Genomic DNA, 89150 nt, shown 5'->3' on the forward strand with positions numbered 1-89150 from the left:
GCACCGTGGCGTCGGACCGCATCGTGTGGGACGACCTGGGCAAGTCGAACACGGTGACCTTCACGACCGGCGGCACCCGCACGATCACGGTCTCCGAGGGCGGCGTCTCGACCTCGTTCACGGCGGTGGCCACCGACGCACCGTTCGCGTTCCAGGACGGTTCCTCGACGGCGAAGCCGATCGCGATCCGACCGAGCGCCGGTGAGGAGTTCGTCCGTACGTTCCCCGTGACCGGCGCACCGGACCCCGCCGGCGTCCGCTACGAGCTGCGCGGCGCAGCGGGTGAACCGTTCGACGACACGTCCGCGCGCAACGGGCTCGACGTGACGATCGACCCCGAGACCGGCGTTCTGACCGGCACCGGCACCGCCGCGAGCTCCTTCCGGTTCCAGGTCGTCGCCACCAGCGGCGGACGGGAAGCCGTCGCCCACGTCGAGCTCACCGTCTCCCCGGCCGCCTTCGACCGGTTCGCCGTCGCCGTGCTGTCGACCGACCGTGACCCCGACGGTGAGGCGTGGGGCGTCGACAGCGACACCATCACCCACTTCAGCCCGAACGGTGACGAGGAGCGCGTCGATGCGATCCCGGCACGGCAGGGCGACCGGAAGCTCATCCTCGCCGTGCCGGTCGACCAGTACGGGAACGCCGTCGCGGACCACGACGCCCTGACCATCACGAGCGACGTCGCCAGCGACGAGATCACCGACGACCCGGACACCGCGGGCACGTGGGTGACCTTCGAGCACGCGTCCCCGCACGTGGTGACGGTCGCCTACGACGGGCACTCCCAGGCCATCCCGTTCGAGGTCCAGGCCTCCGCCACGGCCGCGAGCGTGACGAAGCCGGCCGCCGGCTCCGGCACCCTCGCGTACACCGGGGCCGACGAGTCCGGACCGCTCGCCTGGGCGCTCGGGCTGCTCGCCGCCGGAGGCGGTCTGCTGCTCCACCGCCTGCGCCGCCGTCGCGCCTGAGACGCGACCGTCGACGGACGGGAGACGCGGGACCGACCGGTGCCGCGCCTCCCGTCGGTTCGTTCCTCGTTTCTGTGGAAAAACCCAGGTGAGAGCCGGTGGTTCCGTGATGGAACTGCAATCTGCCGGCCACCTGGAGGACGCCCTGCGAGGTCTACCGTCAGCACTGCGAGCACGCGCATCCGCGGCTCGCCATCTCGACTCCCTGGGGGAATCCATGCACCAGTCCAGCAAGCCGCCCGTCCGACGAGCAGCCACGATCGCGGTCTCGATCGCGGCGACCGCAGCCGCCTCCGTGCTCGGCATCGGGACGGCGGCGACGGCGGCTCCGTCGGTCGCCGTCACGGCACCGGCGACGGCGAGCCCGACGCCCGCGGCGCCCAACACCGCGGCGCCGAGCCCGACGCCGGCCGCGACACCGAAGCCCGCCACGTCGGCGACGTCGACCACCTCGTCGAAGGCCGCCGCAGCAGCGACGCCCGCAGCCACGACGCCCGCAGCGGCAGCCCCGGCTGCGACCCCGAGCGACGGCAGCGACCTCGCCTTCACCGAACCGGGCACCCAGGCGGCCCCGCTCGCCCTCACCGCGACCGTCGGCACGCCCTTCAGCCACACGTTCCACACCACGGGCGGCGACGGCACCGTGGCCTACGCCATCCAGGACGCCCCGTCGCAGGAGTACACCGTCAACGTCGAGACCGGCGTCCTGAGCGGCACCCCGACCGCCGCCGGCACGTTCGACTTCGAGGTCGTCGCCCTCAGCGGCTCCACCCAGGTCACCGAGTACGTCCGCCTGACGGTCGCGCCGTCACCGGTCGTGTTCACCGAGCCCTCCACGAAGAGCAGGCCACTCGCACTCACCGCGACGGCGGGGACGACCTTCACCCACACCTTCCGGACCACCGGCGGCTCGGGCTCGCTGGCGTACGCGATCCAGGACGCCACGTCGAAGGACCTCAGCGTGAACGTGGAGACCGGCGTCCTGACGAGCACCGTGACGACCGCCGGCACCTACGACTTCGAGGTCGTCGCCCTGCGCGGCACGGCGACCGCGACCGAGTACGTGCGCCTCACGGTGCGGCCCGCCGCAGCGGTCGGGGTCCTGGCGATCGTCGGCAGCGCCGCCCCGGGCTCGACGGTGTACTCCGTCGCCCCGGGCGGCGTGATCTCGGCGTTCGACGGCGGCGGCCACCCTCTCGGGAAGGTGTCCACGGTCCCCGTCAAGCAGAACGGCACGCTCCTGGTGCAGGGGCTCGCCGTCGACCGTTTCGGCAACGCGACCGCTCTCGGCACCGACGGCACGGTCGCCCGCTCCACCGTGACGAGCTCGATCGCGTCCGACCGGATCGCGCAGGTCCCCTCCGAGGCCACGTCGCGCGTGACGTTCCCGCACGCGTCCGACCACCGGCTGACGGTCTCGCAGGGCGGCGTCTCGACGTCGTTCGTGGTCGCCGTCCAGCCGGTCGCCACCGCTGCGGTCGCGACGACGACGGGCACCACGGGACGCACCCTGGCGTACACCGGCGCCGACGAGACCGGCCCGCTCGGCTGGGCGGCGGGGCTGCTCGCAGGCGGCGTCGCGCTGCTGGTCCACCAGCTGCGTCGCCGTCGCGCCTGACCGGCGTCACCACCGGCGGACGGGAGGCACGGTGCGGGCTCGCACCGTGCCTCCCGTCCGTGTCGTGTCACGGTCGACCACCGACCGCTCGCGCGGGCGGACCGGGACCCCCCCCCCCAACCCCCGTCACATTTCGCCTGCGGTTCACGTGCTCGTGCGCGTGTACCCGTACGATCCGATCACGGCCGAGAACTCTCGGCGGATTCTTACGATCCGGCACCCGACCGGACCTGAACACCTGGGGGAACACGTGCGCCGCAGCACATCCGCCGCCCGACGCGCCTGCGCCGTCGGCACCACCATCGCACTCATCGGTCTGACCACCGGTCTCGGCATCATGACGGCGACGCCCGCGTCGGCCGCCACCGACCCGGCGGCCGGCAGCGTCGCCTCCGCTCCTGCCGACGCCGGCACCGCTGCTCCTGCCGACGGCAGCTCCGGCACCGGCACCGGCACCGCGCCGCAGGACCAGACGTCCGGCGACTCCTCGACCGGCAGCGTCGCGGACACCCCGCCCGCCGGCTCGAACTCGGGCTCGGGCTCGGGCTCGGGCCAGACGGGGTCCGACGCCGGGGCACCGGCAGGCGGCACCGGCGACGGCACCACGGTCGGCGACGGCAGCACGGCTGCCGCCGGCGAGCCCGGCACCGGGCAGACCGGTCCGGCCACGCCGCCCACGACCCTCGCGCCGACGGTGCCCGCCGACCAGCCCACGAAGAGCCCGCGCGCCGCCGCCGTCCAGACGGTCACGATCGAGGGCGACCTCACGGTCGGTTCCCTCCTCACGCTCGACGTCGAGGGCTTCACCAAGGGCGCCGGAGTCGTCTACAGCTGGGTCGACGAGGCCGGCGACGAGATCTCCGACGCCGCGACCTACACGATCGAGCCGGCCCTCGCGGGCCAGCGCATCCGCGTGACGGTCTCCGCCCCGACGGTCGACGAGACCGCCAGCACCGTCACCGAGTCGGCCGTCGCACCGGTGTTCGTCGACGAGCAGGGTCAGCCGCTCTCGGACGACGACAGCGACGCGACCATCGAGGTGACCGCGGGCGTGGCCTTCTCCCACACGTACCGCGCCCTGAGCACGCCGGCACCGACTCTGACCGTCCAGTGGTTCGACGACGACGGAGAGCCGCAGGACACGCTGCCCAAGGGCATCGCGTTCGACCCGGAGACCGGCGTGCTGTCGGGCACCGTGACCGAGGCGAACACGTACTACAGCTTCGTGGTCACCGCGACCGCGAAGACCGCCTCGGGCGTCGTCTCGAGCGAGCAGTACGGCGACCTCGACATCCAGGCCGGCGCACCGTTCGGCGTCGAGGTCACGTCGATCGACAAGGGAACGCTCCTCGACGGCACCGCGGAGAACGCGTGGATCATCGAACCGAACGGCCAGGTCTACACGCAGTCCCTGCTCGACGACTCCGACCCCGTCAAGGGCGGTCAGGTCACCGTCAAGCAGGGCGGCACGCTCCTGGTCGCCGGGAACAAGGTCGACCGCTGGGGCAACCAGATCTTCCCGGACTTCGACGACGAGACCGGTGAGCCGGTCTTCTTCACGCCGACCGTCACCTCGGACGTGGCGTCCGACGTCATCGCGCCCGACTCCGACCTCGGCTCCGTGGGCGTCGTCAGCGTCACCTTCCCGCACGCGTCGACGCACACGCTGACCGTCTCCGGCGCCTCGCTGCAGAGCACCAGCTTCGCCGTCGACGTCCAGCCGACCGCCGTGACCACCGTGTCGCCGACCACACCGGCCGTCACCGTGCACCACACCGCAACCGGCACCGGCCGCCTCGCCTACACCGGCACCGACGCGACGGGCGCCCTCCTCTGGGCCCTCGGCCTCGTCCTCGCCGGCATCGGCCTCATCGGCGCCCGCACCGTGCGCCGCCGTCGCGCCCAGCGCTGACCCCCGACGTCTCCCGTCCGCCACGTACCCGCGTGACGGACGGGAGGCCCGCACCGGCCCCGTCCCGCCGCGCACCAGTCCACTGGTGACGGCGCGGCGGGGCCGTTCGCGTCATCGGGTCGATCCCGTCGGTAGCGTGGGCGCATGCCCACCCTGCTGCACATCGACTCCTCCGCCGACCTCGTCCACTCACGCTCCCGCGCCCTCACGGCGGCGTTCGCCGACGCCTGGCGCGCGCGAGGCCCGGAGTACACGGTGGTGCGGCGCGACCTGCACACCGCGCAGCTCCCCCACCTCGAGACGTCGGCGCTGCACTGGGCAGCAGCAGACCGCACCGACGACGAGGTCGTCGCACCCGAGGCCGACGCGCTCCGCCAGGAGGTCCTCGACGAACTCCTCGCCGCCGACGTCGTCGTGGTCGGGGCCCCGCTGTACAACTACACCGTGCCGTCCACGCTGAAGGCCTGGATCGACCGGATCCACATCCCCGGGGTCCTCGCCGGCGACGTCCAGCCCCTCGCCGGACGCCCGGTCGTCACCGTCGTCAGCCGCGGGGCCACTTACGACGCCGGCACCCCCACCGAGCACTGGGACCACGGCTCGCCCGTGCTGCACCTCATCCTCGGCACCGCACTCGGCATGAAGCTCTACCCGATCACCGTCAGCGCCACGCTCGCCGACCGGATCCCGGACCTCGCCCCGCTCGCCGAGCACGCCGCCGCCGAGGTCGCCGACGCGACGACCACCCTGGAGCGCCTCGCCGCCACCCTCGGCTGAGGTCAGGACGCGTCGTGTGGAGGAGGGGTCAGGCGGGACGGATCTCGGCGGACCGGCCGAGCAGCGCTGCGTGGTACGCCGTCTGGGTCAGGGCGCTCGCGAGCAGGAACCCCGTCATCGACTCGATCCCGCCGCTGAACGGCACGCGAGCAGCGACCTCGAACAGGGTCGGCTCGTGCAGGGCGTCGAGCGCCCGGGCGACGTGCCGAGACCGTTCCTCCCGGTGCAGGGCGAGCGTCTTCGCCCGGCCGACGACGTCCCGGAAGCGGTACTCGTGCCCCGGGCAGACCTCGAGGTCGGCGTACACGTCCAGCCGGCCGAGCGAGGACAGGTAGTCGCCGAGCGGGTTCGTGGCGGTGCGTCCACCCAGCCCGATCCCGGAGTTGATCCGCGGCAGCACGTGGTCGCCGGTGAAGAGGAGCCCGTCGGCCTCGTCCACGAAGCAGAGGTGCCCCGCGGTGTGCCCGGGCGTCCAGAGCGCCCGGATCGTCCGACCCGCGATCGGCAGGGCGTCACCGTCGTCGAGGAACAGGTCGGCGTACGGCTCCGACGTGCGACCGAGCCCGATCCGGCGACCGCTCCCCCAGGCATCCACCACGCCGGCGCGCAGTTCCTCGGGCAGCCCCCACGTCGCGATGTCGGCGTCGTTCGCCACGGCATCCGCCCACTCGCGTCGGAGCGCCTCGACCTCGAGCCGGTGCATCGCGACCCGGGCACCGGTCTGCGCACGGATCGCTGCGGCGGCGCCGAGGTGGTCCGCGTGCAGGTGCGTGACAGCGACGAGCGACACGTCCTCGAGCCGCCGACCGACGGAAACCAGCGCGTCACGGAGCTCGTCGAGCGACCCGTCGGCGCTCCACCCGGGGTCGATCACGGCGAGCGCGCCGTCGGTCCCCTCGACCACGTACACGAGGGTCGCGTCCGGCACACCGAAGCGGAAGGGCACCGCGAGGGTCCAGATGCCGGGGCGGACCTCCTCGACGGGCGGCAGGACGCCGTCGCGGAGCGCGGCGGCCTGCACGGGGCTGATCGGTTCCGGAACCGGCGCTGCCGGCGGGGGCACGGTCGTCACCCGACCACCCTAGTGACGCGAGCCGGTGGGTCGAGGTGATCCGTTCCTCCAGGCCCCCTGGACCGTCACCGGACGCTCGGCGCGCCGACCGACCCGCGCCAGACGATGCGCTGCAGGTCGTCCGGCCGCGCCGGCGGCGTCTGCGTCCGCATCGTGGCGATCAGCAGTCGCATCGTGTAGGCACCGAAGGCCTCCCGGTCCTGGATCACGGTGGTGAGCGGCGGGACGAGCCAGGCACTCTGCGGCAGGTCGTCCCATCCCGTCACGCTCATCGTGCCGGGGACGGACCACCCCCGTTCCGCAGCTGCTCGGATCGCGCCGGTGGCGATGTGGTCGTTCGCGGCGATGAGTGCGAACGGTGCGACGTCCGCGGGGAGCGTCCTGACGATCTCGTACCCGGCCTCCGCACGCCATTCGCCCTCGTGCACGCCGAGTGACTGCACGCCCAGGCGTGCGACCGTCGACGTGTAGGCCTCCCGGCGGGCGACCGCCGACGGGAAGTCGTACGACCCGCCGATGTGCAGGAAGTGACGATGCCCGAGCTCGTAGAGACGCTCCATCATGTCGACGAGCGGTTGCGCGTCGGTGAGCTGACCGGTGGCGTGGAGTCGATCGTCGAACTCCGAGAGCGAGAGCACCACCGTGGTCGACGACCGCGTCTCCTCCGTGAGCTCCGGTGCGACCGGCACGAACGAGAGGAGCCCTTCGAACTCGCCGGACAGGATCACCTCGCGCAGACGGAGGTGCCGTTCCGCCTGTTCGGCGGAGACCGTGACGAGCTCGACGACGAACCCGCCGTCACGAGCCACGACGGTGGCACCTTCGAGGAGGGCCGCGGAGTACAGCAGTGACTGGGTGGTGAGGACGACTGCGATCCGGCCGGTCTGCCGGGTCCGCATCGATCGCGCCGCGAGGTTCGGGCGGTAGTGCAGTTCGGCGGCCGCCTCGAGGACACGGGCCCGGGTGGCGGAGGAGATCCCGCCCTTGCCCGTGAAGACGAACGACACGGTGGACTGGGACACGCCCGCCCGCGTGGCGACGTCCCGGCTGGTTGGTCGTCTGGTCATCGGTCTCCTCGGGTGCAGCTCATCCTCGCGTGCCGCAACGGTTGACGAGCGGAGCCTCGGCGTCAATACTGCCTTACTACGTACTACTCATACGTAGTAACTGGACTTCGACGACGTCGTCCGCCGTGCCGAGCACGGTCGCCGGCCGACGTCGACACCGACGAGGACGGGTGGCTCATGCTCAGGATCGGCATCATCGGGACCGGCGCGATCGCGGACGCGCACATCCGGGGATGGCGGGCGTTCCCCGACGACGCGCGGATCGTCGCCGTCGCGGACGTCGTGCCCGGACGCGCCGCAGCCAAGGCAGCGGACGCCGGTCTGGGGGACGTCTCGATCTACGAGGACACCGACGCGATGCTGCGGGAGGAGCGCCTCGACATCGTCAGCGTCGTCACGCCTCCGAGCGCCCACGCGGGCGTCACCATCGCCGCACTGGACGCCGGCGTCCACGTCCTGGTGGAGAAGCCGATGGCGCCGTCCCTCGAACAGTGCGATGCGATGCTCGCCGCGCAGCGACGGTCCGGGAAGGTGCTCTCGGTCGTGGCCCAGAACCGGTTCCGGGACGACACGGCGACGCTGAAGGCGGTGCTCGACTCCGGCCTGATCGGCTCGGTCTCGCACGTGCGCGTCGACTCCGCCTGGTGGCGTGGCGTGCCGTACTACGACCTCGCCTGGCGCGGCACCTGGGAACAGGAAGGCGGCGGCTGCACCCTCAACCACGCCATCCACCACGTCGACCTCCTGCTCTGGCTGATGGGCCGGCCGTCCGAAGTGACGGCGATGCTCACCAACGCACAGCACGACAACAGTGCGGTCGAGGACCTCTCCGTCGCGGTCCTGCGGTACGAGCGTGCGCTCGCGCAGCTGACCAGCTCCGTCGTCCACCACGGCGAGGAGCAGACGATCGTCGTCCAGGGTGCGGAGGCGAGCGTGTCCCAGCCCTGGAGTGTGCACGCCGACGTGACGCAGCCGAACGGCATGCCCGCCGAGGGTGGCGACCCAGCTCGCACGGCCCGGATCGAGTCGTTCGCGGCCACTCGTGCACCACTGGCGCACACCGGCCACGACGGACAGATCGACGACGTCATCCGCGCGGTCCTCGACGGCCGCCCTCCCCTCATCGACGGGGAACAGGGGCGCGCCGCCGTCGAACTGGTCACGGCGATCTACGAAGCGGGCATCGAGCGCGCCCACGTCCGGCTCCCACTCACCGCTGAGGACCCGTACTACCGGAGCGCCGCGCTCATCGAGCGAGCACCGCGATTCCGCGCGGAGTCGGCACTCGACCCGAGCCTGGCCTGATCCACCACCACACCGACGACAGAGAGCAGCATGCCGATGACCACCTCGCCCTACACGTTCGATCCACTGCCGGAGCGTGCCGTCCCACCCGGCGCCTTCCCGTTCGCCGCGATCGGACTCGACCACGGACACATCGAGGGGATGGTCGAGGGGCTCACTGCTGCCGGGGGGACCTTGACCTGGGTGTTCGACACCGACCCGAACCGGGCGGCCGCCCTCGCCGAGAAGTACCCGACCGCACGCATCGCGACATCGGAGCAGCAGGTACTGGGCGACGAAGCCGTTCGCCTGGTGGCGACCGCGGCGATCCCGTCCGAACGCGCCGGCGTCGGCCTCCGCGCGATCGACGCCGGGAAGCACGCGTTCGTGGACAAAGCGCCGCTGACGACGTTCGCGCAACTCGCCGCCGTCCGCGAAGCCACCGCACGGACCGGCCTGAAGTACGCCGTCTACTACGGCGAGCGGCTGCACAGCGAGGCCGCGGTCCTCGCCGGACAGCTCATCGCCCGTGACGCGATCGGGACGGTGCTGAACGTCGCGTCGTTCGGTCCGCACAAGATCGGGACCGGCCGACCAGACTGGTTCTGGGACCCCGCCCAGTACGGCGGCATCCTCTGCGACATCGGGAGCCACAACTTCGACCAGATGCTCGTCTACACGGGCGCGGCCGACGGTGATGTGCTCAGCGCGACGGTCGCGAACCGCGCACATCCGGAGACGCCGGCGTTCGAGGACCACGGCGACGCCCACGTGCGCTTCGACAACGGCGCCACCGGCTACGTCCGGGTCGACTGGTTCACGCCGGACTCCCTCGGTGTGTTCGGGGACGGGCGCACGTTCATCCTCGGTACCGACGGGTACATCGAACTCCGGAAGTACGTCGACATCGGCACCGACAACGGCGGAGGGCAGCTCCTGCTCGTCAACGAGCACGGGCAACAGCGTTTCGACGCCCGCGGGATGACCGGGTTCCCGTACTTCGGCCAGCTCATCCGCGACTGCCTCGAGGGCACGGAGACCGCCATGACCCAGGCGCACGCGTTGAAGGCCGCGGAACTCAGCCTCATCGCCCAGTCGACGGCCGCCGCGTCGTCCCCTGTCCCGGTTTCGGTCCGGTAACCCGGCACCGCCAGCACCGCAGCAGCGCACAGAGTCTCAAAGGAGAGATCGATGAACACTGCACCAGCAGACACCCGGCGCCCACCAGCTGGACGCCTCGCCCCCGGGGCTGCTCCGCCGCCCGAACCCGGGCTCCGTCGACGGAGCACCTGGCAGCGGATCCGCCGTGACAAGGTGCTGCTGTTCATGGGGCTGCCCGGGGTGGCGCTGCTCCTCGCGTTCCAGTACCTGCCGCTGCTCGGCAACCTCATCGCGTTCCAGGAGTACCTGCCGTTCGTGCCACTCGGGCGGAGCCCGTGGGTCGGCTTCGACAACTTCGCCATCGTGTTCAACGGTGACCCGGAGTTCCTCGGCGCCCTGCGGAACACGCTCGTCATCACGCTCGTGCAGGTCGTGTTCGTCTTCCCCGCGCCGATCATCCTCGCGCTGATGCTCAACTCGCTGCTGTCCGAGCGCATCAAGCGGGTCGTGCAGTCGGTGCTCTACCTGCCGCACTTCCTGTCCTGGGTCATCGTCGTCGCCGTGTTCCAGCAGATCCTCGGCGGCTCCGGGCTCGTCAACAACGCGATCCGTGCCGCGGGCGGGAACGCGATCGACTTCCTCGGCAACCCACACGGGTTCATCGCCCTGCTCACCAGCCAGGTGATCTGGAAGGACACCGGTTGGGCGACGATCCTGTTCCTCGCGGTCCTCAGCTCGATCGATGCCAGCCTGTACGAGGCGGCGAAGATGGACGGCGCCTCCCGCTGGCGGCAACTCTGGCACGTCACCCTGCCCGGCATGCGCGGCATCATCATCCTGCTGCTCATCCTGCGGCTCGGCGACTCCCTGACCGTCGGCTTCGAGCAGATCCTCCTGCAGCAGCAGGCCGTCGGCCGCGCCGCCAGCGAGGTCCTCGACACCTACGTCTACAACAACGGTGTGCTCGGCGGGCAGTGGGGCGTCGCCGCCGCGGTCGGGCTCGTCAAGGGCGTCGTCGGCGTCCTGCTCGTCCTCGGTGCCAACAAGCTCGCGCACGTCTTCGGTGAAGCGGGCGTCTACCAGAAGGAGGCACGATGACCGCCACGCACACGATGACCGTCCCCGGCTCGAAGAAGCGGAAGCGCGGCGGCCTCGACGCTCCGCCGCTGCCGGGACGACTGCTCACCGGGTTCGTCCTGCTCGTGATCTGCCTCGTGGTGATCCTGCCGTTCGTCGGCATCGTGTCCACGAGTCTCGCGCCCGTCGCCCAGGTGAACGACGCCGGCGGGTTCGTGATGTGGCCGAAGGGCCTGGACTTCGGAGCGTACGAGAGCATCTTCGCCGGTGGCGTCGTCACCCGCGCGATGCTCGTCAGCATCGGGATCACGGTCGTCGGGACGCTCATCAGCCTGTTCGTGAGCGCGATGCTCGCCTACGCACTGAGCCGTCCGGGCTCCTACGGGTCCGGGTTCGTGCTGAGCCTCGTCCTCGTCAGCCTGCTGTTCGCTCCCGGTCTGATCCCGAACTACCTCGTGGTCAAGCAGTTCGGACTGCTCGACTCGTACTGGGCGCTCATCCTGCCGACCGCCCTCAGCGCGTTCAACGTCATCGTGATGCGGTCGTTCTTCATGGCGATCCCGAAAGAGCTCATCGAGTCGGCTCGCATCGACGGCGCCGGCGACTTCGCGGTGTTCTGGCGGATCGTGCTCCCGCTGTCGAAGGCGGTCCTCGCCGTGATCGGGCTCTTCTACGCCGTGGGCTACTGGAACGCGTTCTTCAACGCGCTGCTCTACATCAACGACACCGCGAAGTGGCCGCTGCAGCTCGTGCTCCGCACCTACGTGATCAACAACACGCAGCTCGGCGGCGCCGACCTCGGCACGTCCTCGGACGCGCTCCCGCCGCAGGCGTCGATCCAGATGGCGATCCTCGTCGTCTCGATCGTGCCGATCCTCATCGTCTACCCGTTCCTGCAGCGACACTTCGCCAAGGGTGTCCTGACCGGCGCCGTGAAGGGCTGAACCCATGAACCGCACCACGACAGGCCAGGGTCTGGCAACGCCCTTCAGCCGCCGCGCGCTCATCGCAGGCGGACTCGGTGCCGCTGCCACGGGCCTCCTGGCCAGCTGCTCCACCGTGACGCGCTCCACCGATGTGCAGGCCATCAACAAGGCCGTCCGGCTCCCGGACTACGTCCCGTGGACCGGCGGACCGGAACCGGTCCTGCCGAAGACCAGCGCCCTGATGCCGAGCGCCTTCCGGAAGATCCCGGACCGACTCGTGCCCACCCGGGGCAAGCCAGGCGACGGCTCCGCTGTGCACGGCAGTGTCCCGACGAGTTCCCCGATCCCGCCCGCCAAGGCGAACAACCCCTACTGGCAGGGGCTCGACGAGCGGATGGGCGTGGAGCTCGGGCTGACGATCACACCGAGTGCCGACTTCGACAGCAAGTTCGCGACGCAGGTCGCCGGGAACGCCCTCGGCGACGTGTTCACCATCTCGGGGGCGTTCTCGTACCTGCCGCAGTTCCTCGAGGCGAAGGCCGCGGACCTCACGCCGTACCTGTCCGGGAGCGCGGTGCGGGACTACCCGTACCTCGCGAACATCCCGACGGCGTCCTGGAAGGGAACGGTCTACTCCGGCGCGATCTACGCGCTCCCCGTCCCCCGGGGTCCGCTCGCGTCGAGCGTGCTCTACCAGCGGAACGACCTGTTCGAGCGCCTCGGGGTCGATCCGTCCTTCTCGAGCGTGGACGAGTTCCTGCAGCTCTGCCGACAGGTCACCGACGCCGACGCGAACCGGTGGGCGCTGGCGGGCGCGCCCCCGAACGTCATCGCGTCGATGCTCGGGCTGCCCAACCAGTGGCAGGAGTCCGCGGGCCGTTTCACGAGCATGTACGAGGTCGACGGCTACCAGGACATGCTCGAGCTGCAGCGCAAGCTGATCGCGGAGGACCTGGTGCACCCGGACAGCATCTCGGCCTTCAACGGCAAGGTCTGGTTCGTGCAGGGGTCCGCCGTGATGCTGCAGGACACCTACAGCGCCGTCCCGGGTCTGCTGCAACAAGCGACTCCCGGCACCGGTTTCGACGTGCGCATCGCGCCGTTCGTCGGACCGGCGGGGAAGACCGCGAAGCCGTGGCTGGGCAACCCGATCAACACCATCACGGCGATCGCCGCGGGGTCCGAGGAGCGGGTCCGGATGCTCCTCCGCATCATGGACTGGTGCGCCTCCCCGTTCGGCACCGAGGCGTGGATGTACCGCAAGTTCGGCATCGAGGGCCGTGACTTCGAGTACCGCGACGGTGCGCCGGTGCTCACGAAGACCGGGAACAGCGAGACCGCGCTCGGCGAGTTCCCGGTGCAGTACTTCACCGAAGGGCCGCTCCCGCTGTACTACGTCGGGAACCCGGGGATGACCGACAAGGTCTACGAGTCCCTCGCGTCGTGGCTCGACGACGGTGTGGCCGATCCGACGTACGGGCTGTACTCCTCCACCAAGTCGGTGAAGGGGGCCGCCCTGACGGCGTGGACGACGGACGCGGTCAACAACGTACTGCTCGGTCGCACACGGGTCTCGGACTGGCCGTCCGTGGTCAAGCAATGGCGCCAGCGCGGTGGCGACGCGCAGCGACACGAGTACGAGGAGGCCCTCGCGGCGCGGTCGTCGTGACGAACGAGGGGCGGACCGGCCACGCGAGTAGACAGGCTGCATGGAGATCGCACCGATGCTCGCCAAGGCCGTCGCCACCGTCCCCGAACCCGACAGCGTCACGGGCGGCCTGCGGTACGAGCCGAAGTGGGACGGCTTCCGCGGCATCGTGACGATCGACGGCGACGACGTCGAGATCGGCAGCCGCGGCGCCAAGCCGCTCACCCGGTACTTCCCGGAGCTGGTCGAGGCCTTCCGCGCGCAGTTCGGCGGGCGGGACCACCCGGTGGTGCTCGACGGCGAGGTGATCCTCCGGGCTGGCGACCCCGGCGCCGAGCGGCTCGACTGGGAGGCGTTGTCGCAACGGATCCACCCGGCGGCCTCGCGGATCGCGACGCTCAGCGTCGAGACACCGGCGCAGTTCGTCGCCTTCGACCTGCTCGCCGTCGACGGGGACGACCTCACGGACCGGCCGTTCGACGAGCGGCGGGAGCGCCTCGAGACCCTCGCGGGCGACCTCACCGATCCCCTGTTCGTCACGCGCACGACGCTCGACGTCGACCTCGCTCGCGAATGGCTCACCACGTTCGAGGGCGCCGGACTCGACGGCGTGGTCGCGAAGCCGCGCGCGAAGCCGTACGAGCCGAACAAGCGCTCGATGCTCAAGGTGAAGCACCACCGCACCGCGGACGTCGTCGCGATCGGGTACCGGATCCACAAGAGCGGCACCGGTGTCGGATCGCTGCTGGTGGGTCTGTACGGCGACGACGGGGAGCTGCGGCAGGTGGGCGGCGTGTCCGCCTTCTCCGACAAGCGACGGGTCCAGTTGATCGAGGAGCTCGACCCGGTGGTGCTCCGGGATGCGGACGGGAGGCCCGTCACCGGTGCGGGGGAACGCTCGCGGTTCTCGTCGGGTCGCGACACGTCGTTCGTCCGGCTGGCGCCGGAGCGCGTGCTCGAGGTCCGGTACGACCAGATGGAGGGCGACCGTTTCCGGCACACCGTGCAGTTCGAGCGGTGGCGGCCGGACCGCGAGGCACGGTCGTGCGGCTTCGAGCAGCTCGAGGTCCCGACGGCCTACGACCTTCGAGACGTCCTCAGCTGATCGCTTGTGCTGTCCGTTCAGCGCTCATATGATCAAAGTAGTTAGTCGAACTAGTTATCCCGTGGGAGGCTGGTGACACGCAAGGGGGAACGGCGAGGTCGCCGTCCAGGACAGATCGGAGTGGGACATGGTCATCGACGGCATCAGCGACGCTCACCGCGGGACCTGGTCGCGGCTCACGCGGCTGCACACGGCGAGCGTGACGCTCCCGACGCAGACCACCCGCGTCGTCCAGCCGAAGCTCGTCGGCGAGGAAACGCAGGCGGCTTAGGCCTTCTTCGCGCGGGACGGTTGCACGCGCGGCGGCTCACCCGGCATCTTCGGGAAGTCCGGCGGGAACGGCAACTCGCCTTCGCCGTTCGCGAGGTCCCGCTCCCACCACTCGAGCAGCGGCGCGATCGTGCCCGGGTCCTCCCCCATCGACTCCCACGGGTCGCCCGTCGCCGCGAGTCGACCGGGAACGGTCCGGATCGTGAACGCGGTCGGGTCTGCGCCGTCGAGTTCCTCCCAGGCGATCGGCGTCGACACGGCGGCGTGCGGCAGGGCGCGGGGGCTGTAGGCGCCCGCCATCGTCCGGTCGCGGTTCGCCTGGTTGAAGTCGACGAACACGCGCTGCCCGCGCTCCTCCTTCCACCACGCCGTGGTCACCCGGTCCGGCATCCGTCGCTCGAGTTCCCGTGCGGCGGCGATCACGGCGTGCCGGACGTCGAGGAACTCGTGCTCGGGCCGGACCGGCGCGAACACGTGCAGGCCGCGGTTGCCGCTCGTCTTGATCCACGCCGTCAGGCCGACTTCGGCCAGCACCTTCCGGAGCTCGTGCGCGATCGGGACGGTGTCGTGGAAGTCGGTGCCGGGCTGCGGGTCGAGGTCGATCCGGAGCTGGTCCGGGTGGTCGCTGTCCTCCGCACGGGACGCCCACGGGTGGAACACCACGGTGTTCATCTGCGCCGCCCACACCGCCACCGCCGGCTCGTCGATGACCAGCTGCGGGTGGCTGCGGGCGCTCGGGTAGGTCACCGTCACGGCGCGGACGTACTCGGGCGCACCCTTCGGTGGGTTCTTCGAGAAGAACTGCTCGCCGTCCACACCGCCGGGGAACCGCTGCAGTGAGATCGGGCGGTCCCCGTTCGCGCGGACGAAGGCGTCACCCACGGTGACGAGGTACTCGGCGAGGTCGAGCTTCGTGATCCCGGGCTCCGGCCAGAGCACACGGGAGGGGCTGCTGATCCGGACCTCGCGGTCGCCGTCGGTCCCGGGCACCGTCAGCACCGTCGCTTCGCTCGCCATGCAGCGGAACCTACACGCACGGTCGGGTCCCGGCCGCAGACGGTCGAACCCCGGCCGCGGACGGTCCCCCGGCCGCTGAACACCGGTGTTCGTCGGTCACACACGCACATGCGGGGGTTCGGCGGACGAGCACCGGTGTTTTGCGAGAGGGAGACGGGCACGATGGGAGCGTGACGGCGTACCTCGGAGTGGACCTGGCGTGGGGACTCGGCTCGGAGCGGAAGCCCGCGAACGAGACCGGCCTCGTGGCGATGGACACCGACGGCACGATCACCGATGCGGGGTGGGCCCGCGGAGTCGACGCCGTCACGGCCTGGATCACCGAGCACCTCGGCCCGCGCTCCCTCATCGCGGTCGACGCCTCCCTCGTCGTGACGAACCCGACCGGCATCCGCGAAGCCGAACGCCAGGTCGGGCAGCGCTACGGCAGGTGGAAGGTCGCGGCGAACCCGACGAACCTGGCCTCCGCGGCGAGCGCCGGCGCCCGCCTGCTCGACCGGCTGACGGACCTGGGCGTCGGGTACGTCTCGGACACCGCGGCGATGCACGCCCGGTCCGGACCGACGGCGTTCGAGTGCTACCCGTACACGACGCTCGTCGGGGTCGAGGAGTTCGGGTACGACGTCGAACGGCCCCGGTACAAGCGCCTCGACCTGCAGCTGCCGGCAGCGGAGGCCCGGGCACGTCGCGCCGAGGCCTTCGACGAGCTCGTGCGACGGCTGCGCGGGACGCCGCTCGACCCGCCGCTGCGCCTCGACTCGCACCCGCTGACCGCTGGGCTCGCCGAGCCCTCCGGGATCCACGGGCCGACGCACAAGCACCGGGAGGATCTGCTCGACGGCGCGCTCTGCGCCTGGACGGCGGCGTTCTGGGACCGGCACGGCGACGACCGCGTGCAGATCCTGGGAGGTGATCCGGGCCTCCCGGCAGACCCGCTGGACGAGGCGGGCCGGAAGCCCGTCGTGGTGGCGCCCGCGCGCCCGTCGCAGCGGAGGCCGCGCGGCTAGTCTTGACCGGTGAGCACCACCACCGAACCCCTGCGCATCGGGCTGGTGTCGCTGCACACCTCCCCCGGCGACGAACCCGGCTCCGGCGAGGTCGGCGGCATGAACGTCGTCGTCCGCCACCAGGCCGAGGCCCTCGCCGACCGCGGCCACCACGTCGACATCATCACGCGCCGCTCGTCGCCGACGCAGCCGGACTCGGTGTCGCTCGTCCCCGGCGTGTGCCTGCGGTTCCTGTCCGCCGGGCCGGCCGAACCGGTGCCGAAGGGCGAGCACGACGCGTTCATCGAGCCGTTCCGGCGCGAGCTGGAGCACCTCGGTCCGTTCGACGTGCTGCACTCGCACCACTGGTTCTCCGGCGCCGCGGCGTTGCCCGTCGCACGCGAGCGCGGCATCCCCCACGTGCAGTCCTTCCACTCGATCGCCGCCGACTCGGACACGCCACTGTCCGAGGGCGAGCGCCCCGAGTCCGCGGGTCGGATGGCCGGCGAGCGCATGCTCGCGCGGGACTCCGACGCCGTCGTCGTGGTGTCCGAGGCCGAGGCCTCCACCGTGCGCACGCGCCTGGGCGGCGACGACGCCCGCATCTGGATCGTCCTGCCCGGGGTCGACGGTTCCGTCTTCCGTCCCGCCACCGCCGGTGCGCGCCGCGCGGACGTCCCCTACGTGGTCGCCGCGGCTCGCGTCCAGCCGCTGAAGGGCCTGGACCTCGCGATCGAGGCGATCGCCGGCATCAGCCTGGAGGCGCGCCCCACCCTCGTCATCGCCGGGGACGCCTCGAGCGAGGCCGGCGACTACGTGGAGGAACTGCGTCGGCTCGCGGCCGCGCACGGCATCGCCGACCGCGTGACGTTCGTCGGTCCGCAGTCGCGGGCCGACCTGGCGATCCTGTTCCGCGGCGCGGCAGCCGTGCTGGTGCCGTCGCACTCGGAGACGTACGGGCTCGTGGCGCTGGAGGGTTCCGCGTCCGGGGTGCCCGTCGTCGCAGCGGCGACCGGAGGCCTCCGGGAAGCCGTCGTCGACGGGGAGACCGGGGTCGTGCTCGAGTCCCGGTCACCGACGGTGTGGGCGGCGGAGATCGAGCGGATCCTGACCGACTCGGCGTACGCCGCGGGACTCGCCGCCGCCGGGCGGGAGCACGCCGAGCGGCTCAGCTGGGAGCGGTCGGCCGCGGGACTCGAGGACGTGTACCGCCGAGTGCTCGGTCGCTCGTGAGCGGTCCGCGGCGGTTCGACGGGTTCTGGGCAGCACTCGACACGGTGCCCGTCGCAGACGACGCCGAAGCGCTGTACTCCCCCGCGTCGGCGGAGGGGACGCTCCGGCGCGAGAACCTCGGTCGCTACCTGGACGCGGTCGGGTCAGGTGCGGACACGCTGCTCGTCGCCGAGGCCCCGGGCTGGCGCGGCATGACCAACACCGGCGTCCCGTTCACCAGCATGCGGGAGCTCGGGCCGGAGTACCTCGTGCCGCCGGAGCCGACCGCCCCGTGGGAGGCATCGTCCCGTGTGGTGCAGGCAGCGCTGGCGGAGTGGCGCGGCCCGCTCCCCCTGGCATGGGCGATCTTCCCGCACCACCCGTTCGCGGCCCCGGACCGGCTGACGAACCGGACGCCGCGGCCGTCGGAGGTGCGGGACGGCGCCCCGGTCGCGCTCGCGCTCCTCGAGGCGCTGGGCAGCGGCGGCGCCGTGCGTGTGGTCGCCGTCGGGCGGAAGGCGCAGGGTGCGCTGGCGCTGGCGGGCATCGACGCGATCGCGGTGCGGCACCCCGCGCAGGGCGGCGCGCGGCAGTTCACGGAGCAGCTGCTGGCGCTGAACCGCGGCTGACGGGCAGCTCACCAGGGCGGGTTCGTCCCGGCGAAGCGTCGACCCGGCGTCAGGCGGACTGCACCTCGACGCCCTTCGCCGCGAGACGCTCGGTGACGTGGGCGGGCAGCGGTGCGGCGGCGTACACGGTCGTGAGGGCTGGCAGATCGAGCAGGTCGTCCCAGTTCTGCGGGTCGAAGCGGTCGTCGGAGCCGTCCCACCCGGGGTGCACGTCCTGCAGGACCTCGAGGTCGGAGTCCACCGTCAGCTCCGTCACGAGCGACAGGTGCGACGGGAGGAGTTCGAGGTCCTCGTAGTACTCGCGTGCCCGATCGTCCTGCCCCTCGACGTCGAGGTCCTCGTCGCTCTCGTCCTCGGCGGCGCCGTTGTACGGCTCGAGGACGTCGAGGTCGTAGCAGAGCACGTCGAGCACGAGGAGCTTCGCGTTGAAGTCCGCGAACTCGATGGGCTCTTCGGTCGTGTTCGACTCGTCGTACATGGCTCGGAGCGTAGCGGTCCGACCCCGGGCGCGTCTGGGTGCTCGGGTGTCGGTGTCGCAGCCGGTTCCGCAGCCGGTGTCGCAGCCGGCTTCGTCAGGGCACGGCCGTGTTGCGATCAGCGGGGAGAACCCTGTGAAGGCGGACAGAATGCTGTCCCCCGGGCAGAGTCGACGCATGGCCACCACCAACACCGAGCGCGCACAGCAGGAGCAGCCCGAGCTCCGGCGCGTCATCGGCCCCAAGCTGCTGCTGCTGTTCATCGTCGGGGACATCCTCGGCACGGGCGTCTACGCCCTCACGGGTCAGGTCGCGGCGGAGGTGGGCGGAGCAGCGTGGCTTCCCTTCCTCATCGCCTTCGCGGTCGCCCTGCTGACGGCGTTCTCGTACCTCGAGCTCGTGACGAAGTACCCGCAGACCGCCGGAGCCGCGCTCTACGTGCACAAGGCGTTCGGCATCCACTTCATCACCTTCATCGTCACCTTCATCGTCATGTGCTCGGGCATCACCTCGGCGTCCACGGCGTCCCGGGCGTTCGCGGCAAACCTCGGCGCGGGCTTCGGTCTGGAGCTGCCGAACGGCGTGGTCATGCTCATCGCGATGGGCTTCATGCTCGCCGTGATGGCGATCAACTTCCGCGGTGTCAGCGAGAGCGTCAAGACGAACGTGGTGCTCACCCTCGTCGAGTTGAGCGGGCTCGTGATGGTGATCCTCATCGGCTTCTGGGCGATCGCGGGTGGCAACGCGGACTTCTCGCGGGTCGTGATGTTCGAGACCCCGGAGGACAAGTCGCTCCTGCTCTCCATCTCGACCGCGACCTCGCTGGCGTTCTTCGCCATGGTCGGGTTCGAGGACTCGGTGAACATGGCCGAGGAGACGAAGGACCCCTCCCGCATCTTCCCGAAGGTCATGCTCACCGGCCTCGGCATCACCGCGGTGATCTACGTGCTCGTGTCGATCTGCGCCGTCGCCGTCGTGCCGATCGGTGAGCTGGCGGGCAACGAGACGCCGCTCGTCACCGTGGTGCAGACCGCGGCACCGGACTTCCCGATCGCCGACCTGCTGCCCTTCATCTCGATGTTCGCCGTCGCCAACACCGCGCTGATCAACATGATGATGGCGTCGCGCCTGCTGTACGGCATGAGCAAGCAGGGCGTCCTGCCCGGGTTCCTGGCGCGGGTGTCCCCGGCTCGCCGCACCCCGTCCACCGCGATCGTCTTCACGACCTTCATCTCCCTGCTGCTCATCGGCTGGGTCTCGCTGGACCCGGACTCCCCGATCGTCGTCGTCCTCGGCGGCACGACCTCACTCCTGCTGCTGTCGGTGTTCGCCGTCGTGAACCTGTCGGTGCTCGTCCTGCGCCGCGACAAGGTCGACCACAAGCACTTCCGTGCCGGTGTGATCGTGCCCGTCATCGGCGTCGTCACCTGCCTCTGGCTCGTCCTGCCCTTCTCGTCCGGACGTGACCCGCAGCAGTACCAGATCGCCGGTGCCCTGCTCGCCCTCGGCATCCTGCTCTGGATCGTGACGTGGTTCACCCACGGTCGGAAGCAGACCGAGAAGGCGCCGACCGGACTCGTCACCGAACCGACGAAGGTCCAGCGTCCGAACGTGCACGAGCACGAGCACCGGGACGTCTGACCCGGCTGCTCACCCGCGTGGCGACACCCCCGATCGGGCGGGTGCGGTTCCCAGGCGGCGCACGTAGCCTCTTCGTGCTCCGCCTGACCCGCCCCGCCCGAGAGGACCCGCCATGCGCCGCGTCGGCATCACGCTCGCGTCGGTGTTCGGCGCGGGCGTCGTCGCGATCGGCATCGGCGTCATCGTGGTCATCGTCATCGCGGTGAACTCCCTGTCGGGGGCCGCGAAGTCCGCCACGGCCGAGGTCGTGCCCACGTGCCCGGACGTCGCGACGAAGACGATCGGTGGCATCGCCGTCCCGGCGGGCCCGGTCGCCGGGTTCTGCCAGGACCGTCTCGTCAACGCCGCCTACGTCATCGAGGCCGCCCAGGCGCTCGGCATCGGACCGCACACCCAGGCGGTCGGGGTGATGACGGCGATCGGCGAGTCCAGCCTGGTGAACCTCGACCACGGTGACGCCGCCGGCCCCGACAGCCGCGGGCTCTTCCAGCAGCGGGACAACGGCGCGTGGGGCACGTACGAGCAGCGCATGGACCCGTACACGGCGGCGTCGATGTTCTACGCGAAGCTCGTGAAGGTGCCCGGCTGGAAGACGATGACCCCGACGCAGATGGCGCACGCGGTGCAGATCAACTCGGACCCCGACCACTACGCGAAGTTCTGGCCGGAGGCGAAGGCCGTCGTCGAGGGCCTCACCGGCGAGACCGTCCCGGACACCGCACCGCAGGGCTGAGCGAACCGCTCCGCACGCCACCCCGGGGCACCGCGCGCTCACGACGCCAGGGCGAACGGCCCGTCCTGGACCTCGCCCGGCTCGTCGAGCGACACGATGGCGATCCCGCCGGTGTGCGCGGCGACCTGCGCCCGGATCCGGATGCCCTGCTCGCGGAAGGCGCACTCGCAGGCGTCCACCCACTCCCAGTCGACCGGGAACAGCCGGGACTCCCCCGGGCGCTCCCACACGAGCACGACCTCGGCCGCGGCGAGCTGCTGCACGACGTCCGCCGCGAGCGCCGCGAAGTCCTCGACGTGCTCGTCGGGTTGCCACGGCAGGTCGGAGATCGGCATCACGAAGGAGATCGGGACGGCGCGTTCGTCGAGGAACAGCACCCAGCACTGCCGGGTGATCGGACGTTCGAGGAGCGCGGTGACGAGGTCCACGACGTCGTCGTCCGTGCGGACAGCGGTGTGGATGAGGCGGTCGAGCATGTCGTTGTCTGGCATGCCTCCAGCCTCGCGGGGCACGGGTCCTGGGAACGGGCCGGACCGGGATCTGTGGAACCCCGAGCGCACGAAGGCCCCTGTGGAGGAACGACCTCAGATGCCGTGCGTGATCGCGCTGTCCACCAGCAGGATCGCCCCGAAGAACACCGCCACCACGGCCGCGATGCCCACCAGCGCGAACGGCCAGGTCAGCTTCCGCCGGACGAGCCGCAGCACGCAGACGACCAGCGTCGCGACGAGCACCACCGCCACGAGCACCGGGCCGACGTACACCACCGCGCCGCCGAGCGTCTCGTCGCAGCTGTTGCCGGGCGCCCCGCACGAGCTGAACGCGAGCGACAGGAACACGATCCCGCCCCCGGCGACCACCGACTCGGCGGCCAACAGGACCAACAGCGCCGTGGTCGCGACCACGTCGGCGACGCGACGGCCGCCTGCCAGGGGATGCCGCGCCTCCCGGCCGAACGCCGCCGGACCGGACCCCAGCGGATCCGCACCTGCCGCCCGACCGGACCCGAGCGGATCCCCGCTCGACGCGGGACCGGACCCCAGCGGGTCCGCACCGGCCGGCGAACCGACGCCGGTCCTGGCTCGCGCACCCACCGGACTCACCGCCCTCGTGTCGACCAGAGCGACGCAGCGACCAGCAGCGGCTGCCCGAACAGGCGCCCGATGCGCTTCACGTCCGAGTCGAGACCGAACGCATCACGCCGGTTCAACCACTGCGAGATGTTCCCCGGGAACACCGCGACGAAGAAGAACGCCACCACGTTGCCGACGAACCGACGGCTCCGCTGCGGCGCGAGCACCAGGGCGCTGCCGAGCGCGATCTCGGCGACCCCGGAGGCGAGCACCGTCGTGTCCTCGTCGAGCGGGACGAACTCCGGCACCTGCGCGCGGAAGTCCTTCCGGGCGAAGGTGAGGTGGCTCGTGCCGGCGAAGACCAGGGCGAGACCGAGCAGGACGCGGAGGAAGGAACGCATGCACCCATCGTGCCCGCCCGACACGGGTGCGGTCCGGACCCGCCCAGAACGGACACCTCCCGTTCCCCTCGGTAGGTTCAGACGCATGGGAGCAGCCACGCGGGACCACGAGCCAGCCGCCGCTCCCGCGACCTTCGCCGTGCTGCTCGGCCCGATCGCGTTCTACATGGGGATCATCGTGCCGGCGGCCTCGATGGGACGACACGTCCTGCTCGGCGCGGCGTTCGGCGTGCTCTGCATCGTCAGCGGGTGGCGGGCCCTGGCGATCGCGCGGTACCGGCAGCGCGCGGTGCGGGTGTGGTCGTGGATCGGGATCGTGATCGGGGCACTCGGGCTCGTGATGCTCGTCTGGCAGCTGCTCGTCATCGTGACGGGCGGGGCGTTCCCGCCGCCGTTCTGGTCGCCGTACGCGTGGCGGTGACGGGGGCGGTTCGGCCGGAGGCAACGGTTGACCGCTCGGTGCGAGGTCGTAGCGTCGCACGAGGACGCCGACGTCGAACTGAGTGACGAAGGCGGCACCGTGCGACCGCGACCGTCCCGGCCGTGCCCTCACCAGCCGAGCGTGCCCGCCCCGCCCTTGAACGGCCCGACCACCTTCGACGTGATCCATCCCCCGTAGAAGTCGCCCTCCTGCGCCTCCACGACCTCGCCGCCGACCTCGCACGAGTCCATCGCAGACGGGTAGATCGCCACCCGGTTCCGCAGCGTCTCGTACCCCGGCTCGGGCGTCGGGTAGTTCCACGCCGCGCGGCTCGCGACCACCCCGTCCCCGCCCACGACGTCGAAGTACCGTGCGCGTCCCTTGAACTCGCACATGCTCGACCCGTCGGCCGGCCGGAGCTCGAGGTCCGCCATCGGCAGGTAGTACACCGGCGGGTGGGAGGTCTCGAGGACCCGCACCGCGTCCGTCGTGTCCGCGATCACGGTCCCACCGAGCCGTACGACCACCCGCTCGTGCACCGGTTCGACAGCTGGCGGCCGCGGGTAGTCCCACACGGACTCCTGTCCGGGGCCGGGTTCGGTTCGGGTCACTCGTCGCATGGGTCACGTCTACCCCGTCAGGCTGCGGTTCTGCTCGCCGTCCCGAGACCCCGTGACCCGAGACTCGGCCTGGGCGACAGTTCTCGGGCGCTGGGTCGCGAGATCGGTCGCTCACCCCGAGACTCGGGCCCGCCCGGCGCGCCCCCGACCCCCGCGAGCCCCGCGAGCCCCGAGAGCGAGCACAGCACCCGCTCAGGGTGCAGAGTGAACGCGTGACGACGACGACACGCACCCTGTTCCGACGGAAGCCGATCGAGACGATCGACGACGAGACCGGCGGCGAGGACGGCCTGAAACGGCACCTCGGCCTCTGGCAGCTGACCGCGATCGGCATCGGCGGCATCATCGGCGCGGGCATCTTCACCCTCGCCGGCACCGTCGCCCACGGGGTCGCCGGGCCCGCGGTCCTGATCAGCTTCCTGGTCGCCGGTGTCGCCAGCGCCGCCGCCGCCCTGTCGTACGCCGAGTTCGCCGGCCTCATCCCCAAGGCGGGCAGCGCGTACACGTACGGCTACGCGGTCCTCGGCGAGATCGTCGGCTGGTTCATCGGCTGGGACCTGCTCCTCGAGTACACCGCGATCGTGGCGGTGGTCGCGATCGGCATCTCCGGCTACGTCGGGTTCCTCGTCGGCCAGTTCGGCATCGACCTGCCCGCCTGGATGCTCGGCGCCCCGGGCACCGGTGACGGGCACGTCATCGACGTCTTCGCGATCCTGCTCTGCCTGCTCACCGCGTTCGTCCTCACCCGCGGCATCCGGAGCGCCGCGCGCTTCGAGTTCGTCGCCGTCGGCATCAAGGTGGCACTCGTGGTGCTCATCGTGGTGCTCGGCGTGTTCCACATCAACAGCGCCAACTACTCGCCGTACTTCCCGTTCGGCTTCGGCGGTGTGATGACCGGTGCCGCGACGGTGTTCTTCGCCGTGTTCGGCTACGACGCCATGTCCACCGCGGCCGAGGAGTCCACCGACGCCCGGAAGCACATGCCGAAGGCGATCCTGCTGTCACTCGGCATCTCGATGGTCCTGTACGTCCTCGCGACGCTGGTGCTCACCGGGATGCAGAAGTACACCGACATCGACCCCGCGTCGGGCTTCTCGTCGGCCTTTGCCTCGGTCGGCCTCGGCGGCGTCGCGAACGTCATCGCGATCGGCGCCATCGTCGGCATCGTCACCGTCCTCGTGACGTTCATGCTCGGTGCGAGCCGCGTCTGGTTCTCGATGAGCCGGGACGGCCTGATGCCGAAGTGGTTCGCGAAGACCGACCCGAAGCGCCACGTCCCGACCCGGGTCACGTGGATCCTCGGCATCGCGTCGGCGATCCTCGCGGGCGTGCTGCCCATCGGCGTCGTCGCCGAACTGACGAACATCGGCATCCTGCTCGCGTTCGTCGTGGTCTGCTCCGCGGTGATCGTGCTCCGCTACCGCCAGCCCGACCTGGACCGCCAGTTCCGGCTGCCGTTCATGCCCGTGATCCCGATCATCGGTGTCATCGCCTCGCTCTGGCTCGTCACCTTCCTGCAGTGGGAGACCTGGGTCCGCTTCGCGGTGTGGTTCGCGATCGGCCTCGGCGTGTACTTCGGCTACTCCCGGAAGCACAGCAAGCTCGCGACCGGTGAGGCGACCGGCAAGCCGATCGGCCGCTGACCCGGCGAGCACACCGGACGGCCCCGGGAGCAACGCAGCGGGCGCGGACCCCCTACGCCTCTCGGCGGTGCTTGCCCTTCGCGGCCGTCGGGTCCGCCATCGGGTGGTTCCGGAACCACCGCAGCAGTTCCCGCGACCGGCTCGAGTCCGCGCTCGAGTCGCCCGCGGACAGGAACTCGCTGAACCCCTCGGGCACGTCGGCGCCGTCGGAGTCGCGGTCGTACGCCATCGACCACTCCGGGAAGCGCCGCGTGTGGATCGACTCCTCGACGAGCAGGCGGACCTCCTCGTGGCGGTCGTCCGCGACGATCCGGGCGTAGGTCGCGAGCACGGCGTCGTACGGTCCTTCGAGCAGCTGCATGAAGCGTCCGGCGCGGTGGACGAGCAGTCCGGTGAGCCCGTCGGCGGTGTTCCGCGCGCGGGCGTGTTCGAGGACCGCCTCGAGGGCGTCGTCGTCGAAGGGCTCCGACGCGGAGCTCATGTAGACCAGTGACTGCAGCATGCCGTTCCTTCCGTGCTGACCGACATCGATCCTGCCTGCTGGCGGAAGCCTCCGACGCCCCCAGAACGGGCCGGTGCGCGTGGCGGCTCACCGGCGGAGGGCATCGCTACTCGCGGATCTCGCGCATGTTCTGCGCCTGCCAGCCCTCGGGGATCGACGCGCGGAACGCCTGCAGCGCTTCTTCGTAGTTCCGACCCGTCGCCTCGTGCGGCCGCGTCTCGGTGGCCCGGGCGACGGCGCGGACCGTCGTCTCGCCGGTGGCCTTGCTCGTGAGCGCGTTGACCTGCTGCAGCTCGAACCCGGTGAGGTCGAGCGCCGCGATCGCCGCTTGGCGGGCTTCCTCGATGTTGTCCCCGCTGCCCTCGGACTCCTGGGTGGCGGTCGAGCGCAGTTCTCCTCGCAGTGTCGTCACCCTCCCAGTATGGCTGCGTGGCGGGTGGAGTCCGCCGCTGTCGGCCGGTGCTGGCACGATGGACCCGTGCCCGCCGCCCCGATGATCGACGCCGTCGACGTCATCCGTTTCGTGGGGCCGCAGGCCTTCGGCCGTGCGCGCGACATCGTGCGCGCCGGCCTGGTCGAGTACGCCACGTGGGACGACGACGCGGGCATCGTCACCGCGACCGTCTCCGGCTCCGCCGACGACCCGTACGACGTCCGCATCGAGACCACAGCGGCTCGCGGCGAGTTCGTCCGCCCGGTCCGCAGCACGTGCAGCTGTCCCCTCGGCGGCGACTGCAAGCACGTCGCCGCCGCGCTCCTCACCATCAACGCCCGCGCCCTGGCCGCCGCGGCCGGCCCACGTCCGGAAGCGCCGGCTCCGCCCGTTTCGGACTGGAGGCACGACCTCGCCCGACTCGCCGGCGACGACGAGCAGGTGGCCGGGCCGCAGGGCACGCCGATGGGTCTGCAGTTCGAGTTGCGTGACGCGGTCTCCGCCCGGCTCGCGTCCCGCGCGCGTGCGGCGGGCCGTGCGCTGCCGACGGCCTCGCGGTCGGTGCGGCTCGGCGTCCGCCCGGTGACGAAGAGCGGCGCGGGCAACTGGGTCCGCGGGCAGCTGACGTGGGGCACGCTCCCGTACTCGATGAACCGGCTCGGGCTGTCCCCCGAGCAGCACGGCTGGTTCGTGCAGTTCGCGGCGCTGCACCGGGCCGGCCAGCTCGCGGGGCTCCCGGGCGAGGCCGACTGGATCCACCTCGACGACTTCGGCAGTCCCCTGCTCTGGCCGTTGCTCACCCAGGCCCCCTCGCTCGGGATCGCGTTCGTCACCGGCAAGCGCGAGGGCGGTGCCGTCCTCGGGGCCGAGGCACGGGTGCTCCTCGATGCCGCTCGGCACGAGGACGGGCTCGTCCTCGGCGCGAGCGCGGTGCTCGACGGCCGACCGGTCGCCGAGGGAGCCGCACGGATGATCGGCGACCACGGCGTCTACGGGTTCCGCGAGAGCCCCGAGTTCCACGTCGTGTTCGCCCCCACTCCCGGTCCGGTGCCCGAGGACCAGCGCCGCATGCTCGTCGACGGCGAACGGATCACGGTGCCCGCGGCCGAGGTCGACGAGTTCCTGGCGGACTGGTCGCCGAGGCTCCGCGGGGCGCTCGGTCTGGTCAGCTCGGACGGCTCGATCGAGCTGCCGGAGCGCACCCCGCCGGAGCTCGTGCTCACCGCGACGTTCGAGCCGGCGCGGGCTCCGCGGACGGACGACCGCGTGCACCTGCAGTGGCGCTGGCACGTCGACGGCCGGAAGGACCCGGTCGCACTGCACGGACCGCTCCCCGACCTGTCGGGACTGCGCGCCGCCGACGACCCGGCCGCGCCGGAACCGGCCGCCGACGACCCGGCCACGCCGGAACGCGCCACGGACGACCCGGCCACCCTGGAACCGGCGGCCGACGACGCGAGCAGCCACGTTCCTCCAGGCCCCGGGGGTGGACTCGCGTGGTTCGAGGACGGCACCGTCGACGGCGCCGACGTCGCGGTCTTCGCGAACGAGCTGCTGCCGCAGCTGCCCGGTCACGGTGTCCGCACGGTCGTCCAGGGCGAGCGCGTCGACTACGAACGGTTGACCGGACGACCGCACATCACCGTGACGACGATGCCGTCCGAGAAGCACGACTGGTTCGACCTCGGCATCTTCGTCACGGTGAACGGCAAGCAGGTGCCGTTCACGCCGCTGCTCCGCGCGTTGGCGAAGCGGGACCGGCGGATGAAGCTCATCGACAACTCGTACCTGTCCCTCGGCGATCCGGCCTTCGACCGGTTGAAGGGGCTCATCGAGGAGGCCCGCGAGCTCGACGAGTGGGAACCCGACCAGCCGATGACGGTCACGCCGTTGCAGGCCGGGCTGTGGTCCGAGTTCGACCAGCTCGCCGACGAGACCGAGCACGACGAGCGGTGGCAGGCGATCGCGTCCGGGTTGCTCGGGGCGACTCCGCCGGGTGACGTCCCCGTGCCGGCGACCGTGCACGCGGAGCTCCGGCCGTACCAGCACGCCGGGTACGCGTGGCTGTCGTTCCTGCGCACGCACGGGATCGGCGGTGTGCTCGCCGACGACATGGGCCTCGGCAAGACCCTGCAGGTGCTCGCGATGATCGCGGCAGCGAAGGAGTCGTCGCCGGAGGGTGCGCCGTTCCTCGTCGTCGCGCCGACCTCGGTCGTGGGCAACTGGGCGTCCGAAGCCGCACGGTTCACGCCGTCGCTCCGGGTGACGACGCTGACCTCGACGTCCCTGAAGGACCCCGGGCTCGTGGCCCGGGCAGCCGCCTCGTCCGACGTGCTCGTGACCTCGTACGCGCTGCTCCGGCTCGATGCCCGGGCGTACACCGACCTGGGGTGGTCGGCGCTCGTGCTCGACGAGGCGCAGTTCGTGAAGAACCCGCAGTCGCAGACCCACCGCGCCGCCGTGGACCTGCGCGCGCCGGTGAAGTTCGCGATCACGGGGACGCCGCTCGAGAACGGGTTGACGGACCTCTGGGCGCTGTTCCACATCGTCGCGCCAGGGCTGCTGTCGTCCTGGTCGCGGTTCGGCGACGACTACGTGAAGCCGCTCGCCTCGCCCGACCTCCGGGGTCCGGCGCGCCAGGAGCTCACCGCGCGGCTCCGGCGTCGGATCCGTCCGCTGATGCTGCGGCGGACGAAGGAGAGTGTCGCCGCCGACCTGCCGCCGAAGCAGGAGCAGGTCGTCCGGGTGACGCTCGACCCGGCGCACCGTGCCCTCTACGAACGAACGCTCAACCGGGAGCGCCTGAAGGTCCTCGACCTCATCGACGACCTCGCCCGGAACCGGATGATCGTGTTCCGGTCGCTGACACTGCTGCGGATGCTCGCGCTGTCGCCGGCACTGGTGGCGACGGACGCTGCGCCCGATTCGGACTCGGGGTCGGGTTCGGGCTCGGGCTCGGGCTCGGCGGGTACCGCGCCGGTGCCGTCCGCGAAGCTCGAGCTGCTGCTCGACGAACTCGAACAGCTCGCCGCCGAGGGCCGCCGCGCCCTGGTGTTCAGCCAGTTCACGTCGTTCCTCCGGATGGTCGCCACCGCCCTCGACGACCGGGGCATCGGGTACGAGTACCTCGACGGCTCCACGCGTCGCCGCCCGCAGGTCATCGAGCGCTTCCGGAACGGCACCGCTCCGGCGTTCCTCATCTCGTTGAAGGCCGGCGGGTTCGGCCTCACCCTGACCGAGGCGGACACCGTGTTCGTGCTCGACCCGTGGTGGAACCCCGCGGCCGAGAACCAGGCCGTCGACCGGACGCACCGCATCGGGCAGACCCGGTCCGTGAACGTGCAGCGGTTCATCGCGGAGGACACCATCGAGGAGAAGGTCCTCGCGCTCGCGGCGAAGAAGGCCGAGCTGTTCGCCACGATGATCGACGACGACGCCCTGTTCGCCGACGACCTGACGTCCGAGGACATCCGCTCGCTCCTTACGTAGGGGCGTGCTGCTGGCCTCGTGCGGCGCGGCTGGCCCCGTGCGGTGCGCCCCGACAACCAAAGTCACGCCGAACCACGGGATTGCGCGGTTCGGCGTGACTTCGGTTGTGCGGCGGTCAGCGCGCGAGCGCCCAGCACGCGGCGGACAGCGCGCGGCGGTCAGCGCGCGGCGGGTCAGTGCCCGAGCGCGTCGATCCGAGTGACCTCGTCCGGGGTCAGCTCGAGGCGCGCGCCGGCGGCGTTCGACCGGATGCGCTCCGGGTTCGACGACTTCGGGATGACCACGAACTCGTGCGCCACGTGCCACGCGACGATGACCTGGGCAGCGTCGGCGTCGTGAGCCGAAGCGATCTCGACCAGGGTCGGGTCCTCGAGGTTGCTCGCCTTGAACGGGCTGTAGCCCTCGAGGACGACCCCGCGCTCGGACAGCCCCGAGGCGATCGCCGCGTCGAACTCGACCGGGCTCCACTTGATCTGGTTCACGGCCGGGGTGGCGCCGGTCGCGGAGACGAGCTCGTCGATCTGGGCAAGCGAGTAGTTGCTGACGCCGACGGCACGGGTCAGCCCGTCCGCCTGCGCCTGCACGACCTGCTCCCAGACGTCGGGGCGGGCCTCGCCGTTCGGCGGCCAGTGCACGAGCCAGAGGTCGAGGTGGTCGAGCCCGAGCTGGTCGAGGCTCTCCTCGATGGTCTCCCGAACGCGGTCGGCGTTGTCCGGCGGGAGCTTCGTCGTGACGAAGACGTCGTCGCGGGCGAGCCCGGAGTCGGCGATCGCCTTCCCCACCCCTCGCTGGTTGCGGTAGCCGGTGGCGGTGTCGATGTGGCGGTAGCCGGCTTCGAGTGCCGAGCCCACCGCTGCGGGTGCGTCGGAGTCCGGGATCTGCCAGGTGCCGAAGCCCAGGAGCGGCATCGATCCACCGGTGACGGACACGGACGGATTGGCGTAATCGGTCATGCTCCGTGTCTACGCCCTCGGCCGTGCCGGGCTCAGAGCGAGGCAGGCCCTCCCCCGCCTCCCCGACCCACCGCCGTGGTCGTCGGCGATGTCCGTGGTGTCCGCCAGGATCGGGAGTCCGACCAGCACGCACCACCAGGAGCACCACCAGAGCATGACGTCCAGCCGACGCCGCACCCGCACCACCCTCACGTCCGTCATCGTCGCCCTCGCCCTCGCGGTCGGCGGCTACGCCCTCCACACCACCGGGGTCATCGGGAGCGACGCCGACGCTGCACCGGCGGCTCCCGGCACCACGTCAGCCCTGACGGACGAGCCCACCATCACGACGGAACCCACCGCACCGGAGTCGAGTGGCGCCTCCAGTCCGACCGCGACCGGTGCCGACACCGCGACCGGCACCGGCACCGGCACCGGCACCGGCACCGACGGAGGTGCCGCGCAGGCGGCTCGTGCGCAGCTCGCTGCGCTGCCGGTGAAGGGCAAGGCGCCGGCCACCGGGTACGACCGCACCGGGGACTTCGGCACCGCCTGGCTCGACGTCGACCGGAACGGGTGCGACACCCGCAACGACGTGCTCGCACGCGACCTCTCCACCATCACCCGGCAGGGCCCGTGCACGGTCCTGACGGGCACGCTCGTGTCGCCGTACACGGGGGCGACGATCGACTTCGTCCGTGGGAACACGACCTCGACGCTCGTGCAGATCGACCACGTCGTCGCGCTCGAGAACGCCTGGAGGACCGGGGCGCAGCAGCTGTCCCTGGCCGACCGCGAGGCGCTGGCGAACGACCCCGAGAACCTCTTCGCCGTGGACGGGCACTCGAACGCGCAGAAGCGCTCCGGGGACGCCGCGACCTGGCTGCCCGCGAACACGGCGTTCCGCTGTACCTACATCGAGCACCAGGTGGCGGTGAAGTCGAGGTACCGGCTGTGGGTCGCACCGGCCGAGCGCGACGCGATGCTCCGGATCCTGAACGGCTGCTGACCCGTCGCCCTGGACAACAGGTGTAGCGTAAGTGTGGTCGATGCGAATGCATCGGTCGGACTCGCCGCCCCATTCGCGGGACCCCGAGCCCTTCACCGTCGAAGACCTCAGGAGGCCTCCCCCATGCCCGGAACCAGCACAGTCAGCGCTCGCTTCACCGACCGCGTCGTCCTCATCACCGGCGGCGGCTCCGGCCTCGGCCGCGCGACCGCCGTCCGCCTCGCGACCGAGGGTGCCGCGCTGTCCCTCGTCGACGTGTCCGCCGACGGCCTCGAGGCATCGAAGGCCGCCGTCCTCGACGCTGCCCCCGACGCGCAGGTGCTCACCACCGTCGCCGACGTGTCCGACGAGGCCCAGGTCGAGGCGTACGTCGCTGCGACCGTCGACCGATTCGGCCGGATCGACGGCTTCTTCAACAACGCCGGCATCGAGGGCAAGCAGAACCCCACCGAGTCGTTCACCGCGGCCGAGTTCGACAAGGTCGTCGCGATCAACCTGCGCGGCGTGTTCCTCGGGCTCGAGAAGGTCCTCGGGATCATGCGCGAGCAGGGCTCCGGAATGGTCGTCAACACTGCGAGCGTCGGCGGCATCCGCGGCATCGGCAACCAGTCCGGCTACGCAGCGGCGAAGCACGGTGTCGTCGGACTCACCCGCAACTCGGCCGTCGAGTACGGCCGGTACGGCATCCGCATCAACGCCATCGCGCCGGGTGCGATCTGGACGCCGATGGTCGAGAACTCGATGAAGCAGCTCGACCCCGAGAACCCCCGCAAGGCCGCCGAGGAGTTCATCCAGGTGAACCCCACGAAGCGCTACGGCGAGGCCCCCGAGATCGCTGCCGTCGTCGCGTTCCTGCTGTCCGACGACGCGTCGTACGTCAACGCGACCGTCGTGCCGATCGACGGCGGGCAGTCGGCCGCGTACTGAGTCCGCCACCCGGCGTGCGTGCGACCTCGACGCGCGCTGGGCATCGCCCTGGAGGCGCGGCGCACCTCCGCCACGCGTGGCAGTCTGCGGACATGGCTGAGTTGCTGACCATCCCGCAGGCTTTCGCGTTGCTCCAGATCGCACCCGACGGTCGTCGCAGCACCGACGGCCAGCGCCTCGACCTCGGGCTCGCCGGGGCCGCGCTGGCGGACCTCGCGCTCCGCGGAGCGATCACGCTCGAGGGCGGCCGTGTCGGGATCGCGACCGGCACGCCCACAGGCGACGCCGCCCTCGACGGCGTGCTCGAGCAGGTGCGCTCGGTGTTCTCGGTCTCCGGCACGCCGCGGAAGGCGAAGTGGTGGGTGCAGCGACTCGGGAAGCGCCCGCTCCGCGACGCGGTGCTGGCCGGGCTCGTGCAACGCGACATCATCACCGAGGAACAGCGCACCACCCTCGTGCTGTTCACCACGACCCGCCACCCGGAACGCGACGGCGGTCCCGAGTCGCTCGTCCGAGCCGGCATCGCCGACGTGCTCGCGCAGCGTATCCAACCCAGTCCGTACCTGGCGGCGCTGGTCGGCCTGCTGGATGCGACGAACACGCTGCGGGACCAGTTCGGCCGGGTCGACAAGTCCGTCGTCCGGTCGATCAGCGAGGGCGAGTGGGCGTCCCCTGCGGTCCGTGCCGTCCTGACCGACATCCAGTCCGCGGCGGTGATGGCCGGGGCCATGGTGGCGACGACCGCTGCAGCGACATCGACGAGCTGATCGGTCCGGCCGGCCACGGATCGGCGATCGCACGCCGCCTGCCGGGGCAGGTTCGTTCCGTTTCCTGGCGGATCCGGACCGCCAACTCCGGGGAATCCGGTCGAGATCGGACAACTCGCAAAATGCACGTTCGGCGATCCCTGCGGGGCCGCCCGGTGGACGCCGCGGACAACGCACCCATCTGAGTGGTCGGACGGGCCACGGTCGGTCGATCAGGTTGGGCCAGTCGCCCTTCGCCGCCGACCGGTTCAGAGCACGTGGTGCCCGATGAGCCGGCCGAGGTAGGTGATGTCGAAGCGGCCCTTGAATTCGAACCGGACCTTGCCGAGACCGCTGAACCACAGCTCGAGCTCGGCATCGAGGTCGAACGTCCCGGCGGTCTCGACGGAGAACGCCTGCACTTTGCTGTACGGCAGAGAGCTGAAGTCACGCTTCTTGCCGGTGATGCCCTGCACGTTCACCGCGATGATGCGCTTGTCGGTGAAGACGACGAAGTCGCGGATGGTCTTCGCCGCGACGAGGACCGCCTCGCCTTCGAGCAGGAGCCCTGAGATCTGCGGCACGATTTCGGCCGGGTCGCACTGGGCGAGCTTGAACAGGGAACCGTTGTTGAAGTCGATCACGGCGCGATCGTAGCGACGGGGAGGAGCAGGGCAGCGGATTCGCGTGCACCCAGTTCTGGGGTTCGCTCATGTCCGCGGGTCGGGGCAAGCTGGTGCGGTCGTACGGAGACGAACGGGAGACGACGATGCCCCTCGGTGGACCAGGACCACGCGATTGGTCCCCACCGGGTGCCACGACACCTCGACGCCCCACCAGCGGCCCGCGCCGACCCGCGCTGTACGACCCGACACCGTGGAGAGCAGCGACGACGGCCGCCCCGCGAGGAACTCGCCCGTGGGCATTCGCGACGCTTTCGATGCTGCTGGGCATCGGGAGCCTCGTCCTCGCGCTCGTCGAGCCCCAACGCTCCGGTCTCCCGTCGGGCTTCATCGTGTCGACCATCGGCATCACCGCCATCGTCGTCGGCGTCCACGCGGTCCGAGTGGCTCGATGGGGTTCTGCGACCACACGAGCGTTCGGTCGTGGCGGGGCGATCCTCGGCACGGTCGGGACTGCGCTGATGCTCTACGCGCTCCTGGCCTTCGGGCTGACCACGATCGGGATCGCACTTCCCGCGCTGTCCCTTCCCGCTGTCGGCCATCAGCAGGCCGCCCCCGCTGTCGCGATGCCGACGTCCGACGCCGCCGACGGGCAACCGACCGCCGCTACCACCTCACCGGGCTCCGCGGTCGGTGCTCCCGCAGCGCCTGCAGGTGGGGTCGAGAGCGGCGCCACGACGCGCGCGACCGAGCAGTCGTCGCTCACGCAGAGCGCTGGCACGTTGGCGTTCGTCATGGAGCAGCGATTCGGGGCGGGACCGTACCCGAGCACGCTCGCGGTCGGCGGGAGCGCGCCCGAACGGATCATGCTGGCCGACGGCTCGGGATTGGCCGCCGTGCCGGACGGCGCCCGGGTTCTCTACTCCGCAGCGACCGACGGCAGCGCGTGGTCGGTGACGATCATCGGTGCGCAGTTCGGGAGCGTCGTGACCTACAGTTCCGCGATCGGTACCGTCACCGCTGGGTGACCGCAGCGCCAGCCAAGGGTGTCAGCGGCGGGGCTCCACGAGCTCGATGAACCGCGAGAGCAACGACAGCCCGGCGATGGACGGGGGCAGCCCCGTGGTGAGCGCCGGCGAGTGCACGAGGTACGCCGCCCACTTCGCCCGAGACAACGCCACGTTCAGCCGGTTCGGCATCAGCAGGAAGTCGAGCCCGCGCGGGATGTCCGCCGCGCTCGACGCCGCCAACGACACGATGGACACGACGGCTTCGCGGCCCTGGAACAGGTCGACCGTGCCGACCTGGGTCCCCCGGAAGCCTGCGCGGTCGAGTTCCTGCCGGATCACCGCCCCTTGCGCGTTGTAGGGCGCGACGACGATGACGTCCTCGTCGGTCAGCGTCCGCGTGACGTCCCCGTCGACCCACCGCCGCCCGACGACGTCCTGCACGAGCTGCACCACGCGTGCAGCCTCTTCGACGGACGACGTCGTGTTGCCCGCGTGCACCACCGGCACCGCGTGGACCCCGGCGTCGATGCCGTCGAGGTGCCGCCCGGACACCATCGACGCGAGCTGCCCGTCGTAGGACAGCGCCGACACCGATGCGGTCAGGGCCGGCTCCATGCGGCGTGTGCGCGCGAGGAAGTACCCGAACTCCGCCGGCAGCACGTGCTCCCCGTCCGTCAGCCACCCGAGCGCGGACTCGTCGACCGGCTCCGGGTGCGACCCCTGCGACACCTGCGGCAGCTGCTGCGGATCGCCGAGGAGGAGCAGGCGCGTGGCGGCGACCGACGACGCAATGGTCGGGGCGAGCGAGAACTGCCCGGCCTCGTCGACGACGAGCAGGTCGAGGGAATGACGTGCGATCGTCGTCTCGTTCGCGAACGTCCACGCCGTGCCGCCGACGACACCGCCGGTTCCGGACGCCTCACAAGACGATAGGAACGCAGCGACCGCGGCGTTGTTCTTCACCGGGGTCCACGCGGCAGCCTCGACGTCCTCGGGATCGGCTCCGGTGCGGGGCACCTTCACGACCCGGTCAGCGGGCACACCGGCCTTGACCACCGAGGACAGGAAGTTCTCCGAGGTGGCGTGCGACTGTCCGACCACCCCGACGCGCCACCCGTACTCGCGGACGAGCCGCGCGACCACGTTCGAGCCGACGTACGTCTTGCCGGTGCCGGGAGGCCCCTGGATCGCCAGGTACGACCGATCGAGCCCGAGCAGCGTCGCCACCACCGCGGACACCGTGTCGTCGCCCTGCACGGGCACGATCGCACCGCGCGGCGGAACCCTCCGGAGCAGGTCGAGCGCCGGGTCGGGCAGCATCGCGGGCAGCTCGTCGAGGACCCACTGCCCCCACTCGGCGATCGCTTCGGGCTGCGGCTTCGCCCGCGGCGGTGCAGCGGGAGCGAGGGCGACCGGGAAGTCGTGGTGCGGCTCTCCGCCGACGGGGAGGCTCTCCTTGAGCAGCACCTCGGTGGCGTCGCCGTTGTCGAAGACGTCCAGTACGACCGCGCGACCTGACGCGCCCTTCGACCCGGGGGCCGGAGCGTCGACCGACCGCGGAAGCGGGTCGTCGTAGACGAGGTGGGGCGTGCCTCCAGGCCGGAGCCGCGAACCCGGCGCGAGCGTCCCCGACAACCGGAGTTCCCGTGACTGCGACCGGGCACGCGGCAGCGTGTCCCAGTCCCGCTCGACCGACGCGCGCTCGACCACCAGGACGTCACGCGTGTCGGCCCAGTCGTCGACGGGGTTCCGCAGGCGGTCGAAGTGGTCCTGCCAGAAGGTCTTCGCCTCGCGGCGGTGGTAGTCGATGGCGGCTGCGGCGAGCGCCAGCGCCGTCTGGTCCGGCGTCCGGTCGAGGGCGTCGACGTCCGCTGTCGCGGCGGCGAGCGCAACGTACACGGGGTTCGGTTCGCGCTCGACCGGGATCGGCGGGACGAGCTCGGGCTGCTCGGGCGTGGCAGCCGCCGCTGGTGCGCCGGTCCGCAGCGACAGCAGCCAGTCGCGCAGGCGCAGCGTCGAGCGGCAGTCGTACGCGTTGTAGTCCGCGACCTCGTCGAGCATGTGCTGGCCCGCCGCCGCGTCGCCCGAGCGGAGTTCCGTGATCGCGTCGACGTAGGCGGTGATGCTGTCGGCGGCGTTCGTGACGTCGCTCAGCCGCAGGTCCTCGCCCATGTACAGCGGCTCGAGCTTCTTGATCGAGTAGCTGTGGCTGCCGACCACGAGCGCCTTCCGCACGACCGGGTACAGGTCGACCAGGACGCCGGCGCGCAGCAGGTCGTCGACCGCCTCTTCGCCGACGCCGTGCCGTGCGGCCAGGGACAGCAGGTGCGTCCGTTCGTACGCCGCGTAGTGGTAGACGTGCATTCCCGGGTACTGTGCGCGGCGCTCCTCGATGAACGCGAGGAAGTCGATCAGCGCCTGTCGTTCGTCGCGGATCGTGTGCGCCCAGAACGCCGTGAACGCGGCCTGGTCGTCGACGATGCCGAACAGGTAGTCGAGCCCCCAGTGCACGCCGTCCTCGGTGTGCAGCGGATCCCCCTCGAAGTCGAAGAAGACGTCGCCCGGGTCCGGTGCCGGGATCGCGTCGAGCGCCCGCGGGTCGAGGACCTCGTAGAGCGGCTTGGTGGGCTGCGTGCTCGCCCCGGTCGCGCGGCTCGCGTCGCGCAGGTGGTCGGTGTCGACCTGGAGGCGCGCCTGCCGCACCAGCCGATCCTGCGTCCCACGGGACAAACCGGCCACCGCCGCAGTGCGGTCCGCCAGGTCGTCGATCGTCCGCACCCCCTGCCGGATCAGCTTCGCCCGCTGGTCGAGGCGCATCCCGGCGACGAGCACCAGGTCACGGTGCTGCTCCACCTGGGTCGTGCACACGGAGCAGCGGCCGCAGCTCGAGTAGCGCGGGTCGCCCCACGCCAGCTCGCCGTTCGCCTGGATCCGCTCCCCGATCACCCGCTCGAGCTCAGCGCGCTGCGTGCGGTACACCGGCGCGATGTCCGCCAGGTCGTGCGTGGTCGTCGTCCGGTCACCGAGCACCAGGTGGACCTGCTGCCCCGTCGGGATGCCGTGCGCCTGCATCCGGTCGGCGTAGGCGGCGAGCTGCAGGAGCGCGCTGATCTTGGCGTGCCGGGCGAGCTTGGTGTCGTAGACCTCGTACTCGCCCTGGTCGTTGCGGATGATGAAGTCCGCGAAGCCGATGAAGCCACTGCTGTCGGCGGACGCGGGCGCGTGGAAGGTCGGCTGGTACAGGACCTCGGCGCCGTCCCGCATGGCCGTCAGCGCTGCTTCGGCTGCGCTCGCGTAGTCCGGGGGCGCCGGCCGATCGAACTCGACGACGTCCCGCGTCTGTTTGAGGATGTCGAGGTAGTCGAGCTCGTGCTGGTCCCCGAGCCTGGCGGTGCGCTCGAGCATGTCGTCGTGCACGTCCGGCAGGGGTTCGCCGCGACCGAGCTTCGTGTCGAGCCGGCGGAGGAAGGCCCACTCGCACGCGGCCCACGTCGAGAGGTCGCTCGGGCTGAGCAGCACGTGCCCGTCGGTGCCGATCTGCATGGACTCCCCCTCGTTCGCTGGTGCGCTCGAAGCCTAGGGGCGGCCGCCGACAGGTTCGAGTCATGGCACTGCTGCCGAGTTCCAGATCCCGCGCACCGCCCGCGCGAACCACGCCATCGCCGGCCCCGCGACGAGGACGACCAGCAGGACGTCTGTCACGGCCCGCGCCAGTGGGACGACCTGCACCGGCACGGGTCCCCAGCTCGCCACCAGCCAACACGTGGCCGCAATGCTGAGGGCTACCCCGAGTCGTCGACCAGCAGGTCCGCTTGCCTGGCGGACGACGACCACGGCGAGGGTCAGGGTCAGGACGGGCGCCGCGAGCTGCGCCGCCGTCACTGCCCAGTACAGCACTGCCGGGTGCAGGCCCACCGCAGCCCGACCGAGCAGCTGCAGGACGAGGGCACCGAACACCCACCCGATCGTCCACGACGCTCTCCAGGTCATGATCGCCCCGACCAGCAACAGCGCGCCACTCGTGATCGCGATGACGATCGGGGTCGGTCCGACCAGCGGACTGGCCACGAATCCGCGCGCGAAGTCGTCAACGGCCGAACTCACCACACCGAGCGCGCCGAGGCCCCCGACTCCCCTTGCCGCGTCGAGGCGAGTCATTCGTCGCCCCGGTCGCCGAGACCCTCGTGCTGACGCATCGCGGTTCGACAGGAGGCCTTCCACGTCTGCCCGTGCGGTGAGAGCATCGCGTGCCAGCGGTCCTGGTCCTCCACGGCTCGGAGCCGATCGAGTTCCGGTCTCCCGATCGAATCCCGGACATCGGTCTCCACACCGCGGAAGGCCTGCGCGTAGTACTCGCCATCCGCCGGCGGCACTCGCTCGTCCCGGATCATCCGCACCGCTTCGTCCAAGGTGTACTGGGCACAGTTCGTCAGGAATTCCTGTTCGTCGGTCGACGATGCCACGCTGCCCGTCGCCGGTTCGATCTCAGGCGCGCCGCGGGGCGGTCGTGCCTGAGCGATGCGTTCCGCCGGTCCGATGACGAACCAGTTCGCTCCACGTCGGACGGCGCTGCCGTCGGACAGGGAATCAGCCCAGGGCGCGAGCACCTGACCCACAGAGTCAGCGGACCCGTAAACCCGGACGGACACAGTGTTCGCAGCATCGACACAGTCGTAACCACGCATCTCATCCCAGAAAGTCAGGTCATCTCGGTACTCGTCGCGATCGCCGCATCGGAGGCGCTCGACGAGCGCATCGGCCACCTGCTGCAGGGAGCCGGAATCGAGGCGAGGAGTGGTGCGAACGCTGAACGAAGGCGACGCCGGTCCTGCCGGAGACTCGTGCGCGCTGCAGCCGGGTGCGATCAGGGCCGCGGCGCAGGCGCCCGCTCCGAGGAGCAGACGCATGCACTTGGCGGGCCCGTTCAGCCCCACTGCACGCCGGCGGCACCGGATGCCGTCATGCCGCGGATCTGCTTGGAAGCAGCCACGTTGCCCCAGTTGATGACCACGCCGCGTCGGCCCGTTCCGCACCCCGCCGCAGTCCACGTGGTCTGCGCTCGGGAGTTGAATCCCTTACCCCAGACGCAAACGCCGACCTTCCCCCTGTCGCGATACCAGCTGTAGGTGATCTTCGTGTTCTTGCTTGACCCGATGATGCTGCAGCCCGGCACGGACGTGAGCATCGTCGGGATCGCGGCGAACGCCCGGTCGTGGCACTGATTCGCACGCCCGATCGGTTCGCCTCGGTCGTCAACCCGCACAGCGTTCGCTGGATCGAACGACGGATCCACGACGATTGCACCCGACGGCCCCGATGGGCCGGATTCCACCGCGGCCACGGCCGGGACGGCCACCAACACCGGTGAGACGACAGCGGCGACGCCGAGGGTGACGATCACTTGCTTGATGGTGCGCTTCACTGCACACTCCCCTTTCGAAGGCGGCCCCCATGACCGCGCTCGACAGGTATATCAAGTTGATAGCTGAAATTTCAACTTTCGATCGGCACGAACCGCGGCCCGTCGTACCCGTCCCGGGTCACGTGCGCCGTGAAGTCCGCGAGCGACCGGACCCAGTGCCCGCGTTCGCCGTACAGCGCCTGGTAGACGACGACCGGCTCCTCGGTCTCGACGTCCCGCGCGACGAGGAGCACCTCGTAGTCGTTCCCCTTGAAGTGTCGGTACCGGCCGGGCGTCACGTCGAAGCTCACCCGCCCGATGCTACGGCCGTCTCATACACTCAGCGCATGACCGATCAGGCGCGAACGGACCGCGGCCTCGACCGCCTCGTGAACTTCTCGGACGCGACCGTCGCGATCGCGATCACCCTGCTCATCCTGCCGCTCGTCGACATCGCCAGCGAGCTGACGTCCGGCGAGAGCGCCGGTGACCTGCTGCAGGCGCACTGGCCGTCGATCGTCGAGTTCGGCATCACGTTCTGGTTGATCTCCCGCTTCTGGATCCTCCACCACCAGGTGTTCGAGCACGTGCGTTCCTACAACGCTCGCGTCATGCAGCTGAACTTCGTCTGGCTGCTCAGCATCGTGTTCCTGCCGTTCGCCGCGAACCTGCTCAACAGCGGGCAGAACGACGACCGCATTGCCCATGCGGTCTACCTCGGCACGATGGTGGTCACGAGCCTCGCGCTCACCGGCATCGAGCTCGTGCTCCGACGGAACCCCGAGCTGCTCGCCACACCGCTCGGCGACTCGGCTCGTGGACTCATCGCGGCCTCGCTCTTGGCGGCGGCGCTGATCCTGTCCGTGGTGTTCCCCCGCATCGGGCTGCTCTGGGCGCTGTTGCTCCTCCTGCAGGGTCCGGTCGCGCGGGTCCTGCACCGCGTCTGATCCGGTGGAGCGAGGGCGGCCCCTGCGCCTGCTCCCAGCCGTCGGGCCGTCGTCACGTTCGGTCACGTTGGCCTTCTGCGATCCAGAACGTCGTACCGTCACGCCATGACCGTGTTCGTGGCCGTCGCCGTCCTCGTGGGAGTCTTCGCACTCGCCACGGTCCTCGGCGTGGTCTTGCGTGCACGGACGGGACGCGCACGAAGCGGCCGGACGGACACGCACCCCACCGCAGACCTCGCCCCCGAGACCGCCTTCGGCACCCGCGCCACCCTCGTCCAGTTCTCCACCCCCACCTGCGCCCGCTGCCCGGCCACCCGCCGCCAGCTCGACGCCGTGGCCGGCCAGCACGACGGCGTCACCCGCCTCGAGATCGACCTCGCCGAACGCCCCGAACTCGTCCGCCGCTTCGACGTCATGCAGACCCCCACGGTCCTGCTCCTCGACGCCGACCGCACCGTGCGCACCCGCTTCGGCGGGCCACCCCGCCCGCCCGAACTCGCCGCAGCACTCGACACGGTCCTGACCGGCCGACAGGAGTCCCGATGACCAGCACGAACGACACCGCCCGCGGCATCGACCCGCGTTCCCCGCGCTTCGGCGCCGCCATCACGACCGTGCTCCTCGCGGTCACGATCGTCCTCACGTTGATCCCCGCCACGTGGACCGCCGGCATCGTCCTGCTCGCCGTCATCGTCGTGCTCTTCGGGATCGGTGGCATCGGCGGCATCCGTCGGCACCCGTACGGCGCGGTCTTCCGCCGCTTCGTGCGCCCGAGGCTGGCGCCGCCCGCCGAGCTCGAGGCCCCCGAGCCGCCCACGTTCGCGCAGCAGGTCGGCCTGTTCGTCACCGCGGTCGCGCTGCTCCTCGCGCTGTTGGGCGTCCCGTACGCGGCTCCCGTCGGTGCGGCCGTCGCGCTGATCGCCGCGTTCCTCAACGCCGTCTTCGACGTCTGCATCGGCTGCCTGCTCTACGTGTGGCTGGTGCGCGCGGGCGTCTTCCGGAAGCGCACCACGGCCTGATCCTGGCGGTTGCATCCCGCGCACAACCAAAGTCGTCCGGCACCGCGGGATCGCGTGGTTCGAGGCGAGTTCGGTTGTGCGCTGTCAGAGCAACGGGCCTGGAGGCGCGGCTCGCCTCCGCCCCGCCGCTCACGTCGCCGGAGGCTCCCCCCACTGGCAGCCTCCGACGCCGGAGCCGGGGTCAGCGTGCGAGTGCCTGCTCGCTGAGCGCGACGAGGTCGTCGGCGCGCATGTTCGGCCACCCGTGCAGCAGTTCCCGCCACTCGCCCGGCAGCGCCGACGCGCCGTAGAGCGCCCCGGCGAGCCCACCGGCGATGGCGGCCACCGTGTCGGTGTCGTTGCCCGTGCGGACCGCGCGCACGAGGGCGTCCTCGAGCGACGAGCTCCGCTTGACCGCGGCGTACGCGGCCTGCATCGCCGAGACGACCCAGCCGTTCGAGTCCGTGAAGTCGACCGGCTCCGAGTGCTCGGCCGTCACGAGTCGGTCGACCCACACGCGGCGCTTGTCGAGGTGGATCAGGTCGAGCCCGCGCAGCACGTCGAGCTCGCCGTGCAGTACCGCGTGCCGGATCGCCACGCACCAGAGCACGCACGCGTCCCCCGCGTCGGACTCGAAGTGGGTGAGGTCGCTGATCGCCCGTGCGGCGGAGGCGAGCCGCTCCTCCTCACCGGGGACGTCGTGCAGGTACCCGAGGACGAGCGGAGCGGTCCGCATGAGGGAACCGTTCCCCGCCGAGCGGCCCTTGTGCTCGTGCTCCTGCCGGGCCGCAGCCCGCGCGTGGGAGGCGGTGCGCGCCTCCAGGCCGGTGAGCACGTTGCGGGTCTGGATGCCGACGTCGGGCGCGTCGACCGCCCACCCTGCCCAGGCCGCCACGAGGCCGTCGAGCGCTTCCTCGGACGCCGGGTCGCCGCCGCGCGCCAGCGTGCGGAGGATCGGGACGGCCATGCTCGTGTCGTCCGTCCACTCCCCCGGCGCCCAGCCGAAGGAGCCGCCGCCGGCCATCCGGATCGGGGTGGGTTCGGGGACGGCCGGGCGGAACTCGTAGCCGGCACCGAGCGCGTCGCCCGCGGCGGAGCCGAGCACGGCGCCGATGGCTCGGTCGGTCCGGTCGGCGGTCTGCGTGGTCATGTGACCCTCCTCGGGTTTACGCGGAAGTGCGTAAACCCGAGTCTGCACGCTTCCCGTGGTTTACGCAAGTGTGCGTAAACTCGCTCCCATGAGCGACACGTACCGCGACCCGAGCGGCAAGCGGCTGACCGACTACCCGCGGCCCTCCGTCGCCGTGGACACCGCCGTCCTGACCGTGCCGGTCGGCGGCGAGCTGTCGGTCGTGCAGGTGTGCGACGCGGTCGACGGCGACTGGCGACTCCCCGGGACCTTCGTGCACGAGGGTGAACGCCTCGCTTCGGCCGTCTTGCGGTCCTTGTCCGCCAAAGCCGGCGTGACGGGCCTCTCACCCGAACAGCTCCACGTGTTCGACGACCCCGCGCGCGACGACCGCGGGTGGGTCATGTCCGTCGCGCACCTCGACGTCGTCCCCTCCGAGGCGCTGTCACTCGACCCCGACCGCGCGCGGATCGTCCCGATCGCCGAGGCCCGCGGGATGGTGCACGGGCACGACGACATCCTCGACGTCGCGGTCTCGCGGCTGCGGTCGGCGTACCGCACTGCGCCGGACCCGCACGGCCTGCTGCCCGAGCCGTTCACGATGACCGAGCTCCGCAGACTGCACGAAGCGGTCCGCGGTGAGGCGCTCCTCCCCGACTCGTTCCGCCGGTCGATGCTGCCGCTCCTCACCGCGACCGACACCAAGCAGGCGGCGGGCCCCGGGAAGCCCGCGACGCGGTACCGACGCGGGCACGAAACACGAAAGTAACTTGCAGAACTGGCGCATGTCGGTGCAATGCGCTTTCATGGAGAGCATGACGATCATCGATCGCACCGACCGTGCCGACGCGTTCGCACTCGTCCGGACCCAGTCCCGGACGATGCCGACGAGCATGCGCGCGATCGCCGACGCCGTCCTCGACGACCCGGCCACCGCGGCCACCACCAGCGCTGCCGAACTCGCGACCCGTGCCGGCGTCTCCCCCGCCACCGTCTCCCGCTTCGCCCAGCACCTCGGATTCGCCAACTTCGCCGCCCTGCAGCGCAGCATGACCCGCGCCGTCGAGCGCGGCATCCACGAGCGTCGGGAGACCGAGATCCACGCCGGCGTCAGTGTCGACGACGACGTGGCCACCGTGATCGCGAAGGTCACCGAGGACGTCCGGGCCGTGATGAGCGACACCCGCGCCACCCTCGACCCGCACGCGCTCGAAGTCGCCGCCGGGCGGATCAGCGAGGCCCGTCGGGTCGTCCTCTACGGCGTCGGCGCGAGCGGGATCGTCGCGCGTGACCTGCACCTCAAGCTCGAACGCATCGGCATAGCGAGCTCGATCGCCGACGACCCGCACAACGCCCTGACCCTGGCGAGCGTGCTCGGCCCGAACGATGCCCTCGTCATCACGAGCCACTCCGGCACGACGACCGAGGTGCTCGAGGTCGCAGCCCTCGCGCACGAGAACGGCGCGACGGTGATCGCCATCACCGGCCACGCCCACGCTCCGCTGGCCCGGCACACCGACCACGTCCTCCTCGGCGTCGCCGGTGCCGAGAGCGACCTCCGCCCCGCCGCCATGGGCAGCCGGATGAGCCAGCTCGCCATCGTCGACGCCCTGTTCATCGTGGTCGCCCAGCGCACCGACGACCGCTCCCGCCCGCTCCTCGCACGCAGCCGTCACGCGGTCCGCGCGCACCACCGCTCCTGAAAGCCGGACCCATGCACCACGATCTCCTGCGCGACGAACTCAAGTCCCTGACGACCGAGGCAGCCGACGCGTCCCTCGACGACATCGACCTCGTCTCCACCCTCGAGGCTGCCCAGCGCATGAACGCCGGCGACCGCAGCGTGCCTGCCGCAGTCGAGCCGTGCCTCCCGGCCATCGCCCTGGCGGCAGACTCGATCGCCGCAGCGTTCGCGCGCGGCGGCCGCCTGATCTACGTCGGTGCCGGCACACCGGGCCGGCTCGGCGTCCTCGACGCCAGCGAGTGCCCGCCCACGTTCGGCAGCGACCCCTCGCAGGTCGTCGGCGTCATCGCCGGTGGGGACGTCGCACTGACGACCGCCATCGAAGGCGCCGAGGACGACGAAGCAGCGGCCGTCCGCGACCTCGACACGCTCGGCCTGACGGCCGACGACGTGGTCGTCGGGATCAGCGCGTCCGGCAGGACGCCCTACGTCATCGCAGCCATCCTGGAGGCACGGCGAAGGTCCGCCCTGTCCGTCTCCATCGCGTGCAACCCCGACTCGGCCGCGGGGCGGGAAGCCGACATCGCCATCGACGTCGTCGTCGGTCCCGAGTTCATCGCCGGGTCCACCCGCCTGAAGGCGGGGACCGCGCAGAAGCTCGTCCTCAACATGCTCACCACGCTGGCGATGGTGCGCAGCAACAAGACCTACGGCAACCGGATGGTCGACGTGCGGGCGACGAACGCCAAGCTCGCCGCCCGGTCGTTCTCGCTCGTGCAGGACGTGACCGGCGCTGACGACCCGGTCGTCTCTTCCGCACTCGCCGAGGCCGACGGCGAGGTGAAGACCGCCATCGCGGTGATCCTCACCGGGCTGTCGGCTCCTTCCGCTCGGCAGCGTCTCGCCGATGCCGGCGGTTCGTTGCGCGCGGTCATCTCCTGATCTGCCGTCCTTCCTCGCTCCACCCGTTCGCTTCCCCCTTTCCCTTCCTTTCCCCCGAGGAGCACATCAATGGCCGATGCACAGCAACTCGCACAACGGATCCTCGACACCGTCGGTGGGTCCTCGAACATCGCCGACGTCGAGAACTGCATGACCCGGCTGCGGGTCGAGGTGGTGTCCGAATCGTCCGTCTCGCTCGAGGACCTCAAGGCGACCGACGGCGTCATGGCCGCGATCGCCGCCGGGTCCAACCTGCAGATCGTGCTCGGACCGGGGCTGGTCGACCGCGTGGCGGACTCGCTGGAGTCGTTGCGTGCTGCGCCGGCTTCTGCGCCTGCTCCTGCTCCTGCTCCTGCTCCTGCTCCTGGTGGTGCGTCTCCTGACGAGCTCGCTGCCCGCGGCGCGGAGATCAAGGCAGCTGCCCGGGCCCGCTCCGACGGCCGGACCATGCGCGCCATCCGCCGCATCTCCGCCATCTTCATCCCGCTCATCCCCGCGCTGATCGCCTGCGGTCTCATCGCCGGGATCAACGGCATCCTGACGAACCTCGGATGGCTGCCGGGCGTGACGCCGTTCCTCGGCGTCCTGAGCTCGGGCTTCCTCTCCCTGCTCGCCGTCTTCGTCGGGATGAACGCCGCAAAGGAGTTCGGCGGCACGCCGATCCTCGGCGGCGCCGTCGGCGCGATCGTCGTCGCGGCGGGAGTCGCCAACGTGACCGTGTTCGGGCAGACGCTCGCGCCCGGGCAGGGCGGTGTGCTCGGCGCGATGGCCGGCGGCATCCTCGCCGCCCTGGTCGAGCGCTTCATGCGGCGGCACACGCCGGACGTCATCGCGCTCATCGTCGTGCCGACCGTCACGGTGCTGGTCGCCGGCTCGATCACCCTGGGCATCCTGATGTCGGTCGCCGGTGTCGTCTCGGTCGCGATCGGTACCGCCGCCACCTGGCTCCTCGCCAACGGTGGCGCGTTCGCCGGCTTCGTCCTCGGTGGACTCTTCCTGCCGCTCGTGATGACCGGCATGCACCAGGCGCTCACGCCGATCCACACCACGCTGATCGACCAGACCGGGTGGACCGTGCTGCTGCCCGTCCTCGCCATGGGTGGTGCCGGGCAGATCGGCGCCGCGATCGCGCTCTGGATGCGCTTCCGCCGCAACGAGGCGCTCTCGCGGACGATCCGTGGTGCCCTGCCCGCCGGGCTCCTCGGTGTCGGCGAGCCCCTGATCTACGGCGTGACGCTCCCCCTCGGTCGGCCGTTCATCACCGCCTGCATCGGTGGCGCCTTCGGCGGCGGGGTCGTCGGGCTGTTCGACCAGCTCGGGCACTCCGTCGGGGCGATCGCCATCGGCGCCTCGGACCTGTCGCTCATCCCGCTGCTGAACGGCTCGTCCGGGTACGGGTGGGCGCTGCTCGGGTACGGCTCGGGACTCATCACCGCGTACGTCGTGGGGTTCGTGGCGACGATGCTCTTCGGGGTGTCCGCGTCGGTTCGTGCTGATCTGGAAGAGCAGTCCGCTCCGGGAGCGCCGCTCGACGTCGTGTCGTCGGCCGTGCCGGCTGACGCGACCGATGCGCCGCCGGCTGCCGGTGCCGCGGGTGCTCCTGCGGCCGCGGCTGCTGCCGGAGTTGCGTCCGGCTCCGAGGCTCGGGCGTCGCGCTGATGCGGTTGGGCGCGAGCGCGTACCTGGCGCATGCTCCGCTGGCGGGTCCGACGTTCTCGGCCGCAGCGGAGGCGGGTGCGACGCTCGAGTTCACCTCGTTGCTCATCCCGGAGGACTCCCCCGCTGGCGCACGCGCCGTGGCGACCGCGATCGTCTCCGCTGCTGCGTCCGCCGGCCTGTCGGTCGTGGCCGACGTCTCCCCCAACACCGCTCGGCTGCTCGGCAATTCGCCCTGGGAGTTCCTGCGATCGATCGGGGTCGCACGGGTGCGGATCGACTTCGGGTTCTCCGTCGCGGAGATCCGCTCGATCGCTGCCGTCCTGCCGATCGCGCTGAACGCGAGCACGTTGCGCGCCGCCGATCTCGAGCCGTTCGCGGACCTGGACGTCGAGCTGATCCACAACTTCTACCCGCGGGAGTGGACCGGGCTGGCGTTGTCCTCGGTGGCTTCGTCGGTCGCTGTCGCCCGACAGTTCGGCTGGCGCGTGGGTGCGTTCATCGCCGGCGACTCGGTACGCCGTGGGCCGCTCGGCGAAGGGCTGCCGACCGTTGAGGAGCACCGGGCCATGCCGCCGTTGTTCCAGGCGCTCGGGCTCGTCGATGCCGGCGTGAACGACGTGTACGTCGGGGACCCGGCGCTGACCGATCTTTCTTGGTCGCGGCTGGGGTCGTTCGTCCGGGATGACCTGGTCGTGCTCGACGGCACCGCTGCCCCGGGCGTGCATCCGGAAGTCATCGAGGCCCTGGCGGTCCCCGACCGGAACCGGACCGATGCTGCCGAGGCGATGATCCGGCTGGAGCACTCGCGGGAGCGGTTCGCCGGGCTGCCGCTGCCCGAGGTCGGTGGGCAGCCGAGGCCGGCGGGCTCGGTCACCGTGCAGTTGGCGTCGGCGAGGAGGTACTGCGGGGAGGTGGCGATCACGTTGCGTGACCTGCCTGCTGACGATCGCGTTGCCGTCGTGGGGATGCTCGCGAGCCCGATCCCCCTGGTCGGCGCTCACCCCCTCACAGCCGTCCTCCGCTGATCCAGCCTCCACCGAGTGTGACGCGACCGCGAAACGAACCAGCCGATCGACGACCATCGACGCGATGGAACGTTGGGAAGCAGACGACGCACGCCGACGGCACATGGCGCGGTTCGGTCGCCGGGACACAGCACCGGAACTCGCCGTGCGACGCGAGCTCCACCGGCGTGGGCGACGGTTCTTCGTCGACCGGCGAGTCAGCCAACGGTGTCGAGTTCGCCCTGACCTCGTCTTCCCCCGGGCGAGAGTGGCAGTGTTCATCGACGGCTGCTTCTGGCACTACTGCGATGAGCATGCCCACCTCCCGAAGGCGAACGCCGAGCTCTGGCGCCGCAAGTTGCTGGCGAACCGGCGACGGGACGCGCAGAACGAGGCCGTCCTGGTGGGCGAAGGCTGGCGCGTGCTCCGCTTCTGGGAACACGACGCCCCGATGACCGCCGCGACCAGGGTCGAGGACGAGCTCGATCGCTGGGGTGCGATCGTTCGTGGTCCAGTCGCTCGTCGGGCAAGATGACCTCATGGTCGAGGTCGTAGCAGGCGTACTCACTCGAGCGGACGGCCGTGTGCTCGCCTGTCGTCGTGCTCCTGGTCGATCAGCTGCCGGCCTCTGGGAGTTCCCCGGAGGAAAGGTCGAGCGCGACGAGCGCCCTGAAGACGCCCTGTCCCGTGAGCTGCTCGAGGAGCTGCACATCGACGTCCTGGTCGCCGAACGCATCGACCGCACAGTCACCTGGGTCGACGCGACTGACATCGATCTCGCGACGTACCGAGTGCCGTGGGACGCGCACGGTCCGTCGTCCAGCACCGACCACGACGAACTCCGGTGGCTGCTCCCGGCGGAACTCGGATCTCTCACATGGGCTGCTCCGGACCTGCCGACGGTGCAGGCGCTCAACTTCGCGACTCCGATGCCTTGATGCTCTTGAGCCACCGCTTCCACCAGCCGATCCCAGCGATGCCGGCTGATCCCGCCAGCGGACCTCCGCAGCTCCGCCAGACGCTTGTCGATACTCCTGGAACGATGCTCGCGTCCGAGTGTCAGTCGAGACCGTAACGCCGTGCCCTCGCCGCTTGGAATCGACGATGGTGGGCGAAGTACCGTTCAGTGGTCTCGTCCCACACACTGCACGTCCGACCGATCAGCGCGTCGACGGACGCTGACAAGTCCGGAGTCATCGGTGTGCGGCGCGGTCCGCGCCGGACGGCCCCTCCCGGCGCAACGACCACGTAGCCGAGTTCGAACAACGAGTCACATCCGATCAGACAAGCCGGCATGACGGTGTCCGTTCGCGCCCGCTCAGCGCGTGAAGTGTCGGCCCGCCTCTTGATGTGTGCAGTGACGAGCATTGCGACAGGGAGGTCGCGGCCACACAAGGCGCAGGTCGCCAGCATCTGATCGCCGAAGAGGTGTATACGCAACAGCGTCTGTTCGCCCCGGACGTTGATCACGACTTGTCTGTCGCCGCGGTAGTCGATCTGCGCATCGGCCGCTGCGTCCTCCGGCCAGGCGGGAAGCTGTGCAGCGTCAACACGCAGGCCGACTTCCGTCAGCAGCCAGTCGGCGAGTGCTCCAGCGACCTCGGAGAGGTACACCTGTTTGACTTTGCCGCTTCGCGAGAACGGCCATCCGGTGTTGTCGCGTTCGGTCCGCAGTTCAAGTGGGATGCTGCCCAGATCGATCGGACGGTCGAGCTCCTGCATCTCGACTCGGACCACTCTGCCGTCCGCGGACCATCGCGTGCTGGGGTCCTCAAACGGTGGCGGCCCGTCGAACGAAGGCGCGAGGACAGTACTCCACCCTCGTACTGCTCCGCGCGAGTAGTGGAAGACGATGTCGCCTGGCGACGCCTCGAGCATGCGATCCCAGTGCCCCCGTGGAGTTCCTGACCGTTGCCCCGCCCGCGGACGCGAGAGCTTGGGTGCCCAGAGCACACGCGCTCTCCGCTCTTCCTCGAACGTCTGCCCTTGGTTGACCCAGAACGACCGCACCGTTCCCCCTCCGATCGTTTTGCTAACGATCGTGAGGCTAACGAAACGATTGGAAGACGCACCACCTTGACCTGCCCCCAGAAGGAGGGTTGGCCATGTGACGACTGGAGCGCGGGGAGGTGTGACTCTTCCGGTCGTCAGAGAAACTGACGGAGATGGCGCCGCAGCGCGGGGTCCACTGTGTACAAGTAGGTTCCTCGAACTCCGCGAGTCAGCAAAACTGCGTACACGTTCGCTACCAGTCTCCGGAGGTCCTCGTCTGAGTAAGTGATGCCGAGCCGCGGGTTGTTCTCCATGCCTTTCTTGTCGAAGTAGTTCGATCGGTCGAACACGATTTCCTGCGTGACGACGTCGAAGCGGAGGTCTGGTCCGATGATCACTCCGACGTAGTTCAGGTCGTAGCCCTGCACCGTGTGGATCGACCCAACCTGATCGACCGCCCCGGGCGATGTGATCCAGTCCTTCTGGGTCTGGTTCCACTGCAGCTGGCGACCGTCGATCTCCATGTCAACGGCAGCCTTGTCCCGCTTGCTCTTCCACTCCCAGGCGTATCCGGCAACGAGACGCGAGAGACCTACTTCCCTGTCACGGAACCGGATGGCATCATGCATCTCCCCCAGGTTGTCGAACATCCGCAACTCGTAGTCACCGAAGGTCCGCGGTTCCGGCGACTCGCCTCGCATGATCGCGCGCACGTAGGACACGTAGTCAGCTCCACCTTGAACACGCATCTGTGTGAAGAGCCGGTAGTAGCGGTGGTTCTTCCTCGCCGCGTTCACGAGGCTGGTCTGCAGTTCCTGCGGGAGGTCCGCTGGGCGCACGCTCTGCTCAGAGTCGAGCAGGAAGACCTGGTGCGCGCTGCGATCCCGGATCCAGTCGAGCTGTGTGTAGTGATCGGAGTCAGCCCCGAAGAGCTGCTCATTGATCTCGCCGAAGCTCTTGTTCTGCGGTCCTGATGCCTGGTTCGCGCGGTGGTTCAGACGGTGCGACTCATCGACGACCAACAGGTCCCACTTCTCGGTGCTCTTCCCCACTTCGAAGGGCGTGAGAACCATAGTCGCGTCGAGACCAGGAGTCTTGCGGAACACCCGTTTCAGTGATGCACGCAGCGCCTGCTGCGGAACAACGAGACCGAGGCGAAAGTCGGCGAGCTGCTCTCGGTTGTCCTCCGTGAAGAAGTCCGAGAAGAGCGAGTCACCGTCGACCTCGTCCACGCCCACACCGTTCTCGATGTCGCGCAGGAGTTTGAGCAGGTAGACCGCGACGATGGTCTTGCCCGTTCCGGGATCGCCCTGCACGACGATCGTGCTGCCGAGCCCCGACACGAGGTCGTCGAAGAGCCCCTCGAGGACATCCTCCATCACCACGGCTTGATCACGGTTGAGTGCCTTGAACGGCGAGAGCTTGAAGAGCTCGCTGTTCTCGATCTCCGCGATGCTCCGAGTGAAGAGCTTTTGGTCGCGAAGAGCTTCGAATATCTCCCGGAACGTCTCGCGGTACCGTTCTCGATCGTAGTAATCCGCGTTGACGACACCCTTGTTGCTGTTCAGGACCGTGTACTTGTCGTCGCCGGCGAACAAACCGATGAGCTGTGACTCCAGGTCGAGGCACACTGACTTGTTGAACGTGCTGTCAAGCACGAGACGCACCGCCTTCAAAGACCGACGTTCATCGGAATCCAGGTGCTGCCGCATCCGGGAAGCAGTGTTGAGCGTCTCGCCGACGTAGACACGTTTGCCGTCGTCGAGGATGTACACCACGGGCCAGTTCAGGAACCGGGGATCTTCTTCGCGCCACAGCCGCAGATGTCGCTCATTGAACGGCCACTGCACGATGTCAAAGCTGGTCATACTTCGTGCTTCGTCCTCGTGCCCGCTCGATCGGGTACTTCTCCCGGGTGAGGGCGAGTTTCTCGCGGATGATCTCGACCGCATCGAGATCGAGCCGGTCTGCGAGGAGGTAGCAGTAGGTGAGCACGTCGGCGAGTTCCAGACGAACGCGGTCCACATCGGCATCTGGAGACCACTGGAAGCACTCCAGTAGTTCGGCTGCTTCGATCGCGATGCTCTTGGCGAGGTTCTCCGACGAGTGGAACTTCATCCAGTCACGCTCTGCGACGAACTCGCGGAGTTCATCGCGCAACTCTTCCCCGGCCATGTCAGCACGCTAGCAGTGCGCTGCGATCGTCCGGGAGACCGCTCACGTGCGACATGGAGCGCGCCCGTCAGCCGGGACCACCCTCCAGCGGGGTGATCGTGAAAGGCCGAGCACCCCAGAACAGGTGCTCCCGAGGCGGCGTCGCACCCACGAGGATGGTTCAACACCACTCGTCCCGGGGACGACGAGCGGCACCGAGGACCAGGGACTCCCCGAGGGGCAACACCATGACGATGGCCGGAGAATCCGCAGGGGTCGAGGCACACCGCCAGCGCAGCCATGCGCGCGAACTCCGCCGCCAGGCGGACGACGCCGAGCAACGCGCTGCCCGCTTCGAGATCGCCCACCGCACCGAGAGCGAGACCGCGCGGATCCTCGCCCCACTCGCCGGCATCGGGTACCACCTGCTCGCGGACCGCCGCTGGCCAGGCAGCCGCACAGCGCAGGTGGACATGGTCGTCGTCGGCCGCGCCGGCGTCTTCATCGTCGACACGAAGGCCTGGCACGAGGTCGCGGTCCACGGCGACCGGATCACCCGCGGCCAAGAGGACGTCACCGACGACATCGCCCGCCTCGCCGACCTCGCGTACAGCACCGAGGCAGCGCTGGCGGACACGGGCCTGGCGCCCGGCGAGGTGCACGCGGTCGCCGCACTGGCAGGCCAGAAGCGCATGCACGCTCGCGTCGCCTCGGTCGACGTCATCGGGGCGCACGACCTCGTCGGCCACATCACGAAGCGTGGAGCCCGATTGTCCGCGTCCCGCGTCGACGAGGTCCTCGCCGCGATGCTCCACCACTTCCCCGTGATCGGCGACGGCGGGGCAACACCGCCACAGGTCGTCGTCCCGGCACCGGTACTCCCCCGCGAACCCGACGTACTCCTCCCGACGATCGACAGCACGGACGACGCGCTGACCGACCAGCTCCTCAACGGCGTGCTCGAAGCGCCGATCGAAGACTGGATGGCGTTCCTCGACCCGGCACAGGCCAAGCTCGTCCGCCGCAGCTTCAACGGCCCGGCACGCATCCGTGGCGCTGCCGGCACAGGAAAGACCGTCGTCGGCCTGCACCGCGCCGCGTACCTGGCACGCGCAACCGGCGGCCGCGTGCTGTTCACGACGTACATCAGCACGCTGCCGAAGGTCCTCGAGTCGCTCCTCGAACGCCTCGCGCCCGACATGGTCGGTCGCCTCGACTTCATGGGCGTGCACGCGTTCGCCACGCGCCTGCTGAAGGAACGCGGGATCGCGTTCCGCACGCCCGGACTGGAGGCGCGACTCGCGTTCGACGACGCATGGAACGCGATCCGCGCCTCCAGTCCGTTGCGGTCCTCGCGTTTCTCGCGCTCCTACTGGGAGGACGAGATCAAGCACGTCATCAAGGGGCGCGGCCTGACGCGCTTCGACGAGTACGCGGACCTGGCGCGCGTCGGGCGCAAGCACGCGCTGCCCGTGGAGACGCGGCAGGCCGTGTGGGACCTCTACGAGGCGTACTCGCGCGGACTGCGCGAGCGGCGCGCGCACGACTGGGAGGACATCGTGCTCCTCGCGCGCGACGCGGTCGCGGCGGTGCCGCTCGAGCGGTACGACGCGGTGATCGTCGACGAAGCGCAGGACCTGTCGTGCGCGATGGTCGCGCTGATGCACCACCTCGTCGGGGATCGCGCCGACGGGCTGACGCTCATCGGGGACGGCCAGCAGACCATCTACCCGGGCGGGTACACGCTGGGCGAGGTCGGCATCAACCTGTCGGGTCGAGGCGTCGTGCTCGACGTCAACCACCGGAACACCGCCGAGATCCTCGAGTTCGCGAAGGAGATGGTGGCGGACGACCAGTTCGTCGACATCGAGGGCGTGGACGGCGTCGGCGATGTGGTTTCGGCGGTCTCGCGCTCCGGTCCGGCGCCAGCGTTCCACCGGTTCTCCAGCCGTGCCGAGCACGACCGCGTGATGCTCCAGCAGCTGAGCGAGGTCCTGCGCCTGATCGGGACCGGGCACGGCGACGTGGGGATCCTGACCGCGACGAACCGGCAGGCGGATGACGTCCGCGGCGTCCTCCGCGACGCCGGCATCCCGGTGATCATGCTCGACGAGTACTCCGGCCGGACGTCCGAGGCGGTGCGTGTGGGCACCGTGAAGCGTGCGAAGGGCCTCGAGTTCAAGCAGGTGCTGCTCGCACACGTCGACCGCAGGATGGTGGACGCGGCGCCCGCCGTCTCGTCCGAATCAGATCGGGAGCGACGGGAACGCGGGCGACGGGAGCTCTACGTGGGGATGACCCGGGCCCGGGACGGGCTGTGGGTCGGGGTCCGCAGCGGAGCAACACGCGGCCGCTGAAGCGGTGAACTGCCGCCGGTCTTCGATTCCGATTGATCGAAGAAGGTCGGAACCCTCGGGCACTACCGGTAGTCGTCCGTATCGCCGATGACGCAGACCGAGTCGACGCTGACGTGTGCACGGACCTTGGTCGCGGCCATCGATGCACGTGGCTTGTCGTCAGCGCGGGCGACGATCGCGTACGCCGTGCCGGTCGCGGCATCCATCTCCGTCTGACTCTTGGACAGCCGGTAGCCTTCCTGTTCCCACCGATCACCAGCCCGCTCGACGAGCGACCGCGGCTCGGCGGGGTCCTCCACCTCGACGTAGTAGCTGAACTGCACGGCCCGCTCGCCGTCCACCTGGCAGTCGTTCGCGACCGGCACCGGGACGTCCTGCGGCCAGGTGTCCGGAGCCAGTTCGAGCACCGACCGGAGCTCCGCCTTCGCCTGCTTCTGTGCCTCGTCGATGGTCATGGTGGTCTGAGCTCCTGTCGTCCCGCACCCCGTGATGGCGACGGCAACCGCGCACGCGAGAGCCGTTGCCATGACGGTCCTCTTCACGCGTCCGGTCATCGTCTTCACCGTAGTGTCGCCTTCGCCGTCTCGAGCAGCGTGTTCGTGTCGAGATCGAGGTACCCGTGATCGGCTTCGAGATCACCGTCAGGGTTCACGAGGAGATCGTGGACGTTCACGCCGGTGGTCCCGTTCACGTCCGAAGCGTCGATGACGGTAGAACCGAAGTTCTTCTGTGTCGGGTCGAGCCGTTCGGGGAAGCTCAACTGTCGTCCGATCTGAGCGACGTCACGCGCCGTCGGAGAACCACCGGAGGCTTGATGTCCGTGCGCGGAGAGCCGCCAGGGCGGTCCGCGCCGGTTCGGGTTCAGCGAACGCCACTGTGACCTGCCGGCCATCGTTCGTCGTGATCCGAACGCCGGAACGGCCGCCCATGGAGTAGAGCCGTCCTGATCCGGTTCGTTCGCGCCCCTTGATCCCGAACCCCGCCCAGGACGGTTCTTCGTCCGGGTTGATCAAACCGACCTTCGACAGTTCTGTGATCGCGAGCCGTGTCCGCCGGAACGGCACCATCCCGAGCACGACGTGATCCTGATCGATCTCGACGATGGTGGCCGTTCGGCTCACGAGGCCGATGAGGAGCCCCACGACGGCGGCCATCACGAGAAGGACGAGTCGCGACGCGCCGTCGAACCCCTTGACCGCCGCAGCAGAGACGGCCACTACGACGATCGGAGCGCACATCACGCCTGCAGCCAGGACGGCACTTCGCGGTGCCGTGCTTTGGAACCTCACGACTCCCCCACCACGAGCGCATCGTCCGCCCAGTCCACGATCTCCGGATCATGTGTCGCCACCACCACCGCGCTCCCAGCCGCTCTCAGCGCGTCGAGCCCGACCCGCACCCGCGCCGCACTCCCCCGGTCCAACGACGCCGTCGGCTCATCTGCCAACACGACCTTGGGCCGCTGTACGAGCACCCGGGCAACCGCGACCCGCTGCTGCTCACCGCCGCTGAGGAGCCCGGCCCTGGCCCGCCGTCGGCCGCCGAGTCCGACCGCGAGCAAGGCGTGATCGAGACGCGCATCGAGCTCCGCACGGTCGACACCCGGAAGGCGGAGGACACGGAGGTTCGCCTCGACCGTCCACTCCGGCACCACCGCGTGGTCCTGCACGATGCACCCGACGTCGCTGCGCCGGAGACGTCGCCGTTCCCGCTCCGACACCTCGCCGAGCGACGTCCCGAGCATCACGACGCGGCCTCGAGTGACGCGATCCAGTCCGGCCAAGCAACGCAGCAGCGTGCTCTTCCCGGAACCGGAAGCACCACGGAGCGCGAGCGCCTGCCCCGCGGGCACGTCGAAACTGACCTGGTGCCACAGCCGGCGCGGGCCGAGGTCGTACCCGAGCCCGGTGACGGAGACGAGGGGCGTGGAGTTCATCGTGTGATCCGATCTCGATGGGCTGAGAGAGCGATACCGGCGGTGAGCAAGAGCGCGGCGGCCAGCCCGACCGCCGTACCGACACACGCGATGGTCGCCACGGAGGAACCGTCTTGGACCGCCGAGGCCGACGAAGCCAGGAAGGCTGCGACGGACGAGAGCACGCCGATGAACCAGCGGTGTGAGGCGGCCGCTGATCGTCCGACGAGGGTGCGGAGTCGCCGAGCGGATCGTGACCGCACGCGATGCGCTGCGATCATCGTCGACGCGGCGAACACGAGTCCGACCACTGCTCCGATCACCGCGCTGGACACGAGGGCCCGTTCGGTGCGGAGCTCCACGAGCTGCTGCTCGACCTGCGCCCCGACTCGGTTGAACTGCACGACGACGTCCCGCACCGCAGCGTGCTGCAACGCGTCCTCGAGCGGAAAGTCGGCGGCGAACCGAAGTTCGGCATTGCGTACCGCGAGCCCCACCCGGTTGAGCGCGAGCGCTTCGATGCTGGGCAGGACGATCACCGGCAGGTCGAGTGGTTCTGGAGCCGGGGCGATCGACCAGATCACCCACCGGCTCACCGATTCGACGAAGTCCGCCGTGCTCGCGACTCGCTCGATGCGGATGGGCAGCGGCGCCGATGTCGGCGGGACAGGAGCCTCGGCTTCTCGGTCGAGCTCCCAGCCGTCGGCGAGCGCTTCGCGAACCGCGCTCTCGAGCGCGGGCAGGCTGCTCTCGCGCGCTGTCGGCACGAGCACGACGACCTCGTCGCTGCCGGCCGCGACGTGTTGAGGAGCGCAGGCAGGAACGGTCACGAGCGCACCCTCGACGAGGTTCGTCTGCGCCAGGCACGCTGCTCCTTCCTCGACCGCAGCGCGTCCGACCCGGCCGAGCGCGACCTCGTCAGCCAACGACGTCGACGCCGTGGTGAGTACGACGTCGTCCCCCCGAGCAGCCTCGTCGGCGAGGTGCTGCTCGAGACCCGCGCGGGCCTCGGTCGTCCGCAACACCGAGAACCCGTCGCTGACCGTCGCGAACACGAGCGCGCTGGCACAGAGGCCGACGACGACCTCGGGGAATCGAGGCCGGAGCCGAGACAACCCGGAGCATGCGACCGTCAGTGCGACTTGCACGACGACGAGCAACGCAACGCTTCCGAGGATGCTGGCGGACGCGACCCGAACGGCAGACCACCAGACCGGCGCTGCAGCTCCGGCAGCGATCATCCACGCCGCGATCGCGAGGTGGACCGCGAACATACCCGACAGGAGGAGGGTGGTGGCTTCGGCACTCTCGCGCACCAGGATCCGGCCGCGTGACCACCCAACGATCCGACGGGACCGCTGCCGCGCCGCACGACGTGTCGCTTCTGCGGCGAGCGCGATGACGAGGCTGACTGCCACAGCCCCGGCGAGCGCAGGTACTCCTGGTGCCAGGGACAGCGCACCGAGTACGACGGTCGCGTCGGGTGTCACCTCGTAGGCGACAACACCCGCGCCACGAAGTGCCGCGAGGAACGCCGAGACGTCGGAGGCAGACCCGTCGACCGCGTAGGTCCAGAGGATCGAGGCGTCGCCGACCTGGTCAGCCGGGAACCCTTCGATGTCCGCCCAGAACACCGGAGCCGGAACCTCCCCGCGCACGACGTAGACATCGACGGCGGCGGGTACTCCGGCCCGGTCCGGGACGACGAGAGCCAGTGAGACGTCGTGCTGTGCCGCGCGCTCACGGAAGGCGTCGAGTTGTTCTGCCTTCGGCAGGGTCTCCGGCACGGCGGTGATGTCGATCATCGTCCTGCCGAGCAGCAACCCGTGCGACTCGAGCGTCCCGACGACGTAGACGAGCAGCGCCCCGAGGAAGAGCGCGGCCGCCACCATCGCGACGATGGTGGCGGCCGCGAACCCGCGGATCAGTAGATGTTCCAGTAGGCGCGGTTGCCGCCCCACCACGTCGAAGGCGTCGCCGCGTAAGCGATCTTGCCCTTCGCCACACGGTTCGACTTCGACGAATTCGCCGACTTGACCGTCGTGCTGTGTTCGAACTTCCCGTTGTCGTACGCGGACACCACCTCGCCGCCTCCGACGTAGTAGGTCCAGACGCCGCCTCCGACCACCTCGGTCGCGCCGCGCATCATCGGCTGGTCGAGCGAGACCGATCCGCTGCGCGGTGCCGCAGATGCATCCGCGGACGCAGACGCGGCGTCCGTCGCGACACCTGCGGTCATCAAGACAGAAGCGGCCAAGCCGACCGTGATCCAGTGCTTCATCGTGTTCCTCCCGTTGCGCCCCGTGCGCTTCGGGAAGAGCCAAGCAGGAAAGAGACGATATCTGAAATCTCGGATATCACGAATACAAAATTGCTCGCTCTCGATCAGGCGGTCAACTCACCACGTCAGCACGAACCGCCCCCGCGTCCCCCCGGCTTCGAGCCGCTCATGCGCCTCCGCCGCCTGCGTAGCCGGCAGCACCTCGGCGACCCGCGGCGTCAGCGTCCCGCTTTCCACCGCGTGCCGCAGCTGCTCGAGCTTGTCGAACGACCGGTACTCCTCGAACACCATGATCTTGTCGAAGTGGATGCCCCGAGCGCCGTTGCCCTCCCAGCCCCGCACGCTGAAGAACGCTCCCCCGTCCTTCACGGCGTCGACGACCTCGTCCTTCTGCACGGATGCATCGGCGAGCGCGTCGACCCCGCCCGGCACGAGCGCCCGCACCGCAGCGGCGAACCCCTCACCCCGAGGCACGATGTGGTCCGGCCCGAGCGACCGCACGAGCGCCTCGTCCTTCGGCGCAGCGTCCGCGATCACGGTGACACCCGCAGCGCGAGCCAGCTGGATCACGTAGTTCCCGAGCAGCCCCGCAGCGCCGGTCACGGCGAGCGTCTGCCCGGGAGCCAACGCCGCTCGAGACAGGATCTGCAGCGCGGTCAGCCCGTTCATGGGCACGGTCGAAGCAGCGGGGAGCGACGTCCCGCGCGGCACCCGCGTGAAGGACCCGACCGGCGCGACGAGCTCCTGCACGTAGGCGCCCCCGTGGGTGCTGAGCGGCAGCGCGATGGCCATGACCTCGTCGCCAACCTTCCACCCGGACACGTCGGGGCCGACCTCGTCGATCACCCCGGCGGCGTCCATCCCGGGCACGTACGGCGGGGACGCCTGCGACGAGTCCCGCTGCCCGGCGCGCACCCCGGTGTCGGTCGGGTTCACGGCGAACGCCTGCACCCGGATCCGCACCGACCCCGAGCCGGCGTGCGGCTCCGGGACCTCGTGGACGGCGAGGGCCTCGGGCCCTCCGAACTGTTCGACTCCGACGACCTGCATCCTCCCGGTCTACCCGCGCGTTGCTTGACGCAACCTGACGCGACCAGAGGCCGGACGATTCAGTAGCCGATGAGCAAGACCGCGGCGAATGGAAGGCGCAGGCGGCGGGATGCGTAGATCGCGGACAACTGATCTCTGGTCTTCGCAAACGCCTCAGTCATCAGGACGCGGCCGCTGGACTGGTACCGGTACTCGATCGGCATCATCAGGACGAAGTAGTTCGCATCAAGAAGCAGAGATGTCCTGACGATGTCGCGGTAAGCAGCGTTGCTCATGGCACCTCGCCCCGCCTCGACTTCGACCGCGATACCGAGCTCATCGTGAAACGCGTCAATCTCGTACTTCACTTCGGGTCGGCCGTTGTCTCCAAAGAGCACGGGTCGCTCAATCCGTTGACCTCGAGATTTCCCCGACTCAACCTTGAAGCCGAGCTCCTCCATCGCAGGACGTAAGACCTCGAGAACGGCGTCACTCGTCAATTTGGTGACGCTCTCGCTCGATACCTCGGTCGTATCGAGCGTCGTGCGGTTTCGCTCGACGCTCTCGACAAGTCCGAGCGCCCATTCTTCGGGTCTGGCATTCCGGGGGAAGTAGCTCCACATGGGGTACGGCACACGTCGATTATGCATGCGACTGCGATGCGAATCAGATCCGCCGACCGTTCCGCTTCACCGAAGGTCAAGACGAAACGCTCAGTTCGCACCATCCCCCGATCGGAGGACGCACGTCCACCTCCCCCGCCGATCCACGCGCCCCCACAACCGAGCACGCTGGTCCCATGCCCGACACCCCAGCCATCGAGGTCCGCAACCTCGCGAAGCAGTACGCCACCGGCAAGCGCGCCGTGGACGACGTCAGCTTCGACATCCACCGCGGCGAGACCTTCGCCCTCCTCGGCCCGAACGGTGCCGGCAAGACGACGACCGTCGAGATCCTCGAGGGCTACCGCTCCCGCACCGGGGGCGACGTCCGGGTACTCGGCGTCGATCCGGCGCATGCGCCTCGCTCTCACCGAGAACGGATCGGTATCGTCCTGCAGACCAGCGCCGAGTCGCCCAACGTCACGGTCGCCGAGCAGCTCCGGCACTTCACGACGCTCTACCCGCGGCACCGCAGCGTCGAGGAACTCCTCGACAAGACCGGCCTGGGCGAGCAGCGGAACACCCGCATCGCCCGTCTGAGCGGAGGACAGCGCCGCCGCGTCGACGTCGCCCTCGGCATCATCGGTCGCCCGGAGGTCCTTTTCCTCGACGAGCCGACGACGGGCTTCGACCCGGAGGCCCGTCGTCGCTTCTGGGACCTCATCGACGAGGTGAAGCGCGAGGGCACGACGATCCTCCTCACCACCCACTACCTCGACGAAGCCGCGCAGCTCGCCGACCGGGCGGCGGTCGTCGCCGACGGGAAACTGCTCGACATCGCGCCGATCGACGAGATCGGCGGTGCCGAGGCGCGCACGCCGCTGATCCGGTGGCGCGACGACGCGGGCACGCAGCACGAAGAGCGGACGCAGCACGCAACGGAACGCATCCGCCAGAGCACCACACCCATGCACGATCTCGAAGTCATCCGCCCGTCCCTCGAGGACGTCTACCTCGGAATGGTCGGCCACCGATGAGCACCGCAACGACGAACGCAGCGAACACGACGAACACAGCCACGATCGGTGCCCACCGCATCGGCTACGAACTCCGCTCGTACTTCCGCGCCCCGGACGCGGTCTTCTTCACCTTCCTCTTCCCGATCGTCATGCTGGCGCTCTTCTCGGTCGCGTTCAGCAGCGCACCCGACATCAAGGCCGGCACGAACGTCAGCGTCGACTACGCCACCTACTACCTGCCCGGCCTGGTCGCGACGGGCATCCTCCTCTCCGGCACGCAGTCCCTCGGTGTCGACATCGCGGGTGAGCGCAGCGACGGCACGCTGAAGCGTCTCGGCGGCACACCCCTTCCCGTGCTGAGCTACTTCATCGGCAAGATCGGCATGGTCCTCGTCACGACGGTCGTGCAGACCGCCCTGCTGCTGGGGATCGCGAGCATCGTGTTCGGCGTGGACCTGCCGACCGACGGCGGCGCGTGGGCACGCTTCGCCGGCATCATGCTCCTCGGCGTCGCGACGAGCGCCGTCCTGGGCATCGCGATCTCCGCGCTCCCCCGCGAGGGCCGCCGCGCCACCGCCACGATCGTCCCGATCGTGCTGGTCCTGCAGTTCATCTCCGGCGTCTACCTCCCCTTCACGCAGCTGCCCGACTGGCTGCAGAACGTCGCGTCCGTCTTCCCCCTCCGCTGGATGGCGTCGGGCATGCGGTCGGTGTTCCTGCCCGACGCGTTCGCGTCCGCCGAGCCGGGAGGTGCGTGGCACCTCGGCCTCGGCATCCTCGTCCTGGCAGCATGGCTGGTCGTGGGCACGGTGGCCTGCTTGCTGACGTTCCGGTGGAATCGCAAGGACGCGTGATCAGGCCTGTGGAGAACTCCCGCGGAGCCGTGACCGGATGGGATGCTGTCGACATGGACCGCATCACGAGGCACCGGAACTGGGGCCTGCACGCGGCGTTCGGCGCCACGATCGCCCTCGTCGCGGTGATCGTCGTGCTCGGGTGGTCGCCGTGGCCCTCCCGGTGGCCCGCCGTCGTGATGCTCGGCGTGCTCGCGCTGGCGTACTGCGCGTACGGGTGGCGCGGCTACGAGGTCCCCCGGGCCGCGGCCGGCTTCGTCCCCCTGCTGGTCCTCGCCGCGCTGGTGCTCCCCACGGTCGTGCCGAGCGCGGCGCTCGTCCAGTGCATCCTCTTCCCGGTGGCGTGGTGCCAGATCGAGCGGACGCGGACGGCCATCGGCGTCTCGGTCGCGATCGGGGTCGCCGCCGGGGTCGGCCTGCAGATCGCGACCGGTCCGGACGCCCTCGTCAGCACGATCCTGATCGAGGGCGTCAGCATCGCGGGTGCCTGCGCGCTCGGGCTCTGGATCAGCCGGATCGCTGCTCTCTCCGACGAGCGCCGCCGCCTGCTGGAGGAACTCCGTGCCACGCAGGACTCCCTCGCCGAGGCGAACCGCCGCGCGGGCGTGACGAGCGAGCGGGAGCGCCTCGCCCGCGAGATCCACGACACCGTCGCGCAGAACCTCGCCGGCATCGTCATGCTCACCGAGCGCGCCCGCGGCGACCTCGCAGCGGACCGCGTCGACCACCTCGACGAACGCCTCACCGTCCTCGAAGAATCAGCGCGCGCCGCGCTCGAAGAATCCCGCACCCTCGTCGCCGCCGGTGCGGCCGGGGTCACCGGAGACGGCCTCGGCGCAGCCCTCCACCGCCTCGGCGAACGCTTTACCCGCGAGACCGGCGTCGCAGTCTCCGTCGACGCCCCGGACTGCGCGCTGGATCGCGACACCCAGGTGGTCCTGTTGCGCGTCGGCCAGGAGGCACTGGCCAACGTCCGAGCGCACGCCCGGGCCGACTCGGTGCAGGTCGCACTGCACGTGGCAGCTGAGCAGGTCAGTCTCCGGATCGTGGACGACGGGGTCGGGTTCGACCCGTCCGTCCCGACCGCAGGGCACGGGCTGCGCGGACTCCGCGAGCGGCTCGCCCTCGCGGGTGGCTCCTGCACGATCACGAGCGACGCCGGACGCGGCACCGTCGTCGAGGTGTCGCTGCCCACCGGGGCCGAGCCGCGCCTCCAGGCAGTCACCGAACCCGTGACGGAGGTGACACGGTGATCCGTGTCGTCGTGGCGGACGACCACCCGATCGTCCGCGCCGGGATCGTCGCGCTGCTGCAGGACGCCGACGACGTGGAGGTCGTGGGGCAGGCGAGCGACGGCGAGTCGGCGGTGTCGATCGTCCTCGCCGAGCGGCCGGACGTCGTCCTGATGGACCTCCGGATGCCGGAACTGAACGGCGACCAGGCGACCGCGCGCATCCTCGCCCGCGAGCCGTCGATCCGCGTGCTCATCCTGACCACCTACGAGTCCGACGACCAGATCCTCGCCGCGATCGAGGCGGGCGCTGCCGGCTACCTGCTGAAGGCCGCGCCGGAGTCCGAGATCCTCGCGGGCCTCCGTGCGACAGCCCGCGGTGAGACGGCCCTCGCGCCCTCGGCAGCTGCAGCCCTCGTCCGCCGCACCACCGGCAGGCCGAGCACCGGTCCGAGCCTGTCGCCGCGGGAGCTCGAGGTCCTGCAGCTCGTCGCGCAGGGCAACTCGAACCCGGCGATCGGCCGCTCGCTGTTCCTCAGCGAGACGACGGTGAAGACGCACCTCGGGCACGTGTTCGAGAAGCTCGGCGTGAACGACCGGACGCGGGCGGTGACCCGCGCGATGGAGCTCGGGCTCCTCCGCTAGATGGCCGTGGCCAGGGCGAGCTGCGCCCGTGCCGCGACCGCGTCCGCCGCCGGCGGGCGGCCGTACGCCTCCCGGTAGTCCCGCGAGAAGTGCGAGGCGCTGCGGAAGCCGACGACGGACGCCGCGCGGGCGGCGGTGTCGCCGTGCACGACCATGAGCCGTCGCGCCTCGCCGAGCCGCGTCCGCTTGAGGTACTGGGCGGGAGTCATGCCGGTCGCCTCCTTGAAGCGGGCGAACAGGGTGGACTCGCTGACCCGGAGTTCGCGGGCGAGGCGCTCCATGGACCACGGTTCGGCCATCCGCCCGTTCAGGAGTGCGGTCGCGGCTGCGACGACGGAGGTACCGGAGCCGTCGAGCGCGGCGGTGATGCGTGGTGCCTGTTCAGTCTGGAGCAGGCGGAGGACGACCTCGCGGGCGACGAGGGGGAACAGCACGGGGACGTCCTCAGGGGCGTCGAGCAGGGCGAGCAGGCGGGCGAAGGCGTCGGCGAGCGGCGCGGTCCAGGTCCCGAGGCGGGGCACCTCGCCGCTGGCCGGAACGGTGGGCGCGGACATCGTCGACACGACCTCGCCGACGATCGCCGGGTCGAGTCGCCAGACGGCGGAGATGAAGCCGTCGTTCCCGGCGGTGTCGACGACCCCGGCGACGACGGGCAGGTCGACCGGGGTGATGATGAACCGTTCGCGGCCCCAGACCTGGTCGTCGTCGCCCACGATCGAGCGCTTCCGGCCGCGGAGGACGACGGACAACGACGGCACGTACCGACGGTCGAACAGCCCGGTCGGCTCGTGCACGCGCGAGACCGTGAGGCCGAGGGCATCGGCTCGGTGCGCGGACCCGGCGCGCGCGGCGGCAGCGTGGTGGTCGGACCCCAGGACAGCAGCGTGGCCGGACGCGATCGCCGCGGCCCGGTCGAGGTGCTGCGCGGTGAGGTCGTCCACGGCTCCAACCTACCCAGGCGTCGACCGCGGAACCGTGGGGTGCGGGATCCGGCAAGGTCCTCGTGGATCCGGGCAAGGGCTCGAGTGCCGGGCGGGCCGAGCATCGAGTCATGACCGATGCACCCGCTTCCACCACCACCCGTACCGCCCTCGTGACCGGAGCCTCCAGCGGCATCGGCGAGGCCATCGCCCGCGAGCTCGCCACCGCAGGCGTGTTCGTCGCCGTGCACGGCCGCAACGCCGAGCGCACGAGCGCCGTCGCCGCGTCCATCGAGGAGCAGGGCGGCCGCGCCGCGCCGCTGGTCGCCGACTTGTCCGCCGGGCCGGCCGAGGTCCGTGCACTCGCGACGGCCGCGACCGAGCAGCTCGGGGGTCACGTCGACGTCCTCGTGAACAACGCCGGCGTCTACCCCGGCGGCCCGACGGAGTCGTTGTCCGACGACACCGTCGACGCCCTGCTCGCCACGAACATCCGTGCACCGCACGTCCTGGTCGCCGCCCTCGCACCGTCGATGGTCGAGCACGGAGGCGGGCACATCGTGAACATCGGCTCGTGGATGGCCCGCGTCGGGGTGCCCTTCATGGCGCTCTACCCGGCGACGAAGGCCGCGGTCGAGCAGCTCACCCGTGCCTGGGCCGCGGAGTACGGGCACCGCGGCATCCGGGTGGTGACCGTGGCTCCGGGGGCGACGGCAACGCCGGGCAATGCTGAATCGGCGGACGTCCTCGCAGCGATGACGGAGGGCACACCGGCGGGACGCCCCGTGCAGCCCGAGGACATCGCGCGCGCCGTGCGGTGGGTGGTGTCGGACGAGGCGGCCTTCGTCACCGGCGGCACCATCGACGTCGACGGCGGGATCGCGTCCACACGGATGCGCTGACGTGGTCCAGCCGCTCAGGCCGGATCGGCAGGATGGGTGCATGCGCTTCGACGAGGTCCTCACCCGGTCCGACGGCCCTGCGGTCGCCGCGGACATCGCCGAACTCCGGACGCCCGGGCGGTACGTCCTCGAGGGTGTCCACCAGGACGCGGACCATCGGCACTGGCAGTTCCGCCTCGACGTGGACGAGTCCCAGGAGCGGTGGACGCTCGATGGTTCCGATGGCCCGACGATGTGGTTCCGAGACGGCGTCCTCCACGACGCGGACGGCGACTCGGAGGACACCTTCGCGGACAGCACCGTCGCGGGCGCCGTGGTCCGCATGGCGCTCCCCGACCAGCTGCTCTGGTGGGGTCGCGGTCCCGAGAGCTTCTCCCCCGTCCTCGTCCAGCACATCGGCGAGCGATCCGTCCTCGTGACGTTCGAGCACCGTGCCGACCCGGCGTTCCGGTCGACCCTCGTCGTCGACGAGCACGACGGCATCGCCCGGCGGCGGTTCGAGCTCGGCGAACTCACGCACGTGTTCAGCGCGCGGCGAGCCGATCCGGACGAGGTCCTGCCGCCGGCCCGGTTCGAGCCGCTGACCGACTGGATCCGCCCGGTGTACTGAACGGTTGACCGTTCCGGTTCACGATCCCCGGGGATCGTGAACCGGAACGGTCACACGCGAGGACGCGATCCGGTCCCCGCTGTCAGCGCGCTCACGGCCGCTACGGCATCCCGGACGACCGATTCGTTCCGGATCGGCTGCAGCGTCACCTCGTGCTCGCCGCGCTCCCACCGCAGAGCCCCGACACCCGGGACGAGGAGTCCGAACAAGCCGGTTCCCGACTCGTGACTCCACCCCGTGACGGACCGCCACGTCGGCGCCGCCCACGCCGTGCGGAACCACTCGACGTCGCTCGGGCAGGGCCCAGAGCGGTCCTCGTACTGCGCGGAGGAGATGGTGACCGGCTCCCCCGCACCGACGGAGCCGACCGGGTCGAGGTCGAGCCAGCCGAGCAGGTGCGCGGCGACCGAGCCGACGTCGACGATGCCGAGCGCGTCCGTCCCGTCGCCCCGGGGCCCCCGGACCACGCAGCGCCGTCCCTGCACCCAGCACACCCACCGCGACGTGGGGCCGTCGACGGCCGGATCGGACGCCTCGACCACGAGCATCGCGTCGTGGTCGACCACCGGGCCGAGCACCTCGTCGCCCTTGTCGGTCACGCCACCGAACCGGCCGACGAAGCCGAGCTCGCGGGCGGAGACACCGGCCTCCGAACGACGTGCCGCTCCCGGCACCATGCCGCGGTCACGGAACCTCGCGAGGTGGTCCAGCAGGTCGGGGTGGGCGGTCCACTGCAGCGACGGCCCGGAACGCTCGACGCCGGCGACACCGGGGATCGCGACCGCGGGTCGGTCGACCGCCTGGTGCCACCGGGAGTCCAGGAACCCGTCGACGATCTGCGAGGTGGCCGGCCAGTCGTCCGCCGAGCACTCGAGGGTGATGCGGACCCGCACACCCTGGTCGACCACGAGTCGCTCGTCCCGGATCACTACGTCGTCAACCGACGGCAACGCGACGAGCAGCCGGTCGGTGCTCGCCTCGAGGAAGATCGCGTCGGCTGGCACGCGTCGCAGGTCGTCGGCGAGCGGCTCGCCGGATGTGCGGAACGCGATCGAGACCGCGCCGTCGACACGATCGAGCACGACCCCCGCACGAACCGATCGAGCCGTCCATCCCTCGGGGACCTCGAGGACGAGCCCACCGACGACTACGAGCGACCCCCACCGTACGTCCGGCCGCGGATCCCACGGCATGTGCCGGGTCATCGTCGCATCGCGCGTCGGTACCAGCCCGGCGTCGCCCACCGTGCGCCGTCGAAGACCATCCAGAAGCCGAGCGCGCCGCACAGCACGAACGCCGTCATCAGTACGAAGAACAGCGGGACCATTGGGCCGTTCGTGAACAGCATCGCGGTGCCGAAGCACACGATCGCCACCCCGAGCCAGAAGAGTCCGAACAACCGCACCGGGTACCTCGCACGCGACCACGACCGCCAGAGTCCCACGTACGCGAGTGCTCCCGGGAGCGCGAACGCTGCGCCGATCACGATCACCCAGACCAGTGTCCCCAATGCATCCCCCGTCGTGCGCCCGTCGTGCGCCCGTCCCTCCCATCGTAGTCGGGCCTACCCCACTGGACTGGAGGCACGGCACCTGCCCGCACCGCGCCTTCGGTCCCAGAATGGGCCCCGTCTGCCATCCGCCCCCCTGGTCAGCGCCCCGCGTCCGCCTTGTCCGGCGCGATGCCCGGCTCGCGCCGGACGCGAGCAAGGGTTGTCCGAACACCCTCTTCCACCCGTTCCGGCGCGATCCCCGCGGTCAACGATCGTCGCGAGTCACCGCGCCGATGACCTGCCGAACGACCGTCTCGGTTCGGATCGGCCGGAGCGAGACCGCCCCGTCCGTCTGCGTGTACCGCTCGAGCCAACCGAACCCTGGAACATCGATCGCGAAGATCCCGAAACCGGTCTCTTCGGACCAGCCGAAGACCGACCGCCATCCGGAAGCTTCCCAAGCCCGTCGAAACCACTCGGGATTGTCGGGTGCTGGCACTTCGAGCGCCGATTGGCCGCCGTGCTCCTCGTACCGCGCTTGCAGCGCAGCGAGGGGGACGGTCACGGCTTCCTGCTCTCCGACGAACCACGTCGGTTCTACGGCGATCCAATCGAGGAGGTGTCCGACTGCGCCGGCGACCGAGGTGGCCCCGAGGCCGACCCGTCCATCACCGAGTTCGACGCGCATGGCCGCCCGACGCCCGTTCACCCAGATCGCGGCGTGGTGCGTCCCTTTCTCGGATTCGATCCTCGTACGGAGTGAGCGAGTGGCGCTCGCGATGATCGCGACGAACTCCGAGCCGGTCTCCGACAATGCACCGAAACGATTGACCAGACCGAGCTCACGTGCGGCTCGGCCTTCCTCCGAACGACGAGTACCGGCCGACACCAGCCCCCGGCTCCGGACGTGCCAGAGGTGGTCGAAGAGCGCCTCCGACCCCTGCCACTCGAGGCGACATCCGGGCTGGTAGTCGCGTACGCGGTCGAGCGCCTCGAGTTCGACGCCGGCTCGCTCGCTGGCAGCGCGATCGATCCGCGGCATCATCGGATCGTTCCTTTCTGCACATCGACCAGTTGCACGGAATCCATGACCTGGGCGAGCAGCGGTTCGACAGCGGTCCACTCGAGCACGGAGGCACTGGCTGTGAGGTGGACTGCCGTGTCGCCAGTAGTGATGACGCGTTGGTCGACGACGATCCAGTCCTCGCCGAGCGGGTACCCGAAGAGCAGTCGGGCGCTGGGACCGATCGCGTGCTCCTGGCGACGGACCTCGAGGACTCGCGTTCCGGGGTGTGCGGCGATGGCAGCAGCCATCATTCCGGAGGACGCCTCGACCAACGACACCGTCGTCGATTCCTGCGCCACGACCACGTTCGGCCGGAACCCGTTCGTCGTCGGACGTTCGAACACGGTGCCGAAGGTTGCTTCGGTGACGACCCAGCCGTCGGGTAGGTCCGCCGCGATCACGTGCCGCTCCGATGCCGGTACCAGCGCGGCGTCAGCCACGCGGGCACACCGAACACGAACAGTCCGACCGCGACGAGGATCAGCACGAACGCCGAGATCATCATGACGGCGGTGAACACGAACGCGTGCGTCGACAGGAGCGCTGCGAAGACACCCAGGCAGATACCGCCGAAGCCGAGGAAAGCGGTCGGGAAGATGCGGTCGGCGCTCCACGAGCGAGTCCAGCTCCGCCAGAGCCCGGTGTAGGCGGTCAGTCCCACGAGACAGAACGCGCACGACACCGCGATGATCGCCCAGATCATCCGAAGATCCCCTTCCACACGTCGTGCACGCCCTTCGCGAAGTCCGACCCCTGGTACATGTCGTTCAGCTTGTCACCGAGCATCTCGCCACCCGTCCCGCCGAGCCAACCCCCGATGGCGCTCCCGACGATACCGCCAACGACGGTCCCGACCCCTGGGAACAGCGCAGTCCCGATGGCGCCGCCGATCCATGCACCGGCCGCCGCCGCGCCGACTGTCGTGCCTCCCTTGATGACCGTGGTCGTGACCGCGCTCTCGGCGCGTTGTGAGTCGGACCAGTCGGGGTGGTCGACCTCGTCCTCGTGCCACTGGTCGTTCCACGTAGAGCCCAGCGTGAGGACGGTTCCGGCGACGCCCAAGACCTTGGTTGCGCCCTTGGCCGCGTCAGGCATCGCCTCGAGCAGGGCGTTCTTGTCCTTCACCAGCAGGTTGTGCGAGCCGTACCGAGGATCGTCGAGGGGAATGTCGGGCCCCTTCGGCGGGTACGGAACCTCGAGCCCGCTCGGCGAACGCCACCACTGCTTACCGTTGGCGTCGATGAACGCGGGTGGCGGGGTGCGCAGCGTCGCCTCTGGGATGACTCCAGCCGGCACAGTGGTGAGCTGACGCCACCGTTCGAGGGTTTCCTGCGAAACCGACATCCCCGCACCGATGATGGCTCCGGACGTACCACCGCCGACGAAGCTCAAGAACTTCGAGGCCGCTGACTGCTCGTACGCCTTGAGCGCGTTGATCGCGCCCGCGCACTCCTGATCTGCTTGCAGTGCCGCGGCGTTGAACTGGTCGACTCGTCGCTGCAAGGCACGCTGTTGGTCGTCCCGCGCGTGCTCCGCCGCCGCGACTTCGTCGTCGGTCGCGCCGGCTGGAGTCGACGTGTCGGCCCCGGCGAAGGCCTGGATGTCCGAGAGGAGCGTCGTCCGCTGTGTCTGGAGCGTCTGCACAGTCGTCGAGTACGTGTCGAGAGCGCTCTTCGCCTTCGTCGCTGCGTCGACCAGCCCGACCACGTCCGCATCGATCGGCGACAAAGCGTTCCGGAGCGTGGCGGCTTCCGGAGCTTCGTAGACATCGGACGACGCGAACGCCTTCCACGCGGCCTCGATCGCGTCGGTCTGGGTCTGCGCCGTGGTTGCGGCAGACACCAGGTCCGCACCAACCGACTCGAGCGTCGCGGGGTCGGGCAACTCGCTGACAGTGGGGGCGAAGGTCACTGCTCGATGCCCTTGTTCGCGTTCGCAGCCATCTCCTCGTCGCCGGACGCGTACGCGTTCGCGATCGATCGCGCCGCCGCGACGGACGCGGTCACCCGGCTCCCGATCGACGCGAGTCGGATCTCTCCTGGGTTCTGCTTGAACGCGCTGAGTGCCGTCGCGGTGTTCATCGCACGCGCTGCGAGCGACTCCGCTGCACCGGCGGCGTTCTGCAACGACTGCTCTGCCGTCGCCATGTCAGCGAGTGCGGTCTCCGCGTCCGAGATCGCTCGGTCGAAGGCGGCTGGATCGAGCCGCCATCCGTTGATCGCCATGCTGCATCCCCCTCAAGTGCTGCGGTGTGTCGGAACCCATCGAGGATAGCGACCCTCGGGGTTGAGGGGAATCTGCCGTCCTCGATCAATCCGCTACCGTCGAGCGCGACGAGAGACGAGGGACCGTGTGATCTGGATCATCGGCGCCGTCCTCATGCTCGTCGTCCTCGCCCTGCACGATCGCCCGGGCTGGCTCTTCTGGATCCCAGCGACGATCGCACTCCTCGGTGCCGGTTCGGTCTGGTACCTCCCGCCGGTGTTGACCCCGCGCTGGTTCCGCGCGCTCCGCGCCGGCTGGCGCTGACGCCCCACCGGACTGGAGGCGCGGCACCTGCCCGCACCGCGCCTCCAGTCCCAGAGCGGGCCCCGTCTGCCATCCGACGCCCGCCCTGGTCAGCGCCCCGCGTCCGTCCCCTCCGGCCGGGTGGCGGGCTCGCGCCGGATGCGGAGCACCCGCGCCGTCGGCGTCGCCCCGCCGTGGTCGACGTGCAACACCCCCGCCGACGCATCCCACGACACGTCCCACGCCCCGAACTCGGTCGGGAACAGGGGCGACACCGTGATCGACCGCCCGAGGAACGCCGGCAGCGGCAACGACACCGCCGACCGAGCCCCCGGCAGCGCCCACACCGACAGGTACAGGTCCCCGTCGGGCACGGCGAGGCCGAGGGCGACCCAGGTGTCCTCCCACCCGGGCAGTCCGAGCGGCCACACCGGCACCGACGTGTCGACGACCTCGAGCACCTGTCGGTGCGCGGCGATGGCCGACCCCACGACTGCGCGCTGCGCGATGGACATCGAATTGAGGTACCCGGACAGGTACATCCGCCCGAGCACCCCGTTCACCAGGGAGAACGCGAACAGGTCGTCGGGCATCGTCGGCGCCGGGTAGGCCCAGTTCCCGGCCTGCTCCGGCAGCATCGCCGCGGGTGCAGCGGCGGCGATGGACGCGTACAGCACCGGGTCCTGCTGGTCCGAGGTGGACTGCATGTGCAGCCGCGAGAGCATGGCGGAGTCGGCGCGCATCGCTCCCGAGGCGCAGTTCTCGATGAGCAACTCCGGGTACCGCGCCTGCACGTCGTCGAGCCAGTCGAGCAGCGCACGCGAGTGTTCGAGCGACCCGGACCACGGCCCGGTCATCGTGTTGGAGTCCATCTTGACGAAGCTGACGCCGAGCGAACCGACGAGCCGGTCGACCACTGCGTCGAGGTGCGCCCGGGCCTCCGGCGAGCGCAGGTCGAGCAGGTGCCGTCCGTGCTCCGCGACCCGCACCCCGTGGTGGTGCACGAAGGCGGACTCCGGCAGGGTCGACGCCAGCGGCGAGTGGATGCCGATGACCTCGGGCTCGAGCCAGAGGCCGGCCTGCATCCCGCGGGAGCGGATGTGGTCGATGACGGACCCGAGCCCGCCCGGGAACCGCGAGGCCGCCGGCTCCCACTGCCCGACGGTGTCCCACCAGTGCCCTTCGGCGTACCAGCCGGCGTCGATGCAGAACAGGTCGGCTCCGGCTTCGGCGGCCGCGTCGATCAACGGCAGCAGCTTCTCCGTGGTCGGGTCGCCCATGAGCGTGTTCATGTAGTCGTTGAACACGAGCGGCAGGGCGCGGTCGGCCTCCCGGAGGTGCCGGAAGGCCCGTCGCTGCTCGGTGAGCACGGCGAACGCGGACTCCACCGACGACGCGATCCCGACCGACACCGGCACGGACACGAACGGGCGGTCACGCGCGACGACCGCGGTCCACTGGTGCTCCTGGTCGGTCGGCCCGCTGCACAGCAGGTACGCCTCGTGCCGGGTCTCCCCCAGCTCGTACAGCCACGGCCCGTTGTGCTCGACCTGCCACACGAGCGCGTACCCGGACGCTCCGTCAGCATCCGCGGTCAGCACCCCGATCGGCAGCGCCTCCCCGGTCGACCACGACCCCCGGTTCTGCACGACGGCGCGGCTGCGCGGCGGGTGGTGCTGCGCCTCGCGGTCGATGCGCGCGAGCCCGATCGACCGCAGCGGATCGGTCCGCCACCGGCTCTCCGCCGCCCAGTCGTTGTCGGCGTGCAGCAGTGACAGACCGTCGATGCCGACACCCGAGTCGGCCAGGAACGCGCCGGTCGCGAACGACGACACGAAGTCCACGACGTGCTCGCCGTCGCCGTCCACGGACACCTCGGTCCACGTCTGGAACGCTGCGACACCGGCGCGAGTCCGGAACACCGACTCGGTCTGGAGGCCCGTGGCCGCGTCCGCCTGCACGATCCGGAACCACGGGTCGGTCCCGTCCTCGGACACGTGGTGCGACACGGGTCGCAGTCGCGCCCCGATCGTGGAGTCGACGTGCCGGAAGCCGCCCGGGAACCGGCCGTGGCCGATCGTGGTCAGCTCGACGAGGGGCTGCGGGTCGTCGGGCCCGTCGACGAGCACCCCGCCGGCGGGCACGAACGACACGAGCGCCGCGGGCTGCTCCGGGTCGACGCGGAACCGCGCGGCGAACCCGTCCGTGACCCAGTCGACGACGGCGCCGCCCGAGGACGAGATGCTCACCGTGCTCCGACGGGCGCCGGCTCGCTCGACACCCACGCACCGACCGTGTGGTCGTAGCAGATGGTGTTGTCGATCGAGGAGCGGTCGAGCGCGGGACCGGCGGTGACACGGCGCTCCCCGCGCTCCGGGTCCGGAGCGGCCTCGGCGAGCAGCCGCGTGTAGTCGTGCTGCGGGTCGAGGATGACCGCGTCCGAGGGGCCCCGCTCGACGACCCGGCCGCGGTACAGCACCAGGATCTCGTCGGAGAAGTGCCGCGCGGTCGCCAGGTCGTGCGTGATGTAGAGGACGGCGAGCCGGTCCTCCCGCTGCAGGCGCCCGAGCAGGTTGAGCACGCTCAACCGGATGGACACGTCGAGCATCGACACGGGTTCGTCGGCGACGAGCACCTGCGCGCCCGGTGCCAGCGCCCGCGCGATCGCGACGCGCTGCCGCTGCCCGCCGGAGAGCTCGTGCGGACGACGGGTCGCGAAGTCCTCGTCGAGGTTGACGCGGCCGAGGAGCTCCCGGACCCGGGCGGCGGTCTCCTCGGCGCCGTGCGTCCGGTGGTGCAGCTGCAGCGGCCGGGCGATGTGGTGCTCGATGGAGTGGAACGGGTTGAGCGAGGCGAACGGGTCCTGGAACACCATCTGCACGTGCCGTCGGTACAGGCTCCCGATCACCGGGGTGCCGTCGTCGAGCCGGACGTCGATCGAGCCGCGCGTGGTGGACTCGAGCTTCGCGAGCATCCGGGCGATCGTGGACTTGCCCGACCCGGACTCCCCGACCAGGGCGACGGTGCGCCCGGGCTGGAGCTCGAACGACACGTCGTCGACGGCGCGCAGGGTCTGGCGGCGCAGGCCCTTCCGGGTGTGGAAGTCCTTGCCGAGGTGGCTGACGGTGACGCTGGTCATGAGGCGATCTCCTCGTCGATGCCGGAGTCGACCCCGGAGCGGATGAACGCCCCGCGCTCCCCCGACAGGCTCGGGAACGACTGCAGCAGCCGCTTCGTGTACGGGTGCTTCGGTTCGTGCTGGATGACCGAGGCGCGGTCGAACTCGACGACCTCGCCCCGGAGCATGATCGCGATCCGGTCGCTGATCTCGAGCAGCAGCGGCAGGTCGTGCGTGATGAACACGACCGCGAAGCCGAGCTCGTCGCGCAGCCGGACGATCTCGCGGAGGATCTCCCGCTGCACCACCACGTCGAGCGCGGTGGTCGGCTCGTCCATGATCATGATCTGCGGTTCGAGCAGCATCGCCATCGCGATCATGACGCGCTGCCGCATGCCGCCGGAGAGCTCGTGCGGGTACGCCGTGATGCGGCCGGGGTCGACACCGACGCGACTGAGGGCGTCCTCGGCGATGGCGCGCCGCTCCTTGCGGGACAGCCCACGGCGGTGCTCCTTGAGCGCGTCGTCGAGCTGGGCGCGGATCGTGGTGACCGGGTTGAGCGCGTTCATCGCTCCCTGGAACACCATCGACAGCTTCGACCAGCGCACGGCCCGGAGCGCCTCGTGCCCGAGGCCGAGCAGGTCGACGTCGCTGCCGTCGCGGTCGTGGAACGTGATGCTGCCCGAGGTGACCTTCGCCGGCGGCCGGTGCAGCCGGGTGATGGCGTAGGCGAGGGTGGTCTTGCCGCAGCCGGACTCCCCGGCGAGCCCGAGGATCTCCCCCGGGGCGAGGGTGAGTGAGACGTCCTTGACCGCGTGCACGGGGTGCTCGGTCTCGTAGACGACGTCGAGGTGCTCGATCGTGAGCACCGCCTCGCGGCGTGAGCCGCCAGGGGCGGCGGTGCCGGGTCGCCCGGTCCCGGGGACGGGACGGTCGGGGTCGGTCTCGGTGGCGGTCATCGGCCGGCCCCCTTCGTGTCGTGGCCGGCGGTGGCGGCGCTGGTCGTGCCTCCAGGCCGGGTGGAACGTGCCGCGCGACGGAGGCGACGTTCGCGGCGGCGCTGGGCCCGTACGTTCGCGAGTCGCGGGTTGATCACCTCGTCGATCGAGAAGTTCACGAGCGACAGGCCCATGCCGAGCAGTGCGATGAGGAGCCCGGGCGGGACGAACCACCACCACGCACCGTTGGCGAGGGCGAAGCCGTTCTGGGCGTAGAAGAGCATCGTGCCGAGGGTCGACGAGTTCGACGCCCCGAGGCCGAGGAACGAGAGCCCCGCTTCCCCGAGGATCGCCGCGATCACCGCGAAGACGAACTGCGACGCGAGGACGGGCAGCAGGTTCGGCAGGATCTCGACCGCGATCACCCGCCACGGCCGCTCCCCGGCGACCCGGGCGGCGGAGACGTAGTCGCGGTTGCGGATCGACATCGTCTGCGCGCGGAGGACCCGGGCGGACCCGGCCCACGACGTGATCGCGAGGACGACGGCGATGGTCCAGAGCCCGCGCGCCTCACGCGGCACCAGGCCCGAGATGACGATCACGAGGGGCAGACCCGGGATGACGAGGAAGACGTTCGAGAAGAGCGAGAAGGCCTCGTCCATGATCCCGCCCAGGTACGCGCCGAGGATGCCGAAGAACGCGGACAGCACCGTGGCGAGCAGCCCGACGATGAGGCCGATCTGCAGGCTGCCCCGGGTGGCGAAGGCGAGCTGGGCGAGGACGTCCTGGCCCGTCTGCGTCGTGCCGAGGAGGTTCTCGCCGCTCGGCGGCTGCAGCCCGGAGTCGCGGATGGTGGTGGGGTCGCCGACGAGCAGCGGTCCGATCACGCCGAACAGGGTGACGCCGGCGACGAGGACGATGCCCGTGACGAGCCACGGGGTCAGGGTCGGCAGGAAGCGACGGATGCCGCCCTTGCTGCCCCTGCCGGCTCGGCGGGTGGCGATCGACGTGGTGGTGTCGGCCTCCTCGGCGAGCGCGCCGATGGTGGGTTCGGTGTCCTGCTGGATGTTGGTCACGTCGTCTCCTCCCTAGCTCCGGGCCCGCGTCCGCGGGTCGATGAGTCCGTACAGCAGGTCGACGACGAGGTTCGCGCCGAGCACCGCCAGCGTGATGAACAGGAAGATGCCCTGCATGAGCGCGTAGTCGTTGTTGGTCACCGCGGAGAGGAGCTTCGACCCGATGCCCGGGTACGAGAAGACCTGCTCGGTGACGACGGAGCCGGACACGATGAACCCGAGGGAGATCGCGAAGCCGGCGACGGACGGCAGCACGGCGTTCCGTGCCGCGTAGTTGCGGAGGATCGTGCCGTTCGGCAGTCCCTTCGCCTGGGCGGTGGTGATGTAGTCCTCGGACAGCGTCGACACCATCATGTTGCGCATCCCGAGCAGCCAGCCGCCGAGGGACGCGAGCACGATCGTCAGCGCCGGCAGCACCCCGTACTTGATCGCGGAGCCGATGAACTCGGCGTTGAACCCGGGTGTCAGCACGACGTCGTAGCCGCCCTGGGACGGGAACAGGTGCATGCCGGTGGCGAAGAAGTACACCAGGATCAGCGCGAGCCAGAAGTACGGCACCGCGGCGAGCAGGGTGGTGGCGGGGACGAACGAGTCGAGCCAGGTGCCGGGCTTCCACCCGACGAAGGCGCCGAGGCCGACCCCGATGATCGCCGCGAGAATCGTGGCGATGCCGACGAGGGCGATGGTCCACGGCAGTGAGCTGGCGATCACCTCGGTGACGGGGGCCGGGAAGTAGCTGACGGACACACCGAGGTCACCGCGGAACACGTTGCCGAGGTACTGGCCGTACTGGACGATGAGCGGTTCCGAGGAATCGCCACCGAGGAGCAGCTCGTACGCCTGCCGGGTCGCCGGGGTCACCTGTCCGCCGCGCTGCTGGAGCTTGGCGAGCAGGATGTCCACCGGGTTCCCGGGCAGGAGCCTGGGGATGATGAAGTTCAGCGTCAGTGCCGCCCACAGGGCGACGATGTAGAAGCCGATCTTGCGCAGGAAGTAGGTCATCGTCGAGTGCTCCTCGGTCGCGACTCCATCGGGGTCAGCCCTTCGCCGGCTTGAGCGCCTTGAAGATCTCGGCGTTGTCCGGGCTCGCCCAGACGGCCGGGAAGGCGTAGAGGTTCTTCTCGGTGGGCCAGCCGGTGAACTTCGCGGCGTGGAACTCGCTCGTCGTGCCGCCGGTCATCACCGGGATGTAGGGCATGTCCTCGACGACGTGCTTCTGGATGACGTCGAGCAGGGGCTGCGTCGCCGCGGTGTCGTCCGGGTTCGTCGCCGCGAGCTTCGTGAGCGCGCTGTCGACCTCGGGGTTGCTGTAGCGGGCGATGTTCATCGGGGCCGCTTCACCGACCTTCGCGGTGTTCGCCGTCGAGAAGTAGTTGTTGTACAGGTAGTACGGGTTCGCGGTCGGGCCCTGGCCGAGCGAGTCGATCGCGAGCTGGTAGTCGCCCTTCGTCTTCTTGTCGGTCCACTCGTTCCACGACGACTGCTGCGCCTTGAGCTCGATGCCCGCGGCCTTCAGCTGCTGCGCCATCGTGTCGATCGCGGTGATGTAGTCGGTCCAGCCGGTGACGACCTCGACGGTCAGCGACAGGCGCTTGCCGTCCTTCGCGAAGATCCCGTCGGAGCCCTTGGTGTACCCGGCGCCCTCGAGCGTCTTCGCCGCGGCGTCCTTGTCGGCGCTCTCCGGCATGATCGCCGGCGAGACGTCCTTCGAGATGGTGTCCTTCTGCGTCGTGGTGAGCGCGAAGGTCGGCGAGATCTCGCTGGCGGTGTTCGTGAACGCGAGAGAGTTGAGCTGCTTGCGGTTGATCGCGTCGGCGATCGCGTGCCGCACGGCCGGGTCGGTCTGCGGGCCGCTGCAGCCCATCGCCTCGGACGAGCAGGTCAGGAGCGCCATCTGGTTCTGGCCGACGGTGATGCCGTCGTAGCCCGGGTACTTGCCGGGGATGTCGTCCATGTTCGGCACCGGGCCGGTCTGCCAGTCGATGGAGCCCTGCGAGAGGGCGTCCGCGCCGGCGGTGTTGCCGGAGAGCGACAGGTAGCGGATCGTCTTCACCGCCGGGGCGCCGCCCCAGTAGGTCTTGTTGGCCTCGAGCGTGAAGGCCTGCGCCTTGAAGGTGCCGAGCGTGTACGGGCCGGTGCCGACCGGCTTCCGGACGACGTCGGTGGTCGGGTCGATGTCCTTCCACAGGTGCTCCGGCACGATCCAGGTCTTGCCGAGCAGGTTCGGGCCGAGCACGAACGACGGCTTGGCGAACGTCACGACGACCTTGTCATCGCCCTCGGCCTTGGCGGTGCCGTCGTAGCCGATCGAGTTGAGCGCCTTCTGCTTCTTGAGCATGTCAAGCGTGAACACGACGTCCTTCGAGGTGAAGGGCTTGCCGTCGCTCCACTTGACGCCGTCCCGCAGCGTGATGGTGAGCTGCGTGCCGTCGCTGTTCCACTCGGACGACTTGCCGAGCAGCGGCTTCGGGTCGTTCGTGTTGACGTTCGTGATGAAGAACAGGGACTCGTAGATCGTGCCGACACCGCCGATGTTCGACGGGGACCACGGGTTGTAGTTGATCTGGTAGTCGCCGGACTGTCCGGTGTACGCGACCAGGGTGGAGTCGGCGGCGCCGGTGCTGGCGGTGCCGCTGGAGCTGCAGCCGCTCAGCGCGAGGCCGGCTGCGAGGAGAACGGCACCGCCGATGGCGAGCCGTGAACGGGTTGTCTTGAACATCGTTGTCCTCTCGGTCTGCTTCGTCGCAGTCCACGTTGTGAGCGCGATTGTTACACGCTTAAACTAAGTCGGTCAAGAGGGTGCGACGAAGCACCCGACGAGCATGGGAGACGCGATGGAGCGGACGACGCTGGACGGCACGTGGACGGTCGAGGCGGTGGAGGGACCGCCGGAGTCGGACGCGTTCCGCACCCCGGTGGAGGCGGTGGTCCCCGGCTGCGTGCACACCGACCTGCTCCGAGCGGGCCGGATCGACGACCCGTTCGACGGTGACGAAGAGGCGGCGACACAGTGGATCGGCGACACGGTCTGGCGGTACCGCCGCACGTTCGAGTGGGCAGGAGACGCCGACGCCCAGCGTCACGACCTCGTCGCGGACGGCCTCGACACCCTCGCCACGATCGAGCTCAACGGCATCGTCGTCGCGACCACCCGCAACCAGCACCGCTCGTACCGGTTCCCCGTCGGGCACCTGCTCCGCCCGGGCACGAACGAGGTCGTCGTCACCTTCGACGCCCCGGTGCCCGCTGCCGAGCGGCTGTCGGAGCTGCACGGCGGCGAGCTCCCCCACGTCAACCACCACCCGTACAACGCACTCCGCAAGAACGCGTCGAACTTCGGCTGGGACTGGGGCATCGACGTCGCCACGAGCGGGATCTGGAAGTCCATCGGTATCGAGTCCTGGAGCGGCGCCCGCATCGCGGCCGTCCGCCCGCTCGTCGACGTCGACGGCACGTCCGGTGTGCTCACCGCCCACGTGGACGTCGAGCTCGCGGGCTCGTCCGGTCGGTTCTCGCAGGCCATCGGGAACGCGCCGGTCGCGTCCGCCGGTGCTGCCGCGGCAGCCGGCCTGGAGGCACGGATCACCGTGGCCCCGCACCGCGCGACCGCAGCGCGGTCGGCCACCGACACCGCGCCTCCAGGCCAGAACGTCGTCACCGGTTCCGGTGCGGTCGCCGGTGGCTCCGCCACCGTCCGTGTCGTCGTGCCGGACGTCGCCGTCTGGTGGCCGCGCGGCGAGGGCGACCAGCCGCTCTACGACGTCCGCGTCGAGGTCGGCGACGACGTCTGGACCGGCCGCGTCGGGTTCCGCACCGTGTCGCTCGACACCGCCGCAGATGCCGGCGGCGCGCCGTTCCTGCTCCGGGTCAACGACCGTCCGGTGATCGTCCGCGGGGCGAACTGGATCCCGGACCACGCGTTCCTCACCGAGATGACACCGGCGCGCTACGCGGCACGCATCGACGACGCCGTCGCGGCGAACATGAACCTCCTCCGCATCTGGGGCGGCGGGATCTACGAGTCCGACGACCTGTACGACCGGTGCGACGAGCTCGGGATCCTCGTCTGGCAGGACTTCCTGTTCGCCTGCGCCGCCTACGCCGAGGAGCCCTGGCTCGCCGACGAGGTCGAGCCCGAGGTCCGCGAGGCCGTCACCCGCCTCAGCCCGCACCCCTCGCTCGTGGTGTGGAACGGCAACAACGAGAACCTCGTCGCCTACGCGGAGTGGGGCTGGCGGCCGTCGCTCGTCGGCCGGACCTGGGGCAACGGGTACTACCGCTCGCTGCTCCCCGCCGTCGTCGCCGAGCTCGACCCGACCCGTCCGTACACGCCGGGCAGCCCGTTCTCGTTCGACGAGTACCTGACGCCGAACGACGAGCGGAACGGCAGCGTCCACATCTGGGACGTCTGGAACCGCCTCGACTACCGCGCCTACGCCGACTGGAAGCCGCGCTTCGTGGCGGAGTTCGGGTTCCAGGGGCCGCCGGCGTGGTCGACCCTGACGGCGGTCGTGCACGACGAGCCGCTCGACCCGGACGGGCACCAGATGCTCGTGCACCAGAAGGCCGACCAGGGCAACCGGAAGCTCGCCGACGGCATGCGCGGGCACCTGCCCGAGCCGACCTCCATCGAGGACTGGCACTTCGCCGCGCAGCTCAACCAGGCGCACGCGATCCGGTTCGGCATGGAGTGGTTCCGCTCCCGCACGCCCGACAACACCGGGATGATCGTCTGGCAGCTCAACGATGACTGGCCGGTGGTGTCGTGGGCGCTCGTCGACCACGCGGGCATCCGGAAGCCGGTCTGGTACGCGGTGCGGCAGGCGTACCAGCCGGTGCTGTTGACGGTGCAGCCGGGGGCCGGCGACGCGCAGGGCGGTCTCGACGTCGTGCTCGTGAACGCGTCCGGCGCCGCCGTCTCCGACGAGGTCACGGTGTCCCGTGTCCGGTTCGACGGCACGGTGCTCGCCGCGGAGTCGTTCCCGCTCGCCGCCGAGCCCGCGGACGCCGACCGTGTCACGCTGCCGTCGTTCCTGGGCGCACCGGACGATGACGCGTCCGAGGTGCTCGTCGTCACGGGTGCCGGCACCCGCACGGTGTTCGACTTCGCCGAGGTCGTCGACCAGCGGCTGACTCCTGCGCCGTTCACTGCGTCCGTGTCGGCGACGCCGGACGGCGCCCAGGTCACCGTGACGGCGTCGTCCTACGCCCGGGACGTCTCGCTCTTCCCGGACCGGGTCGACGCCGCGGCCCGGGTGGACGAGGGACTCGTGTCCCTCCTCCCGGGTGAGTCCGTGACGTTCACCGTCACGGGTGCACCCGGCATCGACACCGCGGCGCTGACGTCCCCGCTGGTGCTGCGCCATGCGGGGTCGCTGCTCGGGTAGGACACCTCCCGAGACCGCGACGACGGCGGTTGCTCGCAGCGCTCCGGCACTGCGAGCAACCGCCGTCGCGCGGTGCGGAGCCCCGTCGCGCGGGGAACCGTTCAGTCGAGCGCGTCGAGCGGGTCGAGCGGGTCGAGCGGGTCGAGCGCGAGCACGATCGCGGTCCCCGGCGCGAGCATCGGCAGCCGGGCACCCACGTCCGCGAACACCGCCCCCGTGAGCTCCAGCGCCCCGCGCCCGATCCAGGGCGGCGGCACCGGGTCGAGCCCGCGCGGCACGGCGAGGCCCGCGACCGGAGCGAGCCGGTAGCGACGCTCCCGGTCGAGCCCCGGCACCCGCAGCGGCACCGCGAGCGACCGCGGCCCCGTCACGGTCCGTGCCACCCGCACGAGCGCCCGCGACCCGTCCCGGGCGACGACCGCGGTCGCGTCCAGCCCGGGGTCGCCGAGGTCGAGGTGCCGGAGCCGCCCGGAGTGCAGGAACCCGCGCTCCCGCCGGTACAGCGCCGTCCACGCCCGGAGCCGGTCCCGTTCCTCGGCGGACAGCCGCGTGATGTCCGTCTCGATCCCCGCCGAGCCGAACAGCGACACCGCCATCCGGAAGTCCAGGTCGAGGTGTCGACCGGTGGTGTGCGAGACCTCGGGGCCGACGTGCGACCCGATGAGTTCGAGGGGCAGCAGCAGCTCGGTCCAGCGCTGGATCGGCAGCCGCTCCATGGCGTCGTTCGAGTCCGACGCCCAGACCCGGTCGGTCCGTTCGAGCACCCCGAGGTCGACCCGGGCTCCCCCGCTGGCACACGCCTCGATCTCGAGCCACGGGTGGCGTCGGCGGAGCTCGTCCATCAGCGCGTAGACGCCGCGGGTGTGCGCGTCGACGCCGGCGCGGCCCGCGTGGACGGCGTGCACGAGGTCCCGGTTCTGGTCCCACTTCACGAAGTCGACGTGGTGCTCCCCGATGATCGTCGACATGGCCTCGAGCACGTGCTCGCGGGCCGCCGGGTTCGCCAGGTCGAGGACGTACTGGTTCCGCCAGGTGCGGACGTCGTCCTCGGGGCGCTGGAGCATCCACTCCGGGTGGGCCGTGGCGAGCTCGGACACCGGGCTCACCATCTCCGGCTCGAACCACAGCCCGAACTCCATGCCGAGCTGCCGGACGTGGGTGACGAGCGGCGCGAGGCCGTCCGGCCACACCGTCGGGTCCACCCGCCAGTCGCCGAGCGAGGTGGTGTCGGACCGTCGGCCCGTGAACCAGCCGTCGTCGAGGACGAACCGCTCGACCCCGACGTCGGCGGCAGCGTCGGCCAGGGCGACCAGCGGCGCGAGCTCCTGCCGGTAGTAGACGGCCTCCCACGTGTTGAGCACCACCGGACGCGGGCGGGCCGGGTGCCCGGGACGTGCGCGGAGTGACTCGTGCAGGCGGTCGGACAGCCCGTCGAGGCCGGCGTCGCTCCACACGAACACGGCGTCGGGGCTCGTGAACGTCTCCCCCTGGCCGAGCACGACCTCGCCGGCACGGAGCAGTTCGCCCGCCCCGAGCACCGGCCGGGCCTCGGCGAGGACGTCGTACCGGTGGACCGAGTCCGCGCTCCACGCCAGGTGCACGGCCCAGACCTCGCCCGCGTCGTCCGAGAAGCCCGGGGTCCCGAGCACGAGCAGGGTCGGCGCGTCGTGCCCGGTGCGACCACGGCGGCTCTCCCGCGCGTGACTGCCGTGGGTGAGCGCCCGTCGTTGCGGGGTGCGCTCCCGGGTCCAGCGACCCGCGAGGTCGAACACCTCGCCCGCCCGCTCGCCGATCGGCAGGACGGCCTCGAGCGCCTGCAGGTGCACCGGTGCCGCGGCCTCGTTCGTGACCACGTGCCGCACACGCACCAGCCCGGCGTCGTCGATGGTGACGGCGCTCCGGAGCGACAGCGAGGTCGACGTCGCCGTGACCTCGATGCCCCGCTCGTCCGACACGACCTCGACACCTTCCCACCGCGGGACGAGCGGCAGCCCGTCCACGTGTCCGGTGACGGCGGGACGCCCCTCCCACCCGTCCCGTTCCGTCGGCAGCACGGTGAGCGGCCACGGCACGTCGAAGCCGCTCGGGGTGACCGGCCGGCCGAGCGCCAGCAGCAGTTCCTCGGCGTCGCCGTCCGGCAGCGGCCCGACGTCCCGGCCCCAGTGCAGCACCTCGGGCAGCCCGTCCAGGGCCGTCGCGAGCACCAGCGACACACCGCCGGCGCGCAGCACGTGCAGCGCCCGTGCGGAGCGGACGCGTTCCGGCGGCACCACGCCGCGGTCGAGGACCGTCACGACGCACGCTCCTCGCGGAGGACGCGGACGCGTCCGGCCGGCACCGTCGTCTCGGGACCGTGGACGGAGCCGTCCAACAGGTCGGTCCCCACCGCCCGCACGACGACGTCGTCCGCCCCGTGGTTGAGCAGGAACAGGAAGCCGTCACCGCTGTCGCTGACGCGACGCACTGCCTCCAGGCCTGGAGGCGCGGTGACCGTCCGCGGGATCGCGCGGTCCGCGATGATCCGGTCCACCACGCGCTGGGTGCTGTCGTCCGGCAGCATCGCCGACACGTACCAGGCGTCGCCGCCGGCGACGCGGCGGGTGACCGCCGCACGACCCGCGAGCGGGCCGTCGGTGTAGCGGACCACCACGTCGGCGTCCTCGACGACCACGGCCTCCGCCCAGTCGGTGACGACGCCGCCGTCGTCGAGCGTGACCGACTCGTCGGTCTGCAGCGGCGTGAACTCCTCGCTCCACGCACCGAGCACGTCGCGGAACGCACCCGGGTAGCCGCCCGTCCGGATGCGCGCCGTCTCGTCGGCGACCCCGGAGAGGTACGTCACCACGAGCGTCGCGCCCCGGTCGACCACGGCCGACAGCCGTGCCGCGGCGGCGTCGTCGACGATGAGCAGGGTGGGCAGGACGACCACGTCGTACCCGTCGAGGTCGGCGTCGAGGGGCACCACGTCGGTCAGGACCTGCCGGTCGTGGAAGGCCCGGTGCCACGCGCGGATCTCCCGGCCGTAGCGGAGGGCGCGGTGTGGCTTGAGCCCGGACTGCAGCGCCCAGCCGGACGCCTCGTCGACCACGATCGCGACCCGCGCCGGCTCGACGCGGCTGCCCTGCACGGGCGCGAGCGCCTGCAGGGCCCGGCCGAGCGCGCACACTTCACGCCACACGCGGGTGCGGGTCCCGGCGTGCGGGACCATCGCGGAGTGGAACTGCTCGGCGCCCGCGGTCGAGGCGCGCCACTGGAAGAAGAGTGCGCCGTCGGACCCGCGGGCGACGTGGGCCAGGGAGTTCCGGACGAGCTCGCCGGGGTCCTTCGCGCGGTTCCGCTGCTGCCAGCTCGGACCGCCCGTCGAGTGCTCCATGAGCAGCCACGGCGCACGGTCCCGGGTCATCCCCCGCATCCGGTCGCCCGCGACGGCGAGGTCCTGCTCGCGCCGGTGGTCGTCCACGAGCGTGTAGTGGTCGTTCGCGGGGATCGCCACGTGCTTCGCCCACTCGGCGTAGTCGACGACCTGCGAGCCGGCACCCACCATGAAGTTCGTCGTGACGGGCACCTCGGAGTGCTGCTCGATGACGGCCCGTTCGGCGTCGAAGTGCCGGAGCAGGGCGTCCGAGGAGTACCGCTCGAAGTCGAGCGCCAGGCCCGGGTTCGGTGCTCCGCCGACTCCTCGCGGCGGCGAGACCTCGTCGAACGCCGTGTAGGTGTGGCCCCAGAAGGCCGTGCCCCACGCCGCGTTCGCTGCCTCGATGTCGCCGTACTTCGCCGCCAGCCACCGCCGGAAGTCCGCGGCGGACTCCTCGCAGTAGCAGCGGCCGTTGCCGCCCCCGAGCTCGTTGCTGACGTGCCACAGCCGGACGGCTGGGTGTGCGCCGTAGCGCTCGGCGAGGGCCGCCACGATGCGGAGGGCGTGCTCCCGGAACAGCGTCGACGCCGGGCACCAGCCCAGGCGGCCGCCCGGACGCTCCCGGCGCTCCGTCGCGTCCACCGGCAGGATCTCGGGGTGCGCCGTGAGGAGCCAGTTCGGCGGTGCGGCGGTCGGCGTCGCGAGGTCCACCGCGATGCCGTTCTCATGCAGGAGGTCGAGCACGGCGTCGAGCCAGTCGAAGGTGAACTCCCCCGGCGACCGCTCGAGCAACGCCCACGAGAAGACCCCGACGGTGACGAGGTTCACCCCCGCCTCGCGCATCAGCCGGACGTCCTCGTGCCAGACGTCGCGGGGCCACTGCTCGGGGCTGTAGTCACCGCCGAAGGACAGGCCGTCGGTGGGCCAGGGAACGGTGGGGGCAGCGGGCACGACATCTCCTTCGATGGGTGGACCGCACCAGCCTCCCGGTTCTCGGGGGCTTTGTCAACGCGTGTAACTAAGTCGTTCGCCTGCCTCGTTCACTCGCGCCGCCTCGCTCACTCGCGCCGCCTCGCTCACTCGCGCCGCCTCGCTCACTCGCGCCGCCTCGCTCACTCGCCCCGCCTCGCTCACTCGCCCCGCCTCGCTCACTCGCCCCGCCTCGCTCACTCGCCCCGCCTCGCTCACTCGCCGAGGAGGCGGCGGATCGCGAACACCGCGCCGGCTCGTGCCCACTCGGAGAACTCGAACGGCTGCACCTCGATCGCGACGGCTTCGGTGTACGGCGCCAGCGCCCCGCGGAGCGCCTCGTCGACGGACGCTCGGGCCAGGTCGTACACCGGCAGGCCGTCGCCCGTGAGAACGATCGCCGAGGGGTCGGCGATGAGCACGGCACTGGCGAGGACGACCCCGAGCGCACGGCCGGCGTCCTCGAAGGCCCGGATGGCGCGGGCGTCCCCGGACCGGGCGAGCTCGACCACCTCGTCGTACGTCGCCCCCTCGTGCCCGGAGTTCCGGACGATCACGGGACTCGGCAGGTAGCTCGAGGCGCAGCCCGCGTGGCCGATGCCGCAGTCCGGCCCGCCACCGAGCACCGGGAGGTGCCCGATCCGCCCGAGCCGGCCGTGTGCGCCGGTGGAGACCTGCCCGTTCGCGATGAGCCCCAGCCCCAGGCCCTCGCCGACCGTGACGAGCACCATCGACCGCCGTCCGGCACCCGCACCGAGCCAGTGCTCCTTCGCCGTCAGTGCGTGCACGTCGTTCGCGGTGAACACCGTCAGACCCGTGCGCTCCCGGAGCAGGTCGGCGAACGGGACGTCCTGCCACCCGAGGAACTGCGACGACGCGACGATCGACACCCCACCGCGCGACACGACGTCACCCGGGAGGGACACCCCCGTCGCGCAGATCGCCGGGTGCACCGCGCGGAGCCGATCAGCGACGCCCGCCACCTGGTCCGCGAGGTCCTCCGGAGCCGGAGACACGATCGCCTCCTCGTGCAGCGCGAGCACCCGTCCGCCGAGGTCCGTCACGGCGGCGTACACGCGGTCCTTCGTCAGCTTCACGCCGAGGAACTCCCACTCCCCCGCGCTCGTCTGCAGGAGCTCCGACGGACGACCCGTGGCCCCGCGGACGTCCGTCCCGATCTCCACGACCATCCGGTTGGCCACGAGGGTCCGCATGGCGCGCGTGAGGCTGGCCCGTGAGAGCCCGAGCGACCGGGCGATCTCCGCGCGCGAGAGGACACCGTGGATGAGGATCTCCCGCAGCGCCAGGCGGGAGCCCTCGGGCATCGCCGGCCAGGCCTCGGTCATCGTTCCTCCGTCGGCTGATCCTATTGGTTCGGGAACCGGCCCGGAAACGCAGAAAACCCCTGACCACGGATGGTCAGGGGTTCCCTGGTGTTGCAACGTTGAGTCCGGCGGCGTCCTACTCTCCCACAAGGTCCCCCTTGCAGTACCATCGGCGCTGAGAGGCTTAGCTTCCGGGTTCGGAATGTGACCGGGCGTTTCCCTCTCGCTATGACCACCGGAACACCTTCGACCTGATCCGATGAACCAGGAAAGCTGTCCCGGCTCCCCAC

88 protein-coding genes and 1 rRNA gene (1 of these 89 running past the window's edge) are annotated in these 89150 nt (G+C 70.6%); 42 read left to right on the forward strand and 47 right to left on the reverse strand.

Features of this window, described 5'->3' with window-relative positions:
* The 4 genes from BLT36_RS17755 to BLT36_RS17775 all read left to right on the forward strand — a co-directional run.
* On the forward strand, window positions 1–971 hold the 3' portion of the coding sequence (locus BLT36_RS17755; RefSeq protein ID WP_092097137.1) for a hypothetical protein. The gene continues 838 nt to the left of window position 1, outside the view; only the last 971 of its 1809 coding nucleotides appear in the window; its start codon lies off the left edge, out of view; it ends in the stop codon at window positions 969–971.
* A gap of 217 nt (window positions 972–1188) precedes the next feature.
* Window positions 1189–2589 (forward strand): hypothetical protein, encoded by a 1401-nt coding sequence (locus BLT36_RS17765; RefSeq protein ID WP_175529711.1) that lies wholly within the window; start codon window positions 1189–1191, stop codon window positions 2587–2589.
* A gap of 250 nt (window positions 2590–2839) precedes the next feature.
* The gene (locus tag BLT36_RS17770; RefSeq protein WP_092097142.1) at window positions 2840–4501 is read left to right on the forward strand and encodes a putative Ig domain-containing protein; all 1662 of its coding nucleotides are present in this window, start codon (window positions 2840–2842) and stop codon (window positions 4499–4501) included.
* A gap of 144 nt (window positions 4502–4645) precedes the next feature.
* Complete coding sequence (locus BLT36_RS17775) at window positions 4646–5278, forward strand: FMN-dependent NADH-azoreductase (protein WP_092097143.1); 633 nt, start codon at window positions 4646–4648, stop codon at window positions 5276–5278.
* 28 nt (window positions 5279–5306) lie between these two features.
* Here BLT36_RS17775 and BLT36_RS17780 read toward each other — a convergent pair whose 3' ends face one another.
* Together BLT36_RS17780 and BLT36_RS17785 are read right to left on the reverse strand one after the other, a co-directional pair.
* A complete protein-coding gene (locus BLT36_RS17780; protein WP_092097145.1) occupies window positions 5307–6350 on the reverse strand; it encodes an MBL fold metallo-hydrolase in 1044 nt (347 codons plus the stop codon).
* A gap of 65 nt (window positions 6351–6415) precedes the next feature.
* A complete protein-coding gene (locus BLT36_RS17785; protein ID WP_092097146.1) occupies window positions 6416–7417 on the reverse strand; it encodes a LacI family DNA-binding transcriptional regulator in 1002 nt (333 codons plus the stop codon).
* A gap of 177 nt (window positions 7418–7594) precedes the next feature.
* Here BLT36_RS17785 and BLT36_RS17790 point away from each other — a divergent pair, with 177 nt between their 5' ends.
* The 7 genes from BLT36_RS17790 (at window position 7595) to BLT36_RS18870 (ending at window position 14829) form a co-directional block, all read left to right on the forward strand.
* Window positions 7595–8722 (forward strand): Gfo/Idh/MocA family protein, encoded by a 1128-nt coding sequence (locus tag BLT36_RS17790; RefSeq protein WP_092097148.1) that lies wholly within the window; start codon window positions 7595–7597, stop codon window positions 8720–8722.
* A 36-nt stretch (window positions 8723–8758) separates the two neighbouring features.
* Window positions 8759–9841 carry a Gfo/Idh/MocA family protein gene (locus tag BLT36_RS17795; RefSeq protein WP_368086386.1) on the forward strand — a complete coding sequence of 361 codons (1083 nt, stop codon included), beginning with the start codon at window positions 8759–8761 and terminating at the stop codon, window positions 9839–9841.
* Window positions 9842–9892: 51 nt separating this feature from the next.
* Window positions 9893–10900: an ABC transporter permease gene (locus BLT36_RS17800; RefSeq protein WP_092097151.1), complete on the forward strand. Its 1008-nt coding sequence runs from the start codon at window positions 9893–9895 to the stop codon at window positions 10898–10900.
* Entirely contained in the window at window positions 10897–11823 is a 927-nt protein-coding gene (locus BLT36_RS17805; protein ID WP_092097152.1) for a carbohydrate ABC transporter permease, read from the forward strand. Before BLT36_RS17800 ends, BLT36_RS17805 begins: the two co-directional genes overlap by 4 nt.
* A gap of 4 nt (window positions 11824–11827) precedes the next feature.
* The gene (locus BLT36_RS17810) at window positions 11828–13474 is read left to right on the forward strand and encodes an extracellular solute-binding protein (RefSeq protein WP_092097154.1); all 1647 of its coding nucleotides are present in this window, start codon (window positions 11828–11830) and stop codon (window positions 13472–13474) included.
* 40 nt (window positions 13475–13514) lie between these two features.
* Window positions 13515–14558, forward strand: a complete 1044-nt coding sequence (locus BLT36_RS17815) for an ATP-dependent DNA ligase (protein ID WP_092097156.1) — start codon at window positions 13515–13517, stop codon at window positions 14556–14558.
* A gap of 127 nt (window positions 14559–14685) precedes the next feature.
* Window positions 14686–14829: a hypothetical protein gene (locus tag BLT36_RS18870; protein WP_175529712.1), complete on the forward strand. Its 144-nt coding sequence runs from the start codon at window positions 14686–14688 to the stop codon at window positions 14827–14829.
* Here BLT36_RS18870 and ligD read toward each other — a convergent pair.
* On the reverse strand, window positions 14826–15845 hold the full coding sequence (ligD, locus tag BLT36_RS17820; protein WP_092097157.1) for a non-homologous end-joining DNA ligase: 1020 nt from the start codon (window positions 15843–15845) through the stop codon (window positions 14826–14828). The genes BLT36_RS18870 and ligD overlap by 4 nt on opposite strands.
* Before the next feature lie 170 nt (window positions 15846–16015).
* Here ligD and BLT36_RS17825 point away from each other — a divergent pair, with 170 nt between their 5' ends.
* The 3 genes from BLT36_RS17825 to BLT36_RS17835 are packed head-to-tail and all read left to right on the forward strand — an operon-like array spanning window position 16016 to window position 18672.
* Window positions 16016–16852 carry a DUF429 domain-containing protein gene (locus BLT36_RS17825; protein ID WP_092097159.1) on the forward strand — a complete coding sequence of 279 codons (837 nt, stop codon included), beginning with the start codon at window positions 16016–16018 and terminating at the stop codon, window positions 16850–16852.
* Window positions 16853–16861: 9 nt separating this feature from the next.
* Window positions 16862–18064, forward strand: a complete 1203-nt coding sequence (locus BLT36_RS17830) for a glycosyltransferase (RefSeq protein WP_092097161.1) — start codon at window positions 16862–16864, stop codon at window positions 18062–18064.
* The gene (locus tag BLT36_RS17835; RefSeq protein WP_092097163.1) at window positions 18061–18672 is read left to right on the forward strand and encodes a uracil-DNA glycosylase; all 612 of its coding nucleotides are present in this window, start codon (window positions 18061–18063) and stop codon (window positions 18670–18672) included. Before BLT36_RS17830 ends, BLT36_RS17835 begins: the two co-directional genes overlap by 4 nt.
* Window positions 18673–18721: 49 nt before the next feature.
* Here BLT36_RS17835 and BLT36_RS17840 read toward each other — a convergent pair whose 3' ends face one another.
* A complete protein-coding gene (locus BLT36_RS17840; RefSeq protein ID WP_092097164.1) occupies window positions 18722–19150 on the reverse strand; it encodes a DUF6892 domain-containing protein in 429 nt (142 codons plus the stop codon).
* Window positions 19151–19325: 175 nt separating this feature from the next.
* Here BLT36_RS17840 and BLT36_RS17845 point away from each other — a divergent pair, with 175 nt between their 5' ends.
* Entirely contained in the window at window positions 19326–20789 is a 1464-nt protein-coding gene (locus BLT36_RS17845) for an APC family permease (RefSeq protein WP_092097166.1), read from the forward strand.
* Between the two features lie 112 nt (window positions 20790–20901).
* Window positions 20902–21522, forward strand: a complete 621-nt coding sequence (locus BLT36_RS17850) for a hypothetical protein (RefSeq protein WP_092097167.1) — start codon at window positions 20902–20904, stop codon at window positions 21520–21522.
* 38 nt (window positions 21523–21560) lie between these two features.
* On the opposite strand, the gene BLT36_RS17855 is transcribed toward BLT36_RS17850, so the two are convergent.
* The 3 genes from BLT36_RS17855 to BLT36_RS17865 form a co-directional block, all read right to left on the reverse strand.
* Window positions 21561–22013: a hypothetical protein gene (locus tag BLT36_RS17855; RefSeq protein WP_139166516.1), complete on the reverse strand. Its 453-nt coding sequence runs from the start codon at window positions 22011–22013 to the stop codon at window positions 21561–21563.
* A gap of 93 nt (window positions 22014–22106) precedes the next feature.
* A complete protein-coding gene (locus BLT36_RS19080; protein ID WP_368086387.1) occupies window positions 22107–22625 on the reverse strand; it encodes a DUF6264 family protein in 519 nt (172 codons plus the stop codon).
* Window positions 22622–22996, reverse strand: a complete 375-nt coding sequence (locus tag BLT36_RS17865; protein WP_092097172.1) for a DoxX family protein — start codon at window positions 22994–22996, stop codon at window positions 22622–22624. Before BLT36_RS17865 ends, BLT36_RS19080 begins: the two co-directional genes overlap by 4 nt.
* An 85-nt stretch (window positions 22997–23081) precedes the next feature.
* Between BLT36_RS17865 and BLT36_RS17870 the strand changes: the two genes are divergently transcribed.
* Window positions 23082–23417: a hypothetical protein gene (locus BLT36_RS17870; protein ID WP_092097173.1), complete on the forward strand. Its 336-nt coding sequence runs from the start codon at window positions 23082–23084 to the stop codon at window positions 23415–23417.
* 128 nt (window positions 23418–23545) lie between these two features.
* On the opposite strand, the gene BLT36_RS17875 is transcribed toward BLT36_RS17870, so the two are convergent.
* A complete protein-coding gene (locus tag BLT36_RS17875; protein ID WP_254787730.1) occupies window positions 23546–24028 on the reverse strand; it encodes a DUF427 domain-containing protein in 483 nt (160 codons plus the stop codon).
* 221 nt (window positions 24029–24249) lie between these two features.
* On the opposite strand from BLT36_RS17875, the gene BLT36_RS17880 reads away from it, so the two are divergent.
* A complete protein-coding gene (locus BLT36_RS17880; RefSeq protein WP_092097337.1) occupies window positions 24250–25680 on the forward strand; it encodes an amino acid permease in 1431 nt (476 codons plus the stop codon).
* 52 nt (window positions 25681–25732) lie between these two features.
* Here BLT36_RS17880 and BLT36_RS17885 read toward each other — a convergent pair whose 3' ends face one another.
* The gene (locus BLT36_RS17885) at window positions 25733–26182 is read right to left on the reverse strand and encodes a BLUF domain-containing protein (RefSeq protein WP_254787731.1); all 450 of its coding nucleotides are present in this window, start codon (window positions 26180–26182) and stop codon (window positions 25733–25735) included.
* A gap of 106 nt (window positions 26183–26288) precedes the next feature.
* Window positions 26289–26594 carry a hypothetical protein gene (locus BLT36_RS17890; protein WP_092097176.1) on the reverse strand — a complete coding sequence of 102 codons (306 nt, stop codon included), beginning with the start codon at window positions 26592–26594 and terminating at the stop codon, window positions 26289–26291.
* A 66-nt stretch (window positions 26595–26660) separates the two neighbouring features.
* Between BLT36_RS17890 and BLT36_RS17895 the strand changes: the two genes are divergently transcribed.
* A complete protein-coding gene (locus tag BLT36_RS17895; protein WP_175529713.1) occupies window positions 26661–30104 on the forward strand; it encodes a DEAD/DEAH box helicase in 3444 nt (1147 codons plus the stop codon).
* Window positions 30105–30277: 173 nt separating this feature from the next.
* Here the strand turns inward: BLT36_RS17895 and BLT36_RS17900 are convergent, their stop codons facing one another.
* The gene (locus BLT36_RS17900; protein ID WP_217638333.1) at window positions 30278–31057 is read right to left on the reverse strand and encodes an aldo/keto reductase; all 780 of its coding nucleotides are present in this window, start codon (window positions 31055–31057) and stop codon (window positions 30278–30280) included.
* 154 nt (window positions 31058–31211) lie between these two features.
* Between BLT36_RS17900 and BLT36_RS17905 the strand changes: the two genes are divergently transcribed.
* From BLT36_RS17905 to BLT36_RS17915, 3 genes are all read left to right on the forward strand, one after another.
* A complete protein-coding gene (locus BLT36_RS17905; RefSeq protein WP_092097342.1) occupies window positions 31212–32045 on the forward strand; it encodes an HNH endonuclease family protein in 834 nt (277 codons plus the stop codon).
* A 123-nt stretch (window positions 32046–32168) separates the two neighbouring features.
* Window positions 32169–32972, forward strand: coding sequence for a glucose 1-dehydrogenase (locus BLT36_RS17910; protein WP_092097179.1), 804 nt, complete (start codon window positions 32169–32171; stop codon window positions 32970–32972).
* Between the two features lie 92 nt (window positions 32973–33064).
* Window positions 33065–33739, forward strand: coding sequence for a GOLPH3/VPS74 family protein (locus tag BLT36_RS17915; RefSeq protein WP_092097181.1), 675 nt, complete (start codon window positions 33065–33067; stop codon window positions 33737–33739).
* A gap of 248 nt (window positions 33740–33987) precedes the next feature.
* Here the strand turns inward: BLT36_RS17915 and BLT36_RS17920 are convergent, their stop codons facing one another.
* On the reverse strand, window positions 33988–34362 hold the full coding sequence (locus BLT36_RS17920) for a PH domain-containing protein (RefSeq protein WP_092097182.1): 375 nt from the start codon (window positions 34360–34362) through the stop codon (window positions 33988–33990).
* Window positions 34363–34658: 296 nt separating this feature from the next.
* On the opposite strand from BLT36_RS17920, the gene BLT36_RS17925 reads away from it, so the two are divergent.
* Window positions 34659–35369, forward strand: a complete 711-nt coding sequence (locus BLT36_RS17925) for a hypothetical protein (protein ID WP_092097184.1) — start codon at window positions 34659–34661, stop codon at window positions 35367–35369.
* Between the two features lie 21 nt (window positions 35370–35390).
* Here BLT36_RS17925 and BLT36_RS17930 read toward each other — a convergent pair whose 3' ends face one another.
* The 5 genes from BLT36_RS17930 to BLT36_RS17945 form a co-directional block, all read right to left on the reverse strand.
* Window positions 35391–38894, reverse strand: a complete 3504-nt coding sequence (locus BLT36_RS17930; RefSeq protein ID WP_092097185.1) for a TM0106 family RecB-like putative nuclease — start codon at window positions 38892–38894, stop codon at window positions 35391–35393.
* 60 nt (window positions 38895–38954) lie between these two features.
* Window positions 38955–39419 (reverse strand): hypothetical protein, encoded by a 465-nt coding sequence (locus BLT36_RS17935; protein WP_092097187.1) that lies wholly within the window; start codon window positions 39417–39419, stop codon window positions 38955–38957.
* Between the two features lie 86 nt (window positions 39420–39505).
* Window positions 39506–40258, reverse strand: a complete 753-nt coding sequence (locus BLT36_RS18510; protein ID WP_139166518.1) for a hypothetical protein — start codon at window positions 40256–40258, stop codon at window positions 39506–39508.
* Between the two features lie 17 nt (window positions 40259–40275).
* The gene (locus BLT36_RS18515) at window positions 40276–40773 is read right to left on the reverse strand and encodes a hypothetical protein (protein ID WP_139166519.1); all 498 of its coding nucleotides are present in this window, start codon (window positions 40771–40773) and stop codon (window positions 40276–40278) included.
* Between the two features lie 71 nt (window positions 40774–40844).
* Window positions 40845–41063, reverse strand: a complete 219-nt coding sequence (locus BLT36_RS17945; protein WP_254787732.1) for a DUF1653 domain-containing protein — start codon at window positions 41061–41063, stop codon at window positions 40845–40847.
* 36 nt (window positions 41064–41099) lie between these two features.
* On the opposite strand from BLT36_RS17945, the gene BLT36_RS17950 reads away from it, so the two are divergent.
* The 3 genes from BLT36_RS17950 (at window position 41100) to BLT36_RS17960 (ending at window position 42718) form a co-directional block, all read left to right on the forward strand.
* Window positions 41100–41699 (forward strand): TMEM175 family protein, encoded by a 600-nt coding sequence (locus BLT36_RS17950; RefSeq protein WP_092097190.1) that lies wholly within the window; start codon window positions 41100–41102, stop codon window positions 41697–41699.
* Window positions 41700–41804: 105 nt separating this feature from the next.
* Window positions 41805–42245, forward strand: a complete 441-nt coding sequence (locus tag BLT36_RS17955; protein WP_092097191.1) for a TlpA family protein disulfide reductase — start codon at window positions 41805–41807, stop codon at window positions 42243–42245.
* Window positions 42242–42718, forward strand: coding sequence for a DUF4395 domain-containing protein (locus BLT36_RS17960; protein ID WP_092097193.1), 477 nt, complete (start codon window positions 42242–42244; stop codon window positions 42716–42718). The genes BLT36_RS17955 and BLT36_RS17960 overlap by 4 nt, the downstream gene beginning before the upstream one ends.
* 181 nt (window positions 42719–42899) lie before the next feature.
* Here BLT36_RS17960 and BLT36_RS17965 read toward each other — a convergent pair whose 3' ends face one another.
* Window positions 42900–43847: an ADP-ribosylglycohydrolase family protein gene (locus BLT36_RS17965; protein WP_092097194.1), complete on the reverse strand. Its 948-nt coding sequence runs from the start codon at window positions 43845–43847 to the stop codon at window positions 42900–42902.
* Window positions 43848–43935: 88 nt separating this feature from the next.
* On the opposite strand from BLT36_RS17965, the gene BLT36_RS17970 reads away from it, so the two are divergent.
* From BLT36_RS17970 to BLT36_RS18000, 7 genes are all read left to right on the forward strand, one after another.
* Entirely contained in the window at window positions 43936–44595 is a 660-nt protein-coding gene (locus tag BLT36_RS17970; protein WP_092097196.1) for an NUDIX hydrolase, read from the forward strand.
* A gap of 46 nt (window positions 44596–44641) precedes the next feature.
* Window positions 44642–45529 (forward strand): MurR/RpiR family transcriptional regulator, encoded by an 888-nt coding sequence (locus tag BLT36_RS17975; RefSeq protein WP_175529714.1) that lies wholly within the window; start codon window positions 44642–44644, stop codon window positions 45527–45529.
* A gap of 11 nt (window positions 45530–45540) precedes the next feature.
* Window positions 45541–46452: an N-acetylmuramic acid 6-phosphate etherase gene (gene murQ / locus BLT36_RS17980; protein ID WP_092097199.1), complete on the forward strand. Its 912-nt coding sequence runs from the start codon at window positions 45541–45543 to the stop codon at window positions 46450–46452.
* A gap of 69 nt (window positions 46453–46521) precedes the next feature.
* Window positions 46522–48111 (forward strand): PTS transporter subunit EIIC, encoded by a 1590-nt coding sequence (locus BLT36_RS17985; RefSeq protein ID WP_092097200.1) that lies wholly within the window; start codon window positions 46522–46524, stop codon window positions 48109–48111.
* Entirely contained in the window at window positions 48111–49136 is a 1026-nt protein-coding gene (locus BLT36_RS17990) for a MupG family TIM beta-alpha barrel fold protein (protein ID WP_092097202.1), read from the forward strand. The genes BLT36_RS17985 and BLT36_RS17990 overlap by 1 nt, the downstream gene beginning before the upstream one ends.
* Before the next feature lie 64 nt (window positions 49137–49200).
* Window positions 49201–49650 (forward strand): DNA mismatch endonuclease Vsr, encoded by a 450-nt coding sequence (vsr, locus tag BLT36_RS17995; RefSeq protein WP_092097203.1) that lies wholly within the window; start codon window positions 49201–49203, stop codon window positions 49648–49650.
* 4 nt (window positions 49651–49654) lie between these two features.
* A complete protein-coding gene (locus BLT36_RS18000) occupies window positions 49655–50053 on the forward strand; it encodes a (deoxy)nucleoside triphosphate pyrophosphohydrolase (protein ID WP_092097205.1) in 399 nt (132 codons plus the stop codon).
* A 121-nt stretch (window positions 50054–50174) separates the two neighbouring features.
* On the opposite strand, the gene BLT36_RS18005 is transcribed toward BLT36_RS18000, so the two are convergent.
* The 3 genes from BLT36_RS18005 to BLT36_RS18015 all read right to left on the reverse strand — a co-directional run bounded on the left by BLT36_RS18005 (window position 50175) and on the right by BLT36_RS18015 (window position 53282).
* Entirely contained in the window at window positions 50175–50837 is a 663-nt protein-coding gene (locus BLT36_RS18005) for a hypothetical protein (RefSeq protein ID WP_139166521.1), read from the reverse strand.
* A 425-nt stretch (window positions 50838–51262) separates the two neighbouring features.
* Window positions 51263–52975, reverse strand: coding sequence for a DUF2075 domain-containing protein (locus BLT36_RS18010; protein ID WP_092097208.1), 1713 nt, complete (start codon window positions 52973–52975; stop codon window positions 51263–51265).
* Window positions 52962–53282: a nucleotide pyrophosphohydrolase gene (locus tag BLT36_RS18015; protein ID WP_092097209.1), complete on the reverse strand. Its 321-nt coding sequence runs from the start codon at window positions 53280–53282 to the stop codon at window positions 52962–52964. Before BLT36_RS18015 ends, BLT36_RS18010 begins: the two co-directional genes overlap by 14 nt.
* Before the next feature lie 227 nt (window positions 53283–53509).
* On the opposite strand from BLT36_RS18015, the gene BLT36_RS18020 reads away from it, so the two are divergent.
* Window positions 53510–55618 (forward strand): nuclease-related domain-containing DEAD/DEAH box helicase, encoded by a 2109-nt coding sequence (locus tag BLT36_RS18020; protein WP_217638334.1) that lies wholly within the window; start codon window positions 53510–53512, stop codon window positions 55616–55618.
* Window positions 55619–55680: 62 nt separating this feature from the next.
* Here BLT36_RS18020 and BLT36_RS18025 read toward each other — a convergent pair whose 3' ends face one another.
* The 8 genes from BLT36_RS18025 to BLT36_RS18060 all read right to left on the reverse strand — a co-directional run bounded on the left by BLT36_RS18025 (window position 55681) and on the right by BLT36_RS18060 (window position 61478).
* On the reverse strand, window positions 55681–56073 hold the full coding sequence (locus tag BLT36_RS18025) for a hypothetical protein (protein ID WP_092097210.1): 393 nt from the start codon (window positions 56071–56073) through the stop codon (window positions 55681–55683).
* Between the two features lie 104 nt (window positions 56074–56177).
* A complete protein-coding gene (locus BLT36_RS19150; protein WP_302847123.1) occupies window positions 56178–56309 on the reverse strand; it encodes a hypothetical protein in 132 nt (43 codons plus the stop codon).
* Window positions 56310–56400: 91 nt separating this feature from the next.
* Window positions 56401–56835: a hypothetical protein gene (locus tag BLT36_RS18035; protein WP_092097213.1), complete on the reverse strand. Its 435-nt coding sequence runs from the start codon at window positions 56833–56835 to the stop codon at window positions 56401–56403.
* 68 nt (window positions 56836–56903) lie between these two features.
* The gene (locus BLT36_RS18040) at window positions 56904–57554 is read right to left on the reverse strand and encodes an ABC transporter ATP-binding protein (protein ID WP_092097215.1); all 651 of its coding nucleotides are present in this window, start codon (window positions 57552–57554) and stop codon (window positions 56904–56906) included.
* Window positions 57551–59425: a hypothetical protein gene (locus BLT36_RS18045; RefSeq protein WP_092097216.1), complete on the reverse strand. Its 1875-nt coding sequence runs from the start codon at window positions 59423–59425 to the stop codon at window positions 57551–57553. The genes BLT36_RS18040 and BLT36_RS18045 overlap by 4 nt, the downstream gene beginning before the upstream one ends.
* Window positions 59426–59457: 32 nt before the next feature.
* Window positions 59458–59814: a lactococcin 972 family bacteriocin gene (locus BLT36_RS18050; RefSeq protein WP_092097218.1), complete on the reverse strand. Its 357-nt coding sequence runs from the start codon at window positions 59812–59814 to the stop codon at window positions 59458–59460.
* 117 nt (window positions 59815–59931) lie between these two features.
* Entirely contained in the window at window positions 59932–60864 is a 933-nt protein-coding gene (locus BLT36_RS18055; protein WP_092097220.1) for an NADP-dependent oxidoreductase, read from the reverse strand.
* 59 nt (window positions 60865–60923) lie between these two features.
* Window positions 60924–61478 (reverse strand): hypothetical protein, encoded by a 555-nt coding sequence (locus BLT36_RS18060; protein WP_139166523.1) that lies wholly within the window; start codon window positions 61476–61478, stop codon window positions 60924–60926.
* Window positions 61479–61642: 164 nt separating this feature from the next.
* On the opposite strand from BLT36_RS18060, the gene BLT36_RS18065 reads away from it, so the two are divergent.
* Genes BLT36_RS18065 through BLT36_RS18080 form a run of 4 tightly spaced genes read left to right on the forward strand, consistent with a single transcriptional unit; the run spans window position 61643 to window position 65194 of the window.
* Window positions 61643–62482, forward strand: coding sequence for an ABC transporter ATP-binding protein (locus BLT36_RS18065; RefSeq protein ID WP_092097224.1), 840 nt, complete (start codon window positions 61643–61645; stop codon window positions 62480–62482).
* Complete coding sequence (locus BLT36_RS18070) at window positions 62479–63318, forward strand: ABC transporter permease (RefSeq protein ID WP_092097226.1); 840 nt, start codon at window positions 62479–62481, stop codon at window positions 63316–63318. The genes BLT36_RS18065 and BLT36_RS18070 overlap by 4 nt, the downstream gene beginning before the upstream one ends.
* Before the next feature lie 53 nt (window positions 63319–63371).
* Window positions 63372–64571 (forward strand): sensor histidine kinase, encoded by a 1200-nt coding sequence (locus BLT36_RS18075; RefSeq protein WP_139166524.1) that lies wholly within the window; start codon window positions 63372–63374, stop codon window positions 64569–64571.
* A complete protein-coding gene (locus BLT36_RS18080; RefSeq protein ID WP_092097229.1) occupies window positions 64568–65194 on the forward strand; it encodes a response regulator transcription factor in 627 nt (208 codons plus the stop codon). Before BLT36_RS18075 ends, BLT36_RS18080 begins: the two co-directional genes overlap by 4 nt.
* On the opposite strand, the gene BLT36_RS18085 is transcribed toward BLT36_RS18080, so the two are convergent.
* Window positions 65191–66135 (reverse strand): AraC family transcriptional regulator, encoded by a 945-nt coding sequence (locus BLT36_RS18085; RefSeq protein WP_092097230.1) that lies wholly within the window; start codon window positions 66133–66135, stop codon window positions 65191–65193. The two genes, BLT36_RS18080 and BLT36_RS18085, sit on opposite strands and share 4 nt — an antisense overlap.
* 110 nt (window positions 66136–66245) lie before the next feature.
* Between BLT36_RS18085 and BLT36_RS18090 the strand changes: the two genes are divergently transcribed.
* Both BLT36_RS18090 and BLT36_RS18095 read left to right on the forward strand, forming a co-directional pair.
* The gene (locus BLT36_RS18090) at window positions 66246–67016 is read left to right on the forward strand and encodes an SDR family NAD(P)-dependent oxidoreductase (protein ID WP_092097232.1); all 771 of its coding nucleotides are present in this window, start codon (window positions 66246–66248) and stop codon (window positions 67014–67016) included.
* A 40-nt stretch (window positions 67017–67056) separates the two neighbouring features.
* On the forward strand, window positions 67057–67626 hold the full coding sequence (locus BLT36_RS18095) for a hypothetical protein (RefSeq protein WP_092097234.1): 570 nt from the start codon (window positions 67057–67059) through the stop codon (window positions 67624–67626).
* A gap of 50 nt (window positions 67627–67676) precedes the next feature.
* Here the strand turns inward: BLT36_RS18095 and BLT36_RS18100 are convergent, their stop codons facing one another.
* The 7 genes from BLT36_RS18100 to BLT36_RS18130 form a co-directional block, all read right to left on the reverse strand.
* Window positions 67677–68831, reverse strand: coding sequence for a hypothetical protein (locus BLT36_RS18100; RefSeq protein WP_175529715.1), 1155 nt, complete (start codon window positions 68829–68831; stop codon window positions 67677–67679).
* Window positions 68828–69136: a hypothetical protein gene (locus tag BLT36_RS18105; RefSeq protein WP_175529716.1), complete on the reverse strand. Its 309-nt coding sequence runs from the start codon at window positions 69134–69136 to the stop codon at window positions 68828–68830. The genes BLT36_RS18100 and BLT36_RS18105 overlap by 4 nt, the downstream gene beginning before the upstream one ends.
* 247 nt (window positions 69137–69383) lie before the next feature.
* Window positions 69384–70163: a hypothetical protein gene (locus BLT36_RS18110; RefSeq protein ID WP_139166526.1), complete on the reverse strand. Its 780-nt coding sequence runs from the start codon at window positions 70161–70163 to the stop codon at window positions 69384–69386.
* Window positions 70160–70624, reverse strand: coding sequence for a hypothetical protein (locus BLT36_RS18115; RefSeq protein WP_175529717.1), 465 nt, complete (start codon window positions 70622–70624; stop codon window positions 70160–70162). The genes BLT36_RS18110 and BLT36_RS18115 overlap by 4 nt, the downstream gene beginning before the upstream one ends.
* Window positions 70582–70887 (reverse strand): hypothetical protein, encoded by a 306-nt coding sequence (locus tag BLT36_RS18120; protein ID WP_092097242.1) that lies wholly within the window; start codon window positions 70885–70887, stop codon window positions 70582–70584. Before BLT36_RS18120 ends, BLT36_RS18115 begins: the two co-directional genes overlap by 43 nt.
* Complete coding sequence (locus tag BLT36_RS18125; RefSeq protein WP_092097243.1) at window positions 70884–72095, reverse strand: hypothetical protein; 1212 nt, start codon at window positions 72093–72095, stop codon at window positions 70884–70886. The genes BLT36_RS18120 and BLT36_RS18125 overlap by 4 nt, the downstream gene beginning before the upstream one ends.
* Window positions 72092–72409 (reverse strand): DUF6507 family protein, encoded by a 318-nt coding sequence (locus tag BLT36_RS18130; protein ID WP_092097245.1) that lies wholly within the window; start codon window positions 72407–72409, stop codon window positions 72092–72094. Before BLT36_RS18130 ends, BLT36_RS18125 begins: the two co-directional genes overlap by 4 nt.
* 127 nt (window positions 72410–72536) lie before the next feature.
* Here BLT36_RS18130 and BLT36_RS18875 point away from each other — a divergent pair, with 127 nt between their 5' ends.
* Window positions 72537–72713, forward strand: coding sequence for a hypothetical protein (locus BLT36_RS18875; RefSeq protein ID WP_175529718.1), 177 nt, complete (start codon window positions 72537–72539; stop codon window positions 72711–72713).
* 89 nt (window positions 72714–72802) lie between these two features.
* Here the strand turns inward: BLT36_RS18875 and BLT36_RS18135 are convergent, their stop codons facing one another.
* The 6 genes from BLT36_RS18135 to BLT36_RS18160 are packed head-to-tail and all read right to left on the reverse strand — an operon-like array spanning window position 72803 to window position 80543.
* Window positions 72803–74977, reverse strand: coding sequence for a glycoside hydrolase family 36 protein (locus BLT36_RS18135; protein ID WP_175529719.1), 2175 nt, complete (start codon window positions 74975–74977; stop codon window positions 72803–72805).
* Window positions 74938–75831, reverse strand: coding sequence for an ABC transporter ATP-binding protein (locus BLT36_RS18140; RefSeq protein ID WP_092097248.1), 894 nt, complete (start codon window positions 75829–75831; stop codon window positions 74938–74940). Before BLT36_RS18140 ends, BLT36_RS18135 begins: the two co-directional genes overlap by 40 nt.
* Window positions 75828–76769, reverse strand: coding sequence for an ABC transporter ATP-binding protein (locus BLT36_RS18145; RefSeq protein ID WP_092097249.1), 942 nt, complete (start codon window positions 76767–76769; stop codon window positions 75828–75830). Before BLT36_RS18145 ends, BLT36_RS18140 begins: the two co-directional genes overlap by 4 nt.
* Window positions 76766–77824 (reverse strand): ABC transporter permease, encoded by a 1059-nt coding sequence (locus BLT36_RS18150; protein WP_254787733.1) that lies wholly within the window; start codon window positions 77822–77824, stop codon window positions 76766–76768. Before BLT36_RS18150 ends, BLT36_RS18145 begins: the two co-directional genes overlap by 4 nt.
* A 12-nt stretch (window positions 77825–77836) precedes the next feature.
* Entirely contained in the window at window positions 77837–78826 is a 990-nt protein-coding gene (locus BLT36_RS18155; RefSeq protein ID WP_092097251.1) for an ABC transporter permease, read from the reverse strand.
* Between the two features lie 34 nt (window positions 78827–78860).
* Window positions 78861–80543 (reverse strand): ABC transporter substrate-binding protein, encoded by a 1683-nt coding sequence (locus BLT36_RS18160; RefSeq protein WP_092097252.1) that lies wholly within the window; start codon window positions 80541–80543, stop codon window positions 78861–78863.
* A 103-nt stretch (window positions 80544–80646) separates the two neighbouring features.
* On the opposite strand from BLT36_RS18160, the gene BLT36_RS18165 reads away from it, so the two are divergent.
* Complete coding sequence (locus BLT36_RS18165; protein WP_254787734.1) at window positions 80647–83211, forward strand: glycoside hydrolase family 2 protein; 2565 nt, start codon at window positions 80647–80649, stop codon at window positions 83209–83211.
* Window positions 83212–83312: 101 nt separating this feature from the next.
* Here the strand turns inward: BLT36_RS18165 and BLT36_RS18170 are convergent, their stop codons facing one another.
* From BLT36_RS18170 to rrf, 4 genes are all read right to left on the reverse strand, one after another.
* Window positions 83313–85505 (reverse strand): alpha-galactosidase, encoded by a 2193-nt coding sequence (locus tag BLT36_RS18170; RefSeq protein WP_254787735.1) that lies wholly within the window; start codon window positions 85503–85505, stop codon window positions 83313–83315.
* Complete coding sequence (locus BLT36_RS18175) at window positions 85502–87517, reverse strand: beta-galactosidase (RefSeq protein WP_254787736.1); 2016 nt, start codon at window positions 87515–87517, stop codon at window positions 85502–85504. The genes BLT36_RS18170 and BLT36_RS18175 overlap by 4 nt, the downstream gene beginning before the upstream one ends.
* 233 nt (window positions 87518–87750) lie before the next feature.
* Entirely contained in the window at window positions 87751–88881 is a 1131-nt protein-coding gene (locus tag BLT36_RS18180; protein WP_092097255.1) for an ROK family protein, read from the reverse strand.
* A gap of 102 nt (window positions 88882–88983) precedes the next feature.
* Window positions 88984–89100: ribosomal RNA gene (rrf, locus tag BLT36_RS18185) — 5S ribosomal RNA — on the reverse strand.
* Window positions 89101–89150 lie beyond the last annotated feature (50 nt).

The organism is Curtobacterium sp. UNCCL20, assembly GCF_900101675.1.
Taxonomy (GTDB): Bacteria; Actinomycetota; Actinomycetes; order Actinomycetales; family Microbacteriaceae; genus Curtobacterium.

Coding starts and splice junctions, on each gene's coding strand:
- BLT36_RS18160 (WP_092097252.1), bottom strand. CDS start 80,543: ATGTTCAAGACAACCCGTTCACGGCTCGCCATCGGCGGTGCCGTTCTC.
- BLT36_RS18510 (WP_139166518.1), bottom strand. CDS start 40,258: ATGCGTCTGCTCCTCGGAGCGGGCGCCTGCGCCGCGGCCCTGATCGCA.
- BLT36_RS18070 (WP_092097226.1), top strand. CDS start 62,479: ATGAGCACCGCAACGACGAACGCAGCGAACACGACGAACACAGCCACG.
- BLT36_RS18025 (WP_092097210.1), bottom strand. CDS start 56,073: ATGACCATCGACGAGGCACAGAAGCAGGCGAAGGCGGAGCTCCGGTCG.
- BLT36_RS17990 (WP_092097202.1), top strand. CDS start 48,111: ATGCGGTTGGGCGCGAGCGCGTACCTGGCGCATGCTCCGCTGGCGGGT.
- BLT36_RS17855 (WP_139166516.1), bottom strand. CDS start 22,013: ATGCCAGACAACGACATGCTCGACCGCCTCATCCACACCGCTGTCCGC.
- BLT36_RS17795 (WP_368086386.1), top strand. CDS start 8,759: ATGACCACCTCGCCCTACACGTTCGATCCACTGCCGGAGCGTGCCGTC.
- BLT36_RS18095 (WP_092097234.1), top strand. CDS start 67,057: ATGCGCTTCGACGAGGTCCTCACCCGGTCCGACGGCCCTGCGGTCGCC.
- BLT36_RS17965 (WP_092097194.1), bottom strand. CDS start 43,847: ATGACCACGCAGACCGCCGACCGGACCGACCGAGCCATCGGCGCCGTG.
- BLT36_RS18090 (WP_092097232.1), top strand. CDS start 66,246: ATGACCGATGCACCCGCTTCCACCACCACCCGTACCGCCCTCGTGACC.
- BLT36_RS18015 (WP_092097209.1), bottom strand. CDS start 53,282: ATGGCCGGGGAAGAGTTGCGCGATGAACTCCGCGAGTTCGTCGCAGAG.
- BLT36_RS17955 (WP_092097191.1), top strand. CDS start 41,805: ATGACCGTGTTCGTGGCCGTCGCCGTCCTCGTGGGAGTCTTCGCACTC.
- BLT36_RS18000 (WP_092097205.1), top strand. CDS start 49,655: ATGGTCGAGGTCGTAGCAGGCGTACTCACTCGAGCGGACGGCCGTGTG.
- BLT36_RS18065 (WP_092097224.1), top strand. CDS start 61,643: ATGCCCGACACCCCAGCCATCGAGGTCCGCAACCTCGCGAAGCAGTAC.
- BLT36_RS17765 (WP_175529711.1), top strand. CDS start 1,189: ATGCACCAGTCCAGCAAGCCGCCCGTCCGACGAGCAGCCACGATCGCG.
- BLT36_RS17775 (WP_092097143.1), top strand. CDS start 4,646: ATGCCCACCCTGCTGCACATCGACTCCTCCGCCGACCTCGTCCACTCA.
- BLT36_RS17805 (WP_092097152.1), top strand. CDS start 10,897: ATGACCGCCACGCACACGATGACCGTCCCCGGCTCGAAGAAGCGGAAG.
- BLT36_RS18045 (WP_092097216.1), bottom strand. CDS start 59,425: ATGGTGGCGGCCGCGCTCTTCCTCGGGGCGCTGCTCGTCTACGTCGTC.
- BLT36_RS17910 (WP_092097179.1), top strand. CDS start 32,169: ATGCCCGGAACCAGCACAGTCAGCGCTCGCTTCACCGACCGCGTCGTC.
- BLT36_RS18040 (WP_092097215.1), bottom strand. CDS start 57,554: ATGAACTCCACGCCCCTCGTCTCCGTCACCGGGCTCGGGTACGACCTC.
- BLT36_RS17915 (WP_092097181.1), top strand. CDS start 33,065: ATGGCTGAGTTGCTGACCATCCCGCAGGCTTTCGCGTTGCTCCAGATC.
- vsr (WP_092097203.1), top strand. CDS start 49,201: ATGGAACGTTGGGAAGCAGACGACGCACGCCGACGGCACATGGCGCGG.
- murQ (WP_092097199.1), top strand. CDS start 45,541: ATGCACCACGATCTCCTGCGCGACGAACTCAAGTCCCTGACGACCGAG.
- BLT36_RS17975 (WP_175529714.1), top strand. CDS start 44,642: ATGACGATCATCGATCGCACCGACCGTGCCGACGCGTTCGCACTCGTC.
- BLT36_RS18020 (WP_217638334.1), top strand. CDS start 53,510: ATGACGATGGCCGGAGAATCCGCAGGGGTCGAGGCACACCGCCAGCGC.
- BLT36_RS17925 (WP_092097184.1), top strand. CDS start 34,659: ATGCTGCTGGGCATCGGGAGCCTCGTCCTCGCGCTCGTCGAGCCCCAA.
- BLT36_RS18005 (WP_139166521.1), bottom strand. CDS start 50,837: ATGCAGGAGCTCGACCGTCCGATCGATCTGGGCAGCATCCCACTTGAA.
- BLT36_RS17900 (WP_217638333.1), bottom strand. CDS start 31,057: ATGACCGATTACGCCAATCCGTCCGTGTCCGTCACCGGTGGATCGATG.
- BLT36_RS17785 (WP_092097146.1), bottom strand. CDS start 7,417: ATGACCAGACGACCAACCAGCCGGGACGTCGCCACGCGGGCGGGCGTG.
- BLT36_RS17870 (WP_092097173.1), top strand. CDS start 23,082: ATGGGAGCAGCCACGCGGGACCACGAGCCAGCCGCCGCTCCCGCGACC.
- BLT36_RS17810 (WP_092097154.1), top strand. CDS start 11,828: ATGAACCGCACCACGACAGGCCAGGGTCTGGCAACGCCCTTCAGCCGC.
- BLT36_RS17960 (WP_092097193.1), top strand. CDS start 42,242: ATGACCAGCACGAACGACACCGCCCGCGGCATCGACCCGCGTTCCCCG.
- BLT36_RS18075 (WP_139166524.1), top strand. CDS start 63,372: ATGGACCGCATCACGAGGCACCGGAACTGGGGCCTGCACGCGGCGTTC.
- BLT36_RS18100 (WP_175529715.1), bottom strand. CDS start 68,831: ATGACCCGGCACATGCCGTGGGATCCGCGGCCGGACGTACGGTGGGGG.
- BLT36_RS18870 (WP_175529712.1), top strand. CDS start 14,686: ATGGTCATCGACGGCATCAGCGACGCTCACCGCGGGACCTGGTCGCGG.
- BLT36_RS17885 (WP_254787731.1), bottom strand. CDS start 26,182: ATGCTGCAGTCACTGGTCTACATGAGCTCCGCGTCGGAGCCCTTCGAC.
- BLT36_RS17850 (WP_092097167.1), top strand. CDS start 20,902: ATGCGCCGCGTCGGCATCACGCTCGCGTCGGTGTTCGGCGCGGGCGTC.
- BLT36_RS17790 (WP_092097148.1), top strand. CDS start 7,595: ATGCTCAGGATCGGCATCATCGGGACCGGCGCGATCGCGGACGCGCAC.
- BLT36_RS18165 (WP_254787734.1), top strand. CDS start 80,647: ATGGGAGACGCGATGGAGCGGACGACGCTGGACGGCACGTGGACGGTC.
- BLT36_RS18010 (WP_092097208.1), bottom strand. CDS start 52,975: ATGACCAGCTTTGACATCGTGCAGTGGCCGTTCAATGAGCGACATCTG.
- BLT36_RS17800 (WP_092097151.1), top strand. CDS start 9,893: ATGAACACTGCACCAGCAGACACCCGGCGCCCACCAGCTGGACGCCTC.
- ligD (WP_092097157.1), bottom strand. CDS start 15,845: ATGGCGAGCGAAGCGACGGTGCTGACGGTGCCCGGGACCGACGGCGAC.
- BLT36_RS17970 (WP_092097196.1), top strand. CDS start 43,936: ATGAGCGACACGTACCGCGACCCGAGCGGCAAGCGGCTGACCGACTAC.
- BLT36_RS17950 (WP_092097190.1), top strand. CDS start 41,100: ATGACCGATCAGGCGCGAACGGACCGCGGCCTCGACCGCCTCGTGAAC.
- BLT36_RS17865 (WP_092097172.1), bottom strand. CDS start 22,996: ATGCGTTCCTTCCTCCGCGTCCTGCTCGGTCTCGCCCTGGTCTTCGCC.
- BLT36_RS17930 (WP_092097185.1), bottom strand. CDS start 38,894: ATGCAGATCGGCACCGACGGGCACGTGCTGCTCAGCCCGAGCGACCTC.
- BLT36_RS17840 (WP_092097164.1), bottom strand. CDS start 19,150: ATGTACGACGAGTCGAACACGACCGAAGAGCCCATCGAGTTCGCGGAC.
- BLT36_RS18180 (WP_092097255.1), bottom strand. CDS start 88,881: ATGACCGAGGCCTGGCCGGCGATGCCCGAGGGCTCCCGCCTGGCGCTG.
- BLT36_RS18130 (WP_092097245.1), bottom strand. CDS start 72,409: ATGGCGATCAACGGATGGCGGCTCGATCCAGCCGCCTTCGACCGAGCG.
- BLT36_RS17845 (WP_092097166.1), top strand. CDS start 19,326: ATGGCCACCACCAACACCGAGCGCGCACAGCAGGAGCAGCCCGAGCTC.
- BLT36_RS18120 (WP_092097242.1), bottom strand. CDS start 70,887: ATGATCTGGGCGATCATCGCGGTGTCGTGCGCGTTCTGTCTCGTGGGA.
- BLT36_RS18155 (WP_092097251.1), bottom strand. CDS start 78,826: ATGACCTACTTCCTGCGCAAGATCGGCTTCTACATCGTCGCCCTGTGG.
- BLT36_RS18140 (WP_092097248.1), bottom strand. CDS start 75,831: ATGACCAGCGTCACCGTCAGCCACCTCGGCAAGGACTTCCACACCCGG.
- BLT36_RS17815 (WP_092097156.1), top strand. CDS start 13,515: ATGGAGATCGCACCGATGCTCGCCAAGGCCGTCGCCACCGTCCCCGAA.
- BLT36_RS17985 (WP_092097200.1), top strand. CDS start 46,522: ATGGCCGATGCACAGCAACTCGCACAACGGATCCTCGACACCGTCGGT.
- BLT36_RS18055 (WP_092097220.1), bottom strand. CDS start 60,864: ATGCAGGTCGTCGGAGTCGAACAGTTCGGAGGGCCCGAGGCCCTCGCC.
- BLT36_RS18110 (WP_139166526.1), bottom strand. CDS start 70,163: ATGATGCCGCGGATCGATCGCGCTGCCAGCGAGCGAGCCGGCGTCGAA.
- BLT36_RS17905 (WP_092097342.1), top strand. CDS start 31,212: ATGACGTCCAGCCGACGCCGCACCCGCACCACCCTCACGTCCGTCATC.
- BLT36_RS18145 (WP_092097249.1), bottom strand. CDS start 76,769: ATGACCGCCACCGAGACCGACCCCGACCGTCCCGTCCCCGGGACCGGG.
- BLT36_RS18050 (WP_092097218.1), bottom strand. CDS start 59,814: ATGAAGCACTGGATCACGGTCGGCTTGGCCGCTTCTGTCTTGATGACC.